We start from the raw sequence: 114,259 nt of genomic DNA on the forward strand, positions 1-114,259 counted from the left end.
GGTTATGAGCCCAGCGAGCTACCGAACTGCTCCACCCCGCGGCACGTCTTACAGCCTACACACGCCCGTGGCGGGGCACAAATCGAGTGCCCCGCCACGGCGTGTCAGTTGCCGCTGTCGGCTTCGGTGGCGGCCTGGATCGCCCGCTGCAGGCGCTCGTCCGCCTCGGCAGCGGCGACCAGGTCGTTGTCCGCGTACGCCTGCTGGCGGTCGTCGAGCGCGCTCTTGGCGTCGTTCAACGCCTTCTGCAGCGCCTGGTTCGCGGTGCCGCTCGACGAACCGCCGCTCGACGAACCGCCACTGGCGCCACCCGAGGTCCCGCCGGTGGACCCGCTCGAGGAGCCGCCGGTGTCCGTGGACCCCGAGCCGGACGACGAGCCGGAACCGTCCGCAGCGCCCTGGTCGCCGGCAGCCGCGCCGGAGTCGCCGTCGAACAGGCTGTTCAGTGCCTGGTCGAGGGTGTCCTCGAACGCGATCTTGTCGCCGAAGGCCACGAGCACCTTCTGCAGCAGCGGGTAGGACCCGCTCGACGTCGACTGCACGTAGACGGGCTGCACGTAGAGGAAGCCGCCACCGACCGGCAGCGTCAGCAGGTTGCCCTGCTTCACCGTCGAGTTGCCCCGCTTCAGGATGTTCAGCTCCTGCGACACGGTGGTGTCACCGTTGAAGAGGCTCTGCACCTGCGCCGGACCCGGGATGTTGTCGGTCTTCGGCATCGTCAGGAGCGTGAGCTTGCCGTAGTTGGCACCCTTCTCGCCCTTGCCGGCACCACCGGCGTCCGAGTCGACCGCCAGGTACCCGGTGAGCACGTTGCGGTTGTTCGCCCCGGCCGACTGCTGCGGGATGTAGGTCGTGTAGAGCGAGTACGCGGTGTCCTGCCCCGGGACCTTCATCGTCAGGTAGTACGGGTCCTGCAGGTTGCCCTGCGTCGCCGTGGTCTGGGTGCCGAGCGCGTTGGTCGTCGTCTGCGAGACGTTGTCCGCCGTCGAGTCGGTGTCGCTCTCGGTCGTGCCCGTCGTGGTCTCCTGCGGCGTGTTCCACGCGTCGTCACCCGAGTAGAACGAGTTCGCGTTGGTCACGTGGTACGTGCCGAGGATGGACCGCTGCACCTTGAACAGGTCGGTCGGGTAGCGCACGTGGTCGAGCAGCTCGGCGCTCATCTGCGACACCGGCTCCGTCGTGCCGGGGAAGATCTTCTGCCAGGTCTTCAGCACCGGGTCCTGGGTGTCCCACGCGTAGAGCGTGACCTTGCCCGTGTACGCGTCGACGGTGGCCTTCACCGAGTTGCGGATGTAGTTCACCTGGTCGGTGCGGAACGCCGACGAGTCCGTGCCGTTGACGCTGTCCGACATGCTCTGGCTCTGCGAGTACGGGTACGCGTCGCTCGTCGTGTAGCCGTCCACGATCCACTGGATGCGGTGGTCGACGATCGCCGGGTAGGCGTCGCCGTCGAGCTTCAGGTAGGGCGCGACCTTCTGCACACGCTGGATCGGGTCGCGGTCGTAGAGGATCTGCGAGTCGCGGTTGACCGCGTCGGAGAGCAGGATCTGCTCGGACTGGAACTTCGCCGCGTAGACGAGCCGGTTGAAGAACCCGCCGAGGCTCGGCCCGCCGTTGCCCTGGTACGTCGTCGTGGCGTTCCCGCCGTCGCTGTCGTCCGAACCGGCCGGGTAGTCGAGCTCGACGTTCTTCGTCCCCTCGGGGCCGCCGACGATCGAGTAGGGCGGCGAGGACTCGCCGAAGTACACGCGCTGCTGGTAGTCGCCGAGGGCGCCGTTCGCGGGGATGCCCGACTCGAGGAACACCGGCTTGCCGTCGCTCGCGCGCTGGTTGCCGTAGGCGGCGGTGACGCCGAAGCCGTGCGTGTAGACGAACGTGCGGTTGTACTGCGTGTTCGCCTGGGCACTCAGGCCCTCGAGGTCGATGTCGCGGACCGCGATCACCGTGTCCTCGGTCTGCCCGTCCACGTCGTACCGGTCGACGTCGAGCTCCCGCGGGAACTGGTAGTACTGCCGGTACTGCTGCAGCTGGCTGAAGGTGTCGGGGACGATCTTCGGGTCGATCAGGCGGATGTTCGCCGTGGTCTGCGCGTCCTGCGCGAGCGCCCCCGAGGTGACCTCGGTGGTGGCGTCGTAGTTCTGCTCCTGCACGCCGCTCACCCCGTAGGCGTCGCGCGTGGCCTTGATGTTGCGCTCGATGAACGCGGACTCGTACGTGCGCTCGGAGGGCTTGACCTGGATGCGCTGCACGATCCAGGGGTAGATCCCGCCGATGACGATCGCGGCGACCAGCAGCAGGCCGGTGCCGACGATCGAGATGCGCCAGCGGCCGATGACCGCGGTCACGATGAAGAGGATCGCGACGATGGCGGCGATGCCCGCCATGATCTCGCGCCCGGGGATCACCGCGTTGACGTCGGTGTACTGCGCACCGGTGATGAGCGGGTTGTCCTTCGTCAGCGCGGCGTACTGGTCGAGCCAGAGGCTGACGGCCTGGAGCGCGACGTAGACGGCGGCCGTGACGGCCAGCTGGATGCGCGCCGCCCGCGAGATGCGGACCTCGCGCCCGCCGAAGCGGAGCGCACCGTAGAGGTAGGTCGCGGCGAGCGCGGCGATGCCGGCGAGGAGCACGACGGCCGACGAGTACGCCACGATCGAGCGCCAGAAGGGGAGCTCGAAGACGTAGAAGCCGATGTCCAGACCGAACTGCGGGTCCTTCTTGCCGAACGACGTCCGGTTGAAGTACTCGAGGACCATGCTCCAGCGACCGGCGGTCGCGAGCCCGGCGAAGAGGCCGAGCACCACCGGGATGCCGATCACGACGGCCCGGCGCAGCGGCTCGATGACCTGCTGGTAGCGGTCGAGCTGCGAGTTGAGCTTGGCGTACACGGGGCGGAACCGGTACGCGAGCGCGATGCTCACGTACACCGGGACGGCCATGCCGAGGAACCCGGCCACGAACATCAGGGTGCTCGCGACCCACCTCGTGGTGAGGACCTGCTGGAAGCCGAGCTGCGCGAACCACGCGTAGTCGGTGTACAGGCTGGCGAAGATGAAGAAGCCGATCACCAGTGCGGCCAGCACGATGATCGTGACCACGATCGGGACCCGCGGCGAGCGCCGCCCAGAAGGAGAGGGAGCCGAGGTGGACGAGGTTGTCGTCACTTGATGTGCTCCAGACGTGTCGGACCGGCGGGCCCGGCGCGGCGGGCCGTCAGTGCACCGATCCTACGGGTCCCCGCCGACAGCCAAGCTGTGCGGGGACTCAGGAAGGTGATCCGCTCCTCCAGGCCGTCCGGACGGGAGGCGCGGATCGCGACGTGCGCGCACGTCGCGGGGACCGGGTGGCCGGTCCGACGACGTGCAGTGCTACGACGTGCAGCGCGCCAGACCGGCGGTGCTCTTCCCGGACGCGATGGTCTGCAGGTCGGTGACGGCTTGGTCCAGCGTCGCGACCTTGTAGACGTCGAGTCCGTCGGGGACGTGACCGACGACCTCGTCGCAGTTCTCGGCGGGCGCGAGGAAGACGGTCGCGCCGGCGTCCTTCGCGCCGTACAGCTTCTGGCGGATGCCGCCGATCGGTCCGACCTCGCCGTCGGCCGTGATGGTCCCGGTCCCGGCGACGTGCTCGCCGCCGTTCAGCTTGCCCGGCGTCAGCTCGTCGATGATCCCGAGCGCGAACATCATGCCCGCGGACGGACCGCCGACGTCCTGCAGGGCGATCGTCACCTCGAAGGGGAACTCGTAGTGCTCGATGACGCCGACGCCGAGCAGTGCGGTGCCCTGCTCCTCGCGCGGGGTGACCTCGACGGTGCGGCTCGTGCCGTCGCGCTCGACGGTGACCGTGGCCGGTGACGAGGTCCCGTGGTCCGCGACCGCCGCCCGCAGCGAACCGGCGTCGACGTTCGTGGTGAGCTGGTGCCCGTCGAAGGCCGTGATGACGTCGCCCTTGCGGAGGACGCCGTCCGCGGCGGACCCCTCCTGCACCGAGCCGACCTCGAGCCGGGTGGGCAGGTCCTCGCCCTGGTGGATGAGCGCGGCGGCGACGGCCGACTGCTGCGACGACTGCATGTCCGCGGCGTCCTGCTGGTTGACCTGCTCGGTCGTGGTGCCCTCCGGGTAGACCGCGCTGGCCGGGATGACGGCCTCGGAGCGCGAGAACAGCGCCCGGATGACGCTCGTCCACGACGGTCGGTTCGTCGCGTCGCCCTGGATCCCGACGGTGAGCATGTCGAGCGCGCCCGCGGTCGGGTACGTCCGCGCGCCGTCGATCTGGATGAGCTCGACGTCCTTCGCGTCCTTCCCCTGCCCCTGCCGCTGGGTGCCGATGGTGTTGTACACCGGGCCCGGCACCTCGATGAGGTACGGGCTCGGCAGGAAGCTCGCCAGGAGCCCGAGCACCACGGCCCCGACGACGAACGCCCACCCGACGGTACGTGAACGGGAGCGGCGACGGGGCGCAGGGGCGAAGAGGGTCACGGACGTCCTTCCACGGGGTGGGCGCCCGCGCGTGCACGGGCTGTTCGCCCTCGGCGCAGCGGTTCGGGCGACCCCACGGGGGCATCCCAGGCGCGGTCCCGTGAGCAGCGATTAGCGTAGTCGGCATGCCTGATGAACCGCAGCGGGGTCCGGACGACGACTTCCAGGAGATGCTGCGCAAGCTGCTCTCCGGAGAGGGACAGATCGACCCGTCGCAGCTCGCGGGCGCGGCCGGCCTGCCGAACGACCCGGCGTTCGTGGCAAACCTCATGAGTCAGCTGCAGCGGGCCGCGCAGTCCGGCGGGGACGGCATCGACTTCTCGGTCGCGTCGGAGCGCGCGACCGCGATCGCCCGCGACGGCGGCCACCCGGTGGACCCGGCGACCTCGCAGGCCGCCGGGCAGGCCTTCCAGGTGGCTGCGCTGTGGCTCGACGAGGCGACCTCGGTCCCCGAGCTCACGGCGACGCCGAGCATCTGGACGCGCGAGCAGTGGGCGCGCGCGACCACCCCGGTGTGGGCGCAGATCGCCGAGCCGGTGGCGCTGAGCATCGCGAACGCCCTCACCGAGGCGATCGACCAGCGCGCGCCGGAGCAGCTCAAGGCCATGCTCGGCGACGTCTCGAAGGCGATGCGCGGCGTGGGCGGTGCCCTGTTCGCGGTCCAGCTCGGCCAGGTCGTCGGTCAGCTCGCGAAGGAGGTCGTCTCGGGTGGCGACGTCGGCGTCCCGCTCCTCGACGAGCAGGTCGCGGTGCTCCTGCCGCAGAACGTCGCCGAGTTCGCCGAGGGCCTCGACGTCCCCGAGGACGAGGTCCGCATCTACCTGGCGGTCCGGGAGCTCGCGCACGCGCGGCTCTTCCGGTCGGCGAAGTGGCTCCGGCTGCACATCATCTCGTCGATCACCGACTACGCGCGCGGCATCCACATCCCCTTCGACCGTGTCGAGGAGCTCGCGTCGGAGATCGACCCCACGAACCAGGAGCAGCTCCGCGACGCACTGGCGTCGGGTGCGCTCATCCCGCCGCGCACCGCCGAGCAGGAGGCCGCGCTCGGCCGCCTCGAGACGATGCTCGCGCTCGTCGAGGGCTGGGTCGACACCGTCACCGCCGCCGCGACCGTCCGCCTGCCGCGGTCCGACGCCATCGCCGAGATGGTCCGTCGCCGCCGTGCCGCCGGTGGCCCCGCCGAGTCCGCGTTCGCGACGCTGGTCGGGCTCGAGCTGCGGCCCCGCCGCCTCCGGGAGGCCGCCGCGCTCTGGCAGCGGGTCACGGACGAGCTCGGTGCCGAGGAGCGCGACGCCCTGTGGGCGCACTTCGACGCCGTCCCCACCTCCGAGGACGTCGACGACCCGGAGGCCTTCGTCCTGCGGCTCCGCAACCCCGGCCGGTCCGCCGAGGACGACGCGTTCGACCGGGCGCTCGAGGACCTGCTCAACGACACGACCGGCGACCGTCCGCGCGAGGACGAAGCGGGTGGGATCGACGAAGCAGGCGGCCCGGAGGACGGCGGCATCCGGGACGGCGACGGGGACTCGCCCAAGTAGTTCTCCACAGATGGCGACGGCCGGTCCCGTCGGGGCCGGCCGTTCCGTCACGGTGGGGACATGGGCATCCGCATCGACCCCACGCTCGAGTTCGTCTGGCGCGACCCGGGGACCGTGCAGCTCGGCGTCGACCCGCCGCGTGCCGTCGTCCCGGTGCCGTCCACGGCCGAGGAACGGTTCCTCTGCGCACTCCGCCGCGAGACGAGCCGTGACGCGCTGACCGCACTCGCCGCCACGACCGGGTGCCGCCCGGAGGTCGCCGCGCGGATCCTCGGCGACGCCTCGCCCGCCGTGGTCGAGGTGCTGCCCGAACCGCTCGCGCGGGTCGAGGTGCACGGGTCGGGCGCCCTCGCCGACACGGTGGCGGAGCTCCTCTCCGGCGAGGGCGTCACCGTCGCCAGGACCGCCGCGCCGCGCGGCGGCCCGGTGGTGCTCCCCGACCCGCCGCCGTCCCTCGCGCTCGTGGTCGCCGACCACGTCGTCGACCCGGCCCTCCGCGCGGCCTGGGCACGTCGCGGGACGCCGCACCTCGCGCTCGTCGTCAGCGACGGCCGGGTGCGCCTCGGTCCGGTGCTCGTGCCCGGCGAGGGCCCGTGCCTGCAGTGCGTCGAGTACGCACGCGTCGACGCCGACCCGGCGTGGCCGGCACTCGCCGCGCAGGTCTGGGGACGACCGGCGGCGCCGCTGTCACCGTGGCGGCTGGCCGCGCTCGCGTCCGCCGCCACCCGGATGCTCGTGCAGCGGCTGCCGAGCACGACGCAGGAGCCGGGGACGGACCAGGTCGTGTTCGACCGCGACGACCTGTCCGTCAGCCTGCTGCCGGTGGCTCCGCACCCGCGGTGTGCGTGTCGAGCGCTGCCAGGAACCGGCTCGGGGCCCGGGCACCCCCTCGCGTGGAACCCTGTCGCGACCACGTGACGGTGACGGACCGGCGTGCACGGGTGAGGCCCACGTAGAAGAGCCGCCGTTCCTCGTCGACCTCGTCGTCGGTGGACGCGTGCGAGATCGGCAGCAGCCCCTCGGCGGCACCGACCACCAGGACGTGCGGCCACTCCAGGCCCTTCGACGAGTGCAGCGTGGCGAGCGTGACCGCGTCGAGCTCCGGCTCGTGGTGGGTCGCCGCACGGTCCACGAGGTCCTGCGTGAACTGCTGCATCGTCGTGCCCTCGGGCGACGCCTCGGCCAGGCCCATGATCGCCTGCAGCGCCTCCCACTGGTCGCGGACGGCGCCGGTGCCGTCGGGCGGGGTGGGGGTCCAGCCGCTCAGCTGCAGCACGAGCCCGACGCGTCGGGTGAGCTCGTCGTCCGTCTGCCGGACCGCCTCGCCGCGCATGTGGTGCACGGCGAGCTTGACCTCGGGCCGGTCGAAGAAGCGGGTGCCGCCCTGCACGCGGTACGGGATCCCGGCACGACCGAGCGCGGACTCGAGCGCGGCCGCCTGCGCCCCCACGCGGTACAGCACGGCGCACTCGCCGAACCGGGCGCCGCCCGCGACGAGCTCGCCGATGCGCCGTGCCACGGTCTGGGCCTCGTCCCCGTCGTGCACGCACGCCAGGACCTCGGGCGCAGGACCCGGCTCGGCCGTCTGCGCGACGAGGTCGAGCGCACCCGGCTGTCCGCGCATGAGGGTGTTCGCCGCGTGGACGACCTCGCGCGTGGACCGGTAGTTCCGCTCGAGCCGCAGCACCGATCCCCGCGGGAACTCCGAGCCGAAGCCGAGCAGGTACCGGCTCGAGGCCCCGGCGAACGAGTAGATCGTCTGGCTGGCGTCACCGACCACGCACACGTCGTCGCGACCGCCCAGCCAGGCACGGAGCAGGTCGTGCTGGACGGGTGAGACGTCCTGGTACTCGTCGACGACGAAGAACCGGTACTGCTGCCGCACGTACGAGGCCACGCGCGGCTCCGACTCGACCATCCCGAGCGTGGCGAGCAGGACGTCCTCGAAGTCGAGCTGCCGCCGGTCGTCCTTGAGCTGCTCGTAGGCGCGCATGAGGTCGACGACGCGTCGCGCCGGGGTGTCCCGTGGCATCACCCGGTCGACGGCGGCGGCCTCGTACTCGTCGTACGTGAGCATCTGCACCTTGCGCCACTCCACCTCGGCCGCCAGGTCGCGCAGGACCGGGGTGTCGACGTGGATCCCCACGGTGTCGGCCGCGTGCGCGATGACCCGGCCCTTGGACTCGACGATCCGGGGTGCGTGCCCGCCGACGGTGTCCGGCCAGAAGTAGCTGAGCTGCGCCATCGCGGCGGCGTGGAACGTCCGGGCCTGCACGGTGCCCGCACCGAGGGCGCGCAGCCGGGAGCGCAGCTCACCCGCGGCGCGCGTGGTGAAGGTCAGCGCGAGGACGTGGTTCGGCGAGTAGGTGCCGGTCGCCACCCCGTACGCGATGCGGTGCGTGATCGCCCGCGTCTTGCCGGTCCCGGCGCCGGCGAGGACCGCGACCGGGCCGAGCAGGGTGCGAGCGACGGTCTGCTGCTCGGCGTCGAGCGCGGCGAGGAGCTCGTCGGGCGAGGTCAGCCGCACCGGGGCGGGGCGTCCGTCGGTCACGGCAGGTCGAGCGGCCCGCCGTACCACTCCTCGATGATGGCGCGGGCGATGGACGTCCGGCCGGGCAGCAGCAGGGTGTCACCGGCGCGTTCGCGGACCTCGTCGCGCGAGAACCACCGGACGTCGAGGATCTCGACCCCGTCCGGGCGGACCGTCGACGGGTCGCCGTCCAGGGCACGCGCACGGAAGCCGAGCATGAGCGAGGCGGGGAACGGCCAGGGCTGCGACCCGAGGTACTCGGGTTCCTCGACGCGGACGCCGGACTCCTCCCAGACCTCGCGTCGCACGGCGTCCTCGAGGGACTCCCCCGGCTCGACGAACCCGGCGAGCAGCGAGTACCGGTCGGCGTCCCACGCCGCGTTCGAGCCGAGCAGGATGCGGTCGTCCGCGTCGGTCACGCCGACGATGATCGCCGCGTCCGTGCGCGGGAAGATCTCGTGCCCCTCCGGGTCGCGGCGGACCCACCCGCCGCTGACGACCGTCGAGGGCGAGCCGGTCCGCGGCGAGAACCCGTGCACGGCGTGCCAGTTGGCCATCGCCACGGCCTCGACCGCGAGGCCCTGGTCGCGTGCGGACAGCTCGGTGCCGAACATGCGGAGGCTCGCCCACGCGTCGTCGTCGGACTCGATCGCCTCGGCCGCGGCCGTGCCGAGCAGCGCGGCGACGAAGCGCGTCCCGGCGGGGGCGTCGGGGGCGTCCGCGACCGCGCGGCCGAGGTACAGCACCACGGCGTCCTCCGGGACGGCCGTGACGTCGACGAAGCGGAGCGCACCGTCCGGCTCGCGGAGCAGGTCGGCGCCGCGCACCGGCAGCCACCGCGTCGACGGGTCGTCCCGGAGGACGCGCTCGAGGTCCGGCGTGGTCCGGAACTCCGCGTCACGGTCGAGTTCGTTGCGGGACAGCGGGAGCCTTGCGGCGAACTCGACGGTCACGGCAGGGCGCTCCTTGCGGTCGGGACAGGGTCTCCGGCTGTCGTCCGGCGGGACCCCGTGGACCGTTCCGGGGCTCGACGGGCCAGCGTGGCGTGCGCTCGGCCCCCGGACGCGGACCTACCCTGAGGACATGGCGGGATCCCAGTTCACTCTAGCCGCGTTGGCGACGACGGCCGTTCCCGGCATGGTCGTCACGGGCACACGCACACTCGGCTCGGCGGCGTCCGGCGACTACGAGTCGGCCGTCCTCCGCGACGCCGACGGCGCGCTGAGCGCCATCCGCCGACCGCGCAACCAGCGCGCCGAGGCCCGGCAGTCGGCCGACCTCGTCGCGATCCGCGCCCTGAGCGCCGGCATCCGCACCCGGCTCCCCTTCGCGGTGGCCGAGTACCGCGGTCAGGCACCGGTCGGGTCGACGCGCGCCATCGTCACGACCTTCGTGCCCGGTGCGCACCCGACGCTCCGCGACCTCGGGGAGCGCCCGGAGCTCGCCACCGCCGTGGGCCGCGCCGTCGCCGCCGTGCACCAGCTGCCGACGAGCTTCGTCACGGACGCCGGCCTGCCCTCCCTCACCCCGTTCGAGGTGCTGCGCTCCGCCGTGTCAGTGATGGACCGCGCGGTCGCGACCAAGCTCGTGCCCGCCGCGCTCGTCGAGCGCTGGGAGGGCGCTGCGCGCGACCAGCAGCTCTGGCAGTTCACGCCGACCGTCGTGCACGGCGCACTCGGCACCGGGGTGCTCCTCGTCGACGGCGACGCCGTCAGCGGTGTCCTCGACTGGGGCGAGCTCCGGCTCGGCGATCCCGCGAAGGACCTCGCGTGGGTGCTCGCGGGGCAGCGCGAGGCGTTCGACACCGTCCTCAGCGCGTACGAGGCGAACGGCGGCGGTCGTGACCGCCAGCTCGCCCAGCGTGCCCGGGTGTACCACGAGCTCGAGACCGCGCAGTGGCTGCTGCACGGCGTGCAGGCGAAGAGCACCGAGGTCGTCGACGACGCCGTCGCGATGATGCACCGCCTCGTCGACGCGGTGCAGACGCCGACGGCGGCGCCGCTGCAGTCGGTCTCCCCCGAGACGATGGAGATCGGCGAGGTCGAGCAGCTGCTGTCGTCGACCGAACGCCGCCACGGCTGACCCGGCCCGCTGAGCGCTCGACGCGGCCCGACCGCACACGGCGCGTCGCGACCGCGCAGCCGACCGGCTGTCGGACGGGAGGCACGGGGCGGCCCCGCCACGCGCCTCCCGTCCGCTGTCGGGTCAGCCGACGGCGTCCCGCCACGCGCGCTCGAGACCGGCGCGGTCGAGCAGCTCGGTCGGGCGGACCTCGAGGTCGTCGGCGACGAAGTAGAACACCGCGTCGACCTCGTCGAGCGGGCGACCCGTGAACTCCGCGTACGCGACGCGGTAGAGCGCGAGCTGGAGCTGCCGCGCGGCGAGGTCGTCCGCACCGCTCGGCGCCTTGCCCGTCTTCCAGTCGACGACCTCGGCCCGGCCGTCGATCTCGTACACGGCGTCGAGCTTGCAGACGATGCTGTGGCCGAGGAACGGGATGTGGATCTCGCGCTCGACCTCGATCGGCGTCCGACCGGCCCAGCGTGACCGGGCGAACGTCGCCTGGAAGGCCGCGAGCCGTCGGGCGTCGTCGTCGGTCACGGCCGCGTCCGCGGAGGCGTCGACGGCCTCGTCCGCGTCGAGGTCGCGCTCGCCGTCCCACAGGTCCAGCGTCTCGAGGGACCCGCCGCTCCCCGCACGCTGCTCCACCCACCGGTGGAACAGCGTGCCGAGTCGGGTGGCCCGGTAGGGGCGCTCGGGCATGGGACGCCGCAGTCGCTCGGCGACGGCGCCGGGCTCCGCCAGGTAGTCCTTGAAGCCGGAGGCCGGGACCCGGTGCGGGACCGCCACGGCGTGCCGGGCGGACCGACGCGCCTGCCGCTCGGCGAGCAGCAGGTCGATCTCGGCCGAGAACCGCCCGGCCGCGCCGGGGTTCGCGTTCCGCACCCGGTCGGCGGCGGCGAGCACACGGGCGCCGCGCTGCCCGAAGGGCACGTGCGGCCAGGTCTGGGTCGCGCCGTCCTCGCCGAGCGGGTCCTCCTCGTGCACGGTACGGTCGGGCACCGCCTCGGGGTCCACGATCCCGGCCTCGACCAGGTCGCGCAGGTAGCGGCTCGGCTCGGTCGGCTTCACGCCGCCGGCCCACCAGGACCCGGAGACGAGCAGGTCGTGCCGGGCCCGGGTGAGCGCGACGTACGTGAGCCGACGTTCCTCGTCCTCGTTGCGGGAGCGCACCTGCTCCTTGTAGGCGTCGATCGCGTCGACCACGCCCTTCTGGTCCGCGTTCCCCCGCCAGGCGAGCTGCGGCAGTTCCTCGGCGTCGCCGCGGAACTCGTAGGGCAGCCGGCCGAAGCCCAGCCAGCCGGACGAGCCCTCCTGCGGTCGCGCCGGGAGCGCACCCTCCACGAGCCGCGGGACCGCGACGGCGTCCCACTCCAGGCCCTTCGACCCGTGGATGGTCAGGACCTGCACCGTGCCGGCCTCGGGCTCCTCGGACCGCGGGCCCATGTCGTCGCGCCGGGCAGCCGCGTCGATCCAGCCGAGGAAGGCGCCGAGGTCCGCCCGGTCGTCGGTGGCCGCGAAGCCCGCGAGCTCGTCGACGAAGGCGTCGAGGAACGCGGCGCTGCCCTGCTCGTGCGCGGCGACCTCGACGTCGAGCCGCATCTCCTGCACGACGAGCGTGACGAAGTCGACGAGGTCCCCCGAGGCCCGGGAGCGGAGCGCGGCGAGCTGCTGCCCGAGGCCGCGCATGCGCTGCCGACCAGCGGGGCTGATGCCCTCGAGGGCACCGTGCTCGTCCGGGGCCGTCGCGACGAAGTCGAGTGCGTCGACGATCGAGCCGTGCTCCCCGGCCGCGACCGACGCCCGGAAGGCCGCGGTCACCTCGTCGTCGAGCCGCTGCTGCGTGTGGTCCCGCTTGAACAACCACCGCGCGAGCTCGTGCAGTGCGACGACGTCCGCCGCGCCCACGCGCCACCGGGCGCCCGCGAGCAGGCGGATCAGGTCGTTGCCCGCGGACGGGTCGTGCAGCACGCGCAGGCACGCGACCAGGTCGACGATCTCCGGCCGCTGCAGCAGGCCGCCGGTCCCGAGGACGTGGAACGGCACGCGCTGCGCGGCGAGCGCGGCGGTGAACGCCGACAGGTCCTTCCGCGAGCGCAGCAGCAGCGCCATCGAGCCGTCGGGCGTCGCGGCACGGCGCGCGGCGAACCACCGGGCGACGCCCTCGGCCTCCTCCGGCAGGGTCTCCGGGAACAGCGCCGTGACCGTGCCGCGGTCCGCGCCCGGCCGCGGGGACAGGCGCTCGACGGCGACCTCCGACGCGGCGGAGAGCGGGTCGACGACGGCGTTCGCGCCGGCGAGCACGTCGACCGGGTTCCGCCAGCTCGTGGACAGGGCGAACGTGACCGGTGCGGGGCCCGCGTCGCCGAAGTCCCGCGGGAAGCGTGCGAGGTTCGCGGCGCTCGCACCGCGGAAGCCGTAGATCGACTGGTGCGGGTCGCCGACGGCCATCACCGGGTGTCCGCGGAACAGCCGGGCCAGGAACCGGGTCTGGACCACCGAGGTGTCCTGGTACTCGTCGAGCAGCACGACGCGGAACCGGTGCCGCAGGTCGTCGACCACGCGCGGCGCGGACTCGGCGGCGGCGAGCGCGAGGGCGATCTGGTCGGAGAACTCCACGAAGCCGCGGTCGACCTTCTGCCGGCGGAACTCCTCGACCAGGTCGACGAGCGGTTCGAGGGCGCCGATCGCCGCGACCGCGTCCGTGACCGTCTTGTAGGGGTTGCCCCGGGCGTTCCCGGGCAGCTCGAGCAGGCCCGCGAAGTCGATCGCGAAGCGCCGCAGGTCCGCGGGGTCGACGAGGTGCTCGGACACCGCGCCCGCGAGGGAGACCACCGCTGCGGTGACGGTGTCGACGTCACGGTCGAGCCCGGCCAGCCGGTCGTCGCGCGCGGCGACGACCACGCGGCGCGCCAGCTGCCAGGCGGACGGTTCGGTGAGCACCTGGGACTCGCCGTCGCGTCCGACGAGCAGCGCGTTCTCGCGGAAGACCGCGTTCGCGAAGGCGTTGTACGTCGACACCGTCGGCGCCTCGAACGCGTCGCCCGCGGCGAGCAGGCCGACGTCCTCGAGCGCACGGATCCGGTCGTTGATGCGGACCGAGAGCTCGCCGGCGGCCTTGCGGGTGAAGGTCAGGCCGAGCACCTCGGCCGGTCGGACGAACCCGTTCGCGAGCAGCCAGACGACGCGGGAGGCCATCGTCTCGGTCTTCCCGCTGCCGGCGCCGGCGACGACGAGTGCGGGGGCGAGCGGCGACTCGATGACGGCGCGCTGCTGTGCGGTCGGGCGGGGTCGGCCGAGGGCGTCGGCGATCGCGTCGGCGTCGTGCTGTGCGGGAGCGCCTGCCGAGGTGTCCGCCACCATCGGCCGCTCGGTCTCGTGCTCGGTGCCGGTCGTCACCAGGTCACCTCGCCCACCACGTGGATGCGGCACTCGACCCCGGTGCGTGCCCGGTCGCAGTGGTCGTCGACGTTCGCGAGGAAGGTCCGTCCGGCCATGCCCCGAGCGACGCCGTGGAGGCGGGCGCGGTACGCCTCGCGGGCCTCGTCGTCGAAGGCGTGCTGGGTCCGCTCCGAGAAGGCGCGACCACTCCGCGGGTTCTGCACGAAGACGAGCCGGGCGTCCGCCATCGACGATCCCGCGGGCACGCCCTCGACCGCGCCGTCCTCGACCGCGAGCTGGTACGCGCCGAGCTGCGGGTGCTCCGGCATGTCGTTCTTCTCGCTCGGCATCGAGCGCCCGGTCTTCAGGTCGACGACGCTGACCCGGCCGTCCGGGTCGACCTCGATGCGGTCGATGCTGCCCCGCATCCGCGCCGGTCCGGTCACGAGCGCGAACGAGGTCTCCGCGCCGAGCAGCCGCCGCCCGGCGCTCGCGAACGTCCGGAGGTAGTCGCTCAGCCCCTCGATCATCCGGCGGGTCCGGGCGCGCTCACGGTCGGCCACCCACGGCGACTCGAAGGTGAGCTCGTCCCAGCGGCCCTCGACGTGCTCCCACAGGGACTCGACGTCGACCGTGGTCGCGTGCTCCATCGCCTCGTGCACGATCGTCCCGATGCCCATCGCGGGGCTCGGCGCCCCGCCGCCGAAGGTCTGCGCGAACCAGTGCACCGGGCACTCCTCGAAGGTGCCGATGCGCGACGGCGACACCGCGACCGTCGGCGGCACGGGTTCGCCGCCCTCGTGCTCCGGTGCCGGTGGGGCGTCGAGGTCGACGAGCGGGGCGTCCGTCGTCGGTGCGGCGGTGCCGTACCACTCGTCGGGCGACGCCCCGGGGACGTCGGCGTCGGCCAGGCGTGCGAGTGCCGAGGCGGCCTCGTGGTCCCCCGAGGTCACGACGCGACGGCGCAGCGACCCGGCCAGACCACGCAGGGACAGGGGGTGCACGGTCGGTTGCCGGTCGGGCGGCACGGGGACGAGCCGGACGAAGGGCGACGGTGCCTCGTCGTCGTTGGCGACGGTGCCGATCACCACCTGCGTCGTCGCGCGCGACACGGCGCGGGCGAAGAGGCGCAGCTCGTCGGCGACCACCGCCGCCCGGTCGTCCACCGGGCCGTGCTCGACGCCCGCGGCCGCGCGGACGAGGCCGTCCGGGTCGAGGAGGCTCCCGCGGACCCGGGTGTTCGGCCACACCCCGTCCTGCAGCCCGAGCACGACGACGACGTCGCACTCGAGCCCGATCGTGGCCGACGGGGTCAGCACCCGGACCCGGCCGGCCGTCCGGTCCGGTCCGATCGAGTCCTCGGGCAGGTCGGCGCCGAGCAGGTCGTCGACGAACACGCGGGCTGGGGCGTCCGGGGTGCGTTCCACGAAGCGCTTCGCCGCGGTGAACAGCCCGACGACCGCGTCGAGGTGCCGGTCGGCCTCGGCGGCGCCGACCCCACCGGCCGCCGACTGCCCGCCCCACGTGGTCGCCAGGCCGCTGCGCTCCCAGAGCCCCCAGAGGATCTCCTCGATGCTCGCGTCCGCGGCGGCGTCTGCGTTCGCGCGGACCAGGCTCCGGGCGAGCCGGGTCGCCCGACGGGCGAACCCCGCGTCGATCGTCGCGAGCCGTTCGGGCGCGCCCAGCGCCTCGACCAACAGCTCGTCGGCCGTGCGCGTGCCGCCGCCGGCGAGCTCCTCGCGGCGCAAGGCCAACCGGAGTCGTCGCATCGCGAGGGTGTCGAGGCCACCGAGCGGCCCCGTCACGAACGATGTCGCGAGGTCGGCGTCGAGCGCCACGACGCCGAGTGCTACGCCGGCCGCGTCGAGGAGCGCCCGCGCGGCACCGTCGTCCCGCGGTCGGATCGGGGCGGCGCCGGCCGTGGCGGGGACCTCGGCGACGGACAGCGCGCGGACCAGCTCGGGGATCGCCGCGCCGCTGCGCGTCACGACTGCCATCCGGTGCCAGGGCACGCCGTCGAGCAACCGGTGCTCCCGCAGGCGACGGGCGACGGCGACGACCAGGGCCGACCGGCTCGCCGCCTCGAGGTGCAGCACGGCGTCGCTCCTGGCATCGGTCGCCGATGCCGCCGCGGTGCGCTGCCGACCCGCGGCGGCGGCACCGATCCGCGCGGTCACGGCGCTCACGAGGGCGCGGACGGGCGCGGCGTGCCGGTGCACGGTGCCGAGCACGATCTCGTCCACCCGCTCGACGCCGAGGCGCACGGCCAGACGCCCGAGCACGTCCGGCTCGGCGCCGCGGAACGCCGACGCCGCGATGTCCGGATCGCCGAAGGCCACGACCTGCGTCCCCGCACGGGCGAGCGCGCCGAGCAGCGCGACCTCGCCCTCGACGAGCTCCTGCGTGTCGTCGACGACGACCAGCCGGAGCGCCGCCACGCTCGCCGGGACCTCGCCGCGGAGCACCGCGGCGGTCGCGAAGGCCACGAGCTCGGCGGCGTCGAGGCTGCTGCCGCGGAACGCGGTGACCGCGGCCCGGTACTCGTCGACGAAGTCGCCCACGGCCCGCCACTCCGGTCGTCCGGACTCGTCGCCGAGCTCCCGCATGTCCTCCGGCTCGACGCCGGCCGCGACCGCGCGCATCATGACGTCGCGCAGGGCCGTGCGGAACCCGGCGCGCTCCCGGACCACCGCGGTGATCGGTGCGGGCCACGCGGGCCCGGTGCCGTCGACCTCGTGCCCGTCGAGCAGGTCGGCGATGATGCGGTCCTGCTCGCCGCCGGTGAGCAGGGTCGGCGGCTCCTGTCCCTGGAGGGCGGCCGCGTGCGCGACGACCTGGAAGGCGAGCGAGTTCACGGTCCGGGCGAGGGCCCCGGGCACGACCCGGCCGGCCGCGGCGGCCAGACGGTCGCGGAGCGCGGTGGCGGCCGTGCGGGCCGAGGTCAGGGCGAGCACCGACGAGTGGCCGTCCGCCGACACCGCGTCGGCCCGGCCGAGCCGGTCGGCGACGAGCCGCGCGAGCGTCGTGGTCTTGCCGGTGCCGGGCGCCCCGAGCACGGCCGCGTGCCGTCCGTCCGGCAGCGCGAGCACCGCGTCCTGCGTCGGGTCGGCGACGAGCGGGCGGGCGACCCCGACGTCCTCGGGGAGGGTCGTCAGCGTCGTCCTGGGCACGCGGCAACGGTACCGAGGACGGCCGACAGCACCGGCCGACGCACCGGTGCCGCGACGGGCGGGCTGCCACTTCCGCGGCCGGTGACGGCGACGAGTGCGCCCCGGGCGAACGCTCGATCCGCGCGCGGGGTGCTCGGATACGCTGTGCTCGTGGACATCAAGATCGGCATCATCAACAGCCCGCGCGAGATCGCCTTCGAGACCGCCCAGAGCGCCGAGGAGATCGAGCAGGCCGTGGCGCAGGCCCTCGAGTCGCAGTCGACCCACCTGTCGCTCAAGGACGACAAGGGCCGCCGCTTCATCGTGCCGGTCGCCTCGCTCGCCTACGTCGAGGTCGGCGCCGAGGAGTCGCGCCGCATCGGTTTCGTCGCCTGACGTGGAACTGCTCTTCGCCGTGCTCGGCGGCCTCCTCGCGGGGGCCGTCGCGCACGTCGTGGTGCCCTGGCGCTCGACCCGGGGCGCGCTGCTCGGCCCGGCGGTCGGCGGCATCACGGCCGCCGTGGCCTGGGAGGCCCTGACCTGGGCCGGCTGGCGGTACGACGGCGGCTGGATCTGGGTGGTCGCCCTGGTCGGTGCCGGTGTGGTCGCGGTGGTCACCGAGTGGGTGCTCGGTCGTCGGCGCACGACTGCGGACGACGCGTTCTTCGAGCGCGCCCGCGCCTGAGCCCGCCGGACCGCCCGCGACTGAGCCCGCCGGACCGTCGTCGCGCCCGCGCCTGACCCGCCGGACGGTCAGGCCGTCAGGCCGAGCGCGTCCATCCGCCGCGAGTGCGCCGCGATGAGCTCGGTCCACACCGGCTCGAGCCGCTCCTGGTCCTCACGCGCGTGCGACGCCAGCGCCGACCGCGCCACGAGGAGCGTGTCCCCGACCAGCCGCCGGCCCCACATCGCGAGCCGCGAACCGACCTGCGGGTCCTGCTCGATGTGCGCCGCGAGCTCGTCCACGACCGCGCGTTCCTCGCGGGCGTCGAAGACCGTCCGCAGGCGCTGCCGCACGTCGGCCGGCAGCGAGCGGAGCAGGCTGCCGAACAGGTCGTTGAGGATGCCGGCGGTGACGTACCCGGTCAGCATCGACTCGTACCAGTCGGCGCCGCTCGTGCGGGCGAGGAAGCGGTCGATCGCCTCGCGGTGCGGCTCCATCAGCTCGGCGGGCTGCCCGCCGTGCCGTTCGATCTCGGCCACGAGCGTGCGGTGCCGCTCGAGCGCGGTCGTCGCGAGGACGCCGGTCACCAGGCGGCCCGACATCGTCGGTGCCGCAGCACCCGCGCGGCCCATCGTCTCGTAGAGCGAGAGCTGGAGGTAGGCGGCCTGCCCCAGGTACACGTCGAGTTCCGGACTGACGTCGTCCAGCTGCAGGCGCTCCACGGGCTTGGCGTTCCGCGGGTTCCGCGACGCCAGCCACGCCGCCGCGAGCTGCGCAGCGCGCTTCCGGTTCCACCACGACACCACGCGACCAGCATAGGGGCCGTGGGGCCCCGCTCCGGCCCGCGGGCGTGCTCGTCGCCGACCGTCGGTAGACTGGCATGGACTTCCACCAGGACTAAGGTGCTTCTTTGACTTTCGCAGACCTCAACATCGAGCAGGACATCGTCGACGCGCTCGCGACGAAGGGCATCGCCGAGCCCTTCCCGATCCAGCAGCAGACGATCCCGCTCGCCCTCACCGGCCAGGACATCATCGGCCAGGCCAAGACGGGTACCGGCAAGACGTTCGGCTTCGGCCTCCCGCTCATCCAGCGCCTCGGCGCCGACCCGGAGCACGGCGTCAAGGCGCTCGTCGTCGTCCCGACCCGCGAGCTCGCGGTGCAGGTGACAGAGGACCTCGAGCTCGCCACCTCGAACCGGTCGACCACGATCGTGTCGATCTACGGCGGCAAGGCGTACGAGGGCCAGATCGAGCAGCTCAAGGCCGGCGCCCAGATCGTCGTCGGCACGCCCGGTCGCCTCATCGACCTGCAGCGGCAGCGCCTCCTCGACCTCTCCCACGTGCAGGAGGTCGTGCTCGACGAGGCCGACCGCATGCTCGACCTCGGCTTCCTCTCGGACATCGAGCGCATCTTCCAGGCCGTCCCCGCGGTGCGGCACACGATGCTGTTCTCGGCGACGATGCCGGCGCCGATCGTCGCGCTCGCCCGCCGCTTCATGACCCGCCCGGTGCACATCCGCGCGACGGACCCCGACGAGGGCCTGACGCAGGCGAACATCAAGCACGTCATCTACCGCGCGCACTCGCTCGACAAGGACGAGGTCATCGCCCGCATCCTGCAGGCCGAGGGCCGCGGCAAGACCGTGATCTTCACGCGCACCAAGCGCGCCGCCGCGAAGCTGGTCGAGGAGCTGAAGGACCGCGGGTTCAACGCCGCGGCCGTGCACGGCGACCTCAATCAGGAGCAGCGCGAGCGCGCGATGGCCGCCTTCAAGGCCGGCAAGCGCGACGTGCTCATCGCGACGGACGTCGCCGCCCGCGGCATCGACGTCGACGACGTCACGCACGTGATCAACCACACCATCCCGGACGACCCGGACACGTACCTGCACCGCGCGGGCCGCACCGGTCGTGCCGGCAAGACGGGCATCGCGGTCACGTTCGTCGACTGGGACGACCTGCACAAGTGGACGCTGATCGACAAGGCCCTCGAGTTCGGCATCCCCGAGCCCGTCGAGACCTACTCGTCGTCGCCCCACCTGTTCAGCGACCTCGACATCCCCGCCGGCACGAAGGGTCGCCTGCCCGGCGCGCCCTCGCACGCGGCCGAAGCCGGCTCCTCCGCCGGCCGTGGCACGCAGCGCAGCGGTGACCGTCGCGGCTCCGAGCGCAGCGGTGACCGCCAGGGCGGCGAGCGGGGCGGCTCGCGTCCGCGATCGCGCACCCGGACGGGAGGCTCGTCCGAGGCCGTCACGTCGGCTCCGGCCGTCGAGTCCACGGGTCCCGACGCCGCGCAGCCCGCCGGTGAGGGCTCGACCACCGACGGCGCCGCGAAGCGTCGGCGTCGCCGCCGTCGCCGCGGCGGCAGCGGTTCCGCCGAGGCGACCGCCTCGGCTCCGCAGGGGTCGTCGGACGGCGAGTAGCGCCTCCAGACCGGAGGGCCCGTCGCTGACGCGACGGGCCCTCCGTCGTCCCAGCCCACGCGCCGGCCTGCCGTGCCCGGGGCGGGCGGGGGTCAGGCCAGGCGGGAGCCCGCGCCGTGCACGGGCGCGCTGCCCGTCGCCTGCTCGACGATCGCGTCAAAGGAGACCCGGGCCGTGCGGTGCTCACCGAAGCGGTTCGGCTTGCCGGTGCCGTGGTAGTCGCTCGACCCGGTGACGAACAGGCCGTACCGCTCCGCCCAGTCGAGCAGGGTGCGCTTGCCGTGCGCGAGGTTCTCGCGGTGGTCGACCTCGAGGCCGCCGAGCCCGGCGTCGACGAGTTCGCGGAGCGCCGGTTCATCGATGACGATCCCGCGCGAGGACGCCGCCGGGTGCGCGATGACCGGGACGCCGCCGGCCGCCCGGATCAGCTCCACCCCGCGCAGGGGCGTCGGGGCATCGTGCGGCTCGTAGTAGCCGGAGGCCGGGTGCAGGATCCCGCGGAAGGCGGCGCTCCGGTCGGGCTCGAGCCCGCGGGCGACGAGCGCGTCGGCGATGTGCGGGCGGCCGATGGTCGCACCGTCGCTGGCCTGCGCGATCACGTCGTCCCAGGTGATCGGGTGGTCGCGGCCGATCCGTTCGACCATGCGCCGAGCGCGGGCGAACCGGCCGTCGCGGATGCGGGTCGTCTCCTCGACGAGGCCCGGGTCGGACGGGTCGACGAGGTAGCCGAGCACGTGGACGCTCCGGTACCCGACGCGGGTGCTCAGCTCGAGGCCGGGCACCAGCGTCATCGGTCGGTCGCGGACGGCGGCGATCGCATCGTCCCAGCCCGCGGTGGTGTCGTGGTCCGTCAGGGCGACGCCGTCGAGTCCGGCCGCGGCGGCTGCGGCAACGAGTGCGGCGGGGCGCTCGGTGCCGTCGGAGACGCTCGAGTGGGCGTGCAGGTCGATGAACGGATCGGGCACGTCGACCATGCTAGCGACAGGTGAACAGCCGCTCAGGCCGCACGGTCAGCTCGGTGCGATGATGGGTGACATGGCCGACACCACCCCTCGCGCGACGAGCAACCGTTCCACCACTCCCGGGTCCTCGACCTTCAAGGACCACATCGCGTCGCAGTGGGCGGACCGGGTGCGCCCCACTCCCGAGCCCCGCGAGCAGTCGGCCTCCGCAGCCGAGCGCCGCGCCCGGATCTCCGAGCTGCACCCCGGGCGCACGATCGTGGTGCCCGCCGGACAGGCGAAGGTGCGCTCGAACGACTGCGACTTCCCGTTCCGCCCGCACTCGACCTTCGCGCACCTGACCGGCTGGGGCACCGACACGGTCGTCGGCTCCGTGCTCGTGCTGACGCCGAACGGGTCCGGGCACGACGCCACGCTGTACTTCCGTGCCACGGCCAGCCGCGACTCCGAGGAGTTCTACGCGAACCCCGAGATCGGCGAGTTCTGGGTCGGCCCGCGTCCGTCGCTCGACGAGGTCGCCGCCGACCTCGAACTCGCGACGGCCGACCTCGGCGCCTTCGCCGAGGTCGCCGACGGTCTCGACGCCTCGGTGCTGCTCGTCCGCGACGCCGACGACGAGCTGACCCGCGCGCTCGACGCCCGCCTCGGCACCGCGGTGGGCGGGGCCGAGGCGACCGACGCCGCGCCCGCGACCGACGACGTGCTCTCCCGCGACCTGTCCGAGCTCCGGCTCGTGAAGGACGCGTACGAGGTGAACGAGCTCCGGAAGGCCGTCGAGGCCACGAAGTCCGGGTTCGACGACGTCATCGCCGACTTCGACGCCGTCCTGGCGCACCCCCGCGGCGAGCGCATCGTCGAGGGCACCTTCAACCGCCGTGCCCGGGCCGACGGCAACACGGTGGGGTACGACACCATCGCCGCGTCCGGCCACCACGCCTGCATCCTGCACTGGACCCGCAACGACGGTGCCGTGGCGCCGGGCGACCTCATCCTCATCGACGCCGGCGTCGAGGTCGACTCGTTCTACACCGCCGACATCACCCGCACGCTGCCGGTCAGCGGGACCTTCACCGACGTGCAGCGCATGGTCTACGAGGCCGTGCTCGAGGCGGCGGACGCCGCGTTCGCGATCGTCAGGCCCGGGATCACCTTCCGCGAGGTCCACGCCACCGCCATGGAGGTCATCGCCCGGAAGACCGCCGAGTGGGGCTTCCTGCCCGGGACCGCGGAGGAGTCGCTCCAGCCGGACAACCAGTTCCACCGCCGCTACATGGTGCACGGCACGAGCCACCACCTCGGACTCGACGTGCACGACTGCGCGAAGGCCCGCCGCGAGATGTACATCGACGGCACCGTGCAGCCCGGCATGGTCTTCACGATCGAACCCGGCCTGTACTTCCAGCAGGACGACCTCACCGTCCCCGAGGAGTTCCGCGGCATCGGTGTCCGCATCGAGGACGACGTCCTGGTGACCGAGGACGGCGCCGAGAACCTCTCGGTGGGCATCCCCCGGACCTCCTCGGAAGTGGAGGGGTGGATCGCGCGGTCCGGCCGCTAGCCTGGACCGGTGACGACGATGCCCGACACCAGCCCCAGCACGACGCCCGCCGCGGTCCCCGCACCGACCGGCACCACCGTGCCGCGCGGGCTGTCCATCGACGTCGAGCACTTCGACTCGCCGGACGCGCAGCGGCTCCGGGCCGCGCAGCGCCTGGAGATCGACCGGTCCTACGGTGGCGACACCGAGCCCGGCGAGAAGCCGACGGCCGAGTCCATCGCGGTGTTCTTCGTGGCGCGGGACGAGGACGGCACGCCGCTCGGCTGCGGTGGGCTGCGCCTCGTGCAGGACGGCATCGCCGAGGTGAAGCGCATGTACGTCCGACCCGAGTCGCGCGGTGCCGGGGTGTCGACCGGGATCCTCCGTCGCCTCGAGGAGGCCGCGATCGACCTCGGGTCGCCGGCGCTCGTGCTCGAGACCGGTGACCAGCAGCAGCGCGCCATCGGGTTCTACGAGCGCGAGGGCTTCACCCGCATCGCCAACTTCGGCCCCTACGTCGGGGCTGCCCGCTCCGTTTGCTACTCGAAGGTCCTGTAGCCGGGACCCCCGCACGGACGACGACGCCCGCGCCGACCCGGTGGTCGGTCGCGGGCGTCGTTCCGTCGGCGAGGGCCTCGGGTCGTCAGGCGCGGTCGTCGTCGCGCCGCTGCTCCGGTGCACCGTCAGCAGCACCGCCGCGGTCGGCACCGCGCCCGCGGTCGTCGTCCGCACCGGTGACACGCTCGCCGTACTGCGGGCGCTCGTCGGGCCGTGACTGCGGCACCCGCGGGTCGACGGCCGGCGCGGGCTGCTGCGCGGTCTGCGGGGTCTCACCGTAGCGGGGTCCCTCGTTCGTGCCGTACCGCGGGCCGTCGTTCGTGCCGTACCGCGGGCCGTCGTTCGTGCCGTACCGCGGGCCACCGTCCTGGGGGCGACCGCCGTCACCGGGGCGACCGCCCTGCGGACCGGGGGCCGACGTGCCGGGCTGCTGCGTGCCTCCCGGCCGGTGCGGCGTGGCGTGTCCGCCGTACGGCGACCCCTGCTGCGGGCCCGGACGCCACGGTTCCTGGCCCTGGAAGGGCCGCGCGCTCGTGCCGGGTGCTCCCGGCTGCGGGGCGTCGTTCCAGTGCGTCGACGGGGTCGCGCCGTGCTGGCCGAGGATCTGCTGCGCCTGCCCGGTCAGCTGCGGGTCGACGACGATCTGGTAGTTCGTGGCGAGCACCTGGTGCACGCTCGTGAAGTCGCGCTGCCGCTTCGTGATGGCGAAGGAGACGATGCCGTAGAGCATGCCGAACGCGGCACCGATGATCGCGGCGGCGATGATCAGGCCCCCGGCGGTCGGCGAGAACAGCGTCAGGACGATGCCGAAGAAGATGCCCAGCCAGAGGCCGGACAGCGCCCCCGCGATGGCGGCGCGACCGTACGTCATCTTGCCGGTGACGCGCTCGACGGTCTTGAGGTCGTTGCCGACGATCGCGATCTTCGCGACGGGGAAGTCCGCCTCCGCCAGCTTCGCGACGACGCGCTGCGCGTCGGGGTAGCTGTCGTAGGTGCCGAGGACGTCCCCGCGCGGCAGCGTCGGGAAGGCCTGGGCGGTGCGTCCGGCGAACGGGCTCTGGTTGCTCACCCAGCCATCATCCACCGGACACCTTGCGATCACACGTGCGCCTCCCGGGTGTCTCCGGGGTGCTCCGCGGTGCTCCGTCGGCGCAGACTTCGCCTCCGGGCGCCTCCGGGATGCCTCAGGGTCGGCGCCGTCGGTCGGGCATGCGCCCGGACCGGCACCGACTACGCTGGACGGGTGAGCGCCTCGAAGGTCTTCGTCGCCCGCCTCGCCGGGTGCTCCGTCTTCGACCCCGCGGGCGACCGCGTCGGCCGCGTCCGGGACGTCCTGGTGGTGTACCGACGGGCCGATCCCCCACGCGTGGTCGGGCTCATCGTCGAGGTTCCCGGCAAGCGCCGCATCTTCCTGAGCATCGGACGCGTCACGTCGATCGGTGCGGGCCAGGTCATCACCACGGGCATCGTCAACATGCGCCGCTTCGAGCAGCGCGGCGGCGAGGTCCGGGTGATCGCCGAGATGCTCGGACGCAAGGTCCTGCTGACGCGCGACCGCATCCGCGCCACGATCGAGGACGTCGCGATCGAGGACCGCGGGCAGGGCGACTGGGAGGTGTCGCAGCTCTTCCTCCGCAAGCCGAAGACGACCCCGTCGCCGTTCGGCAAGGGGCCGACGACCTTCGCCACCTGGAACGAGGTCACCGAGGACGAGCTCCCCGGCGAGGCCCAGTCCGCCGAGCACGTCATCGCAGCGTACTCCGACCTGGTCCCGGCCGACCTGGCCAGCACGCTGCTCGACCTGCCCGAGGAACGCCGCTTCGAGGTGGCCGAGGAACTCCCCGACGACCGGCTGGCCGACGTGCTCGAGGAGATGCCCGACCAGGAGCGCATCGACATCCTGACCCGGCTCGAGGACGCCCGCGCCGCCGACGTCCTCGACCAGATGCAGCCGGACGACGCCGCCGACGTGCTCGCGCAGTTCCCCGACGACCGGAGCGAGGCACTGCTGCAGCTCATGGAGCCGGAGGAGGCGCAGGACGTCCGCATGCTCCTGGAGTACGAGCCGGACACCGCCGGTGGCCTCATGACCACCGAGCCGGTCATCGTCTCCGCCGACGCCACCGTGGCCGAGGGGCTCGCGCTCATCCGCCGGCACGAGCTCGCCCCGGCCCTCGGCGCGAGCGTCTGCGTGACCCTGCCGCCGTACGAGCCGCCGACCGGCCGGTTCCTCGGCCTGGTGCACTTCCAGCGCATGCTCCGCTACCCGCCGAACGAACGCCTCGGCACGCTCATCGACCAGCAGACCGAACCGGTGCGGGTCGACGCCAGCGCCGCCGAGGTCACGCGCGTCATGGCGACCTACAACCTCGTGTCCGTCCCCGTGGTCGACGACGCCCACCGCCTGGTCGGGGTGGTGACGATCGACGACGTCCTCGACCACGTCCTGCCCGACGACTGGCGAAGTCAGGGCGAGGGGGAATCCCCCTCGCGACTCCGCCAACGCCCGCGCAAGACGCCCGTGACGACGGGAAGGAGGACCACCCGTGGCCCGAACGGATGACGACCGCCAGGAGCGACTCGACTCGCCCAAGGGCATGCGCACGCGCGTGCTCCCGACCCGCCGTCGCGGCCGTGGTGACACCTTCGGTCGGGCGACCGAGGGCATCGCTCGCGCGATGGGCACGCCCTGGTTCCTCGTCGGCCTGACCCTCTTCTGCGCCGTCTGGATGGGCTACAACACCCTGGCCCCGAAGCCGTGGCAGTTCGACTCCGCGGCGATCGGCTTCACGGCGCTGACGCTCGTGCTGTCGCTGCAGGCCTCGTACGCGGCACCGCTGATCCTGCTCGCGCAGAACCGGCAGGACGACCGCGACCGCGTGCAGTTCGAGCAGGACCGCCAGCGTGCCGAGCGGAACCTGGCCGACACCGAGTACCTCGCCCGCGAGGTCGTCGCCCTCCGCCTGGCGATGCGGGACATGGCGTCGAAGGACTTCATCCGTGCCGAGCTCCGGTCCCTGCTCGAGGAGCTCGACCGCCGCGACACCGAGGACGCCGGCTTCGCCGACGAGCCGGGCACGACCACGCGTGGCTGAGGAGCGTCTCGGCGAAGCCGTCCTCGCTGCGCTCGGCCGCGTGCTCGACCCGGAGATCCGTCGCCCCGTCACGGAGCTCGACATGATCCGCGGCGTCGACGTGCAGCCGGGAGGCTCGGTGCGCGTGGACCTGCAGCTCACGATCGTCGGGTGCCCGGCCGCCGACACCATCGAACGGGACGTGCGCTCGGCCGCCGGTTCCGTGGACGGCGTGCACCACGTCGACGTCGACGTCTCCGTGATGAGCCCGGCGACGCGGGCCGCGCTCACGGAGCGGCTGCGCGGCGACCGGCCGCGCGGTGTGCAGTTCACCCCGGACACTCTTACCCGGGTCATCGCCGTGACCAGCGGCAAGGGCGGCGTCGGCAAGTCGACCGTCACCGTCAACCTGGCGGTCGCGCTCGCCGCCGCCGGACAGCGGGTCGGCGTGGTCGACGTCGACGTGCACGGCTTCAGCGTCCCCGGGCTCATGGGGCTGACGGACGCGCACGGCGTCGCACCCCGGCCGACCCGCGTGGACAGCATGATCCTGCCGCCGGTCGCGCACGAGGTGAAGGTCGTCTCGATCGGCATGTTCGTCGACGACGTCTCGACCGCGGTGTCCTGGCGCGGGCCGATGCTGCACCGGACGGTCGCGCAGTTCCTCACCGACGTGTGGTTCGGCGACCTCGACGTGCTCCTGCTCGACCTGCCGCCCGGGACCGGTGACGTGGCGATCTCGGTCGGCCAGCTGCTCCCCCACGCCGAGGTGCTCGTCGTCACGACGCCGCAGGCCGCGGCGGCCGACGTCGCCGAGCGCAGCGGGGTGGTCGCGCGGCAGACCGGGCAGCGGGTCATCGGCGTCGTCGAGAACATGGCCGGGCTCGTGCAGCCCGACGGCACCGTGCTGCACCTGTTCGGCGAGGGCGGCGGGGACGAGACCGCGGCGCGGCTGTCCCGCGGGCAGGACGTGCCCGTGCCGGTGCTCGGTCGCGTGCCGCTCTCGGTGCCGCTCCGGAAGGGCGGGGACACCGGCCTGCCGGTCGTGCTCGGCGCCCCCGAGGACCCGGCGGCCGTGGCCCTGCGCGGGGTCGCCGAGCGAATCACGACGATGGGCCGCGGGCTCGCCGGCCGGAAGCTCGGGCTGACGCTGTCCTGAGCTGCGCTCCCGGGCGGCGCTCGCGTCCCCGACGGCCGCCTCGGTACCGTGTCGGCATGGACAGCACCGACCACGTCACCGTCGACTGGGACTCCGCGCGGGACACGAACCGCGCGAACTGGGACGACCGCGTGCCCATCCACGAGGGCGCCTACGACGTCGCCGCGCTCGACGACCCCGCGTACCGGTCCGACGTCGTGCGCGACGACCTGCCAGCGCTCGCCCCGTGGCTGCCGGACGGCTCGCTCGACGGTCTCGACGTCTGCCACCTGCAGTGCCACATCGGCACCGACACCGTCTCGCTCGCGCGCGAGGGCGCACGGCTGACCGGGGTCGACTTCTCGGCGCCGGCCCTCGCCTCGGCGGCCGCCCTCGCGTCACGCCTCGGCCTCGACGTCTCGTGGGTCGAGACCGACGTGCTCGACGCCCGTGCCGCCGTCACCGGCGACTTCGACGTCGTCTACACGAGCATCGGCACGATCTGCTGGCTGCCCGACCTCGACCGGTGGGCCGCACAGGTCGCCGCGCTCCTGCGTCCGGGCGGCGTGTTCTTCATCCGCGACGGGCACCCCGCGCTGTACGCCCTCGACGAGGACGCGGCCGAGCTCGTCAGCAGGTACCGGTACTTCCCGGACGGCACGGCGCAGCAGTGGGAGGACGCGGGCACGTACGTCGGGGAGGGCACCGTCGCGAACACCCGGACGTACGAGTGGCCGCACCCGCTCTCCGAGGTCGTGAACGCCTTGCTCGGTGCCGGGCTGCGGCTCCGCCGGCTCGACGAGGGCCGGACGCTCCCCTGGCGCTTCAGCCCGCGCATGGAGGCGGACGGTCACGGCTCGTGGGTGTGGCCCGCCGGGGACCGCGACCGCGTGCCCACGACGTTCACGATCGTCGCGACGAAGGACTGACCCGACGCGACCGGACGACGGACGGGAGGCACGGTGCCAGCCGGCGCCGTGCCTCCCGTCCGTCGGCGGTCACGTGACGTTCGTCAGGTCGCCTCGGTGTCGTACGGTGCGGCCTCGCCCTCGGCGAGCGGCACCGTCGGTGCCGTGGCGCGCACCTTCGACGCGGTGACCTGCGCGGTCTGCACGGCCGCCATGCCCGCCGCGGTGCTGTCGCCCGAGTCGAGCAGGGCGTCGCGGATGATGCGCCGCGGGTCGTACTGCCGCGGGTCGAGCTTCTGCCAGTCGACGTCGTCGAACTCGGGGCCCATCTCCTCGCGCATCCGGTCCTTCGCGGTGTCCGCGAACCGGCGTACGGCCTTCACGAACTCGGCGAGCTTCTGCGCGTACATCGGCAGGCGCTGCGGCCCGAGCAGCAGCACCGCGATGATCCCGATGATCAGGATCTTGTTGAAGTCGATGGACACGGCAACGAGCGTAACCCGTGACACTGCGCCGCACCCGTAGAGTTGTCCTCCGAACGGAGTGTGCGTGTCAGAGAAAGAGTCGAACTGGAAGTTCGCCGAGGACATCGTCTCGGAGCCCGAGGTGATCGCCCGAGCGCGAGAGCACTCCCTGGAACTCGGGGTCGAGGCGATCTCCCCCGCGATCGGCGCCCAGGTGGCCGTGGTCGCCGCGGCGTCCCGCGCGACCAGCATGATCGAGATCGGCACCGGGCTCGGCGTCTCCGGGCTGTACCTGCTGCGCGGCGCCCCGGACGCGACCCTGACGACGATCGACGTCGAGGTCGACCACCAGCAGTACGCGCGTGACGCCTACCTCGCGGCCGGCACCGCGCCTGCACGGGTGCGGCTGATCCCCGGTCGTGCGAACCACGTGCTCCCCCGGATGAACGAGGCCTCCTACGACGTCGTCCTCGTCGACGCCGACCCGGAGCACGTCATCGAGTACGTCGAGCACGGCCTCCGGCTCGCACGGGTCGGCGGGACGGTGCTCGTCCCGCACGCGCTCTGGCGCGGCCGCGTCGCCGACCCGGTGCGGCGGGACCGCGCGACGACGGACTTCCGCCTGCTGCTGACCGAGGTGTCGACCTCGGGCGCGGTGCGCAGCGCCCTCTCGCCCGCGGGCGACGGGCTGCTGCAGATGACGAAGGTCTCCGCGTAGCGGAACCCGGTCTGGAGGCACGGGTCACCCCAGGTGGCGCAGGTACCGTTCCGGCGCGGCCAGGAAGGCCCGCTGGTCGCGGACCAGGTCGAGGTCGCCCCACGCGGTGCGGCGCAGCCCCCACTCCCCCACCTCGTGCACCGCGGCACCGGGGAACGCGGCGAGGACCGGGGAGTGCGTCGAGAGCAGGACCTGGCCGATCCCGGTGTCGACGACGGACTGCAGCAGGCCGATGAGGGCGAGGCACCCGGAGAACGACAGCGCCGACTCGGGCTCGTCGAGGATCCACAGACCGGGCCACCGCGACCGGTCGATCACGAAGTCGAGGAACGACTCGCCGTGGCTGCGCTCGTGGAAGCGCGGTTCGTCGGGCCGGCCGCCGTGCCCCTCGAGGTACGTGAAGAAGCCGTGCATGGTCTCGGCGCGCAGGAAGAACCCGCTCTTCGGGGCACCGGGCTCACGCACGAGCAGGAGGTGCTCCCACAGCTGCGACTCGGTCGGCCGGGTCGAGTGGCCGGACATCGTGGAGCCGCCCTCGGGCGACATGCCGTACGCGAGGGCGACCGCCTCGACCAGGGTGGACTTGCCGACCCCGTTGTCGCCGACGAAGACCGTCACCGGGTCGAGGTCGAGCCCCTCGTCGAGGACCTGCCGCACCGGCGCGAGCGTGCCGGGCCAGGAGTGACGCGACAGCGGGTCGGGCGCGTACTCCTCGATGCGGCGGATCGGCAGGCGGGTGCGGGGCACGCGACCCATCCTGTCCGACGGCACCGACAGACGCAGGGGGCCGTGAACGACAGGAGGCCCGGAGCGTGGGTGCTCCGGGCCTCCTGTCGTGGTGCTTCGACGGACTAGGCCGAGACGACCTCGGCGAGTGCGTCGTGGAGTTCCTTGGCCTCGGCGTCGTTGACCGAGACCACCAGGCGGCCTCCACCTTCGAGCGGAACCCGCACGATGATGAGTCGACCCTCCTTGACAGCCTCCATCGGCCCGTCGCCGGTCCTCGGCTTCATTGCTGCCACCAGATGTCCCCTTTCGTGCAGTACATGCCTGCCCATTATCCCGTATCAGCGGGGCAACTGCGAAACCGCCCAGGTTGGGGGCCGCGGATCGCTGCGTTCTCGCGGGTCGGAGTGGTCACCTTGGCGTGTGCCGAACACTTCCTCCACGTCCCGGACGCCGGACCGGGCCACCGCTGACGCCGTCCCGACGGGCATGCGCATCGCCGGCGCGTTCTCGTGGCGGTTCCTCGTCGTGGTCGCCGCCCTCGCCGTCGTCGTCGCCCTGGTCGTCCTGCTGCAGGAGATCGTCGTGCCGTTCCTCGTCGGCCTGCTCGTCTGCGCGCTGCTCGCACCGATGTCGGCGTTCCTGCAGCGGCACGGGTGGCCCAAGTGGCTCGCGGTGCTCTCGTGCTTCGTCGCCGTCCTCGTCGTCATCGGTGTCCTCGCCCTGGTCGTCACCGCCCAGATCCGCTACGACCTGCCGACGCTCGAGCACCGCCTCCGGAGCAACGTGCAGACGTTCCAGACGCTGCTCGCCACGGAGCCGTTCGGCATCACGTCCGCCCAGGTGACGAAGTACCTCTCCGAGGCGACGACGTTCCTGCAGGCCCACGTCTCGTCGATCCTCTCGGGAGCGGCCGAGGCCGGCAGCGGGCTGGTCCACGCCCTCGAGGGCCTGTTCATCGTGGTCTTCACGACGATCTTCGTGCTGGTCGACGGGCGCCGGATCTGGTCCTGGGTCGTCCGGATCTTCCCGCGCCGCTCCCGCGGTCGCATCGACGCGGCCGGGCAGGCCGGGTGGAAGACCCTGACGAGCTTCATCCGCGTGCAGCTCATCGTCGCGGTGACGGACGCGCTCGGCATCGTCATCGGCGCCCTCGCCCTCGGGCTGCCGCTCGCCGTGCCGATCGGTGTGATCGTGTTCTTCGGCGCGTTCGTGCCGGTGGTCGGCGCGATCGTGGCGGGGATCGTCGCCGTGGTCATCGCCCTCGTCTTCAACGGCCTGGTGCCGGCGCTGATCATGCTCGCCGTGGTCGTCGCCGTGCAGCAGCTCGAGAGCCACGTCCTGCACCCGTTCCTCACCGGGTCGGCCGTCCGGGTGCACCCGCTCGGCGTCGTGCTCGGCGTCACCGCGGGCACGACGATCGCCGGGGTGGTCGGGGCGTTCTTCGCGGTGCCGTTCATCGCCACGGTGAACGCGATGGTGCACGCCGCCGCCGAGTGGCGCCCCGGGGAACAGGACGACGCGACCCCCGCCGCGCGTCGGTCAGACGACCGCGAGGCCGATCACGGCGGGGTCCAGTCGTAGCCGTCGACCCACCAGCAGGTGTACAGCCACACCCACTGCAGGCCGAGGCAGACGACGACGAGGAGGACGCGGTACACGCGGGAGCGCGGCAACGCGACGATGCCGAGCAGCGGGGCGATCGGCAGCAGGATCCGCCACGTGCTCGACTGCGGGAAGAACACCGCGAGCAGGTAGACGACGTAGGCGATGCCCCACAACCGGAGCTCCAGGCCGATGCGGCGGGCGGCGGGGTGGAGGACGAACACGGCGAACCCGACGACGGCCACCGCGAGCAGGACCCCGCCCGCCGGCTGCCGGAACCACCAGCCGAAGCCCTGGATCCACGGGGTGAAGGGCACGAGCTCCTGCCAGCCGATGTACGACGACCGCCAGGCGAGCTCGGTGTCCGTGTAGGCCTTCGGCACCCCGGTGACGGCCCAGGCGATCGCGGGCCACGCCAGGCCGACCAGCCCCGAGACGACCCCGACCACGAGGGGCGGGACGGCGCGACGAACCGTGAGCCGTCCGGTCTCCCGGACCCATGCCGGACGGACCGCCCACGCGCCGAGGACGAGCACCACCAGGAGCGCGAACGCGAGCCCGGTCGGCCGGGTCATCCCGAGCAGGAGCACGACGGGCAGCATCGTCCACCAGCGTCGGTCGACCATCAAGAGCAGGGCGACGAGCAGCAGGAAGAGCCCCATCGCCTCGGCGTACGCGACCTGGAACACGGCGGACACCGGCGCGACGCAGAACAGCACGGTCGCGAACGTCGCCCGACCGTCGTCGAGGAAGCGGCCCATCAGGCGCCGGAAGACCAGGGCCGCGCCCCACCCGGCCGCGAACGAGACCGCGACCGCCACCGCTTCGAACGAGGCCCCCGTGAGCACCATGAGCCCGCGCACCAGGAACGGGTACGCCGGCATGAACGCCCAGGCGTTCTCGGTGATGTGCCCGGCGGTGTCGACCGGCAGCGTCGAGGGGTAGCCGGACGAGGCGATCACCCGGTACCAGGCACCGTCCCAGATGGACGCGAACGACAGGTACGACGGGTGCTGGACGGTGAAGGAGTTGGCGGTCTGCACGCTCGCGAACGCCACGAGCATCGCGCCCGTCACGAGCCGCGCCACCAGGTAGACCACGCTGACCCGGACCCACCACGGGACGAGCCGGTAGCGGGCCCGCCACCGCGTGGTGCTGCTCCGCCCCGCGACGACCGGCGCGGGGCCGGTGGTCACGCCGTCAGCCACCGACGCAGGCCGTCCTCGACCGCGGTGATCTGGTCGACGGGGACCTGCTCGTCGTCGTGGTGGGCGAAGACCGGTTCGCCGGGGCCGTAGTTGACCGCGGGGACCCCGAGCGCTGAGAACCGCGCGACGTCGGTCCAGCCGTACTTCGGGCGGGGTGCGGGACCCCCGACGGCGGCGACGAACTGCTGCGCGAGCGGGGCGTCGAGGCCGGGACGGGCACCGGCGGCGAGGTCGACGATCTGCACGTCGTACCCGTCGAAGAGCTCGCGGATGTGGGCGACGGCCTCGTCGGCGCTGCGCGACGGGGCGAAGCGGTAGTTGACGTGCACCATCGCTTCGTCCGGGATGACGTTGCCGGCGATCCCACCGGTGATGCCGACGGCGTTCAGGCCCTCGCGGTACTCGAGTCCGTCCACCGTGACCGTCCGCGGTTCGTACGCGGCGAGGGTGGCGAGGATCGGGGCGGTCTTGTGGATGGCGTTGTCGCCGATCCAGCTGCGGGCGCTGTGGGAGCGCTTGCCGGAGGTGCGGACCTCGGCGCGGAGGTTGCCGTTGCAGCCGCCCTCGATCTGCGCGCCGGAGGGTTCGCCGAGGATCGCGAAGTCGCCGGCGAGGAGCTCCGGACGGGTCCGGGCCAGGCGGCCGAGACCGTTCAGGGCGTCGCTGACCTCCTCGTGGTCGTAGAAGACCCACGTGACGTCGACGTTCGGCTCGGTCAGGTCGTGCGCGAGCTTGAGCTGCACCGCGCAGCCGGCCTTCATGTCGACCGTGCCGCGGCCCCAGAGGATCTCGGTGCCGTCCTCGGCGGTGCGGAACTCCGTCGGCAGATTGTGGTTCAGGGGCACCGTGTCGATGTGCCCGGCGATGACGACGCGTCGTTCCCGCCCGAGCTGCGTCCGCGCGACGATCGCGTCGCCGTCGCGGACCACGTCGAGGTGGGGCAGCGACGCGAGCGACGCCTCGATCGCGTCGGCCAGACGCCCTTCGTTCCCGGACACCGACTCGATGTCGCAGATGGCACGGGTGATGTCGATGGACGAGGCGGTGAGGTCGAGCAGCTCCGGCATGCGGGCAGCCTACCGGCCGGGCCTCGCGCGCTCCGTGAGGGACCGCACACCTGTGGACGACGACCGTTCACGTCCCCGGGCCGTCCGCCCGGACGGTCCGCCGCCCGGGCCGCTCGCTAGCCTGGTCCCGTGACCGAGACGACCCCCACCGCCCGACCGTCCCACGCCTGGGGCCACGGCCTCGCGACGATCGCCGCCGACGGCACCACCCTCGACACCTGGTACCCCGAGACGCACCTCGGCGAGCGTCCCGCCGACGCGGCCTTCCCCGAGGAGCTCCGCGCCCACGTCGGCGACGACCCCCGGCGCGAGGTCCGGATCGAGGCGGTCACCACCGAGATCGCGATCGACGCGGCACCGACCAGCACGCCGGACGCCTACCTGCGGCTGCACCTGCTGAGCCACCTGCGCGTGCGGCCGAACGAGGTCTCGCTCGACGGTGTCTTCGCGCACCTGCCCATCGTCGCGTGGACGAACGCCGGACCGGTCCACGCCGAGGCCCTGATGCGGCTGCGCCCGTCGCTCCAGCGCGCCGGCATCGCGGTGCACGCGGTGGACAAGTTCCCGCGGCTGCTCGACTACGTCGTGCCGGACCGTGTCCGCATCGGCGACGCGAACCGCGTCCGGCTCGGAGCGCACCTCGCTCCCGGCACCACGGTGATGCACGAGGGCTTCGTCAACTTCAACGCCGGGACCCTCGGCGACGCGATGATCGAGGGCCGGGTGTCCCAGGGCGTGGTCGTCGGCGTCGGCACGGACATCGGCGGCGGCGCGTCGATCATGGGCACGCTCTCCGGTGGCGGGACGCACCGGGTGTCCCTCGGCGAACGGGCGCTGCTCGGGGCGAACGCCGGGCTCGGGATCTCGCTCGGCGACGACTCCGTGGTCGAGGCCGGGCTCTACGTCACCGCGGGCACGAAGGTCGTGCTCGTCGGCACGGCCCCCTCCCCCGACGGCACGCCGCGCACCGTCAAGGCGGCCGAGCTGTCCGGGGTGCCGAACGTGCTGTTCCGGCGGAACTCGCTCACCGGGGCGGTCGAGGCGTCGCAGCGGCAGGGCCAGGGCATCCAGCTCAACAACGACCTGCACGCCTAGTCACCGGGACACGACCCCGCGGGACACCGCCGCGCCCGCTCGCCGGACCAGCACGCGGGAACGACGTCTCCGGAAGCGGACACGGCTCGGCGGCGACGGCTCCGTACGCTCGCGGCGTCCCTGTCCCGACCGAGGAGTCCTGATGACCTCGTCCCCCTCCCGTGCCCGCGGCGCCCGCGTCGTCCTGAGCGGCCTCGTGCTCGCCTCCACCGTGTTCGGTACGGTGCTCGTCCCCGCCACCGCGAACGCCGCCACCGATCCCGCACCGACCACCCCAGCTGCGGCCGCCGCACCGGCGTCCGACGTCGACGCCGTCGGCATCCCCGCTCCGATCGTACGGACGAGCTCCTCGGACCTCGCGGTCGCGCCGCTCGGCTTCGCGGAGGACGCCCAGTGGGAGGACGGCACGCGCTACGCCCGCAGCGACCTCCGCCAGGCCGGCCGGTGGATCCGCAAGGGCCAGCAGATCGCCGTGACGGTGCCGGAGGGCATGGGCTCGGTCTTCGTCGGGATCGGCCAGTACGGGCACCACATCGGCATCAACAAGTGCGAGGACGTCGGTGTCGTGCACTTCGCGGCACGCGGCGGCGAGACCACCGCGATCACGGCACCCCACGACGGACTCGTCTCGGTGTTCGAGACGAGCGACACCCGCAAGGGCACCGTGCACATCGCCGGTGGCTACCCGGTGCCGACGTTCGTGGAGGGGCAGACCGACCGGGCGAAGTTCGACCGCCACCTGCGCGAGTGGACGCAGAGCCCGTTCTTCCTGCTCATCGGCGAGCGGGTCCAGGCGGACGTGCTCCGGCACGCGGGCGAGCCGAAGGACGACCAGAACGAGGAGCTCATCCACGGCGACGACCTCGACGCGCGCCTCGCCGCGTGGGACGACGTCGTGCGGACCAACGCGGACTTCTGGGGCGCGCGCGGCGAGCACCGCGTGCACATCGCGACGCCGACCTACGACGTCGCCGGCAGCTCCGAGTACGCCGACGCCCACAACGGCTTCGTGTCCTTCCCGACCGACCACGCCGACCCCCACGGCCTCCTGAGCGGCGACCGCAGCCAGGCGGGCGAGGGCCACTTGCGGCACGCGATCGGGCAGGTCTTCCAGCAGCGCTCGACGCGCTGGAAGAACGGCTTCGGGCAGGCGGACGACCACACCTCGGCCGACCTCGCGAGCCTCGTCATCGAGGAGCGCGTCAACGGGCGGAACTGGCTCGACGGCTGGACGGACAAGGTCCGCGCCTTCCGTGCGAAGCCGATCGAGCAGCGTGACTTCTGGTCGAACGACCTGAACGCGACGACGCGCAGCCTGATGTTCGACCAGCTGCGGCGTGCGTACGGGAACGGCTTCGTCGCCCGGACGACCGCCCGCGCGAACGAGGACGGCGACCGGTCGTACAGCCGCGCGTTCATCCGCGCCGCCGCCCAGGTGACGGAGCAGGACCTCACCCGCTTCTTCGCGGAGTGGGGCATCGCGGTCGATGACGACGTGCGCGCCGAGATGGCCACGTACCCCGAGCCGACGACGCCCATCTGGGACGACTTCGACGCCCTGCACTGATCCCGGTGCCGGACGGGAGGCGCGTGACGGCCCAGCCACGCGCCTCCCGTCCGTCGCGTCCCTGGTCCGACGCCGGCGCGCTCTGCGCGCTCGGGAGGACCGGCCGTACCCGGCGGAACCGGGCGTACCTGGTCCGCCGAGACGACCAGGTACGCCCGATTCCGCCTGCGATGGCACGCGTGATGGGAAGGAACGGGCGGGGCTGCGGACGGGAGGCGCGGTGCCGGCCCGCACCGTGCCTCCCGTCCGCCGCCGCGCGCGTCGCAAGCGCGTCACCGGGCGGGCAGGACACGCCGTGTGCGCGTCGTCGAGTGGGCAGGGTCCGTCGCCGCCGCGTCCCGAAGGTGACAGAAAAGGCCCGCTCGCGGAACGCGAGCGGGCCTTCTCAGTACCGGCGACGGCACGGCGCCGTCTGCCTCAGCGGGCCGGCAGGTCCCGTTCCGGGTGCCCGACGTACAGCTGCTGCGGGCGGCCGATCTTGTTCAGCGGGTCGTTGTTGAGCTCGCGCCACTGGGCGATCCACCCCGGCAGCCGCCCGATCGCGAAGAGCACCGTGAACATCCGCGGCGGGAAGCCCATCGCCCGGTAGATGATGCCCGTGTAGAAGTCGACGTTCGGGTAGAGCTTCCGGCTGACGAAGTACTCGTCCTCGAGCGCGATCTGCTCGAGCTCCATCGCGATGTCGAGCAGGTCGTCCTGCACGCCCAGCGACTGCAGCACCTCGTGCGCGGACTCCTTCACGAGCTTCGCCCGCGGGTCGTAGTTCTTGTACACGCGGTGCCCGAAGCCCATGAGCTTCACCCCACGCTCCTTGTTCTTCACCCGCTCGACGAAGCGCGACACCGGCTCGCCCGAGTCCTTGATCTGCTGGAGCATCTCGAGGACGGCCTCGTTCGCACCGCCGTGCAGCGGCCCGTACAGCGCGTTGATGCCGGCGGAGATCGACGCGAACATGTTCGCCTTCGTCGATCCGACCAGGCGCACGGTCGAGGTCGAGGCGTTCTGCTCGTGGTCCTCGTGCAGGATCAGGAGCCGCTCGAGCGCCTTGGACAGCACCGGGTTCGGCTCGTACGGCTCGGCCATGGTGCCGAAGTTCAGCCGGAGGAAGTTGTCGACGAACGACAGCTTGTTGTCCGGGTACAGGAACGCCTGACCGATCGCCTTCTTGTGCGCGTACGCCGCGATGACCGGGAGCTTCGCGAGGAGCCGGACGGTCTGCAGTTCGACCTTCTCCGGGTCGTCGACGTCCATGTCGTCCTCGTAGTAGGTCGACAGGGCGCTCACGGCGCTCGACAGGACGGACATCGGGTGCGCCGAGTGCGGCAGGGCGTCGAACAGGCGCCGGAGGTCCTCGTGCAGCAGGGTGTGCCGGCGGATGCGGGCGTCGAAGCCCGCGAGCTCCTCGTCCGTGGGGAGCTCGCCGTAGATGAGGAGCCAGGCGACCTCGAGGTAGGTGCAGCCGGACGCGACCTGGTCGATCGGGTACCCGCGGTAGCGCAGGATGCCCTGGTCGCCGTCGATGTACGTGATGGCGCTCTTCGTCGCACCGGTGTTCACGAAGCCGTAGTCGAGCGTGTTCAGCCCGGTCTGCTTCTTGAGCGACGAGATGTCGATGGCGGACGCGCCGTCGACGCTCGGCAGGATCGGGAACTCCGCCGTGCCACCCGGGAACGTCAGCGTCGCGGTCTCCGTCGACTCGGCGGCGGCAGGGCTCACGGGAACGGGCGTGGTGGGCGGTGTGGCCGTCTTCTGAGCATCGTTGGCAGTGTCAGTCACGGGGACAGCCTAACTGCGAGGACTGTCGGTCGTGCACCACCCGGAGGCGAAGGTTTGGTGGACTCCACGGATTGTGCGGAGCACGCGAGTCGTGCGTTGCGGTGTCGGTCGGGAGGCGCGGTGCGCCTCCGTCAGGACGCCGCCAGTCGGCGGGCGCTCGCCAGACGCTGCGCGGCCGCCGCGATCCGGTCGTCGGTCGCCGTGAGCGCCACCCGCACGTGCTCCGCACCCGCGGGACCGTAGAAGGTGCCCGGCGCGACGAGGATGCCGCGGTCGGCCAGCCAGCCGACGGTGTCGAGTGCCGGCTCACCCCGGGTCGCCCAGAGGTAGAGCCCGGCCGTGCTGTGGTCGATCCGGAAGCCGGCGCCCTCGAGTGCCCGTCGGAGCATGTTCCGCCGGGCCCGGTAGCGGGCCTTCTGCTGCTGCACGTGGGTGTCGTCGGCGAGCGCGACGATCATCGCGTCCTGCACGGGCAGCGGCGGCATCATGCCGGTGTGCTTGCGCACCGCGAGCACGTCGGCCAGGACCGCGGCGTCACCCGCCACGAACGCGGCGCGGTAGCCCGCGAGGTTCGACTGCTTCGACAGCGAGTAGACGCTGAGGACGCCGTCGGTGCTGTCGCCCACGACCCGGGGGTCGAGGATCGACGGCGTCGGTGCGGCGTCGTACGGCGGCTCCCACCCGAGCTCGGCGTAGCACTCGTCGCCCACGATCACGGCGCCGAGCGCACGGGCACGTTCCACCGCGGCACGGAGTTGCTCGACCGTGAGCACCCGGCCGTCGGGGTTGCCCGGCGAGTTGAGCCACACGAGCTTCGTCGTGTCCGGCCAGGTGGCGGGGTCGTCCGACGCCAGCGCCTCGGCACGCACCAGGGCGGCGCCGAGCTCGTAGGTCGGGTACGCGGCCTCGGGGAACACCACGGTGTCGCCGGGTCCGATGCCGAGCCACAGCGCCAGCCCGGCGATGAACTCCTTCGAGCCGATCGTCGGCAGCACCTGGTCCGGCGTCAGCGTCACGCCCTGTCGGCGGGCGTACCACGCGACGATCGCCTCGCGCAGGGCCGGTGTGCCGGCGACCTGCGGGTAGGCGTGCGCGTCGGTCGCCTGCGCCAGCGCCGTCCGGACGACCTCGGGGGTCGGGTCGACGGGCGAGCCGACGCTGAGGTCGACGATGCCGCCCTCGTACGCCGCGGCGCGCTGCTTGAAGGGGACGAGCTGGTCCCAGGGGAAGTCGGGGAGGTCGAGCGCCACGATCCGGTCCGGCGTCAGCCGCGCGGGGGCTCGGCCATGACGACCGGGTGGTCCTTGTGGATCACACCGACCTTCGCCGCGCCACCGGGCGACCCGACCTCCTGGAAGAACTCCACGTTGGCCTTGTAGTAGTCGGCCCACTCGTCGGGGAGGTCGTCCTCGTAGTAGATCGCCTCGACCGGGCAGACCGGCTCGCACGCACCGCAGTCGACGCACTCGTCGGGGTGGATGTACAGCGACCGGTCACCCTCGTAGATGCAGTCGACCGGGCATTCGTCGATGCAGGCGCGGTCCTTGACGTCGACACAGGGCTGGGCGATCACGTAGGTCACGGTGCGGGTGCTCCCTTCGGACTGAGCGTGGTCGAGTCTACCCGCGGCGCCCGGGAGCCCCGGACGGCGCGGCGTCCGAGGACGACGGAGCCGACGCCGCTGCGGCGCGGGCACGGAGTCCGGACAGGTCGGGCCACGCGAGCGCGAACGCCGCGATCGCCGCGGGTGCGAAGGTCCAGACGTACCCGGCGAGGTTCGCGAGCACGAGCGGTGACGACTGACCGCCGACGCTCACCAGGACCTGCGTGGCGACGATGATCGCGATGCCGGCCGCCGCGACCATCGTCCGCGAGCGGTACAGGAGCCGCAGTCCCACGACGAGCCCGAGCACGACGAGCGTGGTCAGGACCATGCCGACCGGGAAGCCCCCGAGCCGCTGCTGGTGCGTGACGGTCCCGAGTGCTCCGACGACCAGCCCGGCGACCGCCGCGGCGACGACCGCTGTGACCTTGCCCTGACGGCCGAGGTCGGCGAAGGTCTCGGGTGCCGGCGGGACCGGGTCGGCGTCGTGCCGGAACGCCTCCACCGCGGGGGCCGCCTGCCGGACCCCGTGCGGCATCACCCAGGTCAGGCGCTGCGGTTCGGCCGGGTCCACGCGATCCACCGTGACCTGCGACCGGTACTGCTCGACGGCGGCACGCACCTTCGCCCGGACGGGGACGACGTCGACGGTGAGGTCGACCTCGGCGGAGTCCGCGGGGACGATCATCGAGAAGGCGACCTCCTCGGCGCGGGCGGCGTACCGCGCGGCGTGGTGCACGCGCACGTGGTCCGGGTGGCCGTAGCCGCCGTCGTCGGCGTAGCTGACCACCGCGTCGGCCCCCGTGGAGCGGATCGCCGCGCGGACGTCGTCGACGACCTCGCCGAGGTCGGCCGCGGTGAGCGAGTCGACCGGCGCGTCGGCGGCGGCCGTGGCACGCCCGTCCGGCCCCCACTGCATGCCGGAGTCGGTGTACCGCCGCTCGGGCAGGTCGGTGGGGCGCGCTCCCCTGCCGCCGAGCCACAGGTGCGCCGGACCCCCGAGGGCGGCCAGCGCGGCGGCGATCTCGGTCTCGCGGTGCGCGGCCACTCGGGGACCGTCGCCGAAGAGCGGCGCGAGGGCTGCGGTGAGCATCTCCCCGCGTTCACCCCGGGTCGCGGTCAGGACCGTGACCTCGGCACCGAGCTCCAGCAGGGTGGCGATGGTCCCGCCGGACGACAGGGTCTCGTCGTCGGGGTGGGCGTGCACGAACAGGACGCGCTCGGGACGCGTTGCGGGAGCCTTGGACATCGCGTCCCAGGGTACTTCGCTACCGGGGCGTGACGATGTACGTCGCGGTGGCGCCGGCCTCGGAGTCGGACACGGTCAGGACCACGCGGTACGCGTCGCTCCGGAACAGCCCGAACGCGCTCGTCGCGTCGGCACGCTTCGCCGACTCGGTGTAGCCCGCCGCGGCCAGCTGCTCGTCCGCGGCGCCGAACTCGTCCACCGAGGCCACCCGGACCTGGACGACCCACCCGGTGCCGTCCGGGCCGGCCCCTCCGCCGAGGACGGTGCCGTCGACGAGCGGGACGTCCGCGGTCGGGAAGCCGGCCGGGACCTTCCCGTCGCTCGTCACGCCCGAGCCCGACAGCGCCGCGTCGAGCGCGCCGTCGATGCCGCCGGCGACCGAGGCCATGCCGTCCTGGACGGCCTTGCCGTCGATGCCCTGCACCGTCTCGCTCACGTTCGACGCGACCGAGGAACCGAGGTCGGTGGCCTGGCGGACGGCGTCGGCGGAGCAGCCGGTCAGGCCGGCGAGGGCGATGCCCGCCGTGACGGCGGCGATCAGGGTCCGGGGCGTGCGCATGGGCAGCACCCTAGGGCCACATCCGCCGGGCTCGGCGTGCGTTGGCTGTGGATCTCCCGCCCGCCGCGCCTCAGGACAGCCAGGCCCGGGCGGCGGCGGTCAGGGCGTCGACGCCGACGGGGATCGCGGTCTCGGCCTGCGGGGCGTAGAACGGCGAGTGGTTGCTCGGGACGTCGTCGCCGCGGCGGAACAGCTCGGGGTCGGTGATCCCCGTGAACCAGTAGACGAGCGGCACGCCGGCGGCCGTCGCGAGCTGCCCGACGTCCTCCGACGCCATCGCGAGCCCGATCTCCAGGTCGCGGGCGTCCGGCACGACCCCGCGGAGCGCGTCGAGCACCCGACGCGCAGCGTCCGCGTCGTTCACCGTGACCTCGGCACCCGGTGCCCGCTCGATGGTCGGGGCGGGCAGCCCGCCGGCGTCGCTCTCGGCGCGCACGATGCGCTCGATCGAGGCGATGATGCGCTCGCGGGTCTCCTCGTTCCGGGCTCGCGTCGAGATCTCGATGACGGCCTGGTCCGGGATGATGTTCGGGCGCGTCCCGGCGTGGAACGAGCCGACCGTGACGACCCCGGCGTCGGACGGCGAGACCTCGCGCGAGACCACGGTCTGCAGGCGCACGACGGCGCTGGCGGCGGTGACGATCGGGTCGAGCGACGCCTGGGGCGCCGAGCCGTGCGCACCGCGGCCGTTGAACGTGACCGTCAGGCGGTCGCTCGACGCCATCACGGGGCCGGAGCCGACCGCGACGACGCCGACCGGGGCCGGGGCCGAGTGCTGCCCGAGGACGACGTCCGGCTGGGGGAAGCGCTCGACCAGGCCGTCCTCGATCATCGCGCGGGCGCCGGAGATCACCTCTTCCGCGGGCTGGAAGACCGCCACGATCGTGCCGTGCCACGCACCGCGGTCGTCGACGAGGCGCTCGAGGGTGCCGAGCAGCCACGTGACGTGGATGTCGTGCCCGCAGGCGTGCATCGTCGGGACCTCGGCTCCGTCGTCGTCGCGGCCGGTGTGCGTGCTCGCGTACGGCAGACCGGTGCGCTCCTGCACGGGTAGGCCGTCGATGTCGGCGCGGAGCCACACGACCGGGCCGTCGCCGTTCGACAGGACGCCCACGACGCCCGTGCCGCCGACACCCGTGGTCACCTCGATCCCACCGAGCTCGGCGAGCCGGTCGGCGATGACGCCGGCGGTGCGGTGCTCCTGGAAGCCGAGCTCCGGGTGGGCGTGCAGGTCCTGGTACAGCGAGAGGAGATCGAGGGTCACCCGTCCACCGTAACCCCGGACCGGACCGCTCCGACGTCGGGCTGCACCGACGCCGACGGCCCGGCCACCTCGTGAGGTGACCGGGCCGTCGGACGGAGGGCGTGCCTCTCCCCACCGGCACGGCCTGAGCGCCGCTGGCGCGTCGCTCAGGAACCGGCGGCGTGGGCCCAGACCGTGCCTAGGCGTCCTGGCGCTTCAGGCGGGCGTACGAGCGCTGGCGGGCCTGCGCGTCGAGCTCGACCTTGCGGATGCGGACGGCGTCGGGGGTGACCTCGACGCACTCGTCCTCACGCGCGAACTCCAGGCACTCCTCGAGGGAGAGCTGGCGCGACGGCGTCATCGACTCGAAGGAGTCGGCGTTCGCCGAACGCATGTTCGTGAGCTTCTTCTCCTTCGTGATGTTGACGTCCATGTCGTCAGCGCGCGAGTTCTCGCCGATGACCATGCCCTCGTAGACCTCTTCGGTCGGGTTCACGAAGAACGACATGCGCTCCTGCAGGTTCGTGATCGCGAAGGGCGTCACCACACCGGAGCGGTCCGAGACGATCGAGCCGTTGATGCGGGTCTGGATCGGGCCGGCCCACTCGTCGTAGCCGTGGAAGATCGCGTTCGCGATGCCGGTGCCACGGGTCTCCGTGAGGAACGACGTGCGGAAGCCGATCAGGCCACGCGACGGCACGACGAACTCCATGCGGATCCAGCCGGTGCCGTGGTTCGTCATGTTCTCCATGCGACCCTTGCGCGCGGCCATGAGCTGCGTGATCGCGCCGAGGTGCTCCTCCGGCGTGTCGATCGTCATGTGCTCGTACGGCTCCTGCAGCTTGCCGTTCTCGTCACGGCGGGTGACGACCTGCGGCTTGCCGACGGTGAGCTCGAAGCCCTCGCGACGCATCTGCTCGACCAGAATGGCGAGCGCGAGCTCACCACGGCCCTGGACCTCCCAGGCGTCCGGACGCCCGATGTCCTCGACCTTGAGCGAGACGTTGCCGATGAGCTCGCGGTCGAGGCGCTCCTTGACCATGCGGGCGGTGAGCTTGTGGCCCTTGACCTTGCCGACGAGCGGCGAGGTGTTCGTGCCGATCGTCATCGAGATCGCCGGTGCGTCGACCGTGATGGTCGGCAGCGGACGGACGTCCTCGGGGTCGGACAGCGTCTCACCGATGGTGATCGTGTCGAAGCCGGCGACGGCGACGATGTCACCGGGGCCCGCGGACTCCGCCGGGTAGCGGTCGAGCGCCTTCGTGATGAGCAGCTCGGTGATGCGGGCGTTCGCGACGGTGCCGTCGTGCTTGACCCACGCGACCGTCTGCCCCTTCTTCATCGTGCCGTGGAAGATGCGGAGCAGCGCGAGGCGGCCGAGGAACGGCGACGCGTCGAGGTTGGTGACGTGCGCCTGCAGCGGGTGCTCGTCGTCGTACTTCGGCGCCGGGACGTGCTGCAGGATCGCCTCGAAGAGCGGCTCGAGGTCGTCGTTGTCCGGCAGCGTGCCGTCCTCGGGCTTGTTGCGCGACGCGGCACCGGCGCGGCCCGAGGCGTAGACCACGGGGACGTCGAGGATCGCGTCGAGGTCGAGGTCCTCGACCTCGTCCGACAGGTCGGAGGCCAGGCCGAGGAGCAGGTCCTGCGACTCGGAGACGACCTCGTCGATGCGGGAGTCCGGGCGGTCCGTCTTGTTGACGAGCAGGATCACCGGGAGCTTCGCGGCGAGCGCCTTGCGGAGCACGAAGCGGGTCTGGGGCAGCGGGCCCTCGGACGCGTCGACGAGCAGCACGACACCGTCGACCATGGAGAGGCCGCGCTCGACCTCACCACCGAAGTCGGCGTGGCCGGGGGTGTCGATCACGTTGATCGTGATGCGACCGCCCGGGTTGAACTCCTCGGCGTGCTTCCCGTTGTAGAGCACCGAGGTGTTCTTCGCGAGGATGGTGATGCCCTTCTCGCGCTCGAGGTCGTTCGAGTCCATCATGCGGTCTTCGCCCTCGAAGTGGGCGTCGAACGAGTTGGTCTGCGTGAGCATCGCGTCGACGAGGGTGGTCTTGCCGTGGTCGACGTGTGCCACGATGGCGACGTTGCGCAGGTCGGACCGGGTGGCGAGCGCCATACAGGACATCCTTCGGTGTTCAGGAGAAGATCGGGCGGCCGGTCGTCGTGGACACATGGCACCCGCGGGCAGAACGCCCGACACGCCAGTCTACCGGTAGTTCGCAACCATGAGGAGTACAACGCATGAGCCGTCGGCGAACGTGGATCGAGATCACGATCGTCCTCATGCTCTCGCTCGGCGGCAGCGCGCTGTACTCGGTCCTGCAGATCATCGACGACCTGTCCCAGACCACCCCGCTCGGCGAGCAGTCCACGGCGCTCAACACGTCGACCACGACCGTGCAGTACGTCGACCTCGCCCGGCAGCTCGTCGGCATCGCGGTCGACCTCGCCCCGGTCGCGCTGGTCTGCTACCTGCTCTGGAGCACGACCCGCCCGCACCTCCGACGGCTCGGCATCGACCGGTTCCGGGTCCGGCCCGACCTCGGCGGCGCCGCGCTCATCGCGCTCGGCATCGGGGTCCCGGGACTCGCGCTCTACTTCACCGGGCGGGCACTCGGCTTCACGGTCGACGTCGACCCCGCGGCGCTGAACACCTACTGGTGGACCATCCCCGTCCTGCTGCTCTCGGCGATCCGGTCCGGGCTGCAGGAGGAGGTCATCGTCATCGGGTACCTGTACGAGCGCCTCGGCGGCATCGGCTGGGGGCGGTGGCAGGTCATCCTGTCGACCGCGGTCCTGCGCGGGAGCTACCACCTGTACCAGGGGTTCGGCGCCTTCGTCGGCAACGCCGTCATGGGCGTCGTCTTCGGGTGGATCTACACCAAGTGGGGGCGGCTCCTGCCCCTCGTCATCACGCACTGCCTGCTCGACGCCGTGGTGTTCGTCGGCTACCCGTTCGTGGCCGCGGCCCTCCCCCAGCTGTTCCGCTGACCCGCTGACCGCGCGAGGACCTCGGTGCATCCGCCCAGCGCGTGTCCAGCGGGCCGGGGCGTGGTTCCCTGCCGGACGCCCTAGCGTGGGCGCATGCAGATCCCCGAGGTCGGTGAGCCAGCGCCGGGCTTCACCCTGCCCGGCACCACGGTGCGGGGCGGCGCCCGCACCGACGGCGAGTACGCGCTGTCCGCCGAGATCGGCCGGACGGTGGTGCTCGCCTTCTACCCGGGCGACGCCACCCCCGTCTGCACCGCCCAGCTCTGCAGCTACCAGGAGGAGCTCGACGACTTCGGCGACCTCGGCGCGGTGGTGTGGGGCATCAGCCCGCAGGCCCTCGACTCGCACGCGGCCTTCGCCCACGGTTCCTCGCTCACCTTCCCCCTGCTGAGCGACCCCGCCGGGGACGTCGTCCGCGCGTACGGACTCGTCGCGCCCGGCATCGGACTCCGCCGCTCGGTGTTCGTCATCGGGCCGGACGGCGTCGTGCGGTGGCGGCACGTCGGCCTCGTGGGGCTGCGCTTCCCGAAGGCGGCGACGATCCGGGCGCAGATCGAGCAGCTGGTCGCGTAGCGGGTCGACGGCAGTCGATCCCCTGAAGGTTCCACGGTGGGTGTTGACACACGAACGGGGCACGGGGACCATCAGAGGGACGAGCGGTCCACACGGACTCGCCTCCCCGGGGAATCGGGTCGTCCGGAGGTACGCGCCGGTGTGTCACGCCCGCTCCCCGGACGTCCCCGGGGAGGCGCTCTCGTCAGTCCCGCCCCCGGCCGTCACGGCACCGTGCGAAGGGTCGGCGCTCTCCACTCCGAGCGCAGCGGGTCGCCCGCAGGAGCCCTCCCCTACCATCGTCGGGTGACCCCCACCGTGATCGTCGCCCCCGGCATGCGCCGGCTCGCCGTCGTCCTCTGGGGCATCGCCGTCGTGCTCGTGCCCCTCGCCCTCGTCGGCGGCGGCTCCCCCTGGTTGGTCCCCGTGCCGAGCTGCTTCATCGCCCTGGTCGCCTGGGCCGTCTTCTGGCGCCCCCGCTTCGAGTGCACCCCGGACCACCTCCGCATCGTGGACGTCCGACGCACGAGCACCTACGACTGGCGCCGCGTCACCGAGATCCGCACGAAGTACGGCATCGAGGTCGTCACCAGCGAGGGTGTCCGCCGCACCTGGCTCGCCACCCGTCCCACCGCGCGGCTCGGCGAGACCAGCGGCCGGCCGGGAGGCACCACCCCCCTCGACGTCGACGCCGCGGCCCGCAGGATGCGCACCTTCGTCCCCGCGCCGGTCGAGCAGATCGGCCCACCGCCCGCGACGGTGGTCCCGGCGCGGATCGCGCACCGGGCGCACGGCTGGTCGGTGACCGGGATGGTCGTCCTCGGCGTCGCCGCGTCGATGGCCGCCGCGCAGCTCTGACCCGACCGCACGCCTCCTGCCCCGGACGCACGGGACCCCCGCCGCCCGGAGGCGACGGGGGTCCCGTGTGGAGGGGTGACTACTTGCTGTAGCCCACGTCCTGCCACTTGACGGAGCTCGACTGGAACTGCGCCGGACCGTAGTTCACGAGGTCCTTCCGCACGCCCCATGCGTAGGGCTCCGCGAACAGCGGGATGGTGCCGGCGACCGCGACGATCTTCTTGTCGATGGCCTGGGCGTCCTTGATCCGGGCACTCGCGTCGAGTTCGGCGTTCGCCTTGTCCCACGCGTCGCCGAGCGAGTCGTCGGTGACACCGGCGTAGTTCTGTCCGGCGTCAGCCGGGTAGAAGATCGACTTGAGCGAGGACACCGGGAACGGCGTGCCCTGCCACGCGAAGTACGTGGCGTCGAAGTCACGCGTCTCGGTGGTGATGTACTTCGTGAAGAAGTCGTCGGTCGGCACGGTGTCGATCGTGACCTTGAAGCCGGCCGCCTTCGTCTGCTGCTGCACGAGCTGCGCGATGTTCGCCGAGTTCTGGTTGTCCGACGGGATGACGAAGCGGACGTCGAGCTCCTTGCCGCCCTTCGACGCGTAGCCGTCCGAACCGATGGTGTACCCGGCGTCCTGCAGCTTCTTCTTGGCGTCCTCGACGCTGTAGCCGTAGACCTTCGAGGCGTCGTCCTCGTAGCCCTTCTGCCCCGGCAGGTACACCATGTTGTTGAGCACGTCGCCCGGGCTCTTCACCGGCGACAGGATCGCCTGGGCGAGCACCTTGCGGTTCAGCGACTGCGCGAAGGCCTGGCGGACCTCCTTGTCCTTGAAGACCTCGGAGGTGCCGTTGAGGGTCACGTGGCGCCAGGTGGTGCCGAGCGAGCGCTCGATCTTCGAGTCGGACCGGCTGTTCGCGGTCTTCAGGTTGTCGGCGCTGCCGTAGAGGTTGAAGGCGTCGAGCTCCTTGTTGGCGTAGGCCTGGGCGAGGCCGTCGCGGGACACGGTCTTGAAGACGATCGTGTCGAGCTTCGGGGTGTCGCCCCACCACTTGCTGTTCTTCTCGAACGTGAGCACGCCGCCGTTGGCGTCGAAGGACTTCAGGATGTACGGACCGCCGGAGACGAAGGTCTTGCCGTCGGCCGCGTACGGGCCCTTGGCCCACGCCTTGTTGAAGTGGTCGGGGGTGTCGACGGCCCAGGCCGGGTAGATGCCGGAGAGGACGCTCGCCCAGTCGGCGTTCGTCTTCTTGAAGGTGATGACCACGTCACGCTCGTCGGAGCCCTGCTCGACGGACTCGACGTCCTCCCACACGTTCGTGGCGAGCGGCGCGAAGGCCGGGTTCGTGCCGTTGAGGGCCTTCCAGTTCGCCGCGACGTCCTTCTCGGTGATCGGCGTGCCGTCGGACCAGACGGCCTTCGGGTTGATCTTGATCTCGACGGTCTGCGGCGAGTCCTTCGTCAGCTTCACCGAGTCCGCGAAGTCCGGGTTCGCCTCCCAGTCGCCGTTCTCCTTGAACTGGATGAACCCGGGCAGGTACACCCCCGCGATCGTCTGGTCGTCGACCGTCCCCGAGTCGAGGTTGCTGATCTGGAAGTTGGCGGGAGCCGAGTCGATCGGCAGCGTCAGCGAACCGCCGTCCTTGACCGAGTCGCGGTCCGCGCTCGTCCACCCGGTCGACTTCAGCGACGACTGGGCGACGGCGGAACTGCTCTCGCCCGCCGTCCCACCACCGGAGCAGCCGGCGAGCACGAGGGCTGCGGCGGCCGCGGTGGCGAGCACGGCGGTGGTCTTGATCCTCATTCGCATCGCGAGGATCCCCTTTCGATGTGTCTGCGCTGAGCGCCTTGCGACCCCGACGGCCCCTGCCGTCGGGTCTGTTGGTTGAGAACCCTAACCACATCCGCAGCGACCACAAGAGTCCCTGCGAGGAATCGAAACACGGCTGTAACACATGTTGCATAGCGTCACTTCGCATCACCACGACGTGGTCGGATGGGGTTACGCTCTCGTCACCGACAACGCCGTCCGTACCCCTAGCGAGGTCCATCGTCCATGCTTGCCTTCATCGCGAAGCGGATCGTCAACTACGTCATCCTGACGATCGTCGCGACGACCCTCGGGTACCTGCTCGCCAGTTCCACGCTGAACCCGGCGTCCCGGTTCCTCGGCCGCAACCCAGCCGTGCCGCAGGGCACGATCGACGCCTCGCTGCAGAAGCTCGGCGCCGACCCGGGCACCCCGCTGCTCGTCCGCACCTGGGACTGGTGGACCGGGCTCGTCACGCACGGTTCCCTCGGCATCAGTGCCCGCGGCACCGAGGTGACGGCGGACATCGTCGCCCGTGCCGGCACGAGCCTCCGCCTGCTCGTCATCGGCACGCTGCTCGGCGCGCTGTTCGGTGTGCTGCTCGGCGTCTGGAACGCGGTCCGGCAGTACCGGACGTCCGACCAGGTCTCGACGTACCTGTCGTTCGCGGTCCTGGCCACGCCGCCCTTCGTCATCGCGGTCGTCCTGATGATCCTGGCCACCTCGCTCAACAACGCGACCGGCACGCAGCTGATCAGCTTCACGGGTGAGTACACCCCGGGGGTGACCGGGTTCCTCCCCGTCCTCGGCGACCGACTCGTGCACCTGTTGCTCCCCACGATCTCGCTGACCGTCGGCGCCGTCGCGTCGTACTCGCGCTACCAGCGGTCGGCGATGCTCGACGTCCTGTCGAACGACTTCATCCGGACGGCCCGGTCGAAGGGCCGGACGCGCGGGTCGGCCATCATGCGGCACGGCGTCCGGGTCGCGCTCATCCCGATGTCGACGTTCTTCGCGTACTCGTTCGGGCTGATCCTGACCGGCGCGAGCATCACCGAACTGGTCTTCAGCTGGCACGGCATGGGCGAGTACTTCGTGCAGAGCATCACCAACAACGACATCAACGCGGCAGCGGGCACGATCCTCTTCACGGCGGTCCTCGTGCTCATCGCAGGCACCCTCGCGGACCTGCTCTACGCCGCGCTCGACCCGCGAGTGAGGGTGTGACCCGTGTCCGTACTCGACCCCACCACCACGACCACCGCCGGTGACCCGACCGACGGCGCTGCCGGCGAGCCGGCGCACGTCGTCGAGGTCACCGGCGGCCGGACGCCGCTCTGGCGCAAGGTCTTCGGCACCTGGCGCGCCCGCATCGGCGGCGGCGCGCTGCTGCTCATACTCCTCTGGGCCTTCGTCGGCCCGTACCTGTACCACTGGAACGCCGTCGACTCCGACGGGCTCGCGTTCGGCGCCGCTCCGAGCGCCGCCCACTGGTTCGGCACGAACGACATCGGTCAGGACATCTACGCGCAGACCCTCGTGGGCCTGCAGAAGTCGCTGCTCATCGGCCTCATCGCCGGGCCGGCCGCCACGCTCATCGCGGGCATCGTCGGCGCGATCGCGGGCTACTTCGGCGGGTTCGTCGACCGCGCGCTCGTCTGGGGCATCGACCTGCTGCTCGTCATCCCGTCGTTCTACGCGCTCGTGCTCCTCAGCCCGCTGTTCAAGAACCTCAGCTGGGTGGCGCTCATCATCGGTCTGGCGATCTTCGGCTGGATGATCATGGCGCGTGTCATCCGCGGCCAGACGATGTCGCTGCGGGAGCGCGACTACGTCAAGGCCGCACGGTTCATGGGCGTGCCCTCGTTCACGATCATCCGCCGGCACATCCTGCCGAACGTGGCCTCGCTGCTCATCATCGACGCGACGCTCGGCGTCGGCGCGATGATCCTGTCCGAGAGCGCGCTGAGCTTCTTCGGCTTCGGCATCCAGGTGCCCGACGTGTCCCTCGGCACCCTGCTCGCCGCGGGCAGCCAGTCCGCCGTCACCCGCCCCTGGCTCTTCGTGCTGCCGGCCGCGACCCTCGTCGCGACCGTGCTGTCGACCAGCCTGCTCGGCGACGCCCTGCGCGACGCCATCGACCCCACCTCTGGAGCCAACCGTGACTGAGCCGCTGCTCACCGTCTCCGACCTGTCCGTCACGTTCAACCCCAGGACGAAGCCGGTCCACGCGGTCCGCGGTGTCGACTACTCGGTCCGCCAGGGCGAGTTCCTCGGCATCGTCGGCGAGTCCGGCTCGGGCAAGTCGGTGTCCTCCATGGCCGTGATGGGCCTGCTGCCGTCCTCCGCGCACGTCGAGGGCAGCATCCGGTTCGACGGCCAGGAGCTCGTCGGCCGCTCCGACCGCGAGATGTCCCGGCTCCGCGGCAGCGACATCGCGATGGTGTTCCAGGACCCGCTCTCCGCGCTGACGCCGGTGTACACGATCGGGCAGCAGATCATCGAGGGCCTCAAGCTGCACGACCGGGCGCTGAGCGCGCAAGCCGCCCGGGTCCGCGCCGAGGAGCTCCTGCGCGCCGTGGGCATCCCGAACCCCGCCCGCCGGCTCGACGCGTTCCCGCACGAGTTCTCCGGCGGCATGCGGCAGCGCGCGATGATCGCGATCGCCATCGCGAACGACCCGAAGCTCATCATCGCCGACGAACCGACCACGGCGCTCGACGTGACGATCCAGGCGCAGATCCTCGACGTGCTGCAGACGGCGAAGGACATGACCGGTGCCGCCGTCGTGCTCATCACGCACGACCTCGGCGTCGTCGCCGGCAACGCCGATCGCGTCGCGGTCATGTACGCCGGCCGGATCGTCGAGACGGCGCCCGTCGGGCCGCTGTTCCACGAGCCGGTGATGCCGTACACGATCGGTCTGCTCCGCTCGATGCCGAACATGACCTCGTCGCGCGCCGAGCGGCTCGTGCCGCTCGAGGGCCGACCGCCGCTCCTCACCGCGAAGCCGACCGGCTGCCCGTTCGCGGACCGCTGCCCCGCGGTCCTCGACGCCTGCCGTGACGGCGAGCCGGCCCTGCTCGCGCCGAGCGTCCCGGCCGGGGCGGACAACCCCGTGCTCACCGGAGCCGTGCCGACGATCTCGAACGGCGCGTTCGACGACGACCACGTCGCCGCCTGCATCCGACGCGACGAGATCGCCGCCGGCACCCTCGCGCGCTCCGAGATCTTCCCCCGCCCCGAGGACGTCCCCGAGTCGACGATCGACCACGGCGACGACGTCGTGCTCGAGCTGCAGGACGTCGTGAAGACGTTCCCGCTCACCAAGGGTGCCGTCTTCCGCCGCCGCATCGGCGAGGTCCACGCCGTCGACGGGATCTCGCTGACGCTGAAGCGCGGGCAGGTCCTCGGACTGGTCGGCGAGTCCGGCTGCGGCAAGACCACGACGATCATGGAGATCCTCGAGCTCGCCGGCGCCCAGCAGGGCACCATCCGGGTCAACGGCGTCGACACCGGCACGCTGTCGAAGCGCGACCGCCGAGCACTCCGCAGTGACATCCAGGTCGTGTTCCAGGACCCGATGGCCTCCATCGACCCGCGGCTCGACATCGGCTCGGTGATCGGCGAACCGCTGACCGTGCACGGGGTCGCGAAGGACGAGATCCGCCGACGGGTGCGCGACGTCCTCGAGCTCGTCGGCCTCGAGCCGAGCTACATCGACCGGTACCCGCACGAGTTCTCCGGCGGGCAGCGGCAGCGCATCGGCATCGCGCGGGCGCTCATCGTCGAGCCGAAGATCCTCGTGCTCGACGAGCCCGTGTCCGCGCTCGACGTGTCCGTGCAGGCCGGCGTCATCAACCTGCTCGAGGATCTCAAGCACCGTCTGGGCCTGTCCTACCTGTTCGTCGCGCACGACCTGTCCGTCGTCCGGCACATCGCCGACGACGTCGCGGTCATGTACCTCGGCCGGATCGTCGAGTACGGCGAGGGTGACCGCGTGTTCGACGACCCGCAGCACCCGTACACCCGCGCACTGCTGTCCGCCGTGCCCGTGCCGGACCCCGACGCCGAGGCCGACCGAGGTCGCATCCTGCTGCAGGGCGACCTGCCCTCGCCGACGGAGCGCATCGACGGCTGCCGGTTCCGCACCCGGTGCCCGCTCTACCAGCTCCTCGACGAGGGTCGTCAGCAGCAGTGCCGGACGATCGACCCCCGGCTGCAGGACGTCGCCGGTCGCGGTGTGGCGTGCGTGCAGACCGACCAGGAGCACCTGCTGACGGAGCACGCGGCCGCAGCGGCGGTCTGACCCACCGACGGACGGGAGCCGCGGGGCGGGGCGGCCCCGCGCCTCCCGTCCGGTGCGTGGTTCCGCGCTGCTGAGCCGCGCCGCGGCGCTGGGTCGTGGTGCCGATTGCGGTCCGCCGCGCGAGCGGGCCTCGTCCGTCACGTCCGGACCGCCGGGTCGACGTGTCCTGCCCGCTCGGTGCGCCCGGCGCGCGCCGGATCACGAGCGGGCGGAACCGGCCCGCGCACCGGGCTCGGTGCCGCACGATCCGCCCGCTCGCGAGGAGCGGCCACGAGCGGGCGGAACCGCACCGCCTGCCGGCGTCGGCGCCACGGGAACCGCCCGTTCGCGTACCGAGGAGCGTCGAGCACGGCGCCCGACGGTCGAGCGGGCGGAACCGCACCACCCCCCGATGTCCGCACGGCAGGATCCGCCCGCTCGGCGCGAGCCGCGCACGGTCCGCCCGTCCGGGAGGAGCGACCGCGAGCGGGCGGAAGACGCCGTGCGCGTCGGTGAGCGGGACGGAGAATGCCCGCTCGCGACGGGGCGGGACGGCGAGCCGACGACGGACGGGAGGCTCGGGGCGGGCCCGTCACGCGCCTCCCGTCCAGCGAGCGGTCGCCGTCAGCGCGGCGCGGTCAGCGCAGGGCGACGCTCAGCAGCGAGACCGCGAGCAGGGCGAGGGCCACCGCCCCGACGAGCAGGGCCTCGCGGTCCCACCCGCGGTGCACCGCACCGCCGGCGGCCCCGGCATCGCGCCGAGCCGCCCAGCGGTCGAGCAGCACCCGCATCTCGTCGGGCTGCGGGAGCGTCCGGGGCTCGCCCCGCCGCGCCGGCTTCGGGCGCGGCAGCGACGGCCCGCCCCAGCACGCGACCTTCCGACCGTCGGTCGTCTCGACCACGATCTGCCACCGCAGCCGGACGTCGGCGACCTCGCCCCACGGCACGCGCGTGACGCGGAGCGGGTTGACGACGGTGAGCGCATCGTCGTCGAGTCGGATCGACGGCCGGTACGTCAGGACCCAGAGCGCCCAGAGCAGCACCGCGAGCGGGCCGACCGCGGCGAGCACGACGTCCCAGCTCCCGCGCACCCCCGCGTCGACGAGCAGCAGCAGGGCCAGGACGGCGACGAGGCCGGACGTGACCGCTCCCCCGCGACCTGCGCGGAGGACGGTACGTCCGGCCTCGGTGGTGCCCAGACGGATCAGCGCCCGAACTCGAACCCGGCACCCGGGATCGCGGCGAGCAGGTCCTTCGTGTACTGCTCCTGCGGGGAGGCGAAGACCTCGTCGGTCGTCGCCTTCTCGACGATCTGCCCCTTGCGCATGACGCAGACGTTGTCCGCGACGAGGCGGACGACGGCGAGGTCGTGCGTGATGAAGAGGTAGGTCAGGTCGAGCTCGGTCTGCAGCTCGGTCAGCAGGTCGAGGATCTGCCCCTGCACGAGCACGTCGAGCGCGGAGACCGCCTCGTCGAGCACGATGACCTCGGGCTTCAGCGCGAGTGCACGGGCGACGGCGATGCGCTGCCGCTGGCCACCGGACAGCTCGTTCGGGTAGCGGTTCACCATCGACTTCGGCAGGGCGACCTGGTCGAGCAGCTCGAGCACGCGGGCCCGGCGGCTCGCCTTGTCGCCCACCTTGTGCGTGGCCAGGGGCTCGGCGATCGTGTTCCCGACGTTGTACATCGGGTCCAGCGAGCCGTACGGGTCCTGGAACACCGGCTGCACGCGGCGGCGGAAGTCGAAGAGGTCCTTCCCCTTCAGCTCGCCGATGTCGATGCCGTCGAAGGTGACCGACCCGCTCGTGATGGACTCGAGCTGCAGCACGAGCTTCGCGACGGTCGACTTGCCCGAACCCGACTCCCCGACGAGCGCCGTGGTGGTGCCCTTCGGGATCGCGAAGGACACGTCGTCGACGGCCTTCAGCTCACGGGACTGCAGGTTCTTGCCGCGGAGCTTGTAGACCTTCTGGAGGTTCTTCACCACGATGAGGTCCTGCTTCGGGTGGTGCTCCCGCTCCTGGGCGCGGGCGATGAGCTCGTCGTCCTCGCTCCCGGCGTCCGCGATGTCGACCCGCTGGTGCTGCACCTTCGACTGGATGCGGCGGCTCGCGAGCGAGGGGGCCGCGGCGACGAGGCGCTGCGTGTACGGGTGCTGCGGGTTCGCCAGGATCTCCTTGGACGGACCCGACTCGACGACCTGCCCCTTGTACATCACGACGAGCTTCTCGGCGCGCTCGGCGGCGAGTCCGAGGTCGTGCGTGATGAACAGGACCGAGGTACCGAAGTCGCGGGTCAGCGTCTCGAGGTGGTCGAGGATGACCCGCTGGACGGTGACGTCGAGCGCCGAGGTCGGCTCGTCGGCGATGAGCAGCTGCGGGCGGCTCGACAGACCGATGCCGATGAGCACGCGCTGCCGCATGCCGCCGGAGAACTCGTGCGGGAACTGCTTGAGCCGGGTGGCGGCGTCACCGAGGCCGGCCTCCTGCAGCACCTCGACCGCGCGGGCGCGGATCGCGTGCTTGCCGGTGGCCATGCCGTTGGCCTTGATGGCCTCCTCGACCTGGAAGCCGATCGACCACAGCGGGTTGAGGTTCGACATCGGGTCCTGCGGGACGTAGCCGATCTCCTTCCCGCGGATGCCGGCCATCTCCTTGTCGGACAGCCCGACGAGCTCGCGCCCGTTGAACTTGATCGACCCGCCGGTGACCTCGCCGGTGCCGGCGAGCAGCTTGATGATCGCCTGCGCGCTGGTCGACTTGCCCGAACCGGACTCGCCGACGATCGCCAGGCGCTCGCCCTGCTCGAGAGTGAAGTCGACGCCGCGGACGGCCTGCACGAGACCGCTCTGGGTGCGGAACCCGACCTGCAGGCCGGAGACCTCGAGCAGCGGCGCGCCGGAACCGGCCGGACGACGGGTGGTGGGATCGGTGAGCGTCTCAGTCATCGACGGGCCCTCGCCTTCGGGTCGAGCGCGTCGCGGACCACGTCGCCGAGGAGCAGGAACGCGAGCACGGTGATGGACAGGGCGGCGGACGGCCAGAAGATCGTCGACGGGTTGGTGCGGATCGACGTCTGCGCGGTGCCGATGTCGAGGCCCCAGCTGAGCGCCGACGGCGGCAGCCCGATGCCGAGGAACGACAGGGTGGCCTCGGCGACGATGAACGAACCGAGCGACACCGTCGCGATGACGATGACCGGTGCGATCGCGTTCGGGATCACGTGGCGGACCAGCGTGGTGAAGCGGCTGACGCCGAGCGCCGCGGAGGCGGTGACGTAGTCGGACTGCTTCGCGCTGAGCACGGCGCCGCGCATGATGCGGGCGATCTGCGGCCACGCGAACGCGGCGAGCACGAGGGCCACCGTGATCGCGTTGCGCGCCGGGATGACCGACATGATCACGATCGCGCCGAGGATGGTCGGGATCGAGAAGAAGATGTCACCGATGCGGGAGACGATCGTGTCGAGCCAGCCGCCGTAGAAGCCGGCGAGGGCGCCGATGATGATGCCGACGAGCGACACCAGGATCGTGGCGACGAGGCCGACGATGACCGAGCTGCGCGCACCCCAGATGACACGGGCGTACACGTCGTAGCCCTGGCGGTTGTACCCGAGCGGGTGACCCGGACGGGCACCCTCGTCGCTGAAGTCGAGGTTCGCCGCGCGCGGGTCCACGTGGGTGAACAGCCCGGGGAAGATCGCGACGACGAGCACGAGCAGGATGAGGACCGAGGAGATCCAGAAGGTCGGTCGGACGCGCATGGAGTCCCACGCGTCGGTCCAGGTCGACCGGGTCTTCTCGGACTCGTCGACCTGGTCCACCGCCTGCAGCGGCGTCTCCTCGATCGGCGCGACGTAGTGCGTCGCGGAGCGGGGTTCGGCGTTACTTGGCATAGCGGATCCTCGGGTCCAGGACGGCGTAGAGCAGGTCGACCAGGAGGTTGGCGAGCATGAAGATGATGACCATCACGGCGACGAAGGAGACGACCGTGGGGCCCTCGCCGAGCTTGACGGCGCGGAAGACCGTACCGCCGACACCGTTGATGTTGAAGATGCCCTCGGTCACGACCGCGCCGACCATCAGGTTGCCGATGTCGACACCGAGGTAGGTCACCACGGGGATGAGCGAGTTGCGGAAGATGTGCACGCCGACCACGCGGCGACGGGGCAGGCCCTTCGCGGTGGCGGTCCGGACGAAGTCCGCGTTCATGTTCTCGGCGACGCTCGCACGCGTGAGTCGGACGATGTACGCGAACGAGACCGTCGCGAGCACGATCGCCGGGAGCACGAGCTCCGACCACGGCGCCTGACCGGAGACGGTCACGCGGAACAGCCCGAGCTGGATGCCGAAGACGTACTGCAGCAGGAAGCCGACGACGAAGGTCGGGACCGAGATGAGCAGCAGCGAGACGACGAGGGCGGTGGTGTCGAACCACTTGCCCTTCTTCAGCCCCGCGATGACGCCGACGACGATGCCGGCGACGGCCTCGAACAGCAGGGCGAGGAGCGCGAGGCGCGCGGTGATCGGGAACGCCGACGCGAGCTGCTGCGACACCGGCAGGCCCGAGTAGGTGACACCGAGGTCGCCGCGGAACACGCCACCGATCCACAGCAGGTACTGCACCAGGAACGGCTTGTCCAGGTTGTACTGCTGCCGGAGCTGCTCGATCACCTGCGGCGACGGCTGGCGGTCACCGAACAGCGCGGCGATCGGGTCGCCGGGCAGCGAGAAGACCATGAAGTAGATGAGGAACGTGGCCCCGAAGAAGACGGGGATGAGCTGCAGGAGGCGCTTGCCGAGGTACCAGAGCATCAGATCGCTCGGTCCTGCGCGGGGCGCATGTCGTTCAGGTTCATGTCGTGAAGGGGTGGACGGCTCGCGGGTCGGCACGGGTGTCCGGTGCGGGCGGCGGCGCCCGCGGTGGTGGGGGTGGTGTTGCCGCCGAGGTACGGGGGCCCGGAGACCGTGTGGTCTCCGGACCCCCGTCCGGTGGCCGCGGAGCAGGATACCTGCTCGCGGTGGGTCTCCGCGGTGTTCGACCGCAGGGAGACCGGTGTTACTTGGTGACCTCGATGTCGTAGTACAGCGGCACGGAGTCCCAACCGAACTTGACGTTCTTCACGTTGTCGGCCGACCAGACGCCGGTGACGTTGGAGTACCAGAGCGGGATCTCGGGCAGGTCCTTGAAGAGCAGCTCCTGGGCCTGGTCGAAGATCTTGTTGCCCTCTTCGACGGTGGCGGCCGAACGGCCCTTCGCGAGCAGGTCGTTGTACTCGGTCGAGTCGTAGCGCGCGTAGTTGCTCGACGAGCCCTCACCCATGGTCGGGCCGAGGAAGTTGTACAGCGACGGGTAGTCGGCCTGCCAACCGGTGCGGCTACCGCCCGTGAGCTTGTCCTGCGTCTGCGCGTCCAGGGCTTCCTGGAACGTCGGGATCGCCTTGCCCTCGGCCTTGATGCCGAGCGTGTTGGAGATCGAGTTGGTGACCGCGGTCACCCAGGCCTCGTGGCCGCCGTCCGCGTTGTAGGCGATCGACAGGGTCTCGTCGTACGGCGAGATCTTGTTCGCCTCGGCCCAGAGCTTCTTGGCCTCGTCGGGGTTGTACTCGAGCACGTCCGAGCCCTCGAGGTCGCCGTTCCAGCCGGAGATCACCGGGGAGGTGAAGTCCTTGGCCGGGGTGCGCGTGCCGTCGAAGATCTTGTCGGTGATCTGCTTGCGGTTGACCGCCATCGACAGGGCCTCACGACGGAGCTTGCCCTCGTCGCCGCTCCAGTGCTTCAGGTAGTAGGGCAGGTAGAAGCCCTGGAAGATCGCCGCGGCCTGGTTGACGTTCGAGTCGGGGAAGTCCGACTTGTAGGTCTGGAAGGCGCTGTCCGGGATCGCGTCGAGGACGTCGAGGTTGCCGCCCTGCACGTCCGCGTAGGCGGTGTCCTGCGAGGTGTAGAACGTGATCGTCAGACCACCGTTCTTCGGCTTGCGCTTGCCCGCGTAGTCCTTGTTCGTGACGAGCTTGATCGACTGGTTGTGCGTCCACGCACCCTTGCCGTCGAGCTTGTACGGGCCGTTGCCGATCGGGTTCTCGCCGAACGCCTTGGTGTCGTCGTAGAACGACGACGGCAGCGGCATGAACGCCGAGTAGCCGAGCGACAGCGGGAAGTCCGACTGCGCCGACTTCAGCGTGACGGTGAACTCGTCGTCGCCGACGACCTTGAGGCCGGTGAGCTTCGAGTCCTTGTCGGCGTCGTAGCCGACGATGTTCTCGAAGAAGTAGCTCGCGCTCTGCGCGTTCGACTTCTGCGCCGCCCAGTCCCACGCCTTCGTGAAGGACTCGGCCGTGACCTTCTCACCGTTGGTGAAGGTGTAGCCGGTGTTGAGCTTGATGTCGTAGGTCTTCGAGTCATCGGTGTCGATGCTCTTCGCGACCTCGTTCACCGGCTTGCCGTCGGCGTCGTAGGAGACGAGACCCTCGAAGATCGACGTGATGATCTTGCCGCCACCGGTCTCGGTGGAGTTCGAGGGGATGAGCGGGTTCTGGGGCTCGGAGCCGTTCGTGGTGACGATGCCCGACGCGTTGGTCGAGCCCGAGTCACCGCCGTTGCTGCTGCCGTTGCTGGAGCAGCCGGTCAGGGCGATTGCTGTGGCCCCGAGCACGGCGAGGGCAGAGAGCCCAGCGCGCTTCTTGATCAAGGTTCCTCCTGGTGCATGGGACGCGCCAGGCACAGAGGTGCTGCCGGGCGCGCTTGTCCTTGCACTGTAGGCAGTGCCAGGACCCCCGACCAAACCCAGCGACCATCGGTTACAAACCGGAAACCAAGTTGCAGGATCGTTGCGAGAGGATGCAAGATTCGGGCGCTCGCGCCGGGGCCGTGCGGGTTTGTTGCTTCCGCATCGAACATGTTGCACGAGCGCAGACCGTGTGCAAGACGAGCAGCCCTCGCCCGGAGCTGGAGCGCTCCCATCCACTCCCGGCCGCGGAGACGGGTGTGCCCCGCCCGGATCACCGGACGGGGCACACGCTACGCGTTCGAGGACGTCTCCGCCGTCGTATGACGTCGATCAGGCGAAGGCCTCGATCGGCGGGCACGCGCACACCAGGTTGCGGTCGCCGTACGCCTGGTCGATCCGGCGCACCGGGGGCCAGTACTTCCGGGCGCTGATGCCCGGGACCGGGTACACCGCCTGCTCCCGCGTGTAGGGGTGCGTCCACTCCCCCGAGATCGCGGACGCCGCCGTGTGCGGGGCGTGCACGAGCGGGTTGTCGTCCGCCGGCCACTCCCCCCGCTCGACCGCCGCCGCCTCGGCGCGGATCGCCAGCATGGCGTCGACGAACCGGTCGAGCTCGGCGAGGTCCTCGCTCTCGGTCGGCTCCACCATGAGGGTGCCGGCGACCGGAAACGACATGGTCGGCGCGTGGAACCCGTAGTCGACGAGGCGCTTGGCGACGTCGTCCACGGTGATGCCCGACGTCTCGCGCAGCGGACGCAGGTCGAGGATGCACTCGTGGGCGACGAGCCCCGACTCCCCCGTGTAGAGCACCGGGAACGCGTCACGGAGCCGCGAGGCGATGTAGTTCGCACCGAGCACCGCGGCCTCGGTCGCGCGCGTGAGCCCTTCGAGTCCCATCATGCGGACGTAGGTCCACGTGATCGGCAGGATGCTCGGGCTGCCGTACGGCGCCGCGGAGACCGGGCCACCGGCGTGGGCGAGGCGGCCGTCGGTGCCGTCGGCCGACGAGCCCGGGCGTCGGTCGGCCTGCTGCGCCATCGCGTGCCCCGGCAGGAACGGCGCGAGGTGCGCCTTCGCCGCGACGGGTCCCACGCCCGGGCCGCCGCCGCCGTGCGGGATGCAGAAGGTCTTGTGCAGGTTGAGGTGCGACACGTCGCCGCCGAAGTCGCCGAAGCGGGCGTGCCCGAGCAGGGCGTTGAGGTTCGCGCCGTCGACGTACACCTGGCCGCCGGCGTCGTGCACGGCGTCGCAGACCTCACGGACGTCGTGCTCGTACACGCCGTGCGTCGACGGGTACGTGATCATCAGCGCCGCGAGGGTCTCCGCGTGGGCGGCCGTCTTGGCGCGGAGGTCGGCGAGGTCGACGTTGCCGTCCTCGTCGCACGCCACGACGACGACCCGCATGCCGGCGAGGACGGCGGACGCGGCGTTCGTGCCGTGCGCGCTCGACGGGATGAGGCAGACCGACCGGTCGAGGTCACCGCGCGAGCGGTGGTACCCGCGGATGGCGAGCAGACCCGCGAGCTCGCCCTGGCTGCCGGCGTTCGGCTGCAGCGAGACGGTGTCGTACCCGGTGACCTCGGCCAGCCAGGTCTCGAGGTCGCCGATCATGTCGAGGTAGCCCTCGACGTCCGACCGGGGCGCGAACGGGTGCACGTTCGCGAACTCCGGCCAGGTGACCGCCGCCATCTCGGTCGCCGCGTTGAGCTTCATCGTGCAGCTGCCGAGCGGGATCATGCCGCGGTCGAGCGCGTAGTCCTTGTCGGCGAGGTGCTTGAGGTACCGCATCATGCGGGTCTCGCTGCGGTGGGCGCTGAACACGGGGTGCGTCAGGTACTCGCTGCTCCGCAGCAGGTCGGACGGGAGGCCCGTGCCCGCGTCGCGCACGGCGGCCTCCGCCGCCGGGACGGTCGCGTCCACGACCCCGAACACGTGGGCGAGCGCGCTCACGTCGTCCGGCGTGGTCGTCTCGTCCACCGAGAGCTGCACGGTGTCGGCGTCGACCAGGTGGAGCAGGTACCCGGCGTCGCGCGCGGCGTCCACCACCGACCCGGCACGTCCGGCAGCACGCAGGGTGAGCGTGTCGAACCAGCGCTCGTGCACCACCTCGAACCCGGCGTCACGGGCCACCCCGGCGAGCGCCGACGTCGTCCGGGCGACCCGGTCGGCGATGAAGCGCAGCCCCTCGGGCCCGTGGTAGACGGCGTACATCGACGCCATCACGGCGAGGAGCACCTGCGCGGTGCAGATGTTGCTCGTCGCCTTCTCGCGACGGATGTGCTGCTCGCGGGTCTGCAGGCTGAGGCGGTAGGCCATCTGCCCGTCGGCGTCGAAGGACACCCCGACCAGGCGACCGGGGAGCTGGCGCTCGAGTCCGGCACGGACGGCGAGGTACCCGGCGTGCGGGCCGCCGAAGCCGAGCGGGACGCCGAAGCGCTGGCTCGTGCCGACGGCGACGTCGGCACCGAGGTCGCCCGGGCTGGCGAGGAGCGTCATCGCGAGGAGGTCGGCGGCGACGACGGCGATGCCGCCGCCGGCGTGCACGCGCTCGATCGTGCGGGACGGGTCGACGATCCGGCCGGAGGCGCCCGGGTACTGCAGGACGACGCCGAACGCACCCTCGAGCTGCTCGTCCGACGGACCCTCGACGGGGTCGAACCCGCGCAGGGCGATGCCCACGGCGTCGGCGCGGTGGTCGAGCAGGGCACGGGTCTGCGGCAGGAGGTCGGCGTCCACGAGGAACGCGTCGCCCTTCACCTTCGAGGCGCGGCGGGCGAGGAGCATGCCCTCGACCACGGCGGTGCCCTCGTCGAGCATCGACGCACCCGCGGTGGCCATGCCGGTGAGGTCGGACACCATCGTCTGGAAGTTGATGAGCGCTTCGAGGCGGCCCTGCGAGATCTCCGGCTGGTACGGCGTGTAGGCCGTGTACCAGCTCGGGTTCTCGAGCACGTTCCGCTGGATCACCGCAGGCGTGTGGGTGCCGTGGTACCCGAGGCCGATCATCGCGCGACGGACGGTGTTGCGGCCGGCCTTCGTGCGGAGCTCGGCGAGCGCCTCGGTCTCGCCGACGGCGGCGGGGATCGTCGAGCGCTCGGCCGGAGCGGCGTGGATCGACGCCGGGATCGCCGCGCGGACGAGGGCGTCGAGCGAGGGCTGTCCGACCGCGTCGAGCATGACCTGCTGGTCGGCGGCCGTCGTGCCGATGTGCCGGTCGGCGAAGGACGTCTGGAGGTTCTGCTGTGCCCGGGTCATGCGATGGACGCCCGGTACGCGTCGTGGTCCATCAGGTCCTCGGGGAACGAGGTGCCGTCGACCTTGAGCTTGACGAGCCAGCCGGCACCGAACGGGTCCTGGTTGACGGTGTCGGGGGCGTCGACGACGGCGTCGTTGATCGCGACCACCTCGCCCTCGATCGGGGCGAAGAGCTCGCCGACGCTCTTGGTCGACTCGATCTCGCCGATCTGCTCGCCGGCGGTCGTCGCGGTGCCCACGGCGGGCAGCTCGACGTAGACGACGTCACCGAGCTGCTCGGCGGCGTGGTCGGTGATGCCGACGGTGACGGTGTCGCCCTCGACGAGGATCCACTCGTGGTCGGCGGTGTACTGGAGTGCGGTCTGGTCGGTCACGGTGTCAGCCTCTCGGAGTGCGACGGTAGAAGGGGAACGGGGTGACGATGCTGGGGATCGCGGTCCCGCGGACGTCGATGTGCAGGAGCTGTCCCTCGCCGGCCACGGCCGGGTCGACGAAGGCCATGGCGACGGGGTGTCCCAGCGTCGGCGAGAGCGCCCCGGACGTGACGGTGCCGACGACCTGCCCGTCGTGCACCACGTCGTACCCGGCGCGCGGCGCACGGCGTCCCTCGGTCACGAGGCCGACGAGCACGCGGGCGTCCTCCGCAGGCTGCACGCCGGCGTCCCCGACGAACGAACCCGAGGTGGCGACGACCCGACCGAGCCCGGCCTGTGCCGGACGCACGGTGGCGTCGAGCTCGTGCCCGTAGAGCGGCATGCCGGCCTCGAGCCGCAGGGTGTCGCGGGCGGCGAGCCCGGCGGGCACCACGCCGCGGTCGGCGCCGGTCTCGAGCAGCGCGTCCCAGATCGCGGTCGCGACGTCGGTGTCGCTGTAGATCTCGAAGCCGTCCTCGCCCGTGTAGCCGGTGCGCGCGACGAGCACCTCGGCGCCGTCGAACAGCGCGTGCAGGACCCGGTAGTAGCGGAGCTCGTCCAGCGGGGTCTCGGGCTGCAGCCGGTCGGCCACGACCAGCGCGTCGAGCGTGCCCGCTGCGGCCGGACCCTGGATCGCCACGAGGGCGGTGCTGTCGGAGTCGTCCGACACGACGACGTCGAGGCCCGCGACACGTGCGGTCAGGGTGTCGACGGCGACGGCCCGGTTCGCGGCGTTCGCGACGACGAGGAAGACGTCCTCCCCCGTGCGGTAGACGACGAGGTCGTCGAGGATGCCGCCGTCCTCGGCCAGGAGGAGCGAGTACTTCGCGCGGCCGACCGGCATCGCGCCGAAGGAACCGGCGAGCGCGTGGTCGAGGAACGCCACGGCGTCGGGGCCGCTGACGCCGACCTCGGCCATGTGCGACAGGTCGAAGACCCCGGCAGCCGTGCGCACCGCGTGGTGCTCGGCGAGGTCGGACGAGTACCGCACGGGCATGCGGTAGCCGGCGAAGTCGGTGAAGGTGGCGCCCGCGGCCTCGTGCGCGGACTCGAGTGGGGAGGAACGCATGACGGAGTTCTCCTGGCATCGGCAGGACCCGACGGACGTCGTCGGGTGGGAACTCCCCCTCTGTCATGGGCCTGAGAGTTTCACCGCGGCCCGTGAGGTCCGGCGGCTTTCACCGTGGGCGAGACACCGCGGACGCCCGGGCGGGGACGCGTGCCTGCTTTTCAGAGTGGCCTGTCCGCTGCGGTGTGGGACCTGAGAGATTGACGGGGAGGTTGCTCCTTCGGTGCCGTGCGCGTGCGCTCGGCTCTCCCGCGGCGGGTGATCGGCCGGTGTTGAGTTGTGCTGCGACGAGCATACCGATCCCGCGTTTCGGGCATGTGTCGCGGCCGGGCGTTCGACGTCTCGTAGAATGCGGGGATGGCAGGACAGCGATCGCGCCCCCGCGGGCAGCTCGAGCAGGCCGTCCTCGAGACCCTGCGCGCCGCGGCGGACGGCGGCGACGACTCCGGGTGCACCGCGCGGCAGGTCCTCGACGCCTTCTCGGAGCCGCGCCCGGCGCTGACCACCGTGCTCACCGTGCTCGACCGCCTCGGCCGCAAGGGCCAGGTCGAGCGGCGCGAGCACGACGACGCCCCGCTGACCTTCCGCGCCGTGCACAGCCGGGAGCAGCAGACCGCCTCCCTCATGTCGAGCGCGCTCGCCGCCGCGTCGGACCGCGAGGCAGCACTGCTGCAGTTCACCGGGTCGCTCGCCTCGGACGACCTCGACGTCCTGCGCCGCGCCCTCGACGCCCGAGCCCGCTCCTGACCGGAACCGAGCAGTGGTCGTCGCCGGAGTCGCCCTCATCGCCCTCGCCCTCGTCGTCGTGGTGGTCGCCCCGCGCGTCCTGACCCGGTCCGCCTGGACGATCGACCGGCCCCGGACGGCGCTCGTCTCGTGGTCCGTCGCGGTCGTGCTCGGCGTGGTCGGCTTCGTGGTCGGGGTCGCCCTCGTCGTCGTGGCCGACCGCCCGCTCGACCCCTTCCGGCTCGTCGAGTCCCCGACGCACGGCCTGAACCTCGGCGTCGCGCTGCTCGGCGTGGCCGCGTTCGTCGTCGCGGTCCGCGTCCGTCCCGGCGCCGAGCACGAGGCGGTCCGGCAGGCGATGCGGTCCGGCGCCGCGCCGCACCGCGAGATCGACGGCACCCCCGTCGCGCTCGTCGAGGCGGACCACGCGCTCGCCTGCGCGGTGCCCGGTCGCGCCGGCGGCGTGCTCGTGAGCACCGGGCTCGCGGACCTGCTGCGGACCGACGAACTGGAGGCCGTGGTCGCCCACGAGCGCGCGCACCTGACCCAGCGCCACGCGGTCGCCGTCGCGGTCGCCGAGTCGATCGAGCGTGCCGTCCCGTGGGTGCCCGGCGCGCGCGCCATGGCGCGCTCGACGCGCGTGCTCGTCGAGTTCGCGGCCGACGACGCGGCGGCCCGACGCGTCGGACGCGACGCCCTGCGCCGAGCGGTGCTCGTGGCGGACGGGACGAGCGCGCTCGGGGCGATCCGCGCCTCCCGGCTGGGCTGACGGCCGCCGCGCGCACGTCGGCGGTGAGGCATAGGGTTGCAGGCACCGTGAAGCCACTGACCGAAGCAGACATCCGTTCGTCGTTCGTGAACGCCACCCCGGACGAGCTCGAGCAGCTCCCCATCCCCGGCCTGCACGAGATGCTGTGGGACGAGCGCGAGTTCCTCGGCTGGCGCGACCCGCAGGCCGCCCGCCGCGGCTACATCGTGTCCTGGATCGACGACCACCCGGTGGGCATCGTCGTCCGGTCCGCCGGGGGCTCGCTCCGCCCGGGCATCGCCGCGATGTGCTCGTTCTGCCACTCCCCGCAGCCGGCGACGCAGGTCCGCCTGTTCTCCGCCGCCCGCGCCGGTGAATCCGGCCGGAACGGCAACACCATCGGGTCGTACATCTGTGAGGACCTCGGCTGCTCGATGCTCATCCGCACGGCACCGCCGCACCTCAACCCGCCGGCGACGATCGCGATGCGCGGCGAGGCACTGCTCGGGCGCGTGCGCAACTTCACCGAGGACGTCGCGAAGACCGCGTGAGCCGGTTCGCCACCGCACGGTGGGCGGTCGTCGAGGAGCAGGGCGACGGCCGCTGGGGCCTCAGCATCCGCGACGAGGCCGACGACGAGCTCGCCGCGCTCGGCCTGGGGGTCGAGGGCGCGTGGGACCCGGACGTCGAGCCGCACGTGGCGTTCGTGCTCGTGCAGCTCGGGTTGGCGCTGCGCGGTGCCCGGCCGTGGCACGAGGACGAACTCGGCGACCAGCGCGCTCCGGTGCTGCCGCTCGGCTGAGCGCGTCCGGCGGGGCACCGACCCGTTCACTCCGCTGTCGAACCACGGATGCGACGTGGAACCGGGCGCGCCGGCTGGTTCGACGTCGGCTCCCTGGTTCGACACCGTGTCGGAAGCGCCGCGAGCGTCGGGCGCGCGGTCAGGACCCCGTGGCGGCGATGAAGTTCCGGAGGGTCTCGCGGTCGTCGTCCGCCCGGACCGCCCACACCAGTTCGCTGCGGTGCGGGTCGTCCTGCAGCGGGAGCAGGACGACGGAGTCGGGTGCCGCGAGCGTCGCGCTCTCCGGGGCGATCGTCACGCCGAGCCCCGCGCCGACCAGGTGCAGCACGGTCGCCCAGGTCGTCGCCTCCTGCACGACCTCCGGCCGTCGTCCGCCGACGACCACGGGTGCGAGGTTGCGCTCGGTCGCGACCGCACCGGCCACCGCGGGGAAGAACACGAACGGGTCGTCGACCAGCTCGGTACCCCGGATCGCCGCCCGGTCCGCGAGCCGGTGTCCGCGCGGGACCGCCGCGACGAACCGCTCGGTCCGGAACGGCAGGAAGCGCACGGCCGGGTCCGGGTCGGGGTCGCGCAGGACCGCCAGGTCGAGCTCGCCGCGGACGATCCGGGCGAGGAGCGTCGACGAGTAGCCCTCCGTCAGCTCGACGCGGACGAGCGGGTACCGCTGCCGGAAGGCCTGGACGCGCTCGATCGGCCCGAGCGGCAGCGCCGAGACGACGAACCCCACGTCGAGCCGTCCGGCCTCGCCGCGCCCGACGCGGACGACCTCGTCGAGGTCCCGCTGGGCCTGGTCGAGCAGCGACCGTGCACGGCCCTGGAGCACGCGACCCGCTGCGGTCAGCGCGACGCTCCGCGATGTCCGCACGAACAGGTCGACGCCGAGGTCGCGCTCGGTCCGCCGGATCTGCTGCGAGAGCGCGGGTTGCGCGATGCGGAGGCGCTCGGCCGCCCGCCCGAAGTGCAGCTCGTCCGCGACGGCGAGGAACGCCCGCAACTGCCGGAGGTCGACATCCATGCACGCAGCGTATCGATCAGCACGAACGAGTATTGGACGCGACTGCGTCGTCGATCGAGGATGGACGCATGCCCGACGCGACGCACACCCTCACCATCGCCGAACTGTCCTCCCCCGCTGACGCCGAGGCGTTCCGCACGCTCAACGAGGCGTGGATCGAGCGGTACTTCACGCTCGAGGACGAGGACCGTGCGATCCTCGGCGACCCGGTCGGCCGCATCGTCGAGCCCGGCGGGGCGGTGTTCGTCGCACGCCTCGACACCGAGGTCATCGGTTGCATCGGGATCATGCCCGTCGGTGACGGCGTGGTCGAACTCGTGAAGATGGCGGTCTCGCCGGCGCACCAGGGGCACGGCACCGGCCGGAGGCTCATCACCGCCGCACTCGACCGTGCTCGGGCGCTGGGCGCGCGTCGGGTGGCGCTCGAGAGCAACAGCGGTCTGGCGAGCGCCGTGCACCTGTACGAGGCGTTCGGCTTCCGGTACCTCGACCACGACGAGGTCGCACCGAGCCCGTACGTCCGCGCCGACGTGCACATGGTTCTCGACCTCTGAGCGCCCGCCAGCGTCGACCCCGATGGACATCCGGCCACGCTCCGCGTCCGACCTCCCGCGGGTCGTCGACGTGCTGCGTCGGACGCACGAGGGCGGCTACCCAGCACGGTGGCCCGACGACCCCGCCGTGTGGCTCTCCCCGCCCGGTCACCTGGCCGCCTGGACCGCCACGGTGGACGACGACCCGGTCGGCCACGTCGGCCTCGCTGCTCCCGCGGTCGATGAACCGCCCCTCGTGACACGCCTGTTCGTCCACCCCGACCACCGCGGGCGCGGCGTCGCCGACGCGCTGCTCGCGACCGTCGAGGACTCGGCGGCCGCGCCGGTCCTGCGGCTCGACGTCACGGAGGAGACCCCCGGTGCCTGGCGGCTGTACGAGCGCCGTGGCTGGCGGATGACGCACCGGGTCCCCGCCGACTGGTCGAAGCCGGACGGCTCGGTGCCGGTGATGCGGTGGTACGAGAAGCGGCTGCGGTGAGCCGGTACGCTCGCCGCATGGCGACGTACGAGGTGCAGGCCGTCCGTGAGCGCGGCGTGTGGCAGGTGTTCATCGAGGGGACCCCGATCACCGAGGTCCTGCGCTGGTCGTCCGTCGGCCCCGTCGCCCGCGAGTTCCTCGCCATGGACCGGGACGACGACCTGCGCATCCGCGTCGTCGGGCGCAACCAGTACGTCGACGACTGACCGGCCGCGTGCGGTCCGGCGCAAGACTCGGGCTGGGCGACGTCCCTCGTGCGCCGACGGCCGAGACCGGTCGCTGAGCGCGAGACTCGCCCCACCCGCAGCGCCCAGCGCGCCGTGCTCAGGCCACGTGCCAGACGAGCCCCTCCTGCGCGCCCGACGGGTACGCCGCCGCGATGCGGAGCACGGCCTCGCGCAACGTCTCCGGTGAGCACGCCAGGTTGAGCCGCGCGAACCCCCGCCCCTGCGCACCGAACCCGAGCCCGGAGTTGAGCGCCACGTACGCGTGCTCCCGCAGCGGCACCGCCGGGTCGTCCCCGAGGCCGATCCCCCGGAAGTCGAGCCACGCCAGGTACCCGGCACGCGGTCGGGTGTAGACGACCCCGGGCAGGTGTTCGGCGAGCAGTGTGCCGAGCAGCCGCTCGTTCGCCACGATCCGGGCGACGACCTCGTCGAGCCAGTCGGTGGCCAGGGTGAAGGCCGCCAGGTTGGCGTGCAGCCCGAGGATGCTCGTCCGGCAGGCGACCTCCTCCCACAGCGTGTCGAGCAGGGCCGCGGTCCGCTCGTCGCCCGCGACCATGACCGAGCACTTCACGCCGGCGAGGTTCCACCCCTTGCTCGCACTCGTCACGCAGACGCTGCGGGCACCCGCGGCCTCGGCGACCATCGCGAACGGGGTGAAGCGGACGCCCGGGTGCGTCAGCGGCGCGTGGATCTCGTCGCTGATGACGAGCACGTCGTAGCGCGCTGCGAGCTCGGCGAGCGCGACCAGGTCGGCGCGGTCGTGCACGAGTCCCATCGGGTTGTGCGGGTTGCAGAGCAGGAACACCCGGACCCCGTCGGCGAAGGCCCGTTCGAGACCCGCCAGGTCGAGCCGGTAGACGCCCCACTGCTCGGCGAGCGGGACCTCCTCGACCCGACAACGTGCCTCCTCGACGAGCTCGAAGAACGGCGGGTACACCGGCGGCGTGATCGCCACGCGGCCGCCGTCGGGCAGCGCGAGCCGCAGCGACTCGACGATCCCGACGCTCACGTCGGTCGCCAGGTGCACGCGGGACGGGTCGACGTCCCACCCCCACCGCTCGCGCGCGAACTGCGCGAAGGCCGGTGCCAGCGGTCCCGGTCCGTCGAGGTACCCGAGGTCCGACTGCTGCACGCGCTCGACGAGCGCCTGCCGGATCGCCGGGGCGACGTCGTGGTCCATCTCGGCGACGAACAGCGGCAGCACCTCGGGTGCGTAGCGCGTCCACTTGATGCTCGTGCGCACCCCGCGGAGCGTCCCGACCGGGTCCTGCTCGTCGTCCGCCATGCGTCCCAGGATGCACCGGCCGGGAGGCCCCGCGCGACTCCGCCCGTCATCCCGCGTCGTCTTCCGGTCGCCGCCCGGGCGCGGCAGGGCTCGGCCGCATAGGTTCGGCTCCATGAGCACGAGCACCGCCGACAAGGCCACCACCCTCAAGCAGCTGCACGAAGCCCCCGAGATCCTCCGCGTCGTGAACGTGTGGGACGCGATCAGCGCGAAGGTCGTCAGCGACCTGCCGGAGACGAAGGCCGTCGCCACGGCCGGGCACTCGATCGCCGCGAGCGCCGGGTACGACGACGGCGGGATGCCGCTCGACGTCGCCCTCGCCGGCGCCGCGACCATCGCCGCCGCGACCGATCTGCCGGTCACCGCCGACCTCGACGACGGCTACGAGGACCCGGCGGAGACGATCCGCCGCGCGATCGCCGCCGGGATCGTCGGCGCCAACGTCGAGGACCGACTGCGCCCCTTCGACGAGGCCGTCGCACGCGTCGCCGCGATCACCGCCGCGGCGCAGGCCGAGGGCATCGACTTCCAGCTGAACGCCCGGACCGACGCGATCGCCCGCGGCGGCGACCGTCCGATCGACGAGAGCATCGAGGACGCCATCGCGCGCGGGAAGGCCTTCCTCGACAACGGGGCTGCCCTCGTGTTCGTGCCCGGTGCGATCCAGCGCGACGTGGTCGAGCGTCTCGTGGCCGGGCTCGGCCGCGGCAAGCTGTCGGTGATCGGTCTGCCCGGAGCCCTCCCCGCCGCCGAGTACCAGGAGCTCGGCGTGGCCCGCATCTCCTACGGCCCGCTGACGCAGCGCGTCGCGCTGCGCGCGCTGCGCGACCTGGCGACCGACCTGTACGGCGACGGCGTCGTGCCGGAGGACACCCCGGTCCTCAACTGAGCACCGACGACGGACGGGAGGTGCGGTACCAGCGGGTGCCGCGCCTCCCGTCCGTCGTGTGGTCGTCCGTGATCTCCTGGACGTTCCGGAGCAGGTGCCGTATAGTGTCTGGTTGGTGCACTGCAGCGAACCCATCTGACTCGCGCACACCAGCCCGTCTCGCCACCGACCCGCCGGGTCGCATTCCACCGAGACCACCGCTCGATCCGAACGGACGAGCAGCACGTCGAGACACGACGTGCGCACCCGCAGCCGATGCGTCGTGCCGGACCACCAGGTCCGCCGACCAGAGCACGGCCGGGTGCCGAACGACCAGGAAGTACCGCACCACCATGACCAGCAACGACCGCATCACCATCTCCGGGACCGCACTCGCGGCACCCGTGGTCTCCCCCGACCGCATCGCCGAGTTCCCCGTGCGCGACGACCGCTCGCAGCGCGAGTACCTCGTCCGCATCCCGGCCGACGACCTCCGCCTGTTCGTCACCCGCGACGCCCGCGTGGACGTCGACGGCGAGGCCGGCTGGACCGTGCCGGGCCGCTCCTGGCGGGGCGAGTCGAGCCGGACCATCCTGCTCGCCCGCCGCGTCGACCAGCGCGAGCTCGCCCTGGCCGCCTAGGCCCGTCCCGCCCGCGCTGCCGGGCCCGACACCACGAACGCCGCCGGCTCGAGCCGGCGGCGTTCGTCGTTCCTGTGTGGTCGTCAGACGTCCGTGTCGGCGTCAGTGTGCGCCGACGGCTCCTCTGCGCCGCGGAAGCGCACACCACCGTCGGCGTTCACGGGACGCTCGGGGCCGGCGCGCCGTGCCGCATCGCGGAGCCGCCGGATGAAGGCCGGGTCCTCGGGTTCGAGTTCGTCGTCGGGCGCGATCGTCACGCAGAGCTCGCTCGCCGGGCCGACCAGCAGGATCGACCTCGACACGGAGCCGTCGTCGCCCACGCTCGGCACGGTGATCGTGTCCGTCCGGGAGTTCGCGCCCAACACCGCCGCGTAGTCGGCGACGGCGTCCGCGATCAGGTCCCCCGTGAGGATCAGACTGGCGTCGTAGTGGATGTACTTCACGGTCCCCTCCTCATCTCTCCACCGACGGTAGGTTTCCGCACCTCAACGCCGTCCGGGGTGTGCGTTCCGTGGCCAGGGCGGGCCCGCGCTCGTCCGTCAGTACTCGCCCTTGACGACGAAGTAGGAACCGCGGATCGTTCCGGCGAGCTTCGACCGCTGCCGCGCGAACTTGAACGCGTGCAGTTCCTCGGGCTCGTCCATCCCGTCCGAGAGCTTGAACCCGACCGCCCGCTTGCCGCCCGCCTCGAGCGCGTAGAGGACGTTGATCGACAGGCCGGACTCGTGGAAGACGTACGTCCACCGGACGCCCTCGACCTCGAACTGCGTCGCCTCGAGCACCGGGGACGCGATGACGATCCCGCGTTCCTCGCGCAGGACCCGGGCCACGTACTCGACGAGCTCCGGCACCTCGGCCGCGGGGTGCGTCGTGAAGACGTGGTCGTACTTGTTCCGGAAGTAGCGCGCCTCGTTCGCGCGTAGCCCGGCGAGGGCGTCGGCCACCGGTGAGGACTCGAGGCCCTCGGTGGACACGGTCACGAAGTCGACGACGTTCGGCACGGCTGGTTCCTCCTCGGACAGGTTCAGCCACACCGTACTGCGGCGGGCCGGACCTGTGGCGGTTCAGACCTGTGGTGGATCCGTGCGCAGGCGCTTCGCCTCGGGCTCGTTCGAGTGCGACGACGCCGCGTCGGAGAACCGTCCGCCGCCGACCGCCGTGGTCCGACGGGCGAGCTCGTTGACGAGGTCCTCGTCCTCCGGCTCCAGCTCGTCGTCCGGCGCAGCCTCGACCATGATCTGGGACGCCGGCCCGAGCAGCACCTCGGCCGTCGTTCCGTAGCCCTCGGCGTCGGCGGTCGGGATCTCGACGATGTCCGTCGTCCCGTTCTCGCCGAGCGCCGCAGCGTAGGCGAGCACCGCCTCGGCGATCGCGTCGCCGGTCAACACTCGGTTCTCTCCGTAGACCACGTACTTCACCTGTCCATCGAACGCGGCACCGACGAGCCGTACTCAGGAACGGGCGCGATCCGGGGGACACCGGAAGACGCGGCGCCTGCGCCACGCCGATCGGGCCAGAACGCGGAGAACGGCTCTTCCCAGTTCTGGGGGTGGTCGCACACCCCCGACGACCGGTGGACTGGTCGCATGCGATCGTTCCAGCCCCTCGACACGTCCGCGCTGCTCCGGGTCGAGGTGGTCGCCGCCATGATCCGCGTGCTCCGCGCGAACGCACTGCACGAGGTGTCGTACGAGCACGTCGCCGTCGAGGCGGGTCAGACCGTCGAGGTCGTCAGCGAGGTGTTCCCGACCTGGGACGGACTGCTGCTCGCCACCATCGACCAGTGGAACGACCAGCGCACCACGCCCCTGCTGCCCATCGCCGGACGGAGCGGCACGATCGTCTTCCTCCGGGCCATCGTCGGCGCGAACGTCGCCGATCCCTCGCTCATGCGCTTCCTCACGTCCACGCTGAACATCGCCGCGACGCCGCACCACCCGCTCGCACCGATGCTGTACATGCGGTGGCGGAAGTTCCACGGCTTCGTCCTGCAGTCGCTGCAGCACGACATCGAGGTCGGGCGGGAGCCGCAGACCATGGAGCCGGCCCGCGGCGCCGAGCAGCTGCTCGCGACCTACGAGGGGCTGCAGCTGCAGTCGATGGTGCGACCCGAGATGGACCTGCTCGAGTCGTACGACCGCGCGGTCACCCGCCTGCGCGAGGGCTGGTCGCGCGAGTACGTGCCGCCGGTGTGGGACCTCGAGGTCGTCGGCGGGTACTGACCCCGCCGTCGGCCCCGACGGCCGTCAGACCAGGCGCTCGAACACCATCGTCGCCTGGATCCGGTCGCCGCCGCCGAAGCCCGTGCTGCCGGAGGTCGTCGTCGTGATCGTGTGCAGGCGGTAGCCGAGCCGTGCCTGGGCATTGATGGCGTCCTCGAGCTGGGTCAGGTTGTTCGACCCCTTGCCGAGGAGCCGCTCCTTGAGGACGACCTGCAGGACGACGTAGTCCATGCCCCCAGCGCCCGAGCGGGGACGCGCGCCCGCGTCGGCCTCGGCGCGCAGGCGGTCGACCAGCCCCGGGCCCGCGGGCTGCGGGCTGTCCTGCACCTGCTCGGTCCAGGCGGAGCCGTCCCACCAGCGGGTCGCCCCGGAGCCGTCGTCGTACCAGCCGGGCTGCACGTTCGTCATGCGTCCATCCTGCCGGGGGGCGGGCGTCAGTTGTTGAAGCGGAACTGCTACCCGCAGTGTGCGGGGTGTTGTGGTTGATTGCTAGGCGCAGAGCGATGGGGTTCTGCGCAATGCGATGCCGGGGGATGGCTCGCGATGGCATCTTTTGCAGACGCGCTGCGGACTAGGTCCGCAGCCGACGAAGCTGGTTGAGCAAACCCCGTCTCGCGAGCGCCGCCGTCCGAGCGACTGAGCGGACTGCTTCCACGGATCGCGTGGCTGCTGTACCCAGGTTTTGACCTCGGAGGGCCAGAAGCGGTGCTGATTGCCTTTTGCGGAAGGACGGGAACAAGGGGTCCTTCTCGAGTTCCCGTACCTTCCACTTGGAGATGCTGAGCATCTGGGCGAGCTCGGCCACGGTTATAGCGCGTTCTTCCATGTCCGCAAGGTAGGTCGGTTGAGCAGTCAGGGATGAGATGTCGCAGACCCTGTGCGTGTCTTTGACGCCGGGCGGTCAGCTCGGCTTTGGTGGCTCGTCCTTTGGAAACAGGGGCGTCCGCTCGGGGCGAGGAGGTCGAGAAGGCCGGGTCCGATCGAGGTATCGGGACCCGGCCCGGATGACGACGATCGTCGCCCAGACGTTCAGCACGAGCAGTACGAACGCGATGACATAGAGGAGGGGACCAGGACCGGTAGCGACCATCACGACGCCGATACTGACAGACACTTCGGTTCCGCGTAAGCCTCACCACGCGTCAGTCGCCGGGCAACGCCATCACCCCGTCGAGCGCCCGCGCTAGCTCGGCTCTGAGACGCAACACGATGCGCTTCTGCGTCGGCTCGAGGGCGTCGAAACTTCCGTAGCGACTGCCGCGACTCTTCCGAGCCGCACCAGGAGCTGTCGCCACTCGAGTAAGTCCGCAGCCCGCTCGACACCGATCCACCCACGTAGCTCGTCGAGGTACGGCTTCTGCCGCTTCTCGAAGCGTTCACACACCTCAACCGACCCCAGGTGGTGGTCCTCCCCCCTCAAGATCGGTCAGCGTGACGCCATGCAAGGCGTTCCCAGTAGGTTCCCGCTCCTCACGCTCGATCCGGCTCAAGAGCTTCTGCGGGTACCGGGCTGCGACTGCTCGCCCGATCGCTTCGGTTGTCGGCCAGGGAATTGTCAACTCGCGCTCGTGAAGGAAGGCCGGCTCAGCGCGCAGTTCGTCCCGCATCAAACCCGTCAGGCGCGCGAGGGCATGCACGTCGTAGATGATCGAGGCGCCGGAGCCGTCTGCGTCAAATTCAGCTACCTGGCTTGAGTGCACTTCGCGGATCGCATGCTCGAGGTGGAGGCGCGCGTCATCGCGTACACGGAGCGGGCCGTCCTCGTCGAGTGGGGTTTCGGCCAGGCCGCTGAAAGCGCTTAGCTGTGGCGCGATGCCGTCCGTTCTAGAGCGTGAGGAAGTTACCCACAGTTCCGGAAAGGATGCCAATCACGAGAAGGATCACGGCGAGCCACTGCCGTTCTATCGCCTCAAGCAGGAACGTGTCGGGAGATCCTGACGATGCGCGCGGTGCCCAGATGTGGCCACCCTCCGCTCCCCCGCCATCGATGATGTGAGGTACGGGCGTGTCGAGCTTTCTCTTCGCCGCTCGAATGCCGCCGACGATGAGCATCACCCCACCGAGTTCCGATGCAGCGGAGACGACGAAGAGGACCATGGCGGCGATCTGCACCTGGTGATCATCGCGCGATGCTTCGATTTGAGGAAGAGTCAGGGCAGTATCGAGGTATGGAATTGATCTTCTACATCGTCGGTGCCGTCCTGTCGTTCGTGATCCTGTACCTCGTGGTTCGCGGTGCCGTCACCTCCGCCCTCGCGTCCCACTACAAGACCGTTCGTTGGTACGAAGCAACCGGCGAGTGGGAAGTCGCAGGGTCCTCCCCCAACCGGAAGCCGAGTCAGCTGCCAACGTCTTCTGCTCGCTGATTATCACGACCGATGCGCCCCATCTCCTACTCAGGAGTGGGGCGCGTTTCGTCCTTTGCGCGATGAGGTGACACCGCTGTCAGACCTGACGCCGCCACACGCCACTACGCTGACCCACGCGTCCGTCACCCATCGCTGAGGGTGCGGATCACCGGACGCACGAACGCCCCCACCTCGACAGGTGGGGGCGTTCTGTTGGATGGACTAACGACGTCGAGTGCGCCGGGCCTGCCGGCGTTCGTCCGTCGTTGTGGCTCGGTACTCGGCCTCAGCCTTGTCCAGAGCCGCCCGAGTCTGCTGACTCGGGCTCGATGCACGTACCACTTCGAAGTACCTCTGGACTGCCTGGTCTGGCGTCAGTCGAGCGGCCGCGGAGTGCGTCATGTCGATCCCTCCCTTGGTGAGTCATACTCTACGCGTTCGATAGCTGATGGCCGATTGTGCTTGCGCAGGTTGCGGCGACTGTCTCGGCAGATGCGGATGCGAGGATGTTGCCCAGTGCAGGGTGCGACACTGTCATCGGCACGTCGATGGAGAGTATGCCGATCACCTTGGCGGTGGCATCATCGTCGCTCTGAATTGGCACGGCCAGCACCTCGGCGTACTTGCCGATGATGTTGCGGAACTCAGCGTGGGTGAAGCCTCGCTGCGTCCGACCGGAGACGCGCGCGAAGCTAGCTTCGGAGAGATCTGCCGATCCGTACTTGGCAGCGATCGGTCGGATCTCGTGGTGCGTGATCTTCTTGTCCTCCCACGCCTTGCCGATGCAACCCTTCCCCTTCACCCACTCAACGTCGCTCGGCTGAGGCGTGTCCCTGAGGCGAAAGCGAACTAGGCGGACCAGCTTGTCCGCACGCCACGGGAGCCGAGAATGCCTGACGAGGAAGACGCTTGCTCCGAGTTGAGTCAGATCGACGCTCGGGGTGGAAGTCTCGGACAGAGCGACGAGCATCCCGACAAGTAGACGTCGCACGTCAGCGTCGAGCTTCGCTGAGTGCTTGAGGCGCTGCCCGTTAATGATCGTTACGATGCTGTCCAGCAGAACCAGGGTGGCTCCGACGATCAGCGTCCAAGACTCGAGTAGCGGGTCGGACGGAAGTACCTTGGCGAGGACAGCGCTCTTGACGGCCACGACAGCGAAGGCGACTACCGCGGCCCCGATACGCAGCAGCAACCGCAGTCTTGACACAAGGCGGAAGCATACCGACTACGTGAGCAAAGCTCTCGCGCTCAGGGTCGCGTCGCCGAGATCGATGTCGCCGATGTTCTTAGCATCGACGCCGAGCTCCAAGGTCACTGTCGCCGTCGTGCAGTGGGACGTGGGCCGTGGACCGTGGACCGTGGACCGTGGACCGTGGACCGTGGACCGTGGACCGTGGACCGTGGACCGTGGACCGTGGACCGTGGACCGTGGACCGTGGACCAGGCCGGACATGACCTGGCCCTCCTGTTCCGCGCCGCCCGGATGGCGAAGAGTCCCTATACGTACTCCGATCGACATCTGCGCCTCAAAGTCCGCAGCAGACTTCACGACCAGGCCGACCGCAGCAACAGCCGCGGCGTCGAATGTCGCAACAGTCCCGCCGACCCCCTTGAATGCAGCACCTAGCTTCTCAGCCTCAGTCGCGGCAGCAGCGGTCGCCTTCCGCGCCCGCTCCATGCCGGTGATGCATTTCTGAACGGAAGCACGAATTGCGACTTGCACTACCCTCTCGGCCATACACACTTCTCCTTCGGCCAGGAGAAATCGGCACGCAAACGCCCGCCGGAACTAGCATGCCCAGATCTCGGATCTCGTTCATGCCCGAGTGTTCCGGCGGGCGTATTCGTAGGTCAATTCTACCGTGAATTGCACCGACATAGGGTGTCTCGAGCACGCGGAAGAGCCCCGCGCAACTCAACCAGTCGCGCGCGGCTCAATGCACACCCACGGGCTGGGACGCCTTCGATCAGGTGGAAGAACCTGAAGGATGAATCTTGCGCCAGGCTTTTTGAGCAGTAGCACGGATCCAATCTTCAATCTTCGTCGATGCCGCCGTCATTCGAGGACTCGGATCACCGGACTGGCCAAGCCTGCCGTAGTTAGCGCCACCAACCACCCAAAGAATGACAGCGAGGGCTAGAAGTCCACACAGCCAAAGATACGGGGGCACAAAGCCGATTGCCTGTAAGGGATCACCCGTCAATTGAGCGCTCCAAATCACAAGCCCAACCATGACCGAATACCAAGCCAGGCAGAACAACACCATGACCGTCTGTATGACCCGATTCCAGCCCCTGTTCTGCTTCCGATAATACGTGATGCGAGCGATCTGACTTTCAACCTCTGCCGCAAACGCTTTCCTAGCCGCACTATCCGAGTCCGGCATAGCCGCTAGTAACGCTAAATCTCGCTCTAGCACCTTCGTCCAACGCGCAACAGGAAACGCGCGCTGCGCAAGCCAAATTATCAACGCTGCAACTGCCCCAGTCAGCACCGTCGAGATGGCGCTCCCCCAGTCAATGTCCATGCATGAGAACCTAGCTCAAAATGGCGATCCGGCCCGACTTCTCTGGCCGCAGACCCGCACCTCGCCTTCCTGAGATGTGGTTCGGAACGTACGTGCGGCTCGCAGCGTTTGCGGGCCTACGTCTTGGCGAGGTTTCTGGGGTGCAAGTAGACGACATCGCGTGGCTCGAGCGAGCTCTTCGAGTGCGCCGGCAGGTTCAGCGCGGAAGCGGAGGTCAGGCAGTTCGCATCTCCGCGCCGAAGTACGGATCGGAAAGAACAGTGCCGGTCCCCGACGAACTCACGCGACACCTGTCTTGGCACGTGTCCCAAGTGGGCGTTCGCGGAGATGAGTAGTGGCTGTTCGCCGGACCAGATGGTCAACCGCCTCATGGCAACACGATCTCTTACCACTAATCGAAGACGATCAGGGCGGCGGGGGTTGAGTCGTTCAAGCTGCACGACTGCCGGCACTTCTTCGCATCAGGACTCATCGCAGCCGGATGCGACGTTGTCACAGTGCAGCGTGCCCTTGGGTACCAGTCCGCATCGGTGACGCTGAACACCTACAGCCACTTGTGGCCGAATGCGGACGACCGCACCCGGTCCGCAACCGCAGGGCTCATGCAGGAGGTCGCGGGCGATTCTGCGGACTTTCCGCGGACTGCGGCGGCCGAATAGCCCCGGATTGGCGACATCCCGGGCCTGCTAGTTGTTGAAGCGGAACTCCACCACGTCGCCGTCCTGCATGACGTAGTCCTTGCCCTCGATCCGGGCCTTGCCGTGCGCACGCGCCTCGGCGATCGAGCCCGTCTCCATGAGGTCGTCGAACGAGATGACCTCGGCCTTGATGAAGCCCTTCTCGAAGTCGGTGTGGATGACGCCGGCAGCCTGGGGGGCCTTCCACCCCTTGCCGATCGTCCACGCCCGCGACTCCTTCGGCCCGGCCGTCAGGTAGGTCTGCAGGCCGAGGGTGTCGAACCCGATGCGTGCGAGCTGGTCGAGCCCGGACTCGGTCTGCCCGGTCGACTCGAGGAGCTCCGCTGCGTCCTCCGGATCGAGCTCGATGAGCTCGGACTCGACCTGTGCGTCGAGGAACACGGCCTGCGCGGGCGCGACGAGCGCGGCCAGCTCGGCCTTGCGGGTCTCGTCGGTCAGGATCGCCTCGTCGACGTTGAAGACGAAGATGAACGGCTTGGCGCTGAGGAGGCCGAGCTCGGCGATCGGCGTGAGGTCGATCGAGGTCGCGGAGAGCAGCGTGCCGGCCTCGAGGGCCGCCTTCGCCTCCTGCGCGGTGGCGAGCACGACCGGTTCGGCCTGCTTGAGCTTGACGGTCTTCTCGTACCGGGGCAGGGCCTTCTCGACGGTCTCGAGGTCGGCGAGGATCAGCTCGGTGTTGATGACCTCGAGGTCGTCCTTCGGCGAGACCTTGTTCGCGACGTGCACGACGTCGTCGTCGGTGAAGCCGCGGACGACCTGCGCGATGGCGTCGGCCTCGCGGATGTTGGCGAGGAACTTGTTGCCCAGACCCTCGCCCTCGCTCGCACCCTTGACGATGCCGGCGATGTCGACGAAGGACACCGGCGCGGGCACGGTCTTCTCCGACCCGAAGAGCTCGGCGAGCTGGTCGAGCCGGGGGTCGGGCAGGTTGACCACACCGACGTTCGGTTCGATCGTCGCGAACGGGTAGTTCGCGGCGAGGACCTGGTTCTTGGTCAGGGCGTTGAACAGGGTCGACTTGCCGACGTTCGGGAGACCGACGATTCCGATGGTGAGAGCCACGGGAGCACAGCCTACCGGCGGCCGCCCGCCGGAGCCGACCCGGGCCTCCAGACCGACGCCGTCAGTGCTGCCAGGCGCCGATCGCGAGACTCCAGAACCCGACCCAGAGGCCGTAGGCCGTCCCGGACACGATGAGCGCGACGGTCGCACCGGTCGCGACCAGCGCCGTCCCCAGCCCGATTGCGCGACGCGCGGTGTGCGGTTCCGCCTCGACGCGCTGCGCGCCGGCGAACAGGTCGTCCATCTTCCCCGGTTCCCCCATGCCGTGAGCTTACGTCGCGTCCGCACCGGCCACCAGGGTCACGAGCCGCAACGCCGAGGGCACGACCGGATGATGTCGGAACCCCGTGCGACGATCGGGCCCGTGCCGTTGAACTTCACCGCCATCGACTTCGAGACCGCGAACAGCTCGCCCGCGAGCGCCTGCTCCGTCGGTCTCGTTAAGGTCCGTGGCGGCCGCGTGGTCGACCGGGCGTCCTGGTTCATCCAGCCGCCGGCCGGGCACGACACCTTCCTCGAGTGGAACACCCGCATTCACGGCATCGTCGAGTCGGACGTCGTCGGCGCCAAGGGGTGGGCGGAGCAGTACCTCGACATCGTGGCGTTCGCCGAGGGGGACGTCCTGGTCGCGCACAACGCCCGCTTCGACATGGGGGTCATCGCTGGCGGGTGCTCGGCGACGGGCACCGAGCTCGCGGAGCACCACTCGCTCTGCTCGCTCCAGGTGGCGCGCAAGACCTACACGCTCGACTCGTACCGGCTCCCGATGGCGGCGCGGGCGGCGGGCCACGTCGGGTTCCAGCACCACGATGCGTCCGCGGACGCCGAGGCCTGCGCGGCGATCGTCGTGCACGCCGCCGGGGTGCACGGGTGCGACACGGTCGAGGCACTCGGCGCTGCGACCCGGGTGCACGTCGCGCCGGTGCGCGCGCGGACGGAGCAGCCCCGCGCGGCCGGACAGCCGCGGCAGCCGCGGCTGTCGAACCGGCCGATGATCTTCGCAGACTGACGCCGGAGCACCACCGGGCGGCGCTCCGGGTGGCCGAACGGCCGGTGGTATTGTCACGACAATGCCGCCCGGGCGCCCTCGTCGGTGCCGTCTCCCCCGAAGGACCGCGATGACCAACGAAGGCCAGCTGCCGTCCGACCTGTTCATGGACCTGGACCGGTCGGGTCCGATGCCCCTGTACTTCCAGGTGGCCTCACGCCTCGAGGAGTCGATCCGCTCGGGCGCCCTGCCGCCCGGCGCACGCCTCGAGAACGAGATCGCGCTCGGGGAGCGGCTCGGGCTGTCGCGTCCGACCATCCGCCGGGCCATCCAGGACCTCGTCGACAAGGGACTGCTCGTCCGCCGCCGCGGCATCGGTACGCAGGTCGTGCACGGGCCGGTCACCCGCAAGGTGGAGCTGACGAGCCTGTACGACGACCTCGCGCAGGGGGCGCAGGCGCCGACGACGCAGCTGATCGCGCGGGACGACGTCGTCGCCCCCGACGCCGTCGCCGAGGCGCTCGGCCTCCCCGTGGGCACCACGGTCGTCCACATCCGACGGGTGCGGTTCGCCGAGGACGTCCCGATGGCGGTGCTCGAGAACTACCTGCCGCCGGAGTTCACCGACGTCACCGACGAGGACCTACGGTCCCACGGGCTGTACCAGCTCCTGCGCGGACGGGGCGTCACGATGCGGGTCGCGAAGCAGCGGATCGGTGCGCGTGCGGCCAGCGGCGACGAGGCCGACCTCCTCGAGATCGAGGACGGCGACCCGGTGCTGACGATGAGCCGGACGGCGTACGACGCGTCGGGCCGGGCGGTGGAGTACGGCGTGCACTGCTACCGCCCGGACCGCTACTCGTTCGAGGTCACCCTCGTCGACAAGTAGCCCCGACGAGGAGCCCCGCCGACGCGTGAGCCGACGCCTCACCCCGCGGCGGGCACCCCGAGCTCACCGGTCACGTACTGCGCGCGGCCGAAGCCGAAGGACCAGTCCTGCGGACCGTTCTCCACGTAGCCGATGAAGACGTCCTCGCTCGCGACGCCGACCTCGGCGAGCCGGTCGTGCACCGCTCGGTACAGGCCCTGCTTCGCCTCGTCGCTCCGCCCACGCTGCGTGAAGACCTGGATGACGACGACGCCCGCGGTGCGCTCGAAGCCGAGGCCGGCGTCCTGGGCGATGATCTGCTGCGCGGGGTGCTCGGTGATCACCTGGAAGCGGTCGCGCTCCGGGATCCCGTACTCGGCCACGATGGCGGTGTGGATCGCGTCGGCGATCGCGCGGACCTCGTCGGGGGTGCGGCCGGTGGCGAGGTCGATACGGACGAGCGGCATGGTGCCTCCTGGTTCGGGAACTTTGTCCTTACATACTATCCGGCCCGGGTCCGGAAGTCGCCCCGTGACGGACGGGAGGCGCGGTGCCGGCCCGGCACCGCGCCTCCCGTCCGTCGTGTCGCGCGTCTACAGCGCCGGTGCCGCCGCGTCCGTCGTCACCGGCCCGTCGACGCGGGCCACGTCGTGCCACGCCCCGTCGGCGATGGACGCCTCCGCCGCCTCGACGATCGACGCGGCCGCCAGGCCGTCGGCGACCGACGGCGCGAGCTGCTCCCCGCGTCGGACGCTCGCGACGAACTGCGCCGCCTCGATCGTCTTCAGGTCGTCGTAGCCCATCGAGGTGCCCGCGCCCGGCTGGAAGCGGGCGAACTCGCCGTCGCCGGGTGCCACGTAGTGGGTGGCGTACCCGTCGACCTCCTGCCCGTCGAGGAACACCTGCAGTTCGTTCAGGCGCTGGAAGTCCCACCGCACCGAACCCCGCGTGCCGTAGACCTCGAGCGTGTACTCGGCGTGCGGCCCGCGCATCACCCGGCTCGAGTCCATGGTGCCGACGGCACCGTCCTCGAAGCGGAACAGCAGGGCCGCGTAGTCCTCGTTCTCGACCGGCTTCCGCTCCCCCGTCGCCGCTGCCGAGCGGTCGACGATGCCGGCACCGGGCAGCGGCCGCTCGGTGATGAACGTCTCCGCGAGGGCGCTGACGCTCGCGATCCGACCGACGACGTACTGCGCGAGGTCGAGCCCGTGCGACAGCAGGTCTCCGAGCACGCCGGACCCGGCGCGCTCCCGTTCGAAGCGCCAGGTCAGCGGGGCCGCCGGGTCGGACGAGTAGTCGGCGAGGAGCGAGCCGCGCACGTTGGTGATCCGGCCGAGCCGTCCGCTCCGCACGAGCTCACGGGCACGCTCGACCGCGGGGGCGTGCCGGTAGTTGAACCCGACGCTGGTGATCACGCCGGCGCGCTGCACGGCCTCGTGGATCTGCCGGGAGTCGCTGGCGTACCGGCCCATCGGCTTCTCGATCCAGAACGGCTTGCCGGCCTCGGCCGCGGCGACGGCCATCTCGCGGTGCAGGAAGTTCGGCGAGCAGATCGAGACGACCTCGACCGCGGGGTCGGCGAGGACCTCGTGCCAATCGGCGACCGCACGTTCGTACCCGAAGCGCGTGACGGCCTGGTCGCGCGCGGCCTCGACGGGGTCGGCGGCGACCACGAGCCGCGGCTGCACGCCGAGCTCCGGGAAGTGGTCCGGCAGGGCCCGGTACGCACGGGAGTGCAGCCGACCCATCCACCCGACCGAGACCAGGCCGACGCCGACGGTGTCCACGCTGCTCATGCGGCGGGGACGATGATGTCCCGCACCAGGGCGTCGAGCTTGGCGTCCGCGTCGAGGAACTGGCGCAGCGTCGTGACCGTTGCGCCGAAGCGGTCGAACTCGTCGACCGTCATGCCGTCGACGTCGTAGCCGCGGGCGAACTCCGGCGTCGCAGCCCGCAGCGCCGCGATGACGTGCGCCGGCACCTCGTCGTGGATGGCGTCGGGGCGCCACGGGAAGGCGTTCGCGTTGATGTCCCGCGACCACTGGAACGGGGGCGACACGACGAGGTCCCCGCCCTGGAACTCCGACCACTGCAGGGCGTTCCGGAAGGCGGCGACGAGGACCCGGGAGCGGAAGCCGCGCTCCCGGAACACCCGGTAGGCGTTCTTCACGGCGGCGACGCCGGCCCACTCGAGGATGCCGGGGTCGACCATGACGTGGTTCCGCCCGACGACGGTCTTCAGCCAGTCGTCGAACCGGCCGGCCATCAGCGTGACGACGTGCCCGAACTCCTGCTCCGGCAGCCCGTCGGCGGCGCGGCGGTCGAGGGCACGCTCGATGGCCTCGCCGACGGCGACGACCTGCGGCACCGTGAACGACACCGTCGCGTTGATCGAGACCCCGCGGTACGCGGCCTCCTCGATCGCGGCGATGCCGACCGCCGTGGCCGGGATCTTCACGATGATGTTCGGGGCGAGCTGCGAGAACCGCACGGCCTGCTCGACCAGGGCGTCCCGATCGCGGTGCAGGCGCGGGTCGGTCTGCATGCTGAGCCGGCCGTTCCGCCCGCCGGAGGCCTCGAACGCGGGGAGCAGCTGCGCGGCCGCGGCGATCGAGAGCTCCTCGACGGCCTTCCACCCGATCCAGGACTCCCCCGCGGTCGGGTGCTCGGCCGCGATCGCCCGGATGCGCGGCTCCCAGGTCGCCGGGTCCTGCTGGATGCACGTGTAGGCGATGACCGGGTTGCACGTCGCGCCGACGGCGCCGTACTCGGCGATCGCGACGGCCAGCTCGTGCGGGTCGGCCGAGTCGTTCCACAGTGCGGTCGGTGTCTGCGTCGCGGCCTGCAGGGTGACGGGCCGGGCGTCGACGCCGGTGGACGCCGGGGTCTCGAGGGTGTCGGTCATCGGGTGAGTCCCTTCGTGATCGTGTCGAGCTGGAACCGGGACACCGCGTCGGCGTCCTCGTCCTCGGCGAAGACGCTGGACACGGCCACGGTGTCCTCGCGGGCCGTGAACCCGACGCGGTCGAGTGCGGCCCAGAATGCGTCGAAGTCGACGTCCGCCGCGCCGACCGGCAGGTGCTGGTGGACGCGGACCGGGTTGCCGGGCGGGTTGGTGATGTACCGGAGGCCGTGCGACCGGGTGTGGTCGTAGGCGTCGGCGACGTGGACGAGCTGCAGGGAGTCCCCCGCGGCGTCGATGACCTCGTCCATGTTCCCGCCGTAGTGGAACGTGTGGCAGGCGACGTAGACGAACCCGACGTGCTTCGAGTTGAGTCCGCGGATCACCCGGAGTGCCTCGAGGCCGTCCTCGACGAAGTCGTCGGGGTGCGGGTCGATGAGCACGCGGAGCCCGGCGTCCTCGATGATCGGCAGGAGCTCCTCCATCGAGCGGTAGAAGGCGTCCTCGGACTCCTCAGCGCGCTCGGGACGACCGGAGAACTCGGTGTTGATCGTGTCCACGCCGAGGCGCTTCGTGATCTCGATGACGCGCTTCCACTTCGTGACCGCCGCCTCGCGGGCGTCGCGGTCCGGGCCGGACCAGCGGAGCACCGGCAGCACCGAGGCGACCTGCACGCCGGCGTCGCGGCACGCTGCGGCGAACGCGTCCACGAGGTCGTCGTCGGCCTTCGGGTGCCGGAAGAACGGGATGAAGTCGCGGTGCGGCGTGAGCTGCAGGTACTCGTACCCGAGGTCGGCGACCTTCCGCGGGAACTCGAGCAGCGAGAGGTCGTGGTGGTACGGGGTCGGGTCGAGGGCGATCTTCGGCATCAGGCCCCCGCGAGCGCACCGGTGGCGGCCGTCTCGCCTGCCGTCTCGCCTGCCGCCTCGTAGAACGCGGGCTTCGCGACCGCGTACTCGACCGACTCCAGCGCGCCGGACTGCTGTGCACGGACCGCGACCTCGGCGACGACGGAGGCCGTGTAGCCGTCCCAGGCGCTCGGGCCGTCGATGCCGCCGGTGCGTGCGGCGTCGACCCAGCGCTGGACCTCCTCGTCGTAGGCGGCGCCGAAGCGCTCCTTGAACGACGGGGTGACGCCCTGGCCGGTCGCCCCGGCGGCGACGACGGTCGCGGAGGTGTCACGACCGATGTAGGCGACGCCGGACTCGAAGACGGCGTCCGTCGTGACCTGGTAGCCGAACTGGGCGTTGACGTTGATCTCGACGATCGCCATCGTGCCGGACTCCGTGGTGAACAGCACGAACTGCGGTTCGGGCAGGTCCGCCGGTGCGAGCGAGTTCTTCCGCGGCTTCTTGACCTCGACCGCGACGATCGGCTCCCCCGTCAGGAACGGGATGATGTCGATCTCGTGGATGACCGAGTCGTGGATGAGCATCGACTCGCTGAAGTTCGGCGGGGTCGTCGGGTTGCGGTGCGCGTGGTGCAGGGCGAGCAGTGCGCCGTGGGCACCGGACTCGCGCAGCGCCCGGAGCTCCTGGTACCCCGCGTCGAAGCGGCGCATGAAGCCGACCTGGATCACGGGACGGGCGGCGTGCTGCTGCTCGAGCTCGACGATGCGCAGCGAGTCCTCGGCGCTGGTCGTGAGGGGCTTCTCGCACAGGACGGTGAGGCCGCGCTCGAGGGCCGTCACGAGGATCGGCTCGTGCAGGAAGCCGGGCGTCGCGATGATGACGGCGTCGATGTCGGTCGCGTCGAGGGCCTCGTCGAAGGACGCCGCGGTGACGGCGCCCGGTGCGAGGTCGGCGGCAGCCCGGGCGCGGGCCTCGTCCGGCTCGACGACGGCGACGACGTCGGCGTTCGAGATCTTCGCGGTGATGCGACGGACGTGGTCGGCGCCCATCATGCCGGCGCCGACGACGGCGACGCGGAGGTTCTGCGTGGTCATGGTGGTGTTCTCCCGGGGTGGTGACGGCGCGTCAGGAGGCGCGGGCGGCGGAGGTGGATCCGAAGATGTGCTGGAAGGTGCGCTCGGCGATCGGGCCGGGAGCGTCGACCGAGCAGCCGTACATGTCCTGCTCGACGATGCCGAAGACGTCGGGGTTGATCGCCGCGACCGCCTCGATGATGGGGGCCAGCTCGGGCGTGCCGTGCGGCGGCTCGGTCATGATCCCCTGCGCGACGGCGGTGGCGAACGGCACGTCGTTCTTCAGCACGTCGAACAGCAGCTCGGTGTCCACCTGCTTGAGGTGCAGGTACCCGATGCGGTCCGGGTGCTCGGCGATGAGCCGGAGGTTGTCCCCGCCGTAGTAGGCGAAGTGTCCCGTGTCCAGGCAGAGGTTCGTGTACTCCGGGTTCGTCACCTCGAGGAAGCGCACGGTCTCGCGGTACGTGCCGACGTGGCTGTCCGCGTGTGTGTGGAACTGCTGGCGGACGCCGTACTCCTCGAGCAGCGCCTTGCCGAGCTGGTCGTGCCCCTTGCCCAGGCGCTCCCACTGCTCGTCGGTCAGTGTGCGCGCCTCGAGCACCTCCGAGGTCGCGTCCGAGCGCCAGAGGTCCGGGATGGTCACGAGGTGCTCGGCACCGAGTGCCGCGGCGAGGCCGGCCACCGCGACCGCCTGGTCCCACGCGCGCTGGAACTGGTCCTCGCCCTTGTGGAACCCGGTGAAGACCGTGCCGGCGGAGAGCCGCAGCCCGCGGGACTCGAGCTCGTCGGACAGCTGCGCCGGGTCGGTGGGCAGGTACCCGTACGGGCCGAGTTCGATCCACTCGTAGCCGGCCGCGGCCGCCTCGTCGAGGAAGCGCTGCCACGGCACCTGGGCGGGGTCGTCCGGGAACCAGACGCCCCACGAGTCGGGCGCGGTGCCGATCCGGATGGAGGCGGGCGGTGCGTCCGTGGACGGGGTGCCGGCGGGGGTGGCGGTGTCGGTCATGACGTCGCTGTCGCTTTCTGGGCCGCGGCCCGGTGTGGTGTGGAGGGTCAGCCGAGCAGGGGCCGCTGGTGGGCGACCTGCTGCTCGTAGTCGGTACGGGCCTGCTGCGTGCTCGGCAGGGTGGAGGTCTGCGCGACCGGCACGTCCCACCAGCCGTCGCCCTCGGGCGCGTACAGCAGGGGGTCGGAGTTGACGTGCACGAGCGTGGTGTGGTCGTTCGCCTTCGCCTGCCGGACCGCGGCCCGGAGGTCCGCGATCGCGTCCGGGCCCGGCTGGACCTCGATGACGTCCACGCCGTAGGAGCGGGCGTTCGCCGCCAGGTCCACGGGCAGCGGGTCACCGTTCTCGAACGACTGCGTCTCGTCGAGGTACCGGTACCTGGTGCCGTACCGCTCGGACCCGACGGTCTCGGACAGGTGCCCGATCGAGGCGTACCCGTGGTTCTGGACGAGCACGACCACGATCTTGATGCCCTCGGCCACGGCGGTGACGAGCTCGGTGTGCAGCATGAGGTAGCTGCCGTCGCCGACCATCACGATGGCGTCGCGGTCGGGAGCACCCCGTCGGACGCCGATCCCGCCCGCGATCTCGTAGCCCATGCACGAGAACGCGTACTCGACGTGGTAGCCGAGCTCGTCGCGCACCCGCCACAGCTTGTGCAGGTCACCCGGCAGCGACCCCGCCGCCTGGATCACGACGTCGCGCGGGTCCGACGCCTCCTGCACCGCGCCGATGATCTCCGCCTGACCGGGCAGGGCGAGACCGGACGGGGCGAAGGCGGCGTCGACGACGGCGTCCCACTCCTGCTTGCGCTGGGCGATCTCGGCGGCGTACCCGGGGTCCACCGCGTACGACGGGTCGGACGTGAGCGCCGCGGTCAGCGCGACCAGCGCCTCCCGGGCGTCCGCGACGACCGGCAGCTGCGAGCCGTGCTTGTACGCGTCGAACGCGGCGACGTTCACGTTCACGAACGTCACGTCCGGGTGCTGGAAGGCGGTCCGCGACGCCGTGGTGAAGTCGCTGTACCGGGTCCCGATGCCGATCACGACGTCGGCCTGGGCGGCGATCGCGTTCGCCGCCGCCGTGCCGGTCGCGCCGATGCCGCCGAGGTACTGCGGGTGGTCCCAGACGAGCGCACCGCCGCCGGCCTGCGAGGTGCCGACCGGGATGCCCGTCGCCTCGACGAAGGCGGCGAGCTCCGCCGCCGCGTCCGAGTACAGCACGCCGCCACCGGCGACGACCACGGGGCGCTCGGCGGCGCGGATCGCCTCGACGGCCCGGACGAGCGGACCGTGCTCGGGCAGCGGACGGCGGAGGTGCCACTCACGCGGCTGGAGGAAGGCGACGGGGACGTCGAGGGCCTCGGCCTGGACGTCCTCGGGCAGGGCGATGGTCACGGCACCGGTCTCGGCCGGGTCGGTGAGCACCCGCATGGCGGCGAGCGCGATCGAGAACAGCTGCTCCGGACGCTCGACGCGGTCGAAGAACCGGGACAGCGGTCGGAACGCGTCGGTGACCTGGATCGAGGTGTCGTGCGGCATCTCGATCTGCTGCAGCACCGGGTCCGTGGTCCGGGTCGCGAACGTGTCCGACGGCAGCAGCAGCGCCGGCAGCCGGTTCGTCGTCGCGAGGGCGGCGGCGGTGAGCATGTTCGCGGCGCCCGGGCCGACCGACGCCGTGCTGGCGAAGGTCGCACGACGACGGTGCATGCGCGCGAACCCGACGGCCTCGTGCACCATCGCCTGCTCGTTGCGCGCCTGGTGGTAGGGCAGCAGACCCGGCTGCTCCACGTGCAGCTGCTTGATCGCCTGACCGAGGCCCGCGACGTTGCCGTGCCCGAAGATGCCGAAGATCCCCGGGATCGTGCGCTCGCGGTGGTCGCCGTCGACGGTCCACTGGTTCGCGAGGAACGCGACGAGGGCCTGGCCGACGGTCATGCGGCGGGTGGCGGTCATCGGTCGGACTCCTTCTCGTAGGGCAGGCGCGGGTCGACGGCTTCCGACTCCCACACCTGACGGACCCACCCGTGGGCGGGGTCGTCGGTGATGTTCCAGACGCGCTCCGGGTCGGGCCCGGCCATCACGTTGAGGTAGTACATGTCGTAGCCCGGCGCCGCGACGGCCGGACCGTGCCAGCCGTACGGCACGAGGGCGATGTCGCCGCTGCGGACCTGACGGAACTCGTCGATCGGCCGGTCGTCCGAGGCGTACGTGCGGTGCAGGGCGAAGGGCTCGGCGTTCTCGGGAGCGTCGACACCACGCGCCACGTCGGCCTCGTAGTAGTAGATCTCCTCGAGGTCCGACTCCTCGCCGGGGCGGTGCGTGTCGTGCTTGTGCGGCGGGTACGACGACCAGTTGCCGGCCGGCGTGATCACCTCGCACACGATCGCCTTGACGGCGTCGAGCGCGGCCGGGGTGCCGAAGTTGTGCACCTGCCGGCTGGACTGCCCGGCACCGCGGAGCTCGACGGGGACGTCCCCGCGTGCGATGTACGTCGAGCGCTTCACCGTGTCGGTGGGGACCTCGGCGACCGCGAGCCGACCGCTGCCGGTGATCCGCGCCTCCGACCCGGACCCGAGGTACAGGACGTCGGTCGGTCCGTCGAAGACGCTGCGGCGTCCCGCCAGTGCCTGTTCCCCGGTCCCCGCGTCGCCCGCGTAGGCGACGGAGAAGGTGCCGGCGAGCGGCACCACGATGCGCTCCACGGCGGCGGCCGGGAGGCGCAGCTCGCCCCCGTCGGTCAGCGCGCCGGTCCGCAGGCCGGTGTGCGCCCACCCCGGCACCCGTCCGTCGACCACGTCGGTCCAGCCGTCCTCCGGTCGGCTGCCCGCCCGGACGAACCAGTCGTCGTTCGCCATCCCCGGGTCAGCCGTTCGCGGGGAAGCCGAGGTCGACGCCACCGTGCACGGCGGGGTCGAGCCACCGCGAGGTGATCGCCTTCTGCCGGGTGAAGAAGCTCACGCCGTCCGCGCCGTACGCCTTGTGGTCGCCGAACAGCGAGTTCCGCCAGCCACCGAACGAGTAGTACGCGACCGGCACCGGGATCGGGACGTTGATGCCGATCATGCCGACCTGCACGTCCCGCTGGAACCGGCGGGCGGCACCGCCGTCGTTCGTGAAGATCGCCGTGCCGTTGCCGAAGGCGCCGGAGTTGATGAGCTCGAGCCCCTCCTCGTAGGTCTGCACGCGGACGACCGACAGCACCGGGCCGAAGATCTCCTCGGTGTAGACGCGACTCGACGTCGGCACCCGGTCGATCAGCGTCGGACCGAGCCAGAAGCCGTTCTCGTCGCCGTCGGGTCGGACGGTGCGGCCGTCCACCACGACCTCCGCACCGTCCTGCTCGGCGACCTCGATGTACGAGGCGACCTTGTCGCGGTGCTGCTCGGTGACGAGCGGGCCCATGTCGCAGCCCCGGCGTCCGTCGCCGATGCGCAGCGTCGCCGCGCGCTCGCTGATCTTCGCGATGAGGTCGTCCGCCACGGGCTCGACGGCGACGACGACCGAGATCGCCATGCAGCGCTCACCGGCCGAGCCGAAGCCCGCGTTGATCGCGTTGTCGGCGACGAGGTCGAGGTCGGCGTCGGGCAGCACGAGCATGTGGTTCTTCGCGCCGCCGAGGGCCTGCACGCGCTTGCCGTGCTTCGTCCCCGTCTCGTACACGTACTGCGCGATCGGGGTCGACCCGACGAACGAGATCGACTCGACGTCCGGGCTGGTGAGGAGGCCGTCGACGGACTCCTTGTCGCCGTTGAGCACCGTGAGGACGCCGTCGGGCAGTCCTGCCTCCCGGAACTTCTGCGCGAGCCAGATCGCCGCGCTCGGGTCCTTCTCGCTCGGCTTGAGCACGACGGTGTTGCCGGCCGCGATCGCGATCGGCAGGAACCACAGCGGCACCATGGCCGGGAAGTTGAACGGCGAGATGATGCCGACGACGCCGAGCGGCTGGCGGATCGAGTAGACGTCGATGCCGGTCGACACCTGGTCGGAGAACTCGCCCTTCATCAGCGAGGGGATGCTCGTCGCGAGCTCCACGACCTCCTGCCCGCGGGCGATCTCGCCGAGCGCGTCCGAGGTGACCTTGCCGTGCTCGCTCGTGATGATCTCGGCGAGCTCGGCCTTGTCGCGGTTGAGGACCTCGCGGAACGCGAAGAGGACCTGCTGGCGCTTCGCGAGCGACATCTGGCTCCAGGCCGGGAACGCGGCCTTCGCGCTCGCGATCGCCCGCTGGATCTCGGACTCGTCGGCCAGGGCGACCCGCTTGGTCACGACGCCGAGCGCGGGGTCGTACACCGGGGCCGTCCGGCCCGAGGTCGACGCGACGTGCTCGCCGTCGATCCAGTGCCCGACCGTTGCGAGTCCCTGCTCGGTGGCTGGCTGTTCCGTGGTGGTCATGCGTTGCTTCCTTCCGGGACGGACGTGTCCAGGGTGGTGGACGTGGCAGGCGACCCGGGTCGGTCGCGAGCCGGTGTGGAGGACTCGCCACGGGCCTCCCGGCTGTGGACGAGGGAGGACGCGACGTCGACCGCGGTGGCGACGTCGCCGTCCTGGGGGTAGAGCAGGGTGCGTCCGACGACGAGCCCGCGGACGCCCGGCAGGGCGAGCGCGTCAGCCCAGGTGGCGTAGGTCTCGTCGGGGCTGCCGGACGGGTCACCGCCGAGGAGCAGCGTCGGCAGCGTCGTCGCCGCCATCACGCGCGCCATGTCGTCGACGACCGGGACCTTGAGCCAGCTGTAGGCGCTCGACTCCCCCAGGCCCGCGGCGATCGCCATCGAGGTGATCACGGCCTCGGCTGTCAGGTCGTTGACCACCCGGCCGTCGCGCCACGACGACATGAACGGCTCGAGCATGATCGGCAGCCGCAGGGCAGCGGCCTCGCTCACGGCACGCGCGGTGGCCTCGAGCGTGGGCGCGGTCCCGGCGTCGTCGAGTGCGACGCGCACGAGCAGCTTCGCGACGTCGAGCCCGGCGTCCTTGATCGCCCGCGCGGAGTACGCCGTGTAGCGGTCGTCGAGCTCGAACGCGGCGCCCCGCAGCCCGCCGCGGTTCATCGACCCGACGACGACCTTGCCGTCGAGGGCGCCGAGGAGCGCGAGGTCCTCGACGATGTCCGGGGTGCCGAGGACACCGTCGACCCCCGGACGACCGAGTGCGACGACGAGCCGTTCGAGCAGGTCGTAGCGGTCGGCCATCGCGGACGGGTCGTCGCGGACCGCCAGGGCCCCACGCGCGGGGTGGTCGGCCGCGACGATGAACAGCTTGCCGTCGTCGGCGAGCAGCGGGCGCCGGGTCCGCGCGCGCAGCACTTCGGCGACGCGCTCCGGTGCGCCGGCGCGGAGGTCCCGCAGCCGGGCGAAGTCGGCGGGGCTGATCTCAGGCATCGATGCCCTCCTTCGTGGTCGCCTGCACGGGGTTGTCCCGCAGGAACTGCTCGATCTCGTCGCTGGTCGGCATCGCGGTCGAGCACTCGAACCGCGTGGCCACGATCGCCCCGGCGGCGTTCGCGAACGCCAGCGTGCGGTCGAGGCTCCAGCCCTGCAGCAGGCCGTGGGTCAGCGCACCGCCGAACCCGTCACCCGACCCGAGGCCGTTCACGACGTCGATCGTGTGCGGGCGGAACTCGACCGTCTCGTCCCGGGTCTTCGCGAGCACGCCCTTCGGCCCCTGCTTGACGATCGCGACCTCGACGCCGCGCTCGAGCAGGGCGTCGGCGGCACGGACCGGATCGGTCTCGCCCACGGCGACCTCGCACTCCTCGCGGTTGCCGACCGCGACGGTCGCGTGCTCCAGGGCCACGGCGACCTCCCGCGTCGCGGCGGCGGGGTTCGCCCAGAACACCGCCCGGTAGTCGAGGTCGAGCACGGTGTGGACCCGGGTGGGAGCAGTCGACGCGGACCGGGCCGCGAACGCCGCGTGGTGCGCGCTCCGGCTCGGCTCCTCGCTCAGGCCCGTCACGGTCGTCCAGAAGATGCGCGCCCGTTCGATCTCGTGCAGCGGCAGGGACTTCGCGGTGATCATGAGGTCCGGGGCCTTCGGGGCCCGGTAGAAGTACAGCGGGAAGTCGTCCGGCGGGAAGATCTCGCAGAACGCCACGGGCGTGTTCAGCCCGTCGACCGTGGCGACGAAGTCGTTCGCGACGCCCAGCTCGGGGAGGGTCCTGGCGATGTACCGCCCGAAGGGGTCGTCGCCCGTGCGGGTGACGACGGCCGTCTCCGCGCCGTGGCGTGCGGCGGCGATGGCGACGTTGGTCGCGCTGCCGCCGACGGACTTCGAGAAGGTCGTGACGTCCTCGAGCGGACCGGTCTGCTGGGGGTAGACGTCGACGCTGACGCGTCCCATCGTGATCACGTCGTAGGCGTGGGGAACTTCGTTGGTCATGCGACGCGATGGACCTTCCGTGCGGCTTCTTCGGCGGACGAGCACGACTGTACACGCACTTTGCCCTAATGTCAGTACATGGTTCGACACCGCGTGTGCGGACCCGTGCTCGCGGCGTCGGCGGGCCGGGAGGCGCGTGTCGGTGGGACCTGCCAGGGTCGCCTCATGCAGATCCTCGCCCTGGTCATCGGCCTCGTCCTCGGCGCGGCCGTCGGTGCCGTCGTCGCGTGGTCGCTCGCGCGCTCCCGCGCGGGCGTCGACGCCGCCGCGGCACGCGCCACCGCCGACGCCGTGCGGGCGCAGCTCGACACCGCGCGCGCCGACGCCGAGGAACGGCTCGACGCCCAGGACGCCCAGTACCGCCGGCAGGTCGACTCGCTCGAGCGTCGGGCGGCCGAGCTCGAGCACCTCGTGCAGCGCATGCACGGCGCCGACGCCGCGCGCACGCAGGGCGAGTCGAAGGTGCTCTCCGCGCTGAGCCCGGTCGCGCAGACGCTCGACGTCATGCGCGCGAAGATCGCCGAGCTCGAGCAGTCCCGCAGCGAGCAGTACGGGGCCCTCTCCGCGCAGCTCCGCTCCGCCGCCGAGTCCGAGGAACGCCTCCGCGCCACGGCGGACACCCTCGCGAGCGCCCTGTCCTCGAACAGCACCCGCGGCGTGTGGGGCGAGACGCAGCTCCGGAACGTCGTGGAGGCCGCCGGGCTGCTCGAACGCGTCGACTTCGACGTGCAGTCCTCGGTCACGACGACCGCGGGGACCGCCCGACCCGACATGGTCGTGCACCTGCCCGGCGGCAAGACGATCGCGGTCGACGCGAAGGTGCCGTTCAGCGCCTACCTGCAGGCGGCCGAGATCCCGGCGAGCGCGACCGGTGCCGAGGGTGCCCGGCGCGACCAGCTCATCGCCCAGCACGTCAAGGCCCTGCGGGCGCACGTCGACGCCCTCGCCGCCCGTGAGTACTGGACGGGCTACGACGCCTCGCCCGAGCTCACCATCGCGTTCATCCCGTCCGAGTCCCTCGTCTCGAGCGCCCTCGCCGCCGACCCCGGGCTGCTCGACCACGCCTTCCGCAAGCGCATCGCACTGGCGTCACCCGTCACGCTGTGGTCGGTGCTCAAGACCATCGCGTTCTCGTGGCAGCAGGACGTCGTCACCGCCGAGGCACGCGAGCTCTTCCGGGTGTCCCGCGAGCTGTACGGCCGCCTGGCGACCATGGGCGGACACGTCGACAAGCTCGGCCGGGCGATCCGCGGCTCGGTCGTCGACTACAACCGCTTCGTGGGCTCGCTCGAGCGGCAGGTGCTTCCGAGTGCCCGGCGGCTGTCGCTGCTCGACGAGTCGAAGGTGCTCGCCGACCCCGCGACGATCGACGACGAGCCGCGGCTGCTCACCGCGCCCGAGCTCGTCGGCGCCCTCGACGAGGACTGACCGCCGGCGCGCAGATACGCGTCGAACCAGCGATGCGACATCGAACCAGCCGATCGGCCTGGTTCGATGTCGCATCCGTGGTTCGGTGCCTGACGTCGCTGCCGGGCACCGCCTGACGTCGTCGCCGGGCACCACCGGTCACGCGGAACGGATCAGAACCACTTCTCGGCGCGGTGGTCCGCCTGGATCCGGCGGATCGTGTTCGAGCGCGAGCGGAGCACGAGCGAGTCCGTGTGGATGACCCCGCGCGAGCGGCGGACACCGTCCACGAGGACACCGTCGGTGACACCCGTTGCGACGAAGAACGTGTTGTCGCCCGTGACCAGGTCGTCCTGGTCGAGCACCTTGTCGAGGTCGTGCCCGGCGGCGATCGCCTTCTCGCGCTCCTCGTCGTCCTTCGGCTGCAGCTTGCCGAGGATCACGCCACCGAGCGCCTTGATCGCACAGGCGGTGATGATGCCCTCCGGCGTGCCGCCGACACCGACGCACATGTCGATCTTCGAACCGGGCAGCGCCGCCGAGATGCCGCCGGCGACGTCACCGTCGAGCAGCAGTCGCGTGCCGGCACCGGTCGCGCGGATCGCACGGATGAGCTCGTCGTGGCGCGGGCGGTCGAGGACGGCGATCTGCATGTCCTCGATGTCCTTGTCCTTGGCCTTCGCCAGCGCGCGGATGTTGTCGCCGATCGGCTTATCGAGGTCGAGGACCCCGCGGCCCTCGGGTCCGGCGGCGATCTTGTCCATGTAGAACACCGCCGACGGGTCGTACATCGAACCGCGGTCGGAGACGGCCATCACGGAGATGGCGTTCTGGCGGCCGGCGGCGGTGAGCGAGGTGCCGTCGATCGGGTCGACCGCGATGTCGCAGGCCGGACCGTGGCCGTTGCCGACGTGCTCGCCGTTGTACAGCATCGGGGCGTTGTCCTTCTCGCCCTCACCGATGACGACGACGCCGTCGAAGTTCACCGTGCCGAGGAACTTGCGCATCGCGTCCACCGCAGCGCCGTCCGCGAGGTTCTTCTCACCGCGGCCCACCCACGGCTGCGCACGGATCGCGGCGGCCTCCGTCGCACGCACGAGCTCGAGCGCGAGGTTGCGGTCGGGCTGGAGGAACAGGGCACCGGTCTCAGTCGTGGGAGTCACGACCAGAGCCTACCCACCGCCCTCACAGGAGCCGCACCGGGTGCACGGACGTGCACGCTGTGCCCCCTTGGGGCTCGCTGACTAGGCTCGCACGGGACACCACCAGTCGAAGGAGATCGCAGTGCCCATCGCAACGCCGGAACAGTACGCCGAGATGCTCGAACGAGCGAAGGCCGGCAAGTTCGCCTACCCCGCGGTGAACGTGTCCTCCTCGCAGACGATCAACGCCGTCCTCCAGGGCCTGCAGGAAGCCGGCTCGGACGGCATCCTCCAGGTCACGACGGGCGGCGCCGACTACTTCGCCGGCCACACCGTGAAGAACCGCGCGGCGGGCGCCCTCGCGATGGCGCGCTTCGCCCACGAGGTCGCGAAGAACTACGACATCACCGTGGCCCTGCACACCGACCACTGCCCGAAGGACGCCCTCGACGGCTTCGTCCTTCCCCTCATCGCCGCGAGCGAGGAGGAGGTCCGCCAGGGCCGCAACCCGATCTTCCAGTCGCACATGTGGGACGGTTCGGCCGTGCCGCTCGACGAGAACATCGAGATCGCCCGCACGATGATCGAGAAGACGCGCAACATCAACGCGATCCTCGAGGTCGAGATCGGCGTCGTCGGCGGCGAGGAGGACGGCGTCCAGCACGAGGGCACGAACGACGCGCTCTACACGACCCCGAACGACGTCGAGAAGGTCGTCGACGCGCTGGGCCTGGGCGACCGGGGCCGTTGGATCGCCGCCCTGACCTTCGGCAACGTGCACGGCGTGTACAAGCCGGGCAACGTCAAGCTGCGTCCGGAGCTCCTCGGCGAGATCCAGCGCTCGGTCGCCGAGAAGCACGGCACCGGTGAGAACCCGCTCGACCTCGTCTTCCACGGCGGCTCCGGCTCGACCGACGACGAGATCCACGAGGCCGTCCGCAACGGCGTCATCAAGATGAACATCGACACGGACACGCAGTACGCGTTCACGCGCTCGATCGCCGATTCGATGTTCCGGAACTACGAGGGGGTGCTCAAGGTCGACGGCGAGGTCGGCAACAAGAAGCAGTACGACCCGCGCGCCTGGGGCAAGGTCGCCGAGACCGCGATGGCGGCCCGCGTCGGCGAGGCCGCGAAGGTCCTCGGCTCGGCTGGCAACACCAAGGGCTGAGTCCGACACTCACCGGCACCGGCCGGGAGGCACGGGGCGCGTCCGACGGACGCGCCCCGTTCCGCGTCCGGTCACCACCACGGCCCGTGACACGATGGGCGGGTGACCACCGACGCCATCGCCTCCTCGTTCGCCCAGTACGTCGCCGAGTCCCCGACCGCGTTCCACGCGGCCACGGTCGCGCGGGACCAGCTCGTGGCGGCGGGGTTCACCGAGCTGTCGGAGCTCGACGCCTGGCCCACCAAAGCCGGCGCCTACGTCGTCGTCCGTGACGGAGCCGTCATCGCCTGGCGCCTGCCGGAGTCGGCGACCGCGACCACGCCGTTCCGGATCCTCGGGGCGCACACCGACTCCCCCGGGTTCCGGATCAAGCCGAACCCCGGCGTCCGCACGGGCGGCTGGGAGCAGCTCAACGTCGAGGTCTACGGCGGTGCGCTCCTGTCGACGTGGTTCGACCGCGACCTCCGCATCGCCGGCCGCGTGGTCGACGCCGACGGCACGGTGCGACTGCTCTCGACCGACGCCGTCGCCCGGATCCCAAACCTCGCGATCCACCTCGACCGCGGCGTGAACGACGGCAAGGAGATCGACCGGCAGCGCCACACCCTGCCGGTCGTCGGGATCGACGCCGCGTTCGGCGGCACGGACGTGCTCGACTGGCTGCGCGGCCGCGTCGGCGAGGCGGTCTCGTGGGACCTCTTCCTCGCGGACACGCAGGCCCCGGCGCGCATCGGCATCGACGGCGCGTTCCTGGCGTCCGGCCGGATGGACAACCTGACGAGCGTGCACGCCGGGCTCCGCGGCATCATCGAGGCGCCGGCGGACGGTGAGCACGTCCCCGTGTTCGCCGCGTTCGACCACGAGGAGATCGGCTCGTCGACCCCGTCCGGTGCGGGCGGCCCGTTCCTCGAGGACGTCCTCGGCCGCGTGCAGGAGGGCCTCCGCGCCACCCGCTCGGAGGCAGCACGGGCCTTTCGTGCCTCGTGGCTGCTCTCGAGCGACGCCGGACACCTCGTGCACCCGAACCAGCCGGAGAAGCACGACCCGACGAACCGCCCGCGGCCGGGAGCGGGTCCGCTCCTGAAGATCAGCGCGAACCAGCGCTACATGACCGAGGCGAAGGGCGAGGCGGTCTGGGCTGCCGCGTGCGACGCCGCCGGGGTGACCTGGCAGCCCTTCGTCAACGTGAACACGATCCCCGGTGGCTCGACGATCGGCCCGATCGCGGCGACCCGGCTCGGCATCCCGACCATCGACATCGGCGTCGGGCTGCTGTCGATGCACTCGGTGCGCGAGCTCGTGCACGTCGACGACCTCGCGGCACTGCACGGCGCGGTCGCCGCCTTCCTGGCCGGCTAGTCCAGCGGCGGCTCAGCCGCCGGTCGCCCGCCGGATCGACTCCTGCACGGCCGGGTCCTGGAACACCACGACGAGCATCGGCACGGCGCCCAGGACGCTCGCCACCACGCCACCGACCAGCGGCACCCAGAAGGTCCACCGGTGGGCCCGGAGGCGGCGGACCGACCACCAGGCGACGAGGGCGAAGGTCACCGCCAGGACGACCGCGCGGACGACCGCCGCCGAGGAGAGGTCAGCAGGCGACGCCATCTCGCCGAACCGTCCCGTGACGTACTCGCGCGTCACACTCGCGACCGTGCCGGTCGACAGCGCGGTGAACACCGACCAGAGCCCGATGAAGAGCAGGCCGACGGTGAGCACGAAGTCGAGCCGCGAGGCACCGTAGGGGCTGACCGGTGCGGACGCCGGGGCGGACGACGAGCCGCCCCGGCCGTCGCGCTGGTCGGAGGCCGGACGGGTCGGGTCGGACGCACGACGCACATCGGCGTCCCGTCGCTGCGCCGCGTCCTGCCGCTGCTGCTCGGCTGCCTGACGTTCCTGCTCGACGAGCACCGGGTTCACCCAGCCCTCGGGTGCGTACTCGCCGTACTCCGGTGCCGGACGGCCGTGGACCCGGCCGTCCGCGCCACCGCCGGCCGACGTCGCGGAGGCGGGTCGTGCCTCCCGGCCGAGCGCCGTCTCGTCGACGTGACCCGGGTCGCGGACGGGCACCGCGGCCCAGTCCCCCTGCGGCGCGGTCACCGGCGTCGCCCGCCGAGTGCACGCGTCGGGGCACCCGACGCATCGGTGCGGAGCTCCTTGGGGAGCGAGAACATGAGGTCCTCGTGGGCGGTGACGACCTCTTCCACCGTGCCGTACCCGGCGTCGGCGAGCTGCTCGAGCACCTCGGCGACGAGTTCCTCGGGGACGGAGGCGCCGCTGGTCACACCGACGGTCGCGACGCCGTCGAGCCACTCCTGACGGATCTCCTCGGCGTAGTCGACGCGGTGCGCCGATCGCGCACCGTGCTCGAGCGCGACCTCGACCAGGCGCACGCTGTTCGAGGAGTTCGCCGAGCCGACCACGATGACGAGGTCCGCCGCGGGGGCGACCTTCTTCACCGCGACCTGGCGGTTCTGCGTGGCGTAGCAGATGTCGTCGGACGGCGGGTCCTGGATCGACGGGAACCGCTCCCGGAGCAGGCGGACGGTCTCCATCGTCTCGTCGACGCTCAGCGTGGTCTGCGAGAGCCACACGAGGTTGTCGGGGTCCGCCACCCGGAGCGCGGCGACGTCCTCGGGCCCGTTGACCAGGATCGTGCGCTCGGGCGCGTGGCCCATCGTGCCCTCGACCTCCTCGTGGCCGGCGTGCCCGATGAGGATGATCGTGCGGTCCCCCTTCGCGAAGCGCGTGGCCTCGCGGTGGACCTTCGTGACGAGGGGGCAGGTGGCGTCGATCGCGTGCAGGTCGCGCTCCGCGGCACCGGAGACGACCGCGGGCGAGACGCCGTGCGCGCTGAAGACGACGTGCGCGCCGCGGGGCACCTCGGCGACGTCGTCGACGAAGACCGCACCGCGCTGTTCGAGGGTCGAGACCACGTGCACGTTGTGGACGATCTGCTTGCGGACGTACACGGGCTCGCCGTACTGCTCGAGGGCCTTCTCGACCGCGACGACCGCACGGTCGACCCCGGCGCAGTACCCGCGCGGGGCGGCGAGCAGCACCTTCTTCGCGCCGGCGACCGGCTCGTCCCGCAGGCGGCCCCGCGCGGCGTGCACCCGGGGCGGGGCGAGCGGGACCGTGCGGCCGTTGGTGATCGTCACGCCCCCGATGATAGGTGTCGGGCGGGCGTGCGGCCTGGGTGTCGACCCGGCCGCGGTGTGCGGGCCGTGCGGCGCTGTCCGCGGGATGCGGCAGCATGGGGGCATGGCGATCGAACAGGGCCCGCCGACGGCCGACAACCCGTGGCCCGTCGCGCTGCTCGGCGCGAAGATCCGCGACTGGATCGACCGACTCGGCACCGCGTGGGTCGAGGGCGAGATCACCCAGTGGAACGTCGCCGGCGGCAACGTGTACGGCAAGCTCAAGGACGTCGAGGTCGACGCGACGGTGTCGTTCTCGATCTGGTCGAGCGTGCGCTCCCGGGTGCCGGCGGACCTGAAGCAGGGCGACCGCGTCGTCGCCGCCGTCAAGCCGAACTACTGGGTCAAGGGCGGCTCGCTGACCATGCAGGTCGTCGAGATGAAGCACGTCGGACTCGGGGACCTGCTCGAACGCCTCGAGCGGCTGCGTCGGACCCTGGCGGCCGAGGGGCTGTTCGACCCGTCGCGCAAGCGCCGCCTGCCGTTCCTGCCGCACCGGATCGGGCTGATCACGGGCAAGGACTCCGACGCCGAGAAGGACGTCAAGCGGAACGCACAGCTGCGGTGGCCGCAGGTGGCGTTCCGGACCGTCCACACCGCGGTGCAGGGCGAGCGGGCCGTCGGCGAGGTCACGGCCGCCATCGTCGAGCTCGACGCCGACCCCACCGTCGACGTCATCATCGTCGCGCGCGGCGGCGGCGACTTCCAGAACCTGCTCGGCTTCAGCGACGAGGGGCTCGTGCGGACCGCGGCGGCCGCGACGACCCCGATCGTCTCGGCCATCGGGCACGAGGCCGACCGCCCCATCCTCGACGAGGTCGCCGACCTGCGGGCCTCCACCCCGACGGACGCCGCCAAGCGGGTCGTGCCGGACGTCGCCGAGGAGCTCGCCAACGTCCGGCAGGCCCGCGCCCGACTGGGCCTCCGGCTGTCGCACGTGCTCGCCGTGGAGGCGGACCGGATCGCCGCCCTGCGTTCCCGTCCGGCCCTGGCGTCGACCGCGTGGCTCGTCGACACCCGGGCGGAAGAGGTCGCGCGCGACCTCTCCCGGGCGCGGGAGCTCGTGGACCGCCGGCTCGAGCGCTCGCACGCCGACGTCGGCCACCTCACCGCCAGGCTCCGGTCGCTGTCGCCGCGGGACACCCTGCGGCGCGGGTACGCCATCGTGCAGACCGTCGACGGCGGGGTGGTGCGCGGCTCGGACGACCTCGACGGCGCCACGCCCGTGCACGTCACGCTCGGCGCCGGCACCGCCACCGGCACGCTCGAACCGGACGGACCGGGGCCGGACGGCTCCGGCGCCTGAGGGCTCCGGTACCTGAGGGCTCCGACGCCTGACGACCTCCTCCACGGACCCGGGCCGCGGTACGTCGCGTCGGGGGCTGCTCGGTAGGATCGAGGGGTGTCGACCCAGCAGGAACCCGTGCCGTCCGACGTGCAGTCGCTGAGCTACGAGGCCGCGCGCGACGAACTCGTGCGCGTCGTCGCCGAGCTCGAGCAGGGGTCCGCCACGCTCGAGCGGTCGCTCGCGCTCTGGGAACGGGGCGAGTCGCTCGCCGCCCGGTGCGAGGAGTGGCTCGTCGGCGCGCGTGCCCGGCTCGACGCCGCCCGTGCCGCATCGGCCGACGCCGACCGCGCGCAGGCCGCGGGCGACCAGGACGGAGCGGTCCGGTGACCGACCAGGACGGACGCCCCGTCGTCGCCGAGCTCGGTCGGCCGGAGACCCCGGAGGAGACCTGGGCGCGGAAGGACGCCGCCCGCCGTGCGCGCCGCGAGCACCAGACGGCCTTCAACCTGGTCATCGCCCTCATCGCGTCGCTCGGCATCGTGCTGTTCCTCGTGCTCGTCGTGGTCCGACCGGACCAGACGGTGGATCGCTCGGTCGACTACCAGCAGGTGGCCGCCGGTGCGGACGTGCCCGGCGTGACGCTGGCCGCGCCCGACCTGCCCGACGGCTTCACGTCGAACCGTGCCGACTTCCAGGACAAGACGTCCGACGGGGTGCGGGTGTGGACGGTCGGGCTCGTCACCCCGGACCGGCAGTACATCGGTCTGCAGCAGGGCATCCAGGCCAACGCGTCGTGGGTGTCGAACCAGCTCGACCAGAAGCCGGCCACCGGGGACCGCACCATCGACGGCACGAAGTGGACCGTGTACGACCGCCGCGACGAGGGTCGCGACGCCGGCAACCACGCGTACTCCCTCGTGACCACCTTCGGCAGCAACACGATCGTCCTGTCCGGCACCGCCGACGACCGGTCCTTCACGACCGTCGCCCGCGCCGTGACCGAGCAGTTCGCCCAGCAGCAGTAGCAGCCACCAGCAGCAGTAGCAGCAGACCCGACCGACCCCGAGCACGAGGAAGACCATGCCCGACCGCGCCGCATCCACCCCGTCCGACGCCCTCCGCCTGCTCGTCGAGGGCAACGCCCGCTTCGCCTCCGACAAGCGCCGCACGGGTCGGATCGACCCGGACCGCCGCGGCGAGCTCACCGGGTCGCAGGCACCGTTCGCGACCGTGCTCGGCTGCTCCGACTCCCGCGTGCCGTTCGAGCACGTGTTCGACGCCGGCATCGGCGACCTGTTCGCCATCCGGAACGCGGGGCAGATCGTCGACGACGTCGTGCTCGGCTCGATCGAGTTCGCGGTCGTCGCCCTCGGTACCCCGCTCGTCGTCGTGCTCCGGCACACGCGCTGCGGTGCCGTGGCCGCCGCCCGCTCCGGTGAGCCCGTCCCCGCTCCGCACCTGCAGGCCCTGGTCGACGCGATCGCGCCCAGCGTCGAGCAGGTCCGGGCGACCGACGCCGAGCTCCCGCAGGAGTCGGTCGGCGCCGCGCACCTCGAGGCCACGCTCCGCCAGGTGATCGAGCGCTCCGGCGCCGTCTCGGACGCGATCGCCGAGGGTAGGTTGGCGGTCGTCGGGGCGACCTACGACCTCGCCACGGGCGAGGTCACCATCGACACCGTGGTGGGCCAGGCCTGACCGGTCGCCACCACGAGCGCCCGGACACCCCCGGGCACCGAGCCAGCGGGGCGACCGCCCCGACCGGGCACCGAGCCAGTGGAGCGACCGCTCCGACCGTGCACCACAGGAAGGACCACGACGACGTGACCACCACCGAGACCGACCAGACCGACGGCTTCCGCATCGAGCACGACACGATGGGCGAGGTCCGGGTGCCCGTCGACGCCCTGTACCGCGCGCAGACGCAGCGCGCGGTGGAGAACTTCCCGATCTCGGGCAGCGGGCTCGAGCCGGCGCAGATCGTCGCCCTCGCGCGGATCAAGCGGGCTGCGGCCGTGGTGAACGGGTCGCTCGGCATCGTGGACCCGGCGGTGGCCGACGCGATCGCGCGGGCCGCGGACACGATCATCGGCGGCGAGCACCACGACCAGTTCCCGGTCGACGTCTACCAGACCGGCAGCGGCACGTCGTCGAACATGAACATGAACGAGGTCCTGGCGACGCTCGCGACCCGCATCGCCGGCACGGACGTCCACCCGAACGACCACGTCAACGCCTCGCAGTCGTCGAACGACGTCTTCCCCACGTCGGTGCACGTCGCCGTCACCGAGGCCCTCATCCGCACCCTCGTCCCCGCGCTCGAGCACCTCGCCGCGTCGCTCGAGGCGAAGGCGACCCTCTGGGCGGACGCCGTGAAGTCCGGTCGCACCCACCTGATGGATGCCACCCCGGTCACGCTCGGCCAGGAGTTCGGCGGCTACGCCCGACAGGTCCGGCTCGGCGTCGAGCGGGTGCAGGCGACGCTCCCCCGCGTCGCCGAGGTCCCGCTCGGCGGCACCGCGGTCGGCACCGGCATCAACACGCCGAAGGGCTTCCCGCAGCAGGTCATCGCCCGGCTCGCGGCGGACACCGGCCTGCCGATCACCGAGGCACTCGACCACTTCGAGGCCCAGGGCGCGCGCGACGCCCTCGTCGAGGCATCCGGTGCCCTCCGGGTCGTCGCGGTCAGCCTCACGAAGATCAACAACGACCTGCGGTGGATGGGCTCCGGGCCGAACACCGGCCTGGGCGAACTGCACATCCCCGACCTGCAGCCCGGCTCGTCGATCATGCCCGGCAAGGTCAACCCGGTCATCCCCGAGGCCACCCTCATGGTCGCCGCGCGGGTCATCGGCAACGACGCCACCGTCGCGTGGGCCGGGGCCTCGGGCGCGTTCGAGCTGAACGTCGCCATCCCGGTGATGGGCACGGCGCTCCTCGAGTCGATCCGCCTGCTCGCGAACAGCTCGCGCGTCCTCGCCGACAAGACGATCGACGGGCTCGAGGCGAACCTCGAGCGGGCCCGCTCGTTCGCCGAGTCGTCGCCGTCGATCGTGACCCCGCTCAACCGGGTGATCGGGTACGAGGCCGCCGCCAAGGTGGCGAAGTACGCCGTCGCCGAGGGCATCACCGTCCGCGAGGCCGTCGTCGCCCTCGGCCACGTCGAGCGCGGCGAGGTCACCGAGGAGCAGCTCGACAGCGCCCTCGACGTGCTGAGCATGACGCACCCGAACTGACGCGGGTCCCCACCCGACGGACGGGAGGCGCGGTGCCGGCCGGCACCGCGCCTCCCGTCCGTCGTCCGGTCGCGTCAGTGCGCGAGGCTCGCGCCAGCGGACACTTTCGCGGGCGCGCAACCGCGAACCTGTCCGCCCAGCCGAGCCTCGCGCTGGCGCGCGGTGCCGCGCTACACCAGGTCGGGCGAGTCGAGCAGCTCGGTCACGAGCGCCGCGATCGCCGAGCGCTCCGAGCGCGTCAGTGTCACGTGCGCGAACAGCGGGTGCCCCTTGAGCCGCTCGATCACGGACGCGATGCCGTCGTGCCGGCCGACCCGCAGGTTGTCCCGCTGCGCCACGTCGTGCGTCAGGACCACGCGCGAGTTCTGCCCGATGCGCGACAGCATCGTGAGCAGGACGTTGCGCTCGAGGGACTGCGCCTCGTCGACGATCACGAACGCGTCGTGCAGCGACCGCCCGCGGATGTGCGTCAGCGGCAGGACCTCGAGCATGCCGCGCTCGACGACCTCGTCGAGCACGTTGTCGGACACGAGCGCCCCGAGGGTGTCGAACACGGCCTGCCCCCACGGGTTCATCTTCTCGGCGGCGTCGCCGGGCAGGTACCCGAGCTCCTGGCCGCCCACGGCGTAGAGCGGCCGGAAGACCATGATCTTCTTGTGCTGCTGCCGTTCGAGCACGGCCTCGAGCCCGGCGCAGAGCGCGAGCGCGGACTTGCCCGTGCCGGCCGAACCACCGAGCGAGACGATGCCGATCTCCGGGTCGAGCAGGGCGTCGATCGCGAGTCGCTGCTCGGCGGACCGGCCGCGGAGGCCGAAGACCTCGCGGTCGCCGCGGACGAGCGAAACGGCGCCGGCCTCGTGCACGCGGCCGAGCGCCGACCCGCGCTCGGAGTGGATGACGACACCGGTGTTGACCGGGACGCCCGCGAGCTGCGACGAGCGGATCTCCTCGCGCTCGTACAGGTCCGACATCTGCTCGCCCGACACCTGCAGGTCGGTGATGCCCGTGTACCCGGAGTCGACCGCGAGCTCGGCGCGGTACTCCTCCGCCGCCATGCCGATCGACGACGCCTTCACGCGCAGCGGCAGGTCCTTCGACACCACGACCACGTCGAGCCCGTCGTTCGACAGGTTCGACGCGACCGCCAGGATCCGCGAGTCGTTGTCACCGAGTCGCAGCCCGGACGGCAGGACGGACTGCTCGGAGTGGTTCAGCTCGACGCGGAAGGAGCCGCCGTCCTCGAGCGCGATGGGGAAGTCGAGGCGCTCGTGCTCGATGCGCAGGTCGTCGAGCAGCCGCAGTGCCTGGCGTGCGAAGTACCCGATCTCCGGGTCGTTGCGCTTGGCCTCGAGCTCGCTGACGACGACCACGGGCAGGACCACCGCGTGTTCGGCGAACCGGAACAGGGCCCGCGGATCGCTGAGGAGCACCGAGGTGTCGAGCACGTACGTGCGCTGGGCGACCGGTGTGGACGGGTCCGCGGTGCGCCGCTGGGCGGGTTCGCGAGAGACGTTCTGAGAGGTCACGACCACTCCATCCCCGGGCCGCGCTCGGCCCGGTCACTGTCCTCGAACGCGGCCGTGGAGCGGTCCCGAAGCACCGACCGTGGCCGCTTCGACCGGGCACTGTGCCCGATGCGGCCAAGCTACGACGCACGTCCGACAGGCCGCCTGCGACACGCGGCCTCCCCGGTTACGGTTGCGTGAACGGAGGCGCGGGTGCGGGTGCGGGTGCGCCCGAGACTCGCGGTGGGCGACACTGCTCGCGGCCGGAGCCGCGAGGACCGTCGCCCCTCGCGAGACTCGGGCCGGCAGCGCGCAGCACGCTCGCGCTCGCGCGCTACTGCATCGTGGCGTAGGACAGGCAGGCGTCGCGGAACACGTCGAGCGTCGCGTCCGTCGTGGACGCGAACACGGACACGCGGGCGACCCCGAGGCGCGTCGTGACCGTGACCCCGTGGTTGTGCAGCGCCGCGGACAGCGCCGTCAGTCGGCCCTGCGCCGGTCGGAGCACCACGATGCCGGCACGCTCGCGCGGGTCGCGGCTCGACTCGACCTCGAGCCCGAACTCGTCGGCGATGTCGAACACCCGCTCGACCCGCTCGGCCACGCGCTCCTGCACCGCGCCGACGCCGACCGACACGAGCCGCTCGAGCGACACCGCCATCCGGGCCTGCGCCACGGGGTCGATGCGGGTCATCTGGTACCCGGCGGCACCGGGCTTGACCGAGGGGACCTCGGTCGGCCAGCCGGTGGTGCCGTGCGGACCGGACAGCGCCGGCCGCAACCGGTTCAGTGCCCGGTCGCTGAACGCGGTGAACCCGGTCCCCCACCCCGCGTGCAGCCACTTCTGGCCGCCGGTGGCCACGACGTCCGCGACCTCGTAGGGAGCGTCCACGACGCCGAAGCCCTGGATCGCGTCGACGATGAGCAGGCGTTCGCCGATCACCTCGCGGATCGCGGCGAGGTCGGCCAGGTACCCGGTCTGCCAGTCGACGAGCGAGACGGCCACGGCGGTGACGTCGTCGGTCAGGCGGGACGCGATCAGCGACGGGGTCATCCACCCGGCGCCGGACTCCACCACGACCGGCTGCACCCGGCCGCCGGTCGCCGAGGCGGCGCTGGCGAGCGCGAGCGGCAGCGACGGGTACTCGTCGGCGGCGACCAGCACCCCGCCGGTCAGGCCGAATGCGGTGTGCAGCAGCCCGGGCGTCGTCGCGGTCTGCGAGACCACCTGGTCCTCGCGGCGACCGACGAGTCGTGCGGCGACCGTGCGGACGCGGGCGTCCTGCTCGTCCATGGTCTCCATCGCGCCGAAGCGCATGCGCTCCTGGATCGTCCCGAGGACCCGCTGCTCCTCGAGCACGGCGGTCTGCACGGGACCGAACGCGGCGTGGTCGAGGTAGCCGGGCTCCTCGGCGAAGCCGCTCACGTACTCGGCGATGTTCACAGGCGCAACCTTCCGTGGGATGGGAACCCTGTGAGTCTACTGGGATGGCTGAGGCGGAGCGAACCTGAGCCGATCGGCGCAGTCCTGTGCCGGGGCGTCCGTCAGCCGCCGAAGCGCCGGGACCGCAGCCCGAAGTCGCGTACCGCGCGGAGGAAGTCGACCTCGCGCAGGTCCGGGTAGAACGCCTCGACGAAGTAGAACTCGCTGTGGGCGCTCTGCCAGAGCATGAAGTCCGACAACCGCTGCTCCCCCGAGGTGCGGATCACCAGGTCGGGGTCCGGCTGACCCTGCGTGTACAGGTGGTCACCGATGAGCTCGGGCGTCAGGACCTCGGCCAGGTCGTCGAGCGTCCCGCCGACCTCGCCGTGGGCGCGCACGATGCTCCGCATGGCGTCGGCGATCTCGCGGCGGCCGCCGTAGCCGACCGCCAGGTTCACGTGCAGCCCGGTGTGGTCGGCGGTCCGGGCCTCGGCGGCGGTCAGGGCGGACACGAGGGCGGGGGGCAGCCCCTCGTCCGCGCCGACGTGCTGCACCCGCCAGTCGCGGTGGTCGGCGAGCGTGCCGGCCAGGTCGGCGATGATGCCGACGAGCTGCGCGAGCTCCTCGCCGCCGCGCCCGGTCAGGTTGTCGGCGGACAGCAGGTAGAGCGTCACGACCTCGATGCCGAGGTCGTCGCACCAGTCGAGGAACTCGGGGATCTTCGCGGCGCCCGCCCGGTGCCCGTGCGCGGCCGACTCGAGGCCGAGCTGCTTCGCCCAGCGACGGTTGCCGTCCACGATCATGGCGACGTGCTTCGGCATCGCCCGGGTGTCGATCTGCCGGCGGATACGACGCTGGTAGGCACGGTAGAGGACGCCGCGCCCTGCCCATCCCACCCTGCCGGTCACGGCACGACTGTAGTGCACCGCGACCGGACCGCGCTGGAGCCGGGCACGCCGCCGACGCTCGGCTGCCGTTCGGCCAGGGGCCCTACTGTCGGCCCATGCACGACGAGACCGCCACGCTGCCCCACGTGCCGTTCACCGAGGAGGCGGCCGCCACCGAACCCCGGCCGGCCTGGCGCGGCTGGATCCACCTCGGCACGTTCCCGTTCGCCGTCGCGATGGGCATCGTGCTCATCTGCCTGGCGGACAGCGGTGCCGCGAAGGCCGGCAGCGCGGTCTTCATGGCGACCTCCCTGCTCATGTTCGGCGTCTCGGCGACCTACCACCGGTTCCCGTGGGGCCCCGCGGTGAAGAAGGTCCTCAAGCGGATCGACCACACCAACATCCTGCTGCTCATCGCCGGCACCTACACGCCGATCGCGATCTGCGCCCTGCCCCACACGCTGATGGTCGTCGTGCTGTGGGTGATGTGGTCCGGCGCCGCACTCGGCATCGCGTTCCGCGTGCTGTGGATCAACGCGCCGCGCTGGCTGTACGTGCCGATCTACCTCGTGCTCGGCTGCGCCGCGCTCGGGCTGCTGCCGCAGTTCTTCGCCGCGAGCGTCCCGATGACGGTGCTCGTGCTCTCCGGCGGGCTGGCCTACGTGATCGGCGCGCTCGTCTACGGCTTCAAGCGGCCGGACCCGGCACCGACGGTGTTCGGCTTCCACGAGGTCTTCCACGCCCTGACGGTCGTGGCCTTCGCCGCCCAGTGGGCGGGCGTGCTCATCGTGGCGCTGGACCCGGTGCGCTGATCCCGGTGCGCTGACCCGGCGCGCTGACGCGACAGCACGACGGACGGGAGGCCCGTGGCGCGCTCGCCACGGGCCTCCCGTCCGTCGTGTGCGGACTCAGCCGCGCTCGGTGTCGTCGCCGACGTCGGCCCGGCCGTCCTCGGCGGCGCGACGCGCCGCCTCGTCCGTCGACGTGCGGTCACCGGACCCCGCGTCCGCCTCGAGCCGCTCCCGGACCTCCGAGCGGTAGCGCGTGCGACGGATGCGACGGGTCATGTCGACGACCAGCAGGATCGTCACGACCGCGACGACCGCGATGGCGATGAAGCCGGCGACCCCGGGGGTGACGTCGACGTCGGGCACGACCGACGGGCTCGGGCTGGGGGCGGCGGCTATGGCCGTCAGGATGGTGCTCACGCGGTGGTGTCCTCGTCGTCAGGGATCCCCGCGAACAGGTCGGACTCCGGCAGCTCGGTGGGCACGCGTGCCTCGACGAGCTGGTAGTCCTCGGTGGGCCACACCGTCGCGAGGAGGTCGTTCGGCCAGTAGAAGAAGGCGCTGTCCGGCGGCACCTGGCTCGCGTGCGCACGGAGGGCGGCGTCGCGGGCGTCGAAGTACTCGTGCACGTCGACGTGCGTGGTCGCGAGATCGGGCCGGTCGGCGAACCGCTCGACCCACTCGCGCAGCTGCTCGAGCGCCGGGCTCTCCGGGTCGCGCTCCTGCAGCGCCTCGAAGATCGTGCTGAAGCGGCGGGGGTTCATCGTGCGCTCGTAGTAGAGCTTCGACACCGACCACGGGGCACCGGCGGACGGGTACTTCGCCGGGTCCGCGGCGTCCCGCCACGCGGCCATCGAGACCTCGTGCGTCCGGATGTGGTCCGGGTGCGGGTAGCCGCCGTTCTCGTCGTAGGTGACGAGCACGTGCGGACGGAACCGCCGGACGACGCGGACCAGGGCCTCGGTCGAGTACTCGAGCGGCACCGTCGAGAACGTGCCGGGGCGCACGGTCTCGCCCTGCTCGGCGTCGGGCAGGCCCGAGTCGTGGTAGCCGAGCCACACGTGGTCGATGCCGAGCGCCGTCTGCGCGGCCGCCATCTCGCCGCGGCGGAAGCCCGCCATGTCCCGGTGCGCGCGGCTCGTCGCCGGTTCGCCGAGCTGCTCGTTGAGGATGTCCCCGGCCTCGCCGCCGGTGCACGACACGACGAGGACCTGGTGCCCCTCGGCGACGTACCGGGCGGCGGTCGCCGCTCCCTTGCTCGACTCGTCGTCGGGGTGGGCGTGGACGGCCAGCAGGCGGTACGGCACGGTGTTCCTCACGGGGTGCGAGTCGAGTGGGGCGCGCACGCGGCGTCCGCGTGCATGCGGGCAGCGCACAGCGGGGCGTGAACTACCCTGGGGATCAGGATAATCACCCCGGGAGCCCCCAACTGTCCGAACCGCTGCACCCCGCCGGATCCGCGACCACCGCGTCGTCGGCCGCCACCGCTGCGACCCTGGACGACCGGTACGGCCGGACGCCCGACCGACGCCGTCGCGGCCGGCTGTTCGGCGTCCTCGCGGCGATCGCCGTCGTGCTCGTCTTCGTCGCGTGGGTGGTGTGGGCCGGGCTCGACCAGACCTCGCACGGGCTCGACAACACCGAGGTCGGGTACACCGTCGTGTCCGACCACCGGACGGTCGTGCACTCGCAGGTCTCCGTCGACCCGGGCACCGAGGCGAAGTGCGCCGTGCAGGTGCTCGACAAGTCGTACTCGATCGTGGGGTGGAAGGTCGTGACGCTCCCGGAGTCCGACCAGCGCACCCGGACCATCTCGACCGACGTGAACACGACGACTCGCGGCGTGACCGGCTTGATCCACGACTGCTGGGTTCCCTAGACTCGTCTGATTCGCGGACGAGACCGGCCACACCGGCCGGTCTCGTTCTCTGTCGAAGGGAACCCCACATGAGCAACGACACCCAGGTCACCTGGCTGACCCAGGAGGCGCACGACCGTCTGACGGCCGAGCTCGCGCAGCTCTCCGGCCCCGCCCGCAAGGAGATCGCGGACCGCATCGAGGCGGCGCGCGAGGAGGGCGACCTCAAGGAGAACGGCGGCTACCACGCCGCGAAGGACGAGCAGGGCAAGATCGAGGCCCGCATCCGTCAGCTCACCGAGCTGCTCAAGCACGCCACCGTCGGCGAGGCGGACTTCGACGGCACCGTCGAGCCCGGCACGGTCGTGACCGCCGTGATCGCCGGCGACGAGTCCACCTTCCTCGTGGGCAACCGCGAGATCGTCGCCGAGGGCTCGGACCTGACCGTGTACAGCCCGGTCAGCCCGGTCGGTGCCGCCATCGTCGGGCTCCGCGCCGGCGACAAGACGAGCTACACGGCCCCGAACGGCAAGGAGATCGCCGTCGAGGTCACGAAGGTCGAGCGCTACGAGCCGTAGGGCGCGCCGCGCGCCGGGTCGAACCACGGAACCGACGTCGAACCGGGCACACGCCCTGGTTCCACGTCGGTTCCGTGGTTCGGTACAGGTGGTCCCGCGGACGTGACGCCGCCGGGCGCCTCAGCGCGCCGCGACCTCGCGGTGCGTGAGCGCCCGCACGCACGGGAAGCACACGAGGTCGCCGACCGCGACGTCGCCCGGCAGGAGCGCCTCGCGGCCGGCGGTGCCCGTCGCGTTCGTCGTCACCGTGACCTCGACCGGGGGTGCG

At 71.7% G+C, this 114,259-nt stretch carries 108 protein-coding genes, 1 tRNA gene and 1 riboswitch (2 of these 110 cut by a window edge); of the genes, 47 read left to right on the top strand and 62 right to left on the bottom strand.

Annotation, left to right across the window (positions count from 1 at the left end; translation table 11 throughout):
* The 3 genes from Cus16_RS05405 to Cus16_RS05415 all read right to left on the bottom strand — a co-directional run.
* Positions 1–41: transfer RNA gene (locus Cus16_RS05405), tRNA-Met, on the bottom strand (it extends 36 nt beyond the left edge of the window).
* Positions 42–104: 63 nt separating this feature from the next.
* Entirely contained in the window at positions 105–3,098 is a 2,994-nt protein-coding gene (locus Cus16_RS05410) for a UPF0182 family protein (RefSeq protein WP_189319535.1), read from the bottom strand.
* 270 nt (positions 3,099–3,368) lie between these two features.
* Entirely contained in the window at positions 3,369–4,478 is a 1,110-nt protein-coding gene (locus tag Cus16_RS05415; protein WP_069711617.1) for a PDZ domain-containing protein, read from the bottom strand.
* A 125-nt stretch (positions 4,479–4,603) separates the two neighbouring features.
* Between Cus16_RS05415 and Cus16_RS05420 the strand changes: the two genes are divergently transcribed.
* Positions 4,604–6,019 carry a zinc-dependent metalloprotease gene (locus Cus16_RS05420; RefSeq protein WP_083263732.1) on the top strand — a complete coding sequence of 472 codons (1,416 nt, stop codon included), beginning with the start codon at positions 4,604–4,606 and terminating at the stop codon, positions 6,017–6,019.
* A gap of 60 nt (positions 6,020–6,079) precedes the next feature.
* Entirely contained in the window at positions 6,080–6,937 is an 858-nt protein-coding gene (locus tag Cus16_RS05425; RefSeq protein ID WP_069711618.1) for a TOMM precursor leader peptide-binding protein, read from the top strand.
* Here the strand turns inward: Cus16_RS05425 and Cus16_RS05430 are convergent.
* Positions 6,828–8,570, bottom strand: a complete 1,743-nt coding sequence (locus tag Cus16_RS05430) for an ATP-dependent helicase (protein WP_141718823.1) — start codon at positions 8,568–8,570, stop codon at positions 6,828–6,830. The genes Cus16_RS05425 and Cus16_RS05430 overlap by 110 nt on opposite strands.
* Entirely contained in the window at positions 8,567–9,502 is a 936-nt protein-coding gene (nudC, locus tag Cus16_RS05435; protein ID WP_069711619.1) for an NAD(+) diphosphatase, read from the bottom strand. The genes Cus16_RS05430 and nudC overlap by 4 nt, the downstream gene beginning before the upstream one ends.
* Positions 9,503–9,632: 130 nt before the next feature.
* Here nudC and Cus16_RS05440 point away from each other — a divergent pair, with 130 nt between their 5' ends.
* Positions 9,633–10,631 (top strand): phosphotransferase, encoded by a 999-nt coding sequence (locus Cus16_RS05440; RefSeq protein WP_069711620.1) that lies wholly within the window; start codon positions 9,633–9,635, stop codon positions 10,629–10,631.
* Between the two features lie 123 nt (positions 10,632–10,754).
* On the opposite strand, the gene Cus16_RS05445 is transcribed toward Cus16_RS05440, so the two are convergent.
* Positions 10,755–13,973, bottom strand: a complete 3,219-nt coding sequence (locus tag Cus16_RS05445) for an ATP-dependent DNA helicase (protein WP_069711783.1) — start codon at positions 13,971–13,973, stop codon at positions 10,755–10,757.
* A gap of 32 nt (positions 13,974–14,005) precedes the next feature.
* A complete protein-coding gene (locus tag Cus16_RS05450; protein WP_189319536.1) occupies positions 14,006–17,161 on the bottom strand; it encodes a UrvD/REP family ATP-dependent DNA helicase in 3,156 nt (1,051 codons plus the stop codon).
* A gap of 150 nt (positions 17,162–17,311) precedes the next feature.
* On the opposite strand from Cus16_RS05450, the gene Cus16_RS05455 reads away from it, so the two are divergent.
* Complete coding sequence (locus tag Cus16_RS05455; protein ID WP_069711785.1) at positions 17,312–17,536, top strand: DUF3107 domain-containing protein; 225 nt, start codon at positions 17,312–17,314, stop codon at positions 17,534–17,536.
* A 1-nt stretch (position 17,537) separates the two neighbouring features.
* Entirely contained in the window at positions 17,538–17,825 is a 288-nt protein-coding gene (locus Cus16_RS05460) for a hypothetical protein (RefSeq protein ID WP_069711621.1), read from the top strand.
* Positions 17,826–17,893: 68 nt separating this feature from the next.
* Here Cus16_RS05460 and Cus16_RS05465 read toward each other — a convergent pair whose 3' ends face one another.
* Entirely contained in the window at positions 17,894–18,610 is a 717-nt protein-coding gene (locus Cus16_RS05465; RefSeq protein WP_069711622.1) for a ferritin-like fold-containing protein, read from the bottom strand.
* Between the two features lie 104 nt (positions 18,611–18,714).
* Between Cus16_RS05465 and Cus16_RS05470 the strand changes: the two genes are divergently transcribed.
* Entirely contained in the window at positions 18,715–20,229 is a 1,515-nt protein-coding gene (locus Cus16_RS05470; protein WP_069711623.1) for a DEAD/DEAH box helicase, read from the top strand.
* Between the two features lie 92 nt (positions 20,230–20,321).
* Here the strand turns inward: Cus16_RS05470 and Cus16_RS05475 are convergent, their stop codons facing one another.
* Entirely contained in the window at positions 20,322–21,194 is an 873-nt protein-coding gene (locus Cus16_RS05475) for a PHP domain-containing protein (protein WP_411266603.1), read from the bottom strand.
* Positions 21,195–21,264: 70 nt separating this feature from the next.
* Between Cus16_RS05475 and Cus16_RS05480 the strand changes: the two genes are divergently transcribed.
* Both Cus16_RS05480 and Cus16_RS05485 read left to right on the top strand, forming a co-directional pair.
* The gene (locus Cus16_RS05480) at positions 21,265–22,749 is read left to right on the top strand and encodes an aminopeptidase P family protein (protein ID WP_083263760.1); all 1,485 of its coding nucleotides are present in this window, start codon (positions 21,265–21,267) and stop codon (positions 22,747–22,749) included.
* 18 nt (positions 22,750–22,767) lie between these two features.
* Positions 22,768–23,286, top strand: coding sequence for a GNAT family N-acetyltransferase (locus tag Cus16_RS05485; RefSeq protein ID WP_083263761.1), 519 nt, complete (start codon positions 22,768–22,770; stop codon positions 23,284–23,286).
* Between the two features lie 85 nt (positions 23,287–23,371).
* Here Cus16_RS05485 and Cus16_RS05490 read toward each other — a convergent pair whose 3' ends face one another.
* The gene (locus Cus16_RS05490; protein ID WP_069711625.1) at positions 23,372–24,355 is read right to left on the bottom strand and encodes a general stress protein; all 984 of its coding nucleotides are present in this window, start codon (positions 24,353–24,355) and stop codon (positions 23,372–23,374) included.
* Between the two features lie 174 nt (positions 24,356–24,529).
* On the opposite strand from Cus16_RS05490, the gene Cus16_RS05495 reads away from it, so the two are divergent.
* The 4 genes from Cus16_RS05495 to Cus16_RS05510 are packed head-to-tail and all read left to right on the top strand — an operon-like array spanning position 24,530 to position 28,427.
* Positions 24,530–25,849, top strand: coding sequence for a magnesium transporter MgtE N-terminal domain-containing protein (locus tag Cus16_RS05495; protein ID WP_069711626.1), 1,320 nt, complete (start codon positions 24,530–24,532; stop codon positions 25,847–25,849).
* 34 nt (positions 25,850–25,883) lie between these two features.
* On the top strand, positions 25,884–26,381 hold the full coding sequence (locus Cus16_RS05500) for a DUF1003 domain-containing protein (protein ID WP_069711788.1): 498 nt from the start codon (positions 25,884–25,886) through the stop codon (positions 26,379–26,381).
* On the top strand, positions 26,374–27,519 hold the full coding sequence (locus tag Cus16_RS05505) for a P-loop NTPase (protein WP_069711627.1): 1,146 nt from the start codon (positions 26,374–26,376) through the stop codon (positions 27,517–27,519). The genes Cus16_RS05500 and Cus16_RS05505 overlap by 8 nt, the downstream gene beginning before the upstream one ends.
* 56 nt (positions 27,520–27,575) lie before the next feature.
* Entirely contained in the window at positions 27,576–28,427 is an 852-nt protein-coding gene (locus Cus16_RS05510; protein ID WP_069711628.1) for a class I SAM-dependent methyltransferase, read from the top strand.
* A gap of 83 nt (positions 28,428–28,510) precedes the next feature.
* Here the strand turns inward: Cus16_RS05510 and Cus16_RS05515 are convergent, their stop codons facing one another.
* Positions 28,511–28,891, bottom strand: coding sequence for a twin-arginine translocase TatA/TatE family subunit (locus Cus16_RS05515; protein ID WP_069711629.1), 381 nt, complete (start codon positions 28,889–28,891; stop codon positions 28,511–28,513).
* Between the two features lie 64 nt (positions 28,892–28,955).
* On the opposite strand from Cus16_RS05515, the gene Cus16_RS05520 reads away from it, so the two are divergent.
* Positions 28,956–29,588: an O-methyltransferase gene (locus Cus16_RS05520; protein ID WP_069711630.1), complete on the top strand. Its 633-nt coding sequence runs from the start codon at positions 28,956–28,958 to the stop codon at positions 29,586–29,588.
* A 24-nt stretch (positions 29,589–29,612) separates the two neighbouring features.
* Here the strand turns inward: Cus16_RS05520 and Cus16_RS05525 are convergent, their stop codons facing one another.
* Both Cus16_RS05525 and Cus16_RS05530 read right to left on the bottom strand, forming a co-directional pair.
* Entirely contained in the window at positions 29,613–30,335 is a 723-nt protein-coding gene (locus Cus16_RS05525; protein WP_083263762.1) for an AAA family ATPase, read from the bottom strand.
* 104 nt (positions 30,336–30,439) lie between these two features.
* Positions 30,440–30,610: a DUF3117 domain-containing protein gene (locus Cus16_RS05530; protein ID WP_017887054.1), complete on the bottom strand. Its 171-nt coding sequence runs from the start codon at positions 30,608–30,610 to the stop codon at positions 30,440–30,442.
* Between the two features lie 127 nt (positions 30,611–30,737).
* Between Cus16_RS05530 and Cus16_RS05535 the strand changes: the two genes are divergently transcribed.
* Positions 30,738–31,898: an AI-2E family transporter gene (locus Cus16_RS05535; RefSeq protein ID WP_189319538.1), complete on the top strand. Its 1,161-nt coding sequence runs from the start codon at positions 30,738–30,740 to the stop codon at positions 31,896–31,898.
* Here Cus16_RS05535 and Cus16_RS05540 read toward each other — a convergent pair.
* Positions 31,877–33,115, bottom strand: a complete 1,239-nt coding sequence (locus Cus16_RS05540) for a hypothetical protein (RefSeq protein ID WP_069711789.1) — start codon at positions 33,113–33,115, stop codon at positions 31,877–31,879. The two genes, Cus16_RS05535 and Cus16_RS05540, sit on opposite strands and share 22 nt — an antisense overlap.
* Positions 33,112–34,194, bottom strand: a complete 1,083-nt coding sequence (gene dapE / locus Cus16_RS05545; RefSeq protein WP_069711633.1) for a succinyl-diaminopimelate desuccinylase — start codon at positions 34,192–34,194, stop codon at positions 33,112–33,114. The genes Cus16_RS05540 and dapE overlap by 4 nt, the downstream gene beginning before the upstream one ends.
* Positions 34,195–34,323: 129 nt before the next feature.
* Here dapE and dapD point away from each other — a divergent pair, with 129 nt between their 5' ends.
* Positions 34,324–35,289: a 2,3,4,5-tetrahydropyridine-2,6-dicarboxylate N-succinyltransferase gene (gene dapD / locus Cus16_RS05550; protein WP_069711634.1), complete on the top strand. Its 966-nt coding sequence runs from the start codon at positions 34,324–34,326 to the stop codon at positions 35,287–35,289.
* 142 nt (positions 35,290–35,431) lie between these two features.
* Positions 35,432–36,856 (top strand): M60 family metallopeptidase, encoded by a 1,425-nt coding sequence (locus Cus16_RS05555; protein ID WP_069711635.1) that lies wholly within the window; start codon positions 35,432–35,434, stop codon positions 36,854–36,856.
* Between the two features lie 417 nt (positions 36,857–37,273).
* Here Cus16_RS05555 and Cus16_RS05560 read toward each other — a convergent pair whose 3' ends face one another.
* The 7 genes from Cus16_RS05560 to typA all read right to left on the bottom strand — a co-directional run bounded on the left by Cus16_RS05560 (position 37,274) and on the right by typA (position 45,408).
* The gene (locus Cus16_RS05560) at positions 37,274–38,572 is read right to left on the bottom strand and encodes a citrate synthase (protein WP_083263736.1); all 1,299 of its coding nucleotides are present in this window, start codon (positions 38,570–38,572) and stop codon (positions 37,274–37,276) included.
* A 191-nt stretch (positions 38,573–38,763) separates the two neighbouring features.
* Positions 38,764–39,885 (bottom strand): succinyldiaminopimelate transaminase, encoded by a 1,122-nt coding sequence (gene dapC / locus Cus16_RS05565; RefSeq protein WP_141718845.1) that lies wholly within the window; start codon positions 39,883–39,885, stop codon positions 38,764–38,766.
* An 11-nt stretch (positions 39,886–39,896) separates the two neighbouring features.
* Entirely contained in the window at positions 39,897–40,214 is a 318-nt protein-coding gene (gene fdxA, locus Cus16_RS05570) for a ferredoxin (RefSeq protein WP_069711637.1), read from the bottom strand.
* 37 nt (positions 40,215–40,251) lie between these two features.
* Positions 40,252–41,484, bottom strand: coding sequence for a PIG-L family deacetylase (locus tag Cus16_RS05575; RefSeq protein ID WP_069711638.1), 1,233 nt, complete (start codon positions 41,482–41,484; stop codon positions 40,252–40,254).
* Positions 41,485–41,503: 19 nt separating this feature from the next.
* Complete coding sequence (locus Cus16_RS05580; RefSeq protein ID WP_069711639.1) at positions 41,504–42,043, bottom strand: hypothetical protein; 540 nt, start codon at positions 42,041–42,043, stop codon at positions 41,504–41,506.
* 70 nt (positions 42,044–42,113) lie between these two features.
* Complete coding sequence (locus Cus16_RS05585) at positions 42,114–43,307, bottom strand: amidohydrolase (protein ID WP_069711640.1); 1,194 nt, start codon at positions 43,305–43,307, stop codon at positions 42,114–42,116.
* A 178-nt stretch (positions 43,308–43,485) separates the two neighbouring features.
* Entirely contained in the window at positions 43,486–45,408 is a 1,923-nt protein-coding gene (gene typA / locus Cus16_RS05590; protein WP_069711641.1) for a translational GTPase TypA, read from the bottom strand.
* Between the two features lie 125 nt (positions 45,409–45,533).
* On the opposite strand from typA, the gene Cus16_RS05595 reads away from it, so the two are divergent.
* The 3 genes from Cus16_RS05595 (at position 45,534) to Cus16_RS05605 (ending at position 47,693) form a co-directional block, all read left to right on the top strand.
* Entirely contained in the window at positions 45,534–46,283 is a 750-nt protein-coding gene (locus Cus16_RS05595) for a CPBP family intramembrane glutamic endopeptidase (protein ID WP_069711642.1), read from the top strand.
* Between the two features lie 93 nt (positions 46,284–46,376).
* Complete coding sequence (locus Cus16_RS05600; RefSeq protein WP_069711643.1) at positions 46,377–46,856, top strand: peroxiredoxin; 480 nt, start codon at positions 46,377–46,379, stop codon at positions 46,854–46,856.
* A gap of 285 nt (positions 46,857–47,141) precedes the next feature.
* Positions 47,142–47,693, top strand: coding sequence for a PH domain-containing protein (locus Cus16_RS05605; RefSeq protein ID WP_069711644.1), 552 nt, complete (start codon positions 47,142–47,144; stop codon positions 47,691–47,693).
* 79 nt (positions 47,694–47,772) lie between these two features.
* Here the strand turns inward: Cus16_RS05605 and Cus16_RS05610 are convergent, their stop codons facing one another.
* The gene (locus tag Cus16_RS05610) at positions 47,773–49,485 is read right to left on the bottom strand and encodes an ABC transporter family substrate-binding protein (RefSeq protein ID WP_069711645.1); all 1,713 of its coding nucleotides are present in this window, start codon (positions 49,483–49,485) and stop codon (positions 47,773–47,775) included.
* Positions 49,486–49,737: 252 nt separating this feature from the next.
* Between Cus16_RS05610 and Cus16_RS05615 the strand changes: the two genes are divergently transcribed.
* The 3 genes from Cus16_RS05615 to Cus16_RS05625 are packed head-to-tail and all read left to right on the top strand — an operon-like array spanning position 49,738 to position 53,800.
* Positions 49,738–50,718, top strand: a complete 981-nt coding sequence (locus tag Cus16_RS05615) for an ABC transporter permease (protein WP_069711646.1) — start codon at positions 49,738–49,740, stop codon at positions 50,716–50,718.
* A gap of 3 nt (positions 50,719–50,721) precedes the next feature.
* Positions 50,722–51,660 (top strand): ABC transporter permease, encoded by a 939-nt coding sequence (locus tag Cus16_RS05620; protein WP_069711647.1) that lies wholly within the window; start codon positions 50,722–50,724, stop codon positions 51,658–51,660.
* Positions 51,653–53,800: an ABC transporter ATP-binding protein gene (locus Cus16_RS05625; RefSeq protein ID WP_083263738.1), complete on the top strand. Its 2,148-nt coding sequence runs from the start codon at positions 51,653–51,655 to the stop codon at positions 53,798–53,800. Before Cus16_RS05620 ends, Cus16_RS05625 begins: the two co-directional genes overlap by 8 nt.
* A 617-nt stretch (positions 53,801–54,417) precedes the next feature.
* Here Cus16_RS05625 and Cus16_RS05630 read toward each other — a convergent pair.
* The 8 genes from Cus16_RS05630 to gcvT form a co-directional block, all read right to left on the bottom strand.
* Complete coding sequence (locus Cus16_RS05630) at positions 54,418–54,870, bottom strand: PH domain-containing protein (RefSeq protein WP_069711649.1); 453 nt, start codon at positions 54,868–54,870, stop codon at positions 54,418–54,420.
* Between the two features lie 113 nt (positions 54,871–54,983).
* Complete coding sequence (locus tag Cus16_RS05635; protein WP_069711650.1) at positions 54,984–56,726, bottom strand: dipeptide ABC transporter ATP-binding protein; 1,743 nt, start codon at positions 56,724–56,726, stop codon at positions 54,984–54,986.
* Positions 56,723–57,673 carry an ABC transporter permease gene (locus tag Cus16_RS05640; RefSeq protein WP_069711651.1) on the bottom strand — a complete coding sequence of 317 codons (951 nt, stop codon included), beginning with the start codon at positions 57,671–57,673 and terminating at the stop codon, positions 56,723–56,725. Before Cus16_RS05640 ends, Cus16_RS05635 begins: the two co-directional genes overlap by 4 nt.
* Positions 57,663–58,592, bottom strand: a complete 930-nt coding sequence (locus Cus16_RS05645) for an ABC transporter permease (RefSeq protein ID WP_069711652.1) — start codon at positions 58,590–58,592, stop codon at positions 57,663–57,665. Before Cus16_RS05645 ends, Cus16_RS05640 begins: the two co-directional genes overlap by 11 nt.
* A 244-nt stretch (positions 58,593–58,836) precedes the next feature.
* Positions 58,837–60,465 (bottom strand): ABC transporter substrate-binding protein, encoded by a 1,629-nt coding sequence (locus tag Cus16_RS05650; protein WP_069711653.1) that lies wholly within the window; start codon positions 60,463–60,465, stop codon positions 58,837–58,839.
* 369 nt (positions 60,466–60,834) lie between these two features.
* On the bottom strand, positions 60,835–63,759 hold the full coding sequence (gene gcvP / locus Cus16_RS05655) for an aminomethyl-transferring glycine dehydrogenase (RefSeq protein WP_069711654.1): 2,925 nt from the start codon (positions 63,757–63,759) through the stop codon (positions 60,835–60,837).
* Positions 63,756–64,133, bottom strand: coding sequence for a glycine cleavage system protein GcvH (gcvH, locus tag Cus16_RS05660; RefSeq protein ID WP_069711655.1), 378 nt, complete (start codon positions 64,131–64,133; stop codon positions 63,756–63,758). Before gcvH ends, gcvP begins: the two co-directional genes overlap by 4 nt.
* Positions 64,134–64,137: 4 nt before the next feature.
* Positions 64,138–65,241: a glycine cleavage system aminomethyltransferase GcvT gene (gcvT, locus tag Cus16_RS05665; RefSeq protein WP_069711656.1), complete on the bottom strand. Its 1,104-nt coding sequence runs from the start codon at positions 65,239–65,241 to the stop codon at positions 64,138–64,140.
* 171 nt (positions 65,242–65,412) lie between these two features.
* Positions 65,413–65,503: riboswitch (glycine riboswitch) on the bottom strand.
* 95 nt (positions 65,504–65,598) lie between these two features.
* On the opposite strand from gcvT, the gene Cus16_RS05670 reads away from it, so the two are divergent.
* From Cus16_RS05670 to Cus16_RS05685, 4 genes are read left to right on the top strand one after another with little or no spacing between them, the layout of a single operon-like run.
* On the top strand, positions 65,599–65,988 hold the full coding sequence (locus Cus16_RS05670) for a BlaI/MecI/CopY family transcriptional regulator (RefSeq protein ID WP_069711657.1): 390 nt from the start codon (positions 65,599–65,601) through the stop codon (positions 65,986–65,988).
* Between the two features lie 13 nt (positions 65,989–66,001).
* Positions 66,002–66,736: a M56 family metallopeptidase gene (locus Cus16_RS05675; RefSeq protein WP_069711658.1), complete on the top strand. Its 735-nt coding sequence runs from the start codon at positions 66,002–66,004 to the stop codon at positions 66,734–66,736.
* A gap of 47 nt (positions 66,737–66,783) precedes the next feature.
* Positions 66,784–67,266 (top strand): FBP domain-containing protein, encoded by a 483-nt coding sequence (locus Cus16_RS05680; RefSeq protein WP_069711659.1) that lies wholly within the window; start codon positions 66,784–66,786, stop codon positions 67,264–67,266.
* Positions 67,263–67,517 (top strand): hypothetical protein, encoded by a 255-nt coding sequence (locus Cus16_RS05685; RefSeq protein ID WP_069711660.1) that lies wholly within the window; start codon positions 67,263–67,265, stop codon positions 67,515–67,517. Before Cus16_RS05680 ends, Cus16_RS05685 begins: the two co-directional genes overlap by 4 nt.
* Before the next feature lie 139 nt (positions 67,518–67,656).
* Here Cus16_RS05685 and Cus16_RS05690 read toward each other — a convergent pair whose 3' ends face one another.
* Entirely contained in the window at positions 67,657–68,535 is an 879-nt protein-coding gene (locus tag Cus16_RS05690; protein WP_069711661.1) for a LysR substrate-binding domain-containing protein, read from the bottom strand.
* A gap of 68 nt (positions 68,536–68,603) precedes the next feature.
* On the opposite strand from Cus16_RS05690, the gene Cus16_RS05695 reads away from it, so the two are divergent.
* Genes Cus16_RS05695 through Cus16_RS05705 form a run of 3 tightly spaced genes read left to right on the top strand, consistent with a single transcriptional unit; the run spans position 68,604 to position 69,773 of the window.
* Positions 68,604–69,089, top strand: a complete 486-nt coding sequence (locus tag Cus16_RS05695; protein WP_069711791.1) for a GNAT family N-acetyltransferase — start codon at positions 68,604–68,606, stop codon at positions 69,087–69,089.
* Positions 69,090–69,111: 22 nt separating this feature from the next.
* Complete coding sequence (locus tag Cus16_RS05700; protein ID WP_069711662.1) at positions 69,112–69,567, top strand: GNAT family N-acetyltransferase; 456 nt, start codon at positions 69,112–69,114, stop codon at positions 69,565–69,567.
* A gap of 17 nt (positions 69,568–69,584) precedes the next feature.
* Positions 69,585–69,773: a hypothetical protein gene (locus Cus16_RS05705; RefSeq protein WP_069711663.1), complete on the top strand. Its 189-nt coding sequence runs from the start codon at positions 69,585–69,587 to the stop codon at positions 69,771–69,773.
* 118 nt (positions 69,774–69,891) lie between these two features.
* Here Cus16_RS05705 and Cus16_RS05710 read toward each other — a convergent pair whose 3' ends face one another.
* Complete coding sequence (locus Cus16_RS05710; RefSeq protein ID WP_069711664.1) at positions 69,892–71,079, bottom strand: MalY/PatB family protein; 1,188 nt, start codon at positions 71,077–71,079, stop codon at positions 69,892–69,894.
* Positions 71,080–71,191: 112 nt separating this feature from the next.
* Here Cus16_RS05710 and Cus16_RS05715 point away from each other — a divergent pair, with 112 nt between their 5' ends.
* Entirely contained in the window at positions 71,192–71,968 is a 777-nt protein-coding gene (locus tag Cus16_RS05715) for an isocitrate lyase/phosphoenolpyruvate mutase family protein (RefSeq protein WP_069711665.1), read from the top strand.
* 332 nt (positions 71,969–72,300) lie between these two features.
* The gene (locus tag Cus16_RS05720) at positions 72,301–72,588 is read left to right on the top strand and encodes a hypothetical protein (RefSeq protein WP_069711666.1); all 288 of its coding nucleotides are present in this window, start codon (positions 72,301–72,303) and stop codon (positions 72,586–72,588) included.
* An 83-nt stretch (positions 72,589–72,671) separates the two neighbouring features.
* Here the strand turns inward: Cus16_RS05720 and Cus16_RS05725 are convergent, their stop codons facing one another.
* The 3 genes from Cus16_RS05725 to Cus16_RS05735 all read right to left on the bottom strand — a co-directional run bounded on the left by Cus16_RS05725 (position 72,672) and on the right by Cus16_RS05735 (position 73,973).
* Positions 72,672–73,031 carry a hypothetical protein gene (locus tag Cus16_RS05725; RefSeq protein ID WP_069711667.1) on the bottom strand — a complete coding sequence of 120 codons (360 nt, stop codon included), beginning with the start codon at positions 73,029–73,031 and terminating at the stop codon, positions 72,672–72,674.
* Positions 73,032–73,127: 96 nt separating this feature from the next.
* On the bottom strand, positions 73,128–73,589 hold the full coding sequence (locus Cus16_RS05730) for a phage tail protein (RefSeq protein WP_069711792.1): 462 nt from the start codon (positions 73,587–73,589) through the stop codon (positions 73,128–73,130).
* Positions 73,590–73,652: 63 nt separating this feature from the next.
* Entirely contained in the window at positions 73,653–73,973 is a 321-nt protein-coding gene (locus Cus16_RS05735) for a hypothetical protein (RefSeq protein ID WP_141718826.1), read from the bottom strand.
* A gap of 201 nt (positions 73,974–74,174) precedes the next feature.
* On the opposite strand from Cus16_RS05735, the gene Cus16_RS05740 reads away from it, so the two are divergent.
* Positions 74,175–74,810, top strand: coding sequence for a hypothetical protein (locus tag Cus16_RS05740; RefSeq protein ID WP_069711669.1), 636 nt, complete (start codon positions 74,175–74,177; stop codon positions 74,808–74,810).
* 24 nt (positions 74,811–74,834) lie between these two features.
* Here the strand turns inward: Cus16_RS05740 and Cus16_RS15925 are convergent, their stop codons facing one another.
* The gene (locus tag Cus16_RS15925) at positions 74,835–75,218 is read right to left on the bottom strand and encodes a DUF2510 domain-containing protein (RefSeq protein ID WP_083263740.1); all 384 of its coding nucleotides are present in this window, start codon (positions 75,216–75,218) and stop codon (positions 74,835–74,837) included.
* A gap of 1,416 nt (positions 75,219–76,634) precedes the next feature.
* Positions 76,635–76,922 carry a hypothetical protein gene (locus tag Cus16_RS05750; protein WP_069711670.1) on the bottom strand — a complete coding sequence of 96 codons (288 nt, stop codon included), beginning with the start codon at positions 76,920–76,922 and terminating at the stop codon, positions 76,635–76,637.
* 56 nt (positions 76,923–76,978) lie between these two features.
* Here Cus16_RS05750 and Cus16_RS05755 point away from each other — a divergent pair, with 56 nt between their 5' ends.
* Positions 76,979–77,176 (top strand): hypothetical protein, encoded by a 198-nt coding sequence (locus tag Cus16_RS05755; protein WP_069711671.1) that lies wholly within the window; start codon positions 76,979–76,981, stop codon positions 77,174–77,176.
* 412 nt (positions 77,177–77,588) lie between these two features.
* On the opposite strand, the gene Cus16_RS05760 is transcribed toward Cus16_RS05755, so the two are convergent.
* Positions 77,589–78,308: a hypothetical protein gene (locus tag Cus16_RS05760; protein ID WP_141718827.1), complete on the bottom strand. Its 720-nt coding sequence runs from the start codon at positions 78,306–78,308 to the stop codon at positions 77,589–77,591.
* An 817-nt stretch (positions 78,309–79,125) separates the two neighbouring features.
* A complete protein-coding gene (locus Cus16_RS16215) occupies positions 79,126–79,686 on the bottom strand; it encodes a hypothetical protein (RefSeq protein WP_141718829.1) in 561 nt (186 codons plus the stop codon).
* Positions 79,687–80,090: 404 nt separating this feature from the next.
* Here Cus16_RS16215 and Cus16_RS17110 point away from each other — a divergent pair, with 404 nt between their 5' ends.
* On the top strand, positions 80,091–80,345 hold the full coding sequence (locus Cus16_RS17110; protein WP_083263741.1) for a tyrosine-type recombinase/integrase: 255 nt from the start codon (positions 80,091–80,093) through the stop codon (positions 80,343–80,345).
* 27 nt (positions 80,346–80,372) lie between these two features.
* On the opposite strand, the gene ychF is transcribed toward Cus16_RS17110, so the two are convergent.
* The gene (ychF, locus tag Cus16_RS05765; protein WP_069711673.1) at positions 80,373–81,446 is read right to left on the bottom strand and encodes a redox-regulated ATPase YchF; all 1,074 of its coding nucleotides are present in this window, start codon (positions 81,444–81,446) and stop codon (positions 80,373–80,375) included.
* A gap of 61 nt (positions 81,447–81,507) precedes the next feature.
* A complete protein-coding gene (locus Cus16_RS05770) occupies positions 81,508–81,708 on the bottom strand; it encodes a hypothetical protein (RefSeq protein WP_141718830.1) in 201 nt (66 codons plus the stop codon).
* A 102-nt stretch (positions 81,709–81,810) separates the two neighbouring features.
* On the opposite strand from Cus16_RS05770, the gene Cus16_RS05775 reads away from it, so the two are divergent.
* On the top strand, positions 81,811–82,455 hold the full coding sequence (locus Cus16_RS05775) for an exonuclease domain-containing protein (RefSeq protein WP_083263764.1): 645 nt from the start codon (positions 81,811–81,813) through the stop codon (positions 82,453–82,455).
* A gap of 109 nt (positions 82,456–82,564) precedes the next feature.
* A complete protein-coding gene (locus Cus16_RS05780) occupies positions 82,565–83,323 on the top strand; it encodes a GntR family transcriptional regulator (RefSeq protein WP_069711675.1) in 759 nt (252 codons plus the stop codon).
* A gap of 38 nt (positions 83,324–83,361) precedes the next feature.
* Here Cus16_RS05780 and Cus16_RS05785 read toward each other — a convergent pair whose 3' ends face one another.
* The 11 genes from Cus16_RS05785 to iolC all read right to left on the bottom strand — a co-directional run bounded on the left by Cus16_RS05785 (position 83,362) and on the right by iolC (position 95,511).
* Positions 83,362–83,769, bottom strand: a complete 408-nt coding sequence (locus Cus16_RS05785) for a tautomerase family protein (RefSeq protein ID WP_069711676.1) — start codon at positions 83,767–83,769, stop codon at positions 83,362–83,364.
* Positions 83,770–83,895: 126 nt separating this feature from the next.
* Positions 83,896–85,098 (bottom strand): Gfo/Idh/MocA family protein, encoded by a 1,203-nt coding sequence (locus tag Cus16_RS05790; protein WP_069711677.1) that lies wholly within the window; start codon positions 85,096–85,098, stop codon positions 83,896–83,898.
* Positions 85,095–86,207 carry a transaldolase family protein gene (locus Cus16_RS05795; protein WP_069711678.1) on the bottom strand — a complete coding sequence of 371 codons (1,113 nt, stop codon included), beginning with the start codon at positions 86,205–86,207 and terminating at the stop codon, positions 85,095–85,097. The genes Cus16_RS05790 and Cus16_RS05795 overlap by 4 nt, the downstream gene beginning before the upstream one ends.
* A complete protein-coding gene (locus tag Cus16_RS05800) occupies positions 86,204–87,073 on the bottom strand; it encodes a sugar phosphate isomerase/epimerase family protein (RefSeq protein WP_069711679.1) in 870 nt (289 codons plus the stop codon). The genes Cus16_RS05795 and Cus16_RS05800 overlap by 4 nt, the downstream gene beginning before the upstream one ends.
* Positions 87,073–88,149 (bottom strand): Gfo/Idh/MocA family protein, encoded by a 1,077-nt coding sequence (locus Cus16_RS05805; RefSeq protein ID WP_069711680.1) that lies wholly within the window; start codon positions 88,147–88,149, stop codon positions 87,073–87,075. Before Cus16_RS05805 ends, Cus16_RS05800 begins: the two co-directional genes overlap by 1 nt.
* A gap of 31 nt (positions 88,150–88,180) precedes the next feature.
* The gene (locus Cus16_RS05810; RefSeq protein ID WP_069711681.1) at positions 88,181–89,134 is read right to left on the bottom strand and encodes a sugar phosphate isomerase/epimerase family protein; all 954 of its coding nucleotides are present in this window, start codon (positions 89,132–89,134) and stop codon (positions 88,181–88,183) included.
* 47 nt (positions 89,135–89,181) lie between these two features.
* Positions 89,182–91,089: a 3D-(3,5/4)-trihydroxycyclohexane-1,2-dione acylhydrolase (decyclizing) gene (iolD, locus tag Cus16_RS05815; protein ID WP_069711682.1), complete on the bottom strand. Its 1,908-nt coding sequence runs from the start codon at positions 91,087–91,089 to the stop codon at positions 89,182–89,184.
* Entirely contained in the window at positions 91,086–91,991 is a 906-nt protein-coding gene (gene iolB / locus Cus16_RS05820; protein WP_069711683.1) for a 5-deoxy-glucuronate isomerase, read from the bottom strand. The genes iolD and iolB overlap by 4 nt, the downstream gene beginning before the upstream one ends.
* A gap of 7 nt (positions 91,992–91,998) precedes the next feature.
* Positions 91,999–93,528, bottom strand: coding sequence for a CoA-acylating methylmalonate-semialdehyde dehydrogenase (locus Cus16_RS05825; RefSeq protein WP_069711684.1), 1,530 nt, complete (start codon positions 93,526–93,528; stop codon positions 91,999–92,001).
* Positions 93,525–94,514 (bottom strand): class I fructose-bisphosphate aldolase, encoded by a 990-nt coding sequence (locus Cus16_RS05830; protein ID WP_069711685.1) that lies wholly within the window; start codon positions 94,512–94,514, stop codon positions 93,525–93,527. Before Cus16_RS05830 ends, Cus16_RS05825 begins: the two co-directional genes overlap by 4 nt.
* Positions 94,507–95,511 (bottom strand): 5-dehydro-2-deoxygluconokinase, encoded by a 1,005-nt coding sequence (gene iolC / locus Cus16_RS05835; protein WP_069711686.1) that lies wholly within the window; start codon positions 95,509–95,511, stop codon positions 94,507–94,509. Before iolC ends, Cus16_RS05830 begins: the two co-directional genes overlap by 8 nt.
* A 165-nt stretch (positions 95,512–95,676) precedes the next feature.
* Here iolC and Cus16_RS05840 point away from each other — a divergent pair, with 165 nt between their 5' ends.
* On the top strand, positions 95,677–96,939 hold the full coding sequence (locus tag Cus16_RS05840) for a DNA recombination protein RmuC (protein WP_069711795.1): 1,263 nt from the start codon (positions 95,677–95,679) through the stop codon (positions 96,937–96,939).
* 152 nt (positions 96,940–97,091) lie between these two features.
* Here the strand turns inward: Cus16_RS05840 and glpX are convergent, their stop codons facing one another.
* Positions 97,092–98,081 carry a class II fructose-bisphosphatase gene (gene glpX / locus Cus16_RS05845; protein ID WP_083263742.1) on the bottom strand — a complete coding sequence of 330 codons (990 nt, stop codon included), beginning with the start codon at positions 98,079–98,081 and terminating at the stop codon, positions 97,092–97,094.
* Positions 98,082–98,202: 121 nt separating this feature from the next.
* Between glpX and fbaA the strand changes: the two genes are divergently transcribed.
* Together fbaA and Cus16_RS05855 are read left to right on the top strand one after the other, a co-directional pair.
* Complete coding sequence (gene fbaA / locus Cus16_RS05850) at positions 98,203–99,231, top strand: class II fructose-bisphosphate aldolase (protein ID WP_069711688.1); 1,029 nt, start codon at positions 98,203–98,205, stop codon at positions 99,229–99,231.
* A gap of 102 nt (positions 99,232–99,333) precedes the next feature.
* Complete coding sequence (locus Cus16_RS05855; RefSeq protein WP_069711689.1) at positions 99,334–100,590, top strand: M18 family aminopeptidase; 1,257 nt, start codon at positions 99,334–99,336, stop codon at positions 100,588–100,590.
* Positions 100,591–100,602: 12 nt separating this feature from the next.
* Here Cus16_RS05855 and Cus16_RS05860 read toward each other — a convergent pair whose 3' ends face one another.
* On the bottom strand, positions 100,603–101,331 hold the full coding sequence (locus tag Cus16_RS05860) for a DUF6264 family protein (protein WP_069711690.1): 729 nt from the start codon (positions 101,329–101,331) through the stop codon (positions 100,603–100,605).
* On the bottom strand, positions 101,328–102,392 hold the full coding sequence (locus tag Cus16_RS05865) for a 4-hydroxy-3-methylbut-2-enyl diphosphate reductase (protein WP_083263743.1): 1,065 nt from the start codon (positions 102,390–102,392) through the stop codon (positions 101,328–101,330). Before Cus16_RS05865 ends, Cus16_RS05860 begins: the two co-directional genes overlap by 4 nt.
* Positions 102,393–102,495: 103 nt before the next feature.
* Here Cus16_RS05865 and xseA point away from each other — a divergent pair, with 103 nt between their 5' ends.
* The 5 genes from xseA (at position 102,496) to Cus16_RS05890 (ending at position 106,952) form a co-directional block, all read left to right on the top strand.
* Entirely contained in the window at positions 102,496–103,737 is a 1,242-nt protein-coding gene (xseA, locus tag Cus16_RS05870) for an exodeoxyribonuclease VII large subunit (RefSeq protein WP_069711691.1), read from the top strand.
* Positions 103,738–103,833: 96 nt separating this feature from the next.
* Positions 103,834–104,106: an exodeoxyribonuclease VII small subunit gene (locus Cus16_RS05875; RefSeq protein ID WP_069711692.1), complete on the top strand. Its 273-nt coding sequence runs from the start codon at positions 103,834–103,836 to the stop codon at positions 104,104–104,106.
* A complete protein-coding gene (locus Cus16_RS05880; protein ID WP_069711693.1) occupies positions 104,103–104,744 on the top strand; it encodes a DUF4245 domain-containing protein in 642 nt (213 codons plus the stop codon). Before Cus16_RS05875 ends, Cus16_RS05880 begins: the two co-directional genes overlap by 4 nt.
* Before the next feature lie 55 nt (positions 104,745–104,799).
* Positions 104,800–105,414 carry a carbonic anhydrase gene (locus tag Cus16_RS05885; RefSeq protein ID WP_069711694.1) on the top strand — a complete coding sequence of 205 codons (615 nt, stop codon included), beginning with the start codon at positions 104,800–104,802 and terminating at the stop codon, positions 105,412–105,414.
* 125 nt (positions 105,415–105,539) lie between these two features.
* A complete protein-coding gene (locus Cus16_RS05890) occupies positions 105,540–106,952 on the top strand; it encodes a class II fumarate hydratase (RefSeq protein WP_223246535.1) in 1,413 nt (470 codons plus the stop codon).
* A 170-nt stretch (positions 106,953–107,122) separates the two neighbouring features.
* On the opposite strand, the gene Cus16_RS05895 is transcribed toward Cus16_RS05890, so the two are convergent.
* The 3 genes from Cus16_RS05895 to Cus16_RS05905 form a co-directional block, all read right to left on the bottom strand.
* Complete coding sequence (locus Cus16_RS05895; RefSeq protein ID WP_223246536.1) at positions 107,123–108,478, bottom strand: PhoH family protein; 1,356 nt, start codon at positions 108,476–108,478, stop codon at positions 107,123–107,125.
* 313 nt (positions 108,479–108,791) lie between these two features.
* Positions 108,792–109,901, bottom strand: coding sequence for an aminotransferase class V-fold PLP-dependent enzyme (locus tag Cus16_RS05900; protein ID WP_069711695.1), 1,110 nt, complete (start codon positions 109,899–109,901; stop codon positions 108,792–108,794).
* A gap of 101 nt (positions 109,902–110,002) precedes the next feature.
* Complete coding sequence (locus tag Cus16_RS05905) at positions 110,003–110,788, bottom strand: isoprenyl transferase (protein ID WP_223246537.1); 786 nt, start codon at positions 110,786–110,788, stop codon at positions 110,003–110,005.
* Positions 110,789–110,883: 95 nt separating this feature from the next.
* Here Cus16_RS05905 and trhA point away from each other — a divergent pair, with 95 nt between their 5' ends.
* Positions 110,884–111,579 (top strand): PAQR family membrane homeostasis protein TrhA, encoded by a 696-nt coding sequence (gene trhA, locus Cus16_RS05910; protein ID WP_069711697.1) that lies wholly within the window; start codon positions 110,884–110,886, stop codon positions 111,577–111,579.
* 96 nt (positions 111,580–111,675) lie between these two features.
* On the opposite strand, the gene Cus16_RS05915 is transcribed toward trhA, so the two are convergent.
* Complete coding sequence (locus Cus16_RS05915; protein ID WP_069711698.1) at positions 111,676–111,975, bottom strand: hypothetical protein; 300 nt, start codon at positions 111,973–111,975, stop codon at positions 111,676–111,678.
* Positions 111,972–112,862: a mycothiol conjugate amidase Mca gene (mca, locus tag Cus16_RS05920; protein ID WP_141718846.1), complete on the bottom strand. Its 891-nt coding sequence runs from the start codon at positions 112,860–112,862 to the stop codon at positions 111,972–111,974. Before mca ends, Cus16_RS05915 begins: the two co-directional genes overlap by 4 nt.
* A 77-nt stretch (positions 112,863–112,939) precedes the next feature.
* Here mca and Cus16_RS05925 point away from each other — a divergent pair, with 77 nt between their 5' ends.
* Together Cus16_RS05925 and greA are read left to right on the top strand one after the other, a co-directional pair.
* Positions 112,940–113,434, top strand: coding sequence for a DUF4307 domain-containing protein (locus tag Cus16_RS05925; protein ID WP_182047152.1), 495 nt, complete (start codon positions 112,940–112,942; stop codon positions 113,432–113,434).
* 68 nt (positions 113,435–113,502) lie between these two features.
* Complete coding sequence (gene greA, locus Cus16_RS05930; protein WP_069711699.1) at positions 113,503–113,991, top strand: transcription elongation factor GreA; 489 nt, start codon at positions 113,503–113,505, stop codon at positions 113,989–113,991.
* Between the two features lie 120 nt (positions 113,992–114,111).
* Here the strand turns inward: greA and Cus16_RS05935 are convergent, their stop codons facing one another.
* A protein-coding gene (locus Cus16_RS05935; RefSeq protein WP_069711700.1) for a hypothetical protein crosses the window boundary here: on the bottom strand, positions 114,112–114,259 show its final stretch. Its footprint extends 344 nt past the window's final position; the window shows 148 of its 492 coding nt (coding positions 345–492); its start codon lies off the right edge, out of view — the gene reads right to left on this strand; it ends in the stop codon at positions 114,112–114,114.

Origin of the sequence: Curtobacterium sp. ER1/6 (assembly GCF_001742745.1) — a bacterium.
Classification (GTDB): domain Bacteria; phylum Actinomycetota; class Actinomycetes; order Actinomycetales; family Microbacteriaceae; genus Curtobacterium; species Curtobacterium citri.

Coding starts and splice junctions, on each gene's coding strand:
- Cus16_RS05440 (WP_069711620.1), top strand. CDS start 9,633: ATGGCGGGATCCCAGTTCACTCTAGCCGCGTTGGCGACGACGGCCGTT.
- Cus16_RS05645 (WP_069711652.1), bottom strand. CDS start 58,592: ATGCTCTGGTACCTCGGCAAGCGCCTCCTGCAGCTCATCCCCGTCTTC.
- trhA (WP_069711697.1), top strand. CDS start 110,884: ATGCACGACGAGACCGCCACGCTGCCCCACGTGCCGTTCACCGAGGAG.
- Cus16_RS05720 (WP_069711666.1), top strand. CDS start 72,301: ATGACCAGCAACGACCGCATCACCATCTCCGGGACCGCACTCGCGGCA.
- Cus16_RS05635 (WP_069711650.1), bottom strand. CDS start 56,726: ATGACTGAGACGCTCACCGATCCCACCACCCGTCGTCCGGCCGGTTCC.
- Cus16_RS05575 (WP_069711638.1), bottom strand. CDS start 41,484: ATGTCCAAGGCTCCCGCAACGCGTCCCGAGCGCGTCCTGTTCGTGCAC.
- Cus16_RS05580 (WP_069711639.1), bottom strand. CDS start 42,043: ATGCGCACGCCCCGGACCCTGATCGCCGCCGTCACGGCGGGCATCGCC.
- Cus16_RS05780 (WP_069711675.1), top strand. CDS start 82,565: ATGACCAACGAAGGCCAGCTGCCGTCCGACCTGTTCATGGACCTGGAC.
- Cus16_RS05840 (WP_069711795.1), top strand. CDS start 95,677: ATGCAGATCCTCGCCCTGGTCATCGGCCTCGTCCTCGGCGCGGCCGTC.
- Cus16_RS05420 (WP_083263732.1), top strand. CDS start 4,604: ATGCCTGATGAACCGCAGCGGGGTCCGGACGACGACTTCCAGGAGATG.
- Cus16_RS05485 (WP_083263761.1), top strand. CDS start 22,768: ATGCCCGACACCAGCCCCAGCACGACGCCCGCCGCGGTCCCCGCACCG.
- gcvP (WP_069711654.1), bottom strand. CDS start 63,759: ATGACCCGGGCACAGCAGAACCTCCAGACGTCCTTCGCCGACCGGCAC.
- Cus16_RS05785 (WP_069711676.1), bottom strand. CDS start 83,769: ATGCCGCTCGTCCGTATCGACCTCGCCACCGGCCGCACCCCCGACGAG.
- Cus16_RS05480 (WP_083263760.1), top strand. CDS start 21,265: ATGGCCGACACCACCCCTCGCGCGACGAGCAACCGTTCCACCACTCCC.
- Cus16_RS05770 (WP_141718830.1), bottom strand. CDS start 81,708: ATGGGGGAACCGGGGAAGATGGACGACCTGTTCGCCGGCGCGCAGCGC.
- Cus16_RS05805 (WP_069711680.1), bottom strand. CDS start 88,149: ATGACCACGCAGAACCTCCGCGTCGCCGTCGTCGGCGCCGGCATGATG.
- greA (WP_069711699.1), top strand. CDS start 113,503: ATGAGCAACGACACCCAGGTCACCTGGCTGACCCAGGAGGCGCACGAC.
- Cus16_RS05795 (WP_069711678.1), bottom strand. CDS start 86,207: ATGACCGACACCCTCGAGACCCCGGCGTCCACCGGCGTCGACGCCCGG.
- Cus16_RS05690 (WP_069711661.1), bottom strand. CDS start 68,535: ATGGATGTCGACCTCCGGCAGTTGCGGGCGTTCCTCGCCGTCGCGGAC.
- gcvT (WP_069711656.1), bottom strand. CDS start 65,241: ATGCGTTCCTCCCCACTCGAGTCCGCGCACGAGGCCGCGGGCGCCACC.
- Cus16_RS05825 (WP_069711684.1), bottom strand. CDS start 93,528: ATGACCACCACGGAACAGCCAGCCACCGAGCAGGGACTCGCAACGGTC.
- Cus16_RS05705 (WP_069711663.1), top strand. CDS start 69,585: ATGGCGACGTACGAGGTGCAGGCCGTCCGTGAGCGCGGCGTGTGGCAG.
- dapE (WP_069711633.1), bottom strand. CDS start 34,194: ATGCCGGAGCTGCTCGACCTCACCGCCTCGTCCATCGACATCACCCGT.
- Cus16_RS05640 (WP_069711651.1), bottom strand. CDS start 57,673: ATGCCAAGTAACGCCGAACCCCGCTCCGCGACGCACTACGTCGCGCCG.
- typA (WP_069711641.1), bottom strand. CDS start 45,408: ATGGCGCTCGCCACCCGGTCCGACCTGCGCAACGTCGCCATCGTGGCA.
- Cus16_RS05755 (WP_069711671.1), top strand. CDS start 76,979: ATGGAATTGATCTTCTACATCGTCGGTGCCGTCCTGTCGTTCGTGATC.
- Cus16_RS05500 (WP_069711788.1), top strand. CDS start 25,884: ATGCGCACGCGCGTGCTCCCGACCCGCCGTCGCGGCCGTGGTGACACC.
- xseA (WP_069711691.1), top strand. CDS start 102,496: ATGGCGATCGAACAGGGCCCGCCGACGGCCGACAACCCGTGGCCCGTC.
- Cus16_RS15925 (WP_083263740.1), bottom strand. CDS start 75,218: ATGACGAACGTGCAGCCCGGCTGGTACGACGACGGCTCCGGGGCGACC.
- Cus16_RS05600 (WP_069711643.1), top strand. CDS start 46,377: ATGCAGATCCCCGAGGTCGGTGAGCCAGCGCCGGGCTTCACCCTGCCC.
- Cus16_RS05670 (WP_069711657.1), top strand. CDS start 65,599: ATGGCAGGACAGCGATCGCGCCCCCGCGGGCAGCTCGAGCAGGCCGTC.
- Cus16_RS05510 (WP_069711628.1), top strand. CDS start 27,576: ATGGACAGCACCGACCACGTCACCGTCGACTGGGACTCCGCGCGGGAC.
- Cus16_RS05700 (WP_069711662.1), top strand. CDS start 69,112: ATGGACATCCGGCCACGCTCCGCGTCCGACCTCCCGCGGGTCGTCGAC.
- Cus16_RS05555 (WP_069711635.1), top strand. CDS start 35,432: ATGACCTCGTCCCCCTCCCGTGCCCGCGGCGCCCGCGTCGTCCTGAGC.
- Cus16_RS05800 (WP_069711679.1), bottom strand. CDS start 87,073: ATGCCGAAGATCGCCCTCGACCCGACCCCGTACCACCACGACCTCTCG.
- Cus16_RS05610 (WP_069711645.1), bottom strand. CDS start 49,485: ATGAGGATCAAGACCACCGCCGTGCTCGCCACCGCGGCCGCCGCAGCC.
- iolC (WP_069711686.1), bottom strand. CDS start 95,511: ATGACCAACGAAGTTCCCCACGCCTACGACGTGATCACGATGGGACGC.
- iolD (WP_069711682.1), bottom strand. CDS start 91,089: ATGACCGCCACCCGCCGCATGACCGTCGGCCAGGCCCTCGTCGCGTTC.
- Cus16_RS05715 (WP_069711665.1), top strand. CDS start 71,192: ATGAGCACGAGCACCGCCGACAAGGCCACCACCCTCAAGCAGCTGCAC.
- Cus16_RS05445 (WP_069711783.1), bottom strand. CDS start 13,973: ATGGTGGCGGACACCTCGGCAGGCGCTCCCGCACAGCACGACGCCGAC.
- Cus16_RS05830 (WP_069711685.1), bottom strand. CDS start 94,514: ATGCCTGAGATCAGCCCCGCCGACTTCGCCCGGCTGCGGGACCTCCGC.
- Cus16_RS05710 (WP_069711664.1), bottom strand. CDS start 71,079: ATGGCGGACGACGAGCAGGACCCGGTCGGGACGCTCCGCGGGGTGCGC.
- Cus16_RS05740 (WP_069711669.1), top strand. CDS start 74,175: ATGCGATCGTTCCAGCCCCTCGACACGTCCGCGCTGCTCCGGGTCGAG.
- Cus16_RS05810 (WP_069711681.1), bottom strand. CDS start 89,134: ATGACCGACACCGCCACCCCCGCCGGCACCCCGTCCACGGACGCACCG.
- Cus16_RS05595 (WP_069711642.1), top strand. CDS start 45,534: ATGAGCCGTCGGCGAACGTGGATCGAGATCACGATCGTCCTCATGCTC.
- Cus16_RS16215 (WP_141718829.1), bottom strand. CDS start 79,686: ATGGACATTGACTGGGGGAGCGCCATCTCGACGGTGCTGACTGGGGCA.
- Cus16_RS05615 (WP_069711646.1), top strand. CDS start 49,738: ATGCTTGCCTTCATCGCGAAGCGGATCGTCAACTACGTCATCCTGACG.
- Cus16_RS05885 (WP_069711694.1), top strand. CDS start 104,800: ATGCCCGACCGCGCCGCATCCACCCCGTCCGACGCCCTCCGCCTGCTC.
- Cus16_RS05425 (WP_069711618.1), top strand. CDS start 6,080: ATGGGCATCCGCATCGACCCCACGCTCGAGTTCGTCTGGCGCGACCCG.
- Cus16_RS05790 (WP_069711677.1), bottom strand. CDS start 85,098: ATGAGCAGCGTGGACACCGTCGGCGTCGGCCTGGTCTCGGTCGGGTGG.
- iolB (WP_069711683.1), bottom strand. CDS start 91,991: ATGGCGAACGACGACTGGTTCGTCCGGGCGGGCAGCCGACCGGAGGAC.
- Cus16_RS05695 (WP_069711791.1), top strand. CDS start 68,604: ATGCCCGACGCGACGCACACCCTCACCATCGCCGAACTGTCCTCCCCC.